This window comes from Dyella sp. SYSU CM1112 (assembly GCF_058216415.1).
In genome coordinates, this window is record NZ_JBZEGI010000005.1 from 171,679 (window position 1) to 287,021 (window position 115,343).

The following is a 115,343-nucleotide window of genomic DNA, read 5'->3' on the forward strand; positions in this document are numbered from 1 at the left end:
AAAGATGTCGCCGGCCATGCTTTCGACCGCGAAATCTTCGTTGACCGTGCCGACGATGACGGCTTGCGGTTCGAGCACGACGAGGTAATCGGCGGTATCGGGAATGGTGCCGCCGGAGGTGACGGCTGTGAGCCGTGCGCCACGCCGTGCGCGAAGCTCATGATGCACGGCGTCGCGATGGACATAGGCTGCACGTGCACCGCGCCGGGTAGTGAATCCATCGGCGAGCATGCGTACGGTTGCGTTGAACTGCTCGCGGGTCAGCGAGCGATAGGGATAGGCGCGACGCACGAGATCGAACAGCGCGTTTTCATCCCATTCGGCGCACGCCACTTCGGCGACGATCTGCTGTGCCAGTACGTCGAGCGGCTGTGGCGGTTGCACCAGCGTATCGAGTTCGCCGCGACGTACGCAGTCAAGTAGGGCGGCGCATTCGACCAGATCGTCACGGCTGCTTGGGAACAGACGCGCCTTCGGCGTGCCGTTCACGGCATGGCCGGAGCGACCGGCGCGCTGCAGGAAGGCGGCGATGGAGCGCGGCGAAGAGAGCTGGCCTACGAGGTCCACATCGCCGATATCGATGCCGAGTTCCAGCGATGCGGTGGCGACCAGTACTTTTAGATCACCGCGCTTCAATCGTTGCTCGGCATCCAGCCTTTGTTCCTTTGCGAGGCTGCCATGATGGGCGGCGACGACCTCGTGTCCCAGTCGTTCCGACAAATGCCGCGCCACGCGCTCGGCCATGCGCCGCGTGTTCACGAAGACCAAGGTGGTGCGATGCTGTTCGACCAACTGCGCAAGCTGGTTGTAGACCAGCTCCCAGGTGTCGTTGGACATCACGGCTTCCAACGGTACCGGTGGAACCTCGATAGCGAGATCGCGCGCTCGCGTGTGACCAACGTCGATGATGGTGCAGCGGGTGCCCGGCTCTTTTGTTGAGAGCCCCGGCTCTTCTCCAAGGAGTGCAGAGGAAGGTGCGGGCACTCTTGCGAAGAGATCTGCAATAAATGGTTGAGGTTCGCTGGAGATGTCTGGCGACGCTTGTTCCTCATCGGCGCTTTCTTCCCGCAGAGGAGCGGGTGCCAAGCCGGTGCCCTCGCCTATCAGGAACTTTGCGACGTCTTCGATCGGTTTTTGCGTTGCAGACAGGCCGATGCGCTGCAAGGGCCGCTGGCACAAGGCTTCCAACCGTTCCAGGGTGAGCGCGAGATGCGCGCCGCGCTTGCTGGTCGCCACCGCATGAATTTCGTCGACGATCACGCTGCGCACGCTTTTAAGCATCTCGCGCCCGGACAGCGACCCCATCAGCACGTATAGCGATTCGGGGGTCGTGACCAGGATATGCGGCGGGGCCTTGCGCATCAGGCTGCGTTCGGCCTGCGGTGTGTCGCCCGTGCGCACGGCGGTGCGGATCGGCGCATCCGGCTGCCCGTGTTTTTCCAGTTCGGCGCGAATCCCTTCGAGCGGTGCTTCGAGATTGATATGGATGTCGTTTGACAATGCCTTCAACGGCGAGACGTACACCACCCGCGTTTCATCCGGCAAGGTGCCGCCGCGCGTGACACTTTCCCGCACCAGCTGATCGATGGCAGCGAGGAAGGCCGTGAGGGTTTTACCCGAGCCGGTGGGCGCCGCGACCAGGACATGTCGCCCTGCCCTGATGGCCGGCCAGGCGGCTGCCTGTGCGGAGGTAGGTGCAGGGAACGTGGCTTCGAACCACGCAGAAACGGCGGGATGGAAATCGTGCAAGGACATGGGCAATGGCCCGCCAGGATGCGGGTGCGGTACGTCGATCATACATAGGGACCGGTTGTAGCGCGGTAAAGGGCCAGCCCTGGCTGCCGGCGTCCCGCTTCGCTGGCTTAGAGCATGCTCGGACGCGGCGGTCTCATTCGGTGAGATCGCCGCGCTGGTTGTTCATGCATGTGGCCATGGCATGCCGGTGAGCTGTTCCGAAACCTGCCACAACCGTTCCGCCAGCGGCCTGTCGTGGGCTTTCTTGCCGATCTTTGCACGGCCAACCGGGCCTTTCAGTTCGAAAGAGTATTGCGGACCGTAGTAGCCCATCTTCTGCGCATCCGGGGAAGCCGCGGCAAACAGCGTGGGCAATGCGCCTTCGGCAGCTGATTGCGAAAGTATCGGTTCCAGCAACGAACCGAATTTGCGCGGGGTGTCGCGGCCCAGGTTCGGACCGCTGTGCTGCAGGCCGGTGCGCGCGTAGCCGGGATGACAGGCATTGCTCATCAGGCCCCAGCCACTCGCATCGCTGCGCCGCTGCAGTTCGAATGCGAACATCAGCAGGGCGAGTTTGGATTGCGCATAGGCTCGCCATGGATGGTAACGCTGCTCCCATTGCAGATCGTCGAAATGGATGGCCGCGAGCAGACGGTGTGCGGCACTGCTGACATTCACCACCCGTGGCTGCTGTCCCGAACGCAACAGCGGCAGCATGTGATGCGTAAGTACGAAATGGCCGAGGTAGTTGGTTCCGAACTGGAGTTCGAATCCATCCTTCGTGACGAAGCGGCGCGGCGGTACCATCACGCCGGCATTGTTGATCAGCACGTCGAGGGCTGTGTATTCGCTTTTGAACTGCTGTGCGAATACCGCCACGGACGCGAGATCGGCCAGATCGAGATGCATGTAGCGGATAAGCGCCTGCGGATGCTGCGCGCGGATTCCTGACAGGGCGGCCTCGCCTTTAGCGTGGTTACGGCCGGTCAACACGACTTGCGCGCCCGCGCCGGCCAGCGCCAGCGCGGCTTCCCAACCGATGCCTCCGGTAGCCCCGGTGATCACGGCAACGCGCCCGTGCTGCGGTGGTATATCGCGGACAGTCCACGAGGTGCTCATGGCCGTTGTTTCTCGAAGGACATGTTCGGCAGCGGTCCAGCGTCGTCGAAATCGGTGGAAAGACTGACGGCTTGCCAGTGTTCTGCGTCGGCGCGCCTTGCCCCATCTACCTGCTGGAAGAAGTGCACGGCATCGCTGCCCAGCAGCAGATGCTCGGGGGGTGCCGGATGCTCGGCCAATTGCAGAATGACCTTCGCCACCTTGTCCGGATCGCCAACTTCATGGCCGATGTATTCGGCCAGCCGCGCCATCAGCATGCCGACGGACGCTTGATAATCCGGCCAAAGTTCCGGCACCGCGCCGCGTGCGATTTCGCCCCAGTTCGTACGCATGCCGCCTGGCTCCAGGGCGGTGACCTTGATGCCCAGCGGCCCTACTTCCTTGGCCAGCACCTCGGTGAAGCCGCCTACCGCCCATTTCGCGGATTGGTAGGCGCTGAGTCCCGGGGTGCCCATGCGGCCACCTACCGAAGAGATCTGGATGATGTGGCCGGAGCGTTGTTTGCGCATGATCGGCAGCGCGGCGCGGGTAAGGTTCACCACGCCGAAGAAATTGGTTTCGATCTGAGCGCGAAAATCCGCTGCGGATGTCTGCTCGAACGGCGTGACATGGCCGTAGCCGGCATTGTTGACCAGTACGTCCAGGCGGCCGAAAGCCGAAACGGCGGTGTCGATGGCCGCACGCGCAGCGGCGGCATCCGTCACATCCAGTGATACGGTGCGGATGCGGTCGCCGTGCTGATCGGCCAAATCCTTGAGCCGTTCGGGCTGGCGCGCGGTAGCGACCAGGGAATGGCCGGCGGCGAGCACGGCTTCGGCGATGTGGCGGCCGAGGCCGCGTGCACTACCTGTAATCAACCAGACTTTCGACATAACGTTCTCCTGAGACTGTGATTTAATTGAGTGTGTACACACTCATAACTTGGGTAAAACGAAACTCAATGTTTAGCTACCGCCGCCCAGAACGCTTCAAAACCGGCGTGCCGGTAGCGTTCGGACGACGCCGGTTCGCGCAAGATGAATTCCATCGTGGTTTCCGCCAGCGAGCTCAAAATGGCACCGACGAATGAGGGTGGCTGATCTTTCAGGACGCCACCAGCAAGGCTTTCCTGCATCAGGGCGTTGATCTGGGCAAAGCCGGCCATGCCCGCTTCCCGGCTTTGCGGGCTAATCCGTTCCGAGACGGAAAGCTGTGAGAGCGCCTTGCGCTTCAAGGGATTGGCGACACCCCAATCTACATAGCGATCCCAGACGTGGCGGGCTCGCACGGCCATGCGTTCGGCCGCCGGATAGTCTTCCAGCATGGCGGCGCGCAGCTCCGACTTCAGATCCAGATAGAGCTGATTGAGCAGCGCATCCTTGTTTTCGAAGTATGTGAAGAGGCTGCCTTCGGCCACCCTCGCCTGTTTGGCGATCTTGGCGGTCGGCGCGCTGACGCCGTGCTCGGCGACCACCTCGGCGGCGGCTTCGAGAATGGCATTACGTTTGTCTTCGCTGCGGGGGCGGGCCATGACGGGAAATATGATTGAGTAAGTGCTCAATTATGGGGTAGCTTCCTACCCCACGCAAGGGCCGGTTGCCCAATCGATCAGGCTGCTCGCTGTCCAAAGTAGCGCGCCGGCGGGTGCCCAAAGCAGCGGCGGAACATGGCAATAAAGGCGCTGGTACTCGCATAGCCGAGGCCATCCGCCACCGCAGCCACGGGCAGGCCGTCGGCCAATTGTTCGAGTCCTTTGGTGAGGCGCGCTTGCTGGCGCCATTGCGCAAAACTGAGCGCGGTTTCTGCCCGAAACAATCGGCTTAGCGTGCGCGCGGACAGGCCGGCCCACGCCGCCCATTCTTCCAGGCTGCGATTGTCCTGCGGTTGCTCCAGCACGGCGGTGGCGATGCGTAGAAGGCGGCGATCGATAGGCATGGGCAAGTGCAGCGGTTCATGGGGGGCATGGCGAATTTCGTCCAGTAGCACCGTCATCACACACTCCTGCCGTTCGCTGAGCTCGGCATTCCATGTCCAGGAACTGGCTCGATGCACCAGTTCGCGCATCAGTGCATTGACGCCGATGACGCAAGGGCGATCGGGCAGACACCGACTGGTTTCCGGATGAAGAAAAACCCCCCAACCGCTCAATGGACCGCTGATGCTCACCTTGTGCAATTCGCCTGGCGGCATCCAGCCAGCACGGTGCGGCGGCAGCATCCAGGAACCGCGCTCGGTATGCACGTGTACCAGGCCGCTTTCCACGCAAAAGAATTGGCCGCGTGCATGGCTGTGCCAGTCATATTGCTGGGTGTCCTGCTTGTATTCGCTGACCGCCTCGCCTTCGTCCCAATAGGCGATCACGGACGGCCCATCGATGCGCTCGATAAGTTCGTAAAGCTCCTGCTTGGTCTGCTGCATGGCCGATTCTCGACATTTTTTGTCCAAATAACGTTATCAGCTCGACCGGAGATTTGCCTAAGCTCTTCGCTATATCTGGTCGCCAGACCGGATGTCAGATACCGCTGCCGCCGCTCGCGGATCTTTTCTTGATGCATACCCAGGGGTCGCCGAGATTGCACGTGCCATGCATGTGCTTTGTCGGCGTGACGTGTCGGTCACGGCACGTCTCGTTCGTCCGTCTTTATGAGCGATACCTGATCGGTCCAGACCCAACACACACAACAACAAAGGAGAAGGCGATGTCCCCGATCCAACTGATTTCTTTGCAGTCCGAAGTATCCAAGTCTCCGCTGGAAGCGTTTGTGGCCTGTGCCCACCAGATGCTTGATCCGGCCACCCCGGAATCGGTACGCCGTGCGATGGAGCCCCGTCTGCTCGCGCAGTTGCCCGCCTTGCGAGCCCTGGGGGTGTTTGAGCTGTTCGAGCTGCGTGATCCGGCCTTGCGGGCCTGGCTCAACGACGAACTGGCCGAGCTGACTGCCCGGCCCCGGCAATAATTCATTTCTGTCCATTTGCTGAAACAATAGGTGCGCAACATATATTTGCCTTGACAAATATATTGGGGGCAATAAAATACCGCTCCCATGAACACAGGCTCGCTCATTCCCCCTACCGAACAGGAAAGCCTCGGCGTGCTGATCGGCCTCGTCCGCGTGGAGCTGGTACGTGGCGTCGAGGCGGAAATCGCGGCGAAAGGCCTCGATTTGCGCTTTACCCAATTCCTGATCCTCAAGCGCCTGGCCGTGCTGGGACCCATGACCGCGACCGAGCTGGCGCGCGCCGTGGAACTGGATGGTGGCGCCATGACGCGCCAGCTCGATCAGCTGGAGGGCAGGGGCTATCTGCGCCGTTGCCCGCATGAACAGGATCGGCGTGCCCTGCGTATCGAGCTGACGGATACCGGGAGCGCCCTATGGCAGGAATTGACGGGTTGCAATGAGCGCGTTCTGCAGGCGGCGCAGCGCTCGCTGAGCGATATCGAAAGAGAACGCCTGCACGACTACCTGGGGCGAGTGCTGCACGCGCTTCGAAACAAGAACTGATTCAACTTAACTTCGAGATTTAGCCATGCGTCTGCATATTTTTGCGGCAGCTGTCGGACTGACGTTCGCCCTTGCTGGTTGTGTCACCAGCAGCGGCCTGCATCCGGACGGTACGCTGACCGATCCCTCTTCGCTCAAGGCCGACCGCAGCCTGGCGAAGGTGCAGGTATCCGATGCGGCTTGGCCAAAACAGGATTGGTGGACCGGGCTGGGTGATCCCCAGCTCAACGCGCTGATCGCCGAGGCCCTGCACGATAACCCGACCCTGGCCATCGCCGATGCGCGTGCGCGCGAAGCGCAGGCGGCAGCGGGCGCCGCCGACGCGGCGCGCGAACCCTCGTTCGGCGTGGGTGGCAGCGTCGCAGAGGCGCAGATCCCCAAGTCCATCCCTTCGTTCGGAACAGATCACATCGCTGCGGCCAAATACGTCTACGGCAGCTTCAAGTGGAACCTCGATCTGTGGGGTGGGCAGCGCGCTGCGTGGGAATCCGCGCTGGGCCAACTGCGTGCTGCGGAAGTGGACGCGCAGGCCGCACGCATCGAATTGTCGACCAATGTCGCACGTGCGTACGTGCAGCTCGGTTATGCGTTTGCAGAGCAGGACGTGGCGCAAGCAGAACTGAAACGTGCCAGCGAGTCGCGCAATCTCACGCGTCAACGTGTGGCAGCCGGCATCGACAACCAGATGCAGCTCAAGCAGAGCGATTCCGAAGTCGCCAGCGCCGAAGGACAGGTCGCGCAAGCCAGCCGCGCCGTGGATGCGGCTCGCTCGGCTTTGTCAGTGTTGCTTGGCAAAGGACCCGACCGGGGCATGGAGATCGGTCGTCCGCAATTGCTGCCGCCAGGGGCGCTTAGCGTGCCGGGCAATCTGCCGTTGAATATCGTCGGTCATCGCGCCGATCTGGTAGCTGCGCGCTGGCGCGTCGAAGCGGCGGGCAAAGACATCAAGGCGGCCAAGACCCAGTTCCTGCCGAACGTCAACATCAGTGCCATGGTGGGTTTGATCGGTCTGGGCGGCGGCAATCTTTTCGCATTGCCGAACCGTTTCTATGACGTGGCGCCGGCCATCAGCTTGCCGATCTTCGACGGCGGCCGTCGCCGTTCCAATTTGAGCAGCAAGGATGCGCAATACGATCTTGCCGTCGCGCAATACAACAAGACGCTGGTAGCGGCCGTCAACGAAGTGTCCGACGACTACGACGCCATCGCGTCCACGCAGCAACAGATCGCCGCGCAGCAGCGTGCCGTCGATGCGGCGAATGATGCATGGAGCTTGGCCGAGCAGCGTTACAAGGCCGGCATCGGTAGTTATCTGGAGGCACTTAGCGTGCGCCAGGAACTGCTGGCTGCCGAGCAGCGCATGGCCGCCCTGCAGGCACAGCAGGTCGATCTCAATGTGCAACTGATCCAGGCGCTCGGCGGCGGCTTCCGTCCGCAGGCCGATGCCGAACTTTCCTTTCATTCTTCTTCTCATCGTTCCTGAGGCAGCCCCATGTCCAGTCCGAATCCCAATACCGCCGACGCGCCTGCCGTGCAGGCACCGCCCGCCAATAATCGGCGCGGCATCATGCTGCGGCTGCTGATGGTGTTGCTCGTTCTCGCCGCCATTGCGTGGACCATTTGGTACTTCGTCGATGGCCGCTGGTACGAAGGTACCGACGACGCGTACGTCAATGGCAACATCGTGCAAATCACGCCGCGCATCGCCGGCACCGTCATCAGCATCGGTGCAGATGATGGCGACCTGGTGAAGCAGGGTGATGTACTGGTGCAGCTCGATAAATCCGACGCGGACGTCGAACTGCAGCGCGCCGCCGCCAATCTCGCCAACACGGTGCGCCGCGTGCGTGGCCTGTACAGCACGGTGTCGGGTGCGCAAGCACAGGTCGCGGTGGAAAAGGTCGCGCTGCAGAAAGCGCAGGCCGACTATAACCGCCGCCGCGATCTCGCCAGGACGGGCGCGATTTCCGCCGAGGAACTGGCGCATGCCCGCGATGCACTGACTGCGACCGAGAGCGCGCTGACCACTTCCGAGCAGCAGTTGCAGACCAACAAGGTGCTGGTGGACGACACGGTGGTCGCCTCGCATCCCGACGTCAAAGCGGCGGCTGCCCAATACCGCGCCGCCTATCTTGATGACGTGCGTACGGTGATGGTGGCGCCGGTGACCGGCTATGTCGCCAAGCGCACCGTGCAGGTTGGCCAGCGCGTGCAACCGGGACTGGCATTGATGGCCGTGGTGCCGTTGCACCAGGTGTGGGTCGATGCGAACTTCAAGGAAACCCAGCTTACGCACATGCGCATCGGGCAGCCGGTGGAAATCACCTCTGACGTCTATGGCAGCTCGGTGACGTACAAGGGCCAGGTGGAAAGCCTCGGCGTGGGTACGGGCAGTGCGTTCTCGCTGCTGCCTGCGCAGAACGCTACCGGCAACTGGATCAAGATCGTGCAGCGCATTCCGGTGCGCGTGGTGTTCACCGATCCCTCGCAGCTCGATAAGTACCCGCTGCGCATCGGCATGTCGCTTGATACCGAAGTGAATCTGCACAATCAGAACGGACCGATGCTGTCGCAGACACCGCGTACCGAACCGTTGTTCAGCACGGATGTGTATCAAAACCAGTTCGCTGCCGCGAACCGGCAGATCGAGCAGATCATCCACGCGAACATGGGTGGCCATTGAGCCTCGCATTTTTCCCTCTCCCCGCGAAGGGGAGGGGGATCTAGGTCAGATACCGACTTATGAATACCCATTTCCGTCCGCCCAACCTGGTTCTTGCGACGATCGGCTTGTCGCTGGCCACGTTCATGCAGGTGCTGGACACCACGATCGCCAACGTGTCATTGCCGACCATTGCCGGCAACCTCGGCGTGAGCCAGGACCAAAGCACCTGGGTGATCACTTCGTTTGCAGTGAGCAATGCGATTGCGTTGCCACTCACCGGCTTTCTCACGCGCCGTTTCGGTGAAGTGAAGCTGTTCGTGTGGGCTACCCTGCTGTTTTCGCTGGCCTCGTTTCTCTGTGGCATCGCGCAGAGCATGAGCATGCTCATCCTGTTCCGCACCATCCAGGGTGCGGTGGCAGGCCCGATGTATCCCATCACGCAGGCCTTGCTCATTTCGATCTATCCGCCGGCAAAGCGAAGCATGGCACTGGCGTTGCTCGCGATGGTCACGGTGGTGGCGCCAATCGCCGGCCCGATTCTTGGCGGTTGGATCACCGACAACTATACCTGGCCGTGGATCTTCTTCATCAACGTACCCATCGGTATTTTTGCCAGTTCCGTAGTGGCAAACCAGATGCGCTTGCGTGAAGTGGTGACGCAGCGGCCACAGATCGACTACGTCGGCTTGATCACCCTGGTGGTCGGCGTAGGGGCACTGCAGGTCGTGTTGGACAAGGGCAACGATGATGACTGGTTCAACTCTACCTTCATCGTGATCACGGCGATCGTCTCGGCCATTGCCATCGTGATCTTCCTGATTTGGGAGTTGACCGATAAAGACCCCATTGTCGATCTGAAGCTGTTCCGGCACCGCAACTTCCGCATGGGCACGATAGCCCTGGTATTGGCGTACGCGGCATTTTTCGCAATCGGCTTGTTGGTGCCCCAATGGTTACAGTTGAATCTGGGTTACACCGCTACCTGGGCCGGTTTCGCAACAGCGCCGCTCGGAGTATTGCCGGTGCTGTTGACGTTCATCGTGGGCAAATACGCCACCCGATTCGATCTGCGCCTGTTGACCAGCGGAGCGTTCGTGATCATGGGCGCTACCTGTTTCCTGCGCGCGGATTTCTATATAGGCATCGACTTTGAGCATGTCGCGTTAGTGCAATTGCTGCAAGGATTGGGCGTGGCCTTCTTCTTCATGCCGGTCACTACCATCCTCTTATCGGATTTGCTGCCACATGAAATTGCTGCGGGCGGTGGTGTTGCCACGTTCTTAAGAACGGTCGGCGCGAGCTTCTCTGCTTCGCTCACTACTTTCCTGTGGCAGCGTCGCGGTGTTCTGCATCATGCACATCTTACCGAGCAGATCACGCCTTATAACCCGACTGTGCAACAGGCCGTAAGCAAGACGGGTGATTCCCAAACGGTAATGGCGATGCTCAATCAATCGATCACCTTGCAGGGATTGCAGATCTCCTTTAACGAAATCTTCTATGCCCTAGGCTGGATCTTTCTCTCGTTAATTGTGGTGATCTGGATGGCCAAGCCGCCGTTTGCGGCGAAAGCCGGAGCAGGAGCGGGCGGCCACTAAGTCGCCGGTTCCTTCCACAGGTGTATTCGCCACTTCACGTATGCGAATGTCCCGCCCAGGCATGATTGGGTTATTACGCGAAAGCGGGCATCCGCACGGTTTACCGGTGAATCGATTGAACTGAGTGATTCATCTTTTGCAGAGGGCGAGCACAGCGGCCCTCTAAGCATCGCCAGTAACACGATGATGCCAAAAGCGGCCCCGAATGGGGCCGTTGTCTTATCTGGAAGGAAGCGTCGAATCAGAACGTGACACCGGGCACCGCCATCGTTTCGCTGTAGCCGTCCATATCGCCGAGGCCAATCTGTCGCTCGAACCGAGCGGGCAAAGGTATCGCGCAGGCAACAGATTTGGGTTGTTGAGTCAGCAGTTGGCGAGCGTCAGTACAGATGGCAATTCACAATCGGACATCAAAGGGTGCATCGGGCGAAAGCGGCAAGCCCTGTGTGCTAACGGCTGATATAGGGCGAAGCTGGTTAAGCAATGTGACACGGAAGGCGCATCCGTGCGTTGATGATTTCCGATGGTCAATCCATCGTTTGCTTCAATGAACATCTTTCGTCATGACACCCAGGTAGGGCAGCGCCATGGAGAAATCACAGCTATCAGGAGAATCGGCTTGCGGACCCTGGAAGCAACAACGGCCCCATTCGGGGCCGTTGTTTTATCAGGAAAGAAGCGTTGAATCAGAACGCGATGCCGACGACCGCCATCGTCTCGCCGCGATTCGGTTCGTGGATGCCTGCGTTGGAAATGTGCCGAACGCCCACGCTCCAATGATCGCCCTGATAGCCGACCGTGGTCGTGAATTCGAAGGCGCTGCTCAGTGCCGCGGTGCGGCCGGTATGCACCGTAGGTTGTTCGCTGATGAAGAGCCGGCGATACCACGCATCGGCAGGGCCATAGTGGAAACGCACGCCGCCTGCGAGCAATCCGATGTCATCGCGAGTGGTATAGCGCGCGCTGTCGAAGCGCTTGAGATCGCGACCGCCGATCCAGCCAACCGTGATGTCCGGCGACCAACTGAAATTGCTGCTGCCGATCTGATATGGATCGAAGATGACTTCGCCGAACGCTGCGGGGGTGCTGTAGCTGTCCATGTAGCTGACGCCACCCTGCAGCTCGAAACGTGCAGCCAGGGCAGGGAAGGCTGGCAAGGCGAACATCAGCACGGCCGCGGCGCTGCGTGTGAGGGGATGCATGCGCATTCGAGTTACCTATGAAGAGATGTGCAACGTTTGTGTACTTACAAGTTTACAAAATACTTACACCCGATTTCCAGCGATATTTGTGGCATTTCCGGCAACTCACTGTTGCGCGTGGACGTGCCTAAAAGCGAAAGCCTGGCGTAAGCAAATGGCGACACGAAACGACGCGCCGCCAGCGCAGATACCCGTATCGGGCGGCCGCTATATGGTGGGTCGCAGCGTGTTTGCAATGGGTCTCGGCAATCTGCGCCAGATTAGGCGGAGTGTCGTTACTGGGCCTTCAATGTCTTGGACGCCAGGCACTGCGCGATATCCAGGAAGGCACGCACCATCGGATCGCTGGCATCGTCGCGATAGATCGCCCATACCGCGGTGGAAGCTTCCGTGTCCGCAACCGGCCGGTAGACCACGTTCTCCACCATCATGCGCTGTACGGAACCGGGTAATACGGCAACGCCGAAGCCGCCCGAGATCAGCCCGATGATGGTGGGAAGCTCGCGTACCTCATAAAGAATGCGAGGGCTGAAACCGGCCCGGGTACACAGCGCGATCACTTCATCGTAAAGCCGCACCCCCAGGCTGCGCTGATAAAAGATGAAATCTTCATCGGCCAGTTCGCGGATACCAATGGGGCCTGTTCCGGTGGCGAGCGGGTTGCTGGAATGCATCACCACTGTCAGCGAATCTTTGAACAGCTCGATGGACCTGATACCGTCGGGTAGCGCTTCCGGCCGAATCACGCCGACATCGATGAGGCCCTGCTCCAGCGCATCGATCTGATGCGAAGTAGCCATTTCGTGGATCAGTAGCCGAACGTCGGGCAAGCGCTCGCGAAACCGCGCCAGGACACGGGGCACAACCACCGTAAATGGTCCGGATGACATCAGTCCCAGGTGCAATTCGCCCAATTCGCCGCGCTGCGAGCGAGCAACGGATTCCGCAGCGCGTTCGGCCTGGGTCAGCAGCGTGCGCGCACGTGGCAACAGCGCATTGCCTGCGCTGCTCAACGCAATGCCGCGTCCTTTGCGCTCGAAGAGTTTTGCGCCCAGGCGCAGTTCAAGCGCATGGATCTGCTGGCTCAGCGGCGGCTGCGAAATGCCCAATCGTTCAGCCGCACGGCCGAAATGAAGTTCGTCCGCGACCGCGACGAAATACTTCAGATGCCGCAGTTCCAGATATTCATTCGTCATGCGTATCGAGCCATTCGAGATGCTGTATCGATCTTAGCAAGTCGTACAACTAACCTTCACGCCCAAGCCTTCCCAGCATCCTCGCACGGCCGTGCGGAGACGCTTGGCGGGTTTTCCGCGGTGGCCTTTCCCCGGGCATCGTTTCCCGTGATAACCGGAAGTTTGCATGTAGCGGAGTACGTGGCCGCTGGCAGCGGTTGCGACGTACCTCGGTATGCTGCGCGATGCCGCAGCGGCAGCCCGAACGGCTTCGCTTCAATCCTGGAGTAGATCCACATGCTGAGGATTGTACGGCTTGCGCTCGAGCGGCCTTATACGTTCGTCGTTCTCGCGCTGCTGATCCTGATCGTCGGGCCGCTTGCGGCACTGCGTACGCCTACCGATATTTTCCCGGATATCAAGATTCCAGTGATTGCCGTGGTATGGCAGTACACGGGTCTCCCGCCGGACCAGATGGCCGGGCGTATTTCTTCGCCGTTCGAGCGCGTGCTCACCACCACCGTCAACGATGTCGAACACATCGAAGCCAAGTCGATCGCCGGCTACGGCATCATCAAGATCTTCTTCCAGCCCAATGTCAACATCGCCACCGCCAACGCGCAGGTCACGGCGGTGTCGCAAACCTTGCTCAAGCAGCTGCCGCCGGGCATCACGCCGCCGCTGATCCTCAATTACAACGCCTCGACCGTGCCGATCCTGCAGCTCGCGCTGTCGGGCAAGGGCTTGACCGAACAGAACCTGGGCGACCTCGGCCTCAATATCCTGCGCCCCCAGCTAGTGTCGGTGGCAGGCGCTGCGATTCCGTATCCCTACGGCGGCAAGACGCGCCAGGTGCAGATCGACGTCGACTCGGCGGCGCTGCAAGCGCGTGGCCTGTCCGCGCAAGACGTGGCCAACGCATTGGCTGCCCAGAACCTGATCATTCCGGTCGGTACCGAAAAGATCGGCAAGTTCGAGTACACCTTGAACCTCAACAACTCGCCCTCCGACATCAACGAGCTGGGCAACCTGCCGATCAAACAGGTCAACGGCACCACTATTTACATTCGCGATGTGGCGCACGTGCGCGACGGCTCGCCGCCGCAGACCAATATCGTGCATGTAGATGGCCACCGTTCGGTGCTGCTGAGCGTGTTGAAAAACGGTTCGGCGTCGACGCTGGCGATTGTGGCGGGTATCAAGCAACGCCTGGCCGACAGTCGCGGCATCCTGCCGGATAACCTCAAGGTGACGCCGATCGGCGATCAATCGCTGTTCGTGCGTGCGGCGATCACCGGTGTGGCGCGCGAAGGCGTGATTGCCGCGGCGCTCACCAGCCTGATGATCCTGTTGTTCCTCGGCAGCTGGCGCTCCACCGTCATCATCGCCGTATCGATTCCCCTCGCCATTCTCGGCGCCATTGCATTGCTGTCCGCAGCAGGGGAGACGCTCAACATCATGACGCTGGGCGGTCTCGCGCTGGCGGTGGGCATTCTGGTGGACGACGCCACGGTGACCATCGAGAACATCAACTGGCATCTTGAACACGGCAAGGACGTGGAAACGTCGATCATCGACGGCGCCAAGCAGATCGTGACGCCGGCCTTCGTGTCGTTGCTGTGTATCTGTATCGTGTTCGTGCCGATGTTCTTCCTCGAAGGCGTCGCACGCTTCCTGTTCGTGCCCATGGCCGAAGCCGTGATGTTCGCCATGGTGTGTTCGTTCATCCTCTCGCGCACGCTGGTGCCGACGATGGCGAAGTACCTGCTGAAACCGCATGCGCCTCACGTCGATGGGCACAGCGATCACGTAACCGCGCCGCCGTCGCGCAATCCGCTGGTGCGTTTCCAGCGTGCGTTCTAAGCGCGCTTCGAACGCATCCGCGCTGTGTATCACGGCATGCTCGATCTGGCCTTGGAACATCGCAGGCCGTTCATAGTCGGCTTCCTCGCGTTCGTGCTGGTGTCGTTTTTGCTGGTGCCGTTCCTGGGGCGCAATTTCTTCCCCGAGGTGGATGGCGGGCAGATCCTGATGCATGTACGCGCACAGGTCGGCACGCGTGTGGAAGACACCGCCAACCTGTTCAACAGCATCGAGCAAACCGTGCACCGGGTGATTCCCGCCAACGAGCTGGGCACGGTGGTGGATAACATCGGCCTGTCCAACAGCGGTATCAACACCACCTATAACAACACTGGCTTGATTGGCGAACAGGACGGCGACATCCAGATCGCGCTCAACGAAGGCCATCGTCCGACCGCTGAGTATGTGCGCAAGCTGCGCGAGATCCTGCCGCGCGAATACCCCGGCGTCACTTTTTCGTTCCCGCCAGCCGACATCGTCAGCCAGATCTTGAACTTCGGCTCGCCGGCACCGATCGACCTGCAGATTCGCGGTCCGAACCTCGCCGCCAACTTTGCTTACGCCGACACCTTGCTCAGCCAGATCAAGCACATTCCCGGCGTGGTAGATGCGCGCATCCAGGAGTCACAGGCCAATCCCGGCTTCGACGTGAATGTCGACCGCACCCAGGCGCAGCTGCTGGGTATCACTGAGCGCGATATCACCAATAGCCTGGTGGTGAATCTTGCCGGTTCCAGCCAGGTGGCGCCGACGTTCTGGTTGAATCCGGCCAACGGCGTGTCGTATCCGATCGTGATGCAGACGCCGCAATATGCCCTCGACAACTTGGCACAATTGCGCAACCTGCCCATCAACGGCAGCAACGGGCAAGCACAGGTATTGGGTGGCGTCGTCACGCTCAAGCGCGACAACAGCAATGCCGTGGTCGATCAATACGACATTCAATCCGTCGTGCAGATCTACGCCGCCACGCAGGATCGCGATCTCGGCGCAGTGGCTTCCGACGTGCAGAAGCTGATCGACGCTACCGCCAAACAGAAGCCGAAAGGTTCGCATGTGGTGCTGCTGGGCCAGGTGCAAACCATGAACAGCGCTTTCTCCGGTCTGTTGTTCGGCCTGCTTGGCGCGGTAGTGCTGATCTATCTCCTGATCGTGGTCAACTTCCAGTCGTGGAGCGATCCCTTCGTGATCATCACCGCGCTGCCTGCCGCGTTGGCCGGCATCGTATGGATACTATTCGCCACGCACACACCGCTGTCGGTGCCCGCCCTGACCGGCGCGATCATGTGCATGGGTGTCGCCACCGCCAACTCCATCCTTGTGGTGAGCTTCTGCCGCGAGCGTCTGGCCGAACACGGTAATGCCACGGTGGCCGCGCTCGAAGCCGGCTTCACCCGTTTCCGCCCGGTCTGCATGACGGCACTGGCCATGATCATCGGCATGGCGCCGATGGCACTGGGCCTCGGCGAAGGCGGCGAACAAAACGCGCCGCTCGGCCGTGCCGTGATCGGCGGCTTGATCTTCGCCACCTGCGCCACCCTGCTATTCGTGCCGGTGGTATTCAGCATCATCCATGGGCGTCACAGCCACGCATCGAAGAAAGAAGCGGACGCTTCCGGAGAACCCAGCTATGTCGTCTGAAGCAACGATCCGTCCCTCCCAAAACCTGTCCAGGCGCGGACTGCGTCTGGCCGGGATCATCATCGCCATCCTCTTGGTGGCGATCGTCGTGATCGGTTTGATCACGCGGGCTACCCAGGCAAGCAGCCTGAAAACATGGACACAGCAACAGTCGATTCCCACGGTCAACGTGATCACGCCCGAAGCCGGCACCTCCGGCCCGGTGCTCGATTTGCCCGGCCGTGTGGAAGCCTATATACGCGCCCCGATCTTCGCGCAGGTCAGCGGCTACCTGAAGGATTGGAAGACCGATATCGGCGCTCGCGTGAAAGCCGGCGAGTTGCTGGGCGAAATTTCCACGCCGGAACTCGACCAGCAATTGCAGCAGGCACGTGCCGATCTGGCCAGCGCCAAAGCCAATGCCGACCTGGCCGAGATCACGGCCAAGCGTTGGCAAGCCATGCTTAGCAGTGACTCGGTTGCGCAGCAGGACGTCGACCAGCGCACCGCCGATTACACGGCTAAGATCGCACTGATGAAAGCGGCGCAGGCCAACGTCGATCGGCTGGAAGCCGCCAAAGCGTTCGCACGCATCGTGGCACCGTTCGACGGCGTGGTGACGGCGCGCGACACCGACGTCGGCGCCTTGATCAACGCAGGCGGCGGCACCGCGCCTGAGCTATTCGTCGTCTCCGACATCCACAAGTTGCGTGTCTACGTACAGGTACCGCAGCGCTATGGACCGTCGATCCGTCCGGGCAGCGACGCAGTATTGGTCGTCCCCGAATATCCGGGGCGCCAATTCCACGCGAAAGTCGTGGCCACTTCCAATGCGGTGAATGCGGCTTCGGGTACCACGCTGGTGCAGTTGCAGGTCGACAATAATGACGACGCCTTGATGCCGGGCAGTTTCGCCCATGTACGTTTCAACCTTCCGGTCGATACGACCGCGTTGCGCGTGCCGGCTAGTTCGTTGATTTTCGACAACGCAGGTCTGCGCATTGCCACCGTGGACGCAGCCGACAAGGTTGCCTTCAAGAAGGTGAGCATCCTTTACGACTATGGCAAGACGGTTGAAATCGGTTCGGGGCTGCAGACTGGCGATCGCGTGATCGACAGTCCGCCGGATGGCATCAAGGACGGCGATGCCGTGAAGATCGCAACCCAAGACGCGACGGCTAAACCCCATGAAAAAGCGTGATCTTGCCTTTGCCCTTGCCATCGGCGCATCGCTGACCGGCTGCTCACTGGCACCGGCCTATCATCCACCCGCCACGCCTTCGACGCAGGCTTACCGCGACACCGGCCCATGGACCATCGCGCAACCTTCCGACCGACAGCCGCGCGGGGACTGGTGGCATCTGTATGGCGAGGCCGAACTGGATGCGTTGCAGGCGAAGCTGCTTGCCAACAATGCCGACCTCGCCGCCGCATTGGCGCACTACCAACAAGCACAGGCATTCAGCGCGGAAGCGCGTTCGGAATTGTTTCCACAGATCGGACTCGGCGGTACCGGCGCGCGGCAACGCGAGTCCGCGCATCTGCCGCCGCTGCGCAATCCCACGGCGCCGTCCGACTACAACGCTTACACCGTCGGCGCGCAGGCCAGCTATGAAGTCGATCTTTGGGGCCGCGTGCGCAACACCGTCGAAGCGGGCCGCGATAATGCAGTGGCGGCGGCGGCGGATCTTGCTTCCGCACAGTTGAGTCTGCAGGCGCAGCTCGCCGACGACTACATGCAGGTACGCGGTCTCGATCAGCAGATCGCGTTGTTGCAGCAAACCATCCAAGCCTATGAAAAAGCGCTGAAACTCACGCAGACCTTGCATGCGGGAGGCATCGTTTCCGGCCTCGACGTGTCGCGTGCGCAGACGCAGTTATCCGATGCGCGCTCGCAGTGGTCGCAAACCGTTGCGCAGCGTGCCTTGATGCAGGACGCCATTGCCGTACTGGTTGGCGAGAATGCCGCCAACTTCAGTCTGCCCGAGGCCATCGAGCCGATCGCCATTCCGGCCATCCCGCTCGCCCTGCCGACGACACTGCTGCAGCGCCGCCCGGACATCGCGGGAGCGGAACGACGTGTAGCGGCTGCCAACGCCGGCATTGGCGTGGCGCGTGCTGCCTGGTTCCCTTCCTTGACGCTCGACGCGCAAGCCGGCTTCCAAAGTACGGGTTGGGCCAATTTGTTCACGGCGCCTGACCGGATCTGGGCGCTCGGCCCGACGCTTGCCTTCGATCTGTTCGACGGCGGCCTTCGCAAGGCCACCATTGCCGCTGCCAAGGCGCAGACCGATGAAGCCGGCGCCATGTATCGGGGTGTCGTGCTCGCGGCATTCCAGCAAGTGCAGGACAATCTCGCCCTGCTCGATCACCTTGGCTCGGCCAGCGCCGATCAAAAGGATGCCGCTGACGCTGCGCAACACGCGCTGGATCTGTCGATGACCCAATACAAACATGGCGCGGTGAGTTATCTGGACGTGGTGCAGGCGCAGACCGTCGCCCTGCAAGAACAACGCGGCCTGCTGCAGCTCGATACCCAGCGCCTGCGCGCCAGCGTGCAGCTCATTCGTGCCCTCGGCGGCGGCTGGTCGACGGAGCAGCTTGCGCAAAAATAATCGGCCGGTAAGCGTTCCTTTCCCTGGACGAGAGAAGGTCGGGTAGGGGAGTGCCATGCGACGCCGTGGCTCCTTTGCAGTCAGCCCATAAAGCCGTGCAAGAATAGGCAGACACCAAAGGATCCGGCATGACCATCCCATCCAATGCAGACGTGAGCATCGAGAAAGAAGGCGTCATGGACGCCAGCATACCGCCCGGTGCCATGCATGGTCCCCATCACAGCGCGGTGGACATGGCCGACATTGCCGCGCAGGACGAAGTGCAGCACGAGTCGGCGCTGCGCGATTCAAGCTTGCGCGTGCCACGCTGATCGTCATTCGCTGCAGGCCTTGAAAAGCTTCAATGCACCGTCCCACCTAACCGTAAATCCAGCTGCAGCATCATTTCCCGTCCGTAGATGTTGTAGTTCTGGTTGTTGAAATAGGGATAGAGCACATCGCTGGTGTCGCGCGGTGGCATCTTGTTGGCGAGGTTGTTGACCAGCAGGGACAGCGCGAGCCGGTGCGTCGGTCGGTACGTGGCGCTGGCGTTGAAAATAATCCACGGCGACAAGTACCCCGCACCCGGATAGCCGAAACCTTCGCTGGTGGCAGCGAAATTGGGCGATGGGCCATAGCGGTGTCCATAAAGCGTGCTCGTCCACCGACCATCCGAGCTGGTCCAGCCAAGGCTGCCGCTGACGATGCTCTTGAACTCCGTGCTGTAGAGGGGATTGGCGAGTTGATTGATCGGCAGCGTATCCGGCGCGATCTGATAGTCGTGCTTCAGCATGTCGTTGTAGTCCATCTGCACGCTGAAGGTGCCGAAGCGGGACAAGGCGAAGCGATACCGCATGCTGCCCATCAGCGATTTGGTGACCTCATTGGCGAGGTTGGCGTAATACGTGGTGACGTTGGTGATCGATCCACGTCCGCCAGCGCGCTGTACCTGGCTCGTCGCCGCCTGGCATGTCGCCGAAGACGGATCGCGCTGGCCGAGCAGGCATTGCGCATCCGTGCGCATCAGCACATTCATGTCTTGCTGCACGACTTCGTTTTGAATGGCGATATGCAAGTAATCGAGGCTGACATCCAGGTGGTCCGTGGGTGACCACACGGTTCCCAGCGTCCAACTCTGCGCAGACGTGGGTTGCAGTTGGGTATTCGCCAATGTGGTGCCGCGAATGCCGTACTGATAAGCCGTGCCGCAAGGCGTGCTATGCGCTACGGCACAAAGGTAATCGTCGGTGACGACGGTGTAGTAATCGGTCGGGCCCAGGAAGATGGAGGCCAGGTCCGGCGCCTTGAACGACGTTGTGTAATTGCCGCGAAACAGCAGCGCGTTGATCGGTCGGTATTCGATACCGGCCTTGTACGTGAACTTGCGATTGTTGCTGCCGCGATCGAGCGCGTAATAATCATATCGGCCGGAAAGATCGAGGGTGAGGGTTCTGAGGAGCGGCAAATTCAGTTCCGCCGCTGCCGCAGCATGGGATCGTTGTCCGCCGCCTCCCGTCGCGGCGTGCTCGAACACATCACCGTGCATGTACAAAGTGTTGAGGGGTTCGTACCAGGCTTCGCTGCCGCCTTCGAGCAAGGCCGCAAAGCCGGCATCGCCGCCAGGTAGCGCAAACAACGATGCATGGCTGACGGTAGCGCGCGTGTCATTGATCCAGGTGCGGCTGGATTCGCCGACGCCTTGGGTAAAGCTTGCGTATTGCGCGGGCGTGATCGGTTGAAAAAACGCCTGATAATTCGGGTTATACAGATTCAGGCCGTAGCGAGGATCCGTACCTACGACCGGACCAAGGATAGTGCCGAAGAAAGCATCGATATCCGCTTTGATCGATACCGGCTCAACCACTTCCGTGCGATCGCCCGTGCGGAGGTAATAGATATCCCAGTCCCAACCCGAATCGCCCCATTCACCGGTGGCGCCGAGGTCGATGCGATAAAGCAGATCCTGTTGCCGATACATCTGGCCTGCCGCGCCGTCGGGCATTTCTTCCGGCGCAAAGTATTTTTCAGGGTAAAGCAGCTGGCCTGTCGTCGCATCCTCAATGCCGCCATGTGGAAGATCATCCGGAAACCAGGCGGAAACTCCCGGAAACCAGCGTTGGGTTTGCCAATTCACTGTCGCATCGCTATACAGCTTCACGCGATCACTAAGCCGATAGGCGAGCTTCATCATGCCATCGAGATTTCGCAGCTGATTGCTATAAGTGGTGTAACTATTCAGTTTGCGCGATCCGCAATAGACACCCGATGGATTCGGGGCACTGCTGGTTACCAGCATGGTGGTGCCGCCGAAGAGGGATTTGGCGCAACCGTTGGGTGGCGCAAGATAGCCCAGTGGCGCACCGGTATACGTGGCACGGGTGCCGTAATCGAGGATACCGGCTTGCACACTGGGGGCGGCTGTTGCACCGGTGCCCGGCCCGCTGCCGGCAGTGAGGCGGCGCTGGTAGCCCCATATCGGTGACGCATTGTCGAATTCGAACACGCCCAGCATGTGCCATCGACCGACGTCATGTCCGTAAGCGGCACTGATGCGTTGGTTCGCGCCGCCGCCATCCGTATAGCCGCCCGTTCGCACCGACAACTCGCCGCCATCAAGATGCGACTTGGTGACGATGTTGATGACGCCGCCGATAGCCTGGGACCCGTAGATCGACGACGCACCGCCCGGCATCACGTCGATGTGATCGATGATCGCTAATGGAAAATTGGAAATATTGGTGAAGTTGAAGGTGCCGTTGTAAAGCCTTCCAAAATTCGCCACCGGTTTGCCGTCCAACAGAATCAGCGTGAATTGCGGGCCCAACCCGAACAAGCTGACCGGTTGCGCGCCCTGCGTAAAAGAACCTGCGAGTTGTGGCCCTTGCAGAGAGCCTGTCGCCAGGACTGAGTTCTGCAGAACTTCGGCGAGGCTGTTAAAACCGCGCGCCTGGATATCTGCGGCCGTGATGGTCGAGGTAGGCGTAGCGGTCTGGATATCTGCGTTGCGGATGAGCGAACCGCTGACTGTCACCGTACTCAAGGTCTCGGGCCTGCTCACGGCATCCCTGTTGACGGCTCGGTGCGCCGGTGATTGAAAAAGGGGCGAGGCCTTGAGCATGAACGTGGACGCATTCACTTCTTCCCAGGTCAAACCCGTGCCGGCCAGCAATTGACCCAACGCCACGGCCGGGGTGTAGCGTCCTGACATGCCGCGCGTGTGCTTGCCTTGGACGAGCTCCGGCGCGTAGACGATTTGAATGTCACTTTGTGCGGCCAGTGCATCCAGTGCGTCGCGCAAACTGCCAGCGGGAATGCTATAGACACCTACCGCGTGCTCTTCGCCGAAGGCCGGCGGCAGGGCGAACAGCAGGCTCGTGGCCACCAGCATCCATCCCAAGCTGTGCGTGCATATCAGGGATAAGCGCAGCCGGGATGCCAACGCTCCGAAGCCGTGCGTTACGCGGCGGAGTCGAATCCACAGCAAGCCTCCCCAGGCGGTTTTCCGCATTCCCGTTTTAAGCCTCCCATTGAATCCCCTGACCAAGGATGTGCGATGGCGCGGACCACACATCGATGGAAGGCTCGATCATAGGGCACACGAGACGATTCGTGGCGTCGGAACACGCATAAGGAAATGCGGGCGGCGCTGGAGGTCGATGCCTGTGCTGCTTCGCAAGCGCGCCAAAAACCGCAGCTTATGCTGCTGCCCCGACGGAAGCAGGGGTCCGGTGTCTTGCTGATCAACACGGCATTTCGTTCTAGCGTTTGTCGGACGGGAAGCCGGACGCCTCTTCATCAGCCTTATGCAAGAGAGAACACCGCGGTATCGAGCGGCTAAGCCTGGTTCTCAACCCGACAAGGAAAAAACCCGGCCACGATGACCGGGTTTTCCCATCCATGGCACGCGTCCCTGCGCGCCCAAACCGATTCAGAACGTGATGCTCCAGTTATTGAGTGTGCCGTTGTCGCCGTAGTACTCCGGATCGTTATCGATCACCTTGAGTTTCCACGTCCCATTGGCGGGCACCGACGAAGCATTCACCGTCCAGGTCGTGTTGATGTTGCCGTCATCGCCGTAGTCGGGGTTCTGCAATACGGCGTACGCGCCATTGGGGGCAATGATCTCGATGGTGAGATCGCCGGACCAGTTGTGCGTAATGCTGGCGTGCACTTTCAGGTTCGATGGTGCATAGCCCGATTCACCCGTAACCGCGATCGCGCTGGTGATGGTGGCGTTGTCGCGGATCGTTACCGGCTTGTTGTTGCTGAAGACACCGCTGCCGCCACTACTGCTGCTCACCGTCACGGAAGCCGTCTTGGTATTCGTCGCGCCGGTATTGTCAGTAACGGTCAACGTCACCGTATAGGTTCCCGCCGCCGCATAGGTATGGCTGGGGCTGGCGGACGTAGACGTGCTGTTGTCGCCGAAATTCCAGGCATAACTGCTGATCGTGCCACCGCTATCGGTGGAGCTGTTGCTGAAGTTGACAGTGAGTCCGCTGGCCGTATCGGTGAAGCTCGCCACCGGATCGCCCTGGCTACCGCCGCCGCCACTGTTGGAGCCACCCCAGTATTGGGTGACATAGGCATTGAACTTGGCTATGTCGAGACTGCCCCAGCCAGTCGTGTTGTCATAGCCGGCAGCCGCGTTGTAGCCGTAGCCGTTGTAGCCGTTATTGCCCGAGGTGACATCGTGCAGGGGTGTCGCATCCTTCGGGAAGTAGGTGTACATGTCCTGCGTCGGCAGGCCGAGTGAATTGTTGTTGGCGGATTCGATGCGTGCCCACAAACCGACGAAGAGCGGCGAAGCGAGACTGGTCCCGCCGACTTGCTGATTTGCCTGGCCGTTGATCACGATCAGAGCGCCTGAACTGGAGGCGGCATCGAACGCCACGTCAGGCAGCTGGCGCTTGGTGACCGATGAGCCCAATGCCGCGGTCTGCCATGCGGGCGCGCCTTCGAACAAGCTGACCCCGCCGCCGGTCGCCCACAACCGCTCGTTGTCATCATTGTTGTTCGGATCGATGCTGGCGAGTCCTTCGTTCCACACGGTTTCGCCGGACCAGGTCGTCGTGTTGCTGGTGCTTAGTGTCGTGCCACCGACAGCCACGACATTCGGCGATGTCGCCGGCTCGCTTACCCCGTAATGGCTCAGGTCGATCTGCACTGTGCCGCTGGAATTGGCGATATAGCCCGGTGCGCCTTCCACCGGATCGCTCGACCATTGGTATACGCCCGCATCGCCCGAAGCAACGGAAAAGGTCTGTCCTTGCGCAACGGCTTGCGCAAAGACTTTGTCGTCCGCCGCCTGTGTGCCGGAATTGTTGGCCGCCGTTTCGTCTTCACCAAGCGACACATTGATGACCTTGGCCACGTCATCGGTGACGGCTTTGTTGTAAGCAGCGGTAATGGCTGCATCCGTCAGCTGGCTGTCCTGGCTGTCGCCATTGATCGCGGCATAGAAAATCAACTGCTTTACGCCGCCCGACATACCAACGATGTCCTGGCTGTCCAGGTCCCACTCGGACGGGTCGCCATCGTTGGCAAGCGTGCCGCTGCCCGCCGCGACAGTCGAGGTATTCACGGTCGCCAGGCCTGCGTCCTTGGTGAACGTATTCAGGTCCTTGATCGTCTGGGTCATATCGCCCCAGGTGATGATGCCTACCACGGTGTTCGATGCGGTTGGTGTATTGCCGGCGTCGTAGATCTTGGCGAAGTCAGTGGGGTTATGCCCCACCACGCTAGCCGAAGCCTGCGCTTTTGCTGCGTCGTTGCTGATGCGATGCGACATCACATGCGGCCTGGCGTAATCCTGCAGGCCGAGCACGCCGTCGACGATGCTACCTAGCGATTGCGGCACAGTGACGTCGGAGCCGTTGGCGAAATGCTGTTTGCCCTTGAAGCTGAAGCGCTTCATGTCTGCATGGAAGGCCGCATTGGCGTCCGCAGCAGTGCCATCCGCCGACACCAGCAGATTGTTCGGCGCGACCTTGATGCGTTTGAAACCCGACGCTTCAAGATGCGCCACCACCGCTTGCACCTGCGCATCGGTGGGTGCGTATTTCGCCTTGAACTGCGCTGGCGTCAGGAAACGATGATAGTTCGCGCTGCCTGGCTGATTCACCGACACAAGAAACGCCTGCAGTTTGTCGACATTGCGCAGATTGAGGCTGACCTCGACATGCAACGGTTTGCTTTGCTCCAGCGGCACGACCTGCGCCGCATCGATCGAAGGATGACCGGTCATCACCAGCGTAGACAGTGAGCCCCCATGATTCTGGATGCCCGCATGCGTACGCGTAGCGACCCTCGTCCCGGCGGCATGTGCCGACATGGACAGCAACGCCAGCGATAACGCTGACGACAAAACCGATGTGCGAATTCCCCAACATCCAGAACGGCTCGACATGAATAAACTCCTTTGATTTTTTTGGGGACGAACGAAGCCTCTGCGGCTCGCAGTCCTCAGTAGTTGTTATGGCCGCCGCATGGTGCGGCGTGTCGATTCACCTGTGATGCCCGGCAACCCGTAGCGCCCAATGAGCGGCGTCCCCTACTGTCCCTGTACGCCAATCATGTACAACGTCGCCGTTGAATTAAGACGCGAGCGAAACGAACATCCCTACCTGTGTCGTGCACGAAGGCGTCGTTGTGTGCGGAGTTTGTGAAGCCGATGCCTGCGCACTGTCGCGAACGGCAGCGCGACGCAGGCATTCAAATGAACGCCTGCGCGTAGCCGTCACCACAGCGCAGAGGCTGCCGCATCAACGCGCACGGGCAAGCACGATCTGTGTGTCGTTGACTCGCGTGGCGCGGATGTTCCAGCCTTGCTGCAGGACCTGCAGGAGGGTTTGCTCGTCGCCAGTGTGAAAGACGCCACTGATGCGCACGTTCTGCAACGACGGATCCCCAATGCGCAGCTGCGTGCGGTGGTAGCGATTCATTTCGGCGAGCAGATCCGGCAGGCACCAGTCATGCACGAACAATTTGCCTTGCGTCCATCCTTCCGCACGCTGCAGATCGATCGCATGCACGGCTGTGATCCTGCCGCTGGCGTCAAACGAAAGTCCTTGACCGCCCACCAGCGACGCACGGTGTGTGATGCCATCGGCAGAAGAGGTGGCAATCGCCAGCTTGCCCCGCAACAGTGCGACGTCGGTCGAGCCATCGTCGAGGCGCACTTGGAATTGCGTGCCGACAGCCGTCACGGTGCCATGTCCGGCGTGCACCACGAATGGCCACGCATGATTGCCGTGGACGCTGAATTGCGCTTGCCCGCGCAGCAGGTCGACACGCCGCGCACGTGCGCTGTATCGCACGACCACGTCCGTATTCGTGTCCAGCACGATGGAAGAGCCGTCGTTCAACGGAACAGTCCGCTGCTGGCCGGTTTGCGTAAGGTAGGTGGTGCCGGCTGGACCCGGCGACGTTGCTAGCCATCTGGGCAGCACGATAACGCCGATGAGGACGGCAAAGGCTGCCGTCACAGCAGGAATGAGCCAGCGCCGCGGTCGGACCGTAGACGCGTGCTCGTGCAAAGCGCGCATCGCTGCAGCGGCGACGGCGGGATCTCTTGCCGCGCTGCGGCTCTGTTTCCATACCCGCTCGACGTCGCGATAGGCCACCGCATGCTTGGGATCCGCCGCCAGCCAGCGTTCGAATGCAGCATGTGTTTCCGGTGGGCAATGCTCATCCAGCAGGCGGGCGAACCAATCCTCGGCTTCAGAGCTGGAGCCGGGTGTCGCGTCGAAGCCCGCATGGGGTACACCCGCTTTCCGCCTGTCCATGTCCATTAAAACGCTTCCTTCGAGGAATCACCTACCTTGCGTCGCAGCTGGGCAAGGGCAGTAGCCAGATGCTTCTCGACCATCTTGATGGAAATGCCGCAACGGCCAGCAATCTCCGCATGGCTCAGGTTATGCACGCGCTTGAGCAGATACACGCGCTGGCATTTGGGTGGCAGCTCCAGAATGGCCTTGCTCAGCCGGGCGACCTGCTGATCGTAGGCGGCCCGTTGCTCCGGCGAGTGTTCGGGGGTGGCAATGTCCAGTCCGTCCAGCGCCACGTGATCCTTGCTGTGATGGCTGAGGGCCACCCGGTATTGGTCATGTGCGACATTCTGGGCAATGCGGTAAAGCAGCTGCTTCCAGGCCGAGGGCGGTTCCAGTTCCCGGTAGCGCAACAGCTTGGCCATGCTCTCCTGCGCGGCGTCCTCGGCATCCTGTTCGGAAGCCGTCCGGGCGCGCAGAAACTGCAGCAGGCCACGAAACTGGCTGCGCAGGAACGTATCAAAACTGCGCGCATGGGCGTCGGCACCCTTGCCGGGTACGTCGGTCAAATCTCCCCCCGATGCACGTTCCCGCTTGTCGTTCATCCCCAGTGTCATACCCACCCAGATTCGACCGAATGTGACCGAAAAAGGGATCGTGTGCAACAAACAGAGGCGTGCCCAGGATGGCGACGGTCATTGCGTCAGGACGCTTTCCTCATTCTGTCTGAGTCAGGATGGTTTAAAAAGAAACCAATGTTTTCCCTTTCCTGTCGCATGAATTGTCGTGCTGATGAATTGACATCACGGATGATGAAAAACGGGTTTCTCAACGTGAGCTGTGCTTCATGAAGCTATGTTCGCGATGAGTATCCGGTCGATTTTCTTGGTGGGATGTGACCCATGATGCGGTTTGCTCCGGCCTTCACAGACCCGACAGCAAGCTGTCATAGTTACGTGTGCAAGCTTGACGAACCTGGAAGTAAAGAGGCAGTAGTCCGTGAACGTGTCGATACAGCTTGAATTGAGCGAGGTCGCTGGTCTTGAGCATATTGCAGAGGGCCGCGCGGCAAACGTGTCCGGCGATGTTGCAGATCGCTTGCTTGAGATGGGGTTGGTGCAGCGCGTGGACTCGCGTGCCGATTATCATCAGGCACTGGAACTGACGCCGAAAGGCCTTTCCTTTATCCGCTCGAGCGATCAGTAGTTATTCCCGACGCTAGCTCAGGATCACGATGCCGCCTGGCAACGAAGTGACCTTGGCGCCGTATGCATCCTGGATCAGCGCAGCGACGTCGGCGAGCTGATTGAGCGAGAATCGCGCCTGCACCTTGCGAGCTGCAAGTGCGTCATTGGCGATGATGATGCGGCCGGGGCGATAGCGGTTGATTTCTTCCACCACCTTGGCCAGTGGCTGACCGTCAAAGATCAGCACACGCCGGCGCCAAGCCATGGTGATGTCGATATCGGCGGTCACGACGTCGCCCAGCCTGCCAGCGCCATAATCGGCACGCTGCGCCGTATTCAGCACAACGCTCTGGCCTTTGTAGTGAAGCGTGGTCGCACCGTCGAGGCCGGTGACTTCGATATTCGTGTCATAGCAACGCACGTTGCACTTACCTTGTGCGCTTACGTCGATACGTCCGCCACCGGCATATATGCTGATGGGGACATCCGTTGCCGTCGTGGCCTTCACTTGGATTTCGCCGCCGAGCAAGTCGATGCCGACCAGGCGGCTGCCGGATTTGCGCAGATTCATCGCCGTCTGCGTATTCATTTGCACCACGATGCCTTGCCCCAGATCCACTTCACGCTGTTCGCCGGTGGCGGTGCGATAGTCCGCCGCCATGTCCGATAGCGACGGCCATAGTTGGAGAGGCGGATGCATCACTACCAGCGCGGCGGATGCTGCGACGGCAGCGCCGAGAAAAGCGCGCCGGCTCATGCGGGGTCGCGTGCGCGGCGCATGGCCAGGGATGTCACTCGCGTTGCGGAGCTGCTCGTGCGCCATCCACGCCTGCGCAGCAGGTCCGAGGTTTTCCCACAGGCGCCGGGCTTCCGCAAAGGCCTCCACGTGAGCAGGGCTTTGCCCGCACCAGTGTTCGAACGCCCGCGCGTCCTGCGTGGTGGCCGTGCCCGAGGTCAGGCGCAGCAGCCATTGCTGCGCTTCTTGGCGCAGCACGACCCGGTGATCGGCGATGTGGTCGGAAATCCGCATACCTCTAAGACTCTTTTCCCGCGCCGGGACCGAACCGCTGGGTGACTTTCCGATCGAGACGCTTGCCGCAGTGGTCGAGCGCCTTGCGCAGCTCCTTGCCGACCATTCGCACCGAGATGCCAAAGCGACGGGCGATATCTTCCTGCGGAACGTCCTCGACGCGCGCAGCGATCAAGATGGCACGTTGCCGCCCAGTCAGTTCATCCAGGGCCCGTTCCAGCGCGGCCACTTCCAGCTTGGCGTGGACGATCCGCGCCGGATCGAGGGTATCTGCGCCAACCTGCAATAGGTCTTCCACCTCCTCGCCGGTGAGGTAGCGTGCGTCGGCCTGACGTTGATCCGTGGCGACATTGACGGCCATGCGAAACAGATAGCCGGCGGGATTGCTCGAAATGGCCGGTGCCTCGCTCATGCGCTTGATGCGCAGATAGGTTTCCTGCAAGGCGTCGTTCGCCAGCTCATCGGAACCCAGGCGATTTTTCAGGCGGCGCCGAAGTTCATGGCGTCGTTCCATGAAGAGTCGAAGCAGGGGTAAAGACGTGGTTTCCATCGCGCGCGGCCCTCAGCGGGCAGACTCGGAAAGGGACGCGCAGGCCGAGGCGTGTGCATGCTGGGGCAGTAACAGCAAGGTGATGGGTTGCGGCATGTCCTGTGGCGGGGGATCCAGCATTAATTCGCTCAGGGCGCGACGCACATCGTCATGGCGGCGATGGTCGTCGCCGGGCGTGAGAAGCCGGGTTTTTTCCACCCGCCCCGAAGGGGCGATCCATATCTGCATGGCGAGCCGATAGGTCCCCGGGCGTGTGTCATCGGACCGACACAACGCCGCTTCGATCGGTCGCTGAATCGTTCCGGCATAGCGTTCAATCACAGCTTCGTCCCCCCCGCTTACCGCCCCTTCTACTCGTTCCTGCCTGATCTCGTCGTCATCCTCGTTCGGCGTGGCGAGCTTCAGCGTAAATGCCTGATCGCTGGAGTAGCTGGCGACGAGCCCAGTACCCGCGAGCAATGCCCGCAATGCTTCAGTTGTATCGAATACTCCTTGTACGCCGGGGGATTGCCGTCCCGCAGCGAGTGTGTCGTCCACCAGCACTGCTTGCCCCGTAACGTCGGTATACGCACGCAATGCTGTCAGCAGCGATTGCGGCGCTATGTCGAACGTCATGATCCGTTCGGCCTCGTGCTTCTGTTCCGCAGGCAACGTCACCTGGTACGGCGCGGAAACCGATTCCGCAAAGGGCGCCCACGGTAGCGAGAAACACAGCGCCAGGCACGTGAACCGCCGGAATGCGAAGAATTTATGCTCCTTTGTAACGAAAGCGCCGCACGTTGAATAACCTCCTCGAGCCAAGCCAAAGACTAGGCCCCCAATATGACAGCGGATGGCGCTGGTGGCAGATGCGTCAATGGAAACCATCAGTGCGCCATTCGTGTTGCAGGCCCGTCAAGCCGCCGGACGAGGTTGCGTGCATGGCATCCAACGCACCGTGCGCGCTCGCGTCTACAAGGGGTCATCCAGAAGGTGTCATCCAATGACGGCCAATGTAGCAGGGACAGGCATTCACCTGCCGGTCGTGTGTCCGGATACATGACACCTTGATGTCGTCAACGCCTGTTTACCCCCGGCACATGAAATTTTCGTGACATGGTTCAGTCGCGGACCGAGACGTCCGTCTAACCCAGCAGGAGTCGTGGACGGGCATGGATGCCCTTCATCCGGTTATTCGCATCGCGCGCCGTGCTGTAGCCCGCGCGCAGGGGAAGTGCTGGCTTCTGAAACGGACGGCTAAACGCCGTCTCGATAAGGGTACGTGCTGCGTGATCAAGCGAGTGAGATATCGGCCACAGGAACAGCATGGATGTTTGCCGCGGGAGTATGGCCGGCGAAAGGGGGGTGTGCGAGCGACCACGTGGCTTGCTTTCTCCAACAGCATCTCATGCGCGGTGAACCCAGCGCCTGTTGTAGAGCGGACATGTTGCTGTCGTGATTCGGTTATGGGCAGCACGCTAGTGTCAAAGCGTCGATGGGGGATGCGCCGGCTCAAGCGCGACGCCGGTGCGCCGATGCAAGCACGAGGCGGTGAATGAACATGCGACATGGAGTTGGTGTTTCGATGCGCCCGCTGGCCGTCTTGATAGGTCTGTTGCTGGTATTGCCACAACCGGCCATGGCGCAAAAAGGGGCTGCTCCGGCGCCGTCTGGCACGCCAGCCAGCTTTCAGGTCAACGAGTATCTGGTGCGCGGCAATACCTTGCTGGATCCGGTGGCGATTGAAACATCGGTGGAGCCCTATCTGGGGCCCGGCCGCAGCATGAACGACGTGCATGCCGCGCGCGATGCACTGCAAAAGTTGTATCAGTCCAAAGGCTATCAATCGGTAGTGATCGAGATTCCGCCGCAGCAGGTGAAGAACGGTGTGATCCTGCTGCAGGTGGTGGAAAACAGTATCGGCCGCGTACGCGTGGAAGGCGCGAAATACCATTCGCCGCAAGCCATTCGCGATGCCGTGCCGGCGCTGGCGCAAGGCGCGGTGCCCAACTTCAATGACGTACAGCGCGAGCTGACCGACTTGAATCGGCAGCCCGGTCGCCAAGTGGTGCCTTTGCTCAGTCCCGGCAGCCTGCCGCAGACCATGGACGTTACGCTGAAAGTGGACGACTCCAACCCGCTGCATGGAAGCGTGGAGGTCAACAACGATCACAGCGTGGGTACACCTGACCTGCGCACGATCGCGAATGTTAGCTACAACAATCTGTGGCAGTTGGGGCAAACGCTTTCGGCGACCTATATCGTCGCGCCGCAAGATCGGCAGGCGACAGAGGTCTATGCGCTGTCCTACCTGGCGCCACTCAACACAGACTGGAGCCTGCTCGGTTCCGCCTATAAATCCAACAGCAATGCCAACACCCTCGGCGGGACTACCGTGCTCGGCAAGGGCAATGCGGTCAGCATCCAGGCAACCAAGCAGTTGCCGGTACTTGGCGATTACACCCAGCTGGCGTCGATCGGCATCAGTCGCAAGCATTTCGACCAGAACATCATGTTGGGCGGCCAGACGCTCGAGGCGCCACTGACGTATTACCCGCTCTCAGCGTCTTACACCGGACAGCGCGTCAGCGACAAATCGACGACAAGTTTCACGCTCACCGGCAATTTCGGTTGGCGCGGCCTGGGCAGCGGCAATCAGGCCTTCGACACCCAGCGCTACAACGCCCGTGACGATTTCGCCGACCTGCATCTGGACATCAATTACGCACACAGCTTCGCTGACGGTTTTGCTTTTGCAACGCGCGGCAGCGCACAGGCGACCGATACACCGCTGGTCTCCAGCGAGCAGTTCGCAGCCGGCGGCATGAGCAGCGTGCGCGGGTATCTGTCAGCGGAAGACACCGCGGACAACGGCGCGCTCGCGTCGGTCGAACTGCGCACGCCATCGATCCATTCCTGGCTCGGCTCCTTCGCCGACGACTGGCGCTTTCATGTCTTCGTCGACGGCGCACGGCTGTGGCTGATCGATCCCTTGCCCGAACAGCGCGGGCGTTTCGTCTTGCTCAGCACCGGCATCGGTACGCAGTTCACCGTATTCCACAACCTGAGCGGCGACCTGGAATACGCCTATCCGCTGCGCAATGGCATGCAAACCAAGGCGCACGACGGGCATCTGCTTTTCAGCGTCAAGGCAGGGCTCTGAGGCTCAGTTATCACTTCGCATCTAGGGGTTCAACGACCATGCGGTATTTCATCTTTCTCTGCGCACTGTGCCTGTTGCTGCTGTCGCGAACAGGCTTCGCCAGCGAGTCCTCCTGGTGGAACGACGATTGGTCGTACCGCAAGCCGATCACGCTGGATACCACTCCCAAGGGCGCAAACCTCGCGCAGCCGACCGGACGCATGCCGGTGCTGATTCGCCTGCATCCGGGCAACTTTCAGTTCGACGGCGTGAGCAAGACCGGCGCGGACCTGCGCTTCATCGGCAGCGACGGCAAGACGCCATTGAACTACCAGATCGAAAACTTCGACCCGGTGATGGGTGTAGCGCAAATCTGGCTTGATGTGCAGGACATGCCGAGCGACGGCCAGCAAACCATCTGGATGTACTACGGCAATACCAAAGCGCCAGCCATGAGCAGTGGGGCGGCTACGTTCGATGCCAGCTACACCCTGGTCTATCACTTCGACGAACAGAGCGGGCAACCGCCGAAAGATGCCACCGCGTACGGCAACAACGCGCTCAGCGGTGCCTTGCGTACAGTGGATGGCGGCATCGCTGGCCATGCCGCGCGCTTCGATGGCACCACCGTGGTGACCTTGCCGGCCAGCTCTTCGCTCAACATCAAGGATGGCGGCAGCTTTACCTTCAGCGCATGGATCAAGCTGGACGCATTGCCGACCACGGCAACGCTGATTTACGGCCAGCGCCAGGATAACAAGGCTTTGTTGATCGGCATCGATAAGGGTGCGCCATTCGTGGAGGTGGATGGCGGCAGCCAGCCGCAACGCAGCAGTGGCGGCGCGCCATTGAAGGCGGGTGAGTGGACTTATCTGACGGTCACCGCCGGAAACGGGCAGATCGCGCTGTATGTCAATGGACGTCCCTACGCCAACCTCGCTGCAACCTTGCCGGCGCTCAGTGGTAGCGCGAGCTTGGGTGGCGATGTCGCCAACGCCACGGGCGCCGCTGGCACGCCGGTTCCTTTCGCGGACTTTGTCGGCGACATGGACGAATTGCGTTTGTCGAATGTTGCGCGCCCGGCCGCGCTGATTGCTGCGAACGCGCTCTCGCAGGGCGCGGAATCGAAGCTGATCGCCTATGGCCAGGATGAAAAGAAATCCGGCTTCGGTTTTGGTTACTTCGGCATCATCGTCAAATCGGTCACGGTCGACGCCTGGGTGGTTATTACCCTGCTGATGATCATGGCGGTGATCTCCTGGCTGGTGATGTGGCAGCGTGGCAGCTACGTCTCGCAGGTCACCCGCGCGAACGAACGCTTCATGCGCCGTTATCGTGACCTCGGCGGCAACTTGCTTGGCCTGGCCGGCAAGGATATATCGCCCGCCATACGTCACGAGCTGATCGGTTCGTCGCTGTATCGCTTGTATGAAACCGGTACTAAGGAAGTATGGCGTCGCCGTGACGGTGAAGGTCGCCTGGTGATTGCTTCCGAATCCATCGAAGCCATTCGCGCCGTGATGGACTCCACCCTGGTCCGCGAAAACCAGGCGCTGTCGCGCTCGATGGTGATGCTCACCATCGCGATTTCCGGCGGCCCGTTCCTCGGACTGCTCGGTACGGTGGTAGGCGTGATGATCACCTTCGCCGCCATCGCTGCAGCGGGTGACGTCAACATCAATGCCATCGCACCAGGCATTTCCGCTGCCTTGCTCGCTACCGTCGCCGGCTTGTTCGTCGCGATTCCCGCCTTGTTTGGCTACAACTACCTGCTGACACGCAACAAAGCCGTTACCGCCAACATGCAGGTGTTCGTCGATGAGTTCGTGACGCGCCTGGCCGAGCTGCATCGTTCGGTTGATCTCTCCACGGTCGAAAGCTGAGGAGCGTGCCATGCAGGTCCAGGACGAAGACAAACCCTACGACGACATCAACATCACGCCGATGCTGGATCTGGCCTACGTGCTGCTGGTGATCTTCATCATCATGACCACCGCGGCAGTGCAGGGCATCAAGGTCAATCTGCCCAAGGCCAGCGCCTCGATCAGCCTGGCCAAGCCGCAGACGAAAGCGATCACGATTTCCGACACGGGGCAGATTTTCCTCGATGCATTCCCCGTCACCATCGGTGAGCTGGAGCAGCGGCTGCGCGAACAAAAAGCACTGACGCCGGACTTTCCCGTCATCGTCAAGGGCGACGCGCATGTGCAGTACCAGAAAGTGGTCGACATCCTCGATCTGCTGCGCCGTCTTGAACTCAATCAAGTCGGTCTGGTGACCGGCCGGCAACCGGGCTAAGGCTGCAGGAGCGCGCGATGTTCGAGCCCGGTTACATAGAGCGGAAAGGATGGCGTCGATGGCGCGGCCTCATCATCGCCGTATGGGTGTTGCTCGCGGCAGCGTGGCTGGTGTGGATGCTCGCCGGCAATGAAGTTGGCGTGCGTCGGTCGGCACCGCGTATCGCGACGATTACGCCCTTGCCGCCACCCCCGCCGCCGCCGAAAGAAAAGCCGCCCGAGCCGAAGAAAGTCGAGGAGACCAAAGAAGAGATTCCCAAGCCGGCCGAACCGGTAAAACCGGTGGAAGCGCCCAAGGCATCGCCGGACGTTGCCAAGCAAATCACCATCAATGGTCCCGCGCAGGCCGGCAACGATGCCTTCAACATCGGCGCGGGCGAAGGCGGCGGCATGGTCGGTAGCGGTGGCGGCAGCGGCGTGGGTGGCGGCTCTTACGAGCAATACCTCAGCTATGCCTTGCAAGAAGCCATCCAGCACGATGACCGCACGCGCCGTCTCGTCTTCGACGTGCGTGTGAATTTATGGCTATCGCCAGATGGCGGCGTAACGCGGGTGGAACTGGTCAAGCCCAGCGGTGCGCAAAGTACCGATCGCGCCTTGCTCGACGTGCTGCGTGGCCTACGCATCGACACACCACCTCCCCCGCATCTGAGCATGCCGGTGCGCGTCGCCATGCGCGGCTACCGGCCCGGTTGAGGGGTGAGCCATGTACGCGATGAGCTCGTTTTTCAAATGGCGCAAGGTCGTGTTCCGGTCCTTGCGTGCAGCAGGGGCGGGCTGGGGTGAGGTCAAGCCCCTCGTCGCCGGGCCCGACTCAAACACCCTCATTCCAGCCTTGCTCTGCACCAAGAGCGGGGAACAGATCTAGCAGCAGCAACGTATTGGAGAACGTGATGAAGTCCCGAATCGCCTCACACCCTGTCCGGCGTCCTCGAGCGAGGCTGCTATGCATGGCCGTCAGCTTGCTGCTAGGCGGACACACTGTTGCCGCGTTCGCACAGGATGCGGCACCGTCCACCAACGCCACCATCAACCTGATTCACCTGATGGTGAAAAAGGGGCTGCTTACGCAAGGCGAGGCCGATGGCTTGCTGAAAGAAGCCAACGATGAAGCCGTGCAGGCACGCAAGGCGGCAACCGCCAGCCCCGTACCGTCCGATGGCGCGCAACCCGGCGATGTGCGCGCGGTGTACGTGCCGCAGAACGTACGCAACGAAATCCGCGACCAGGTGAAGCAGGAAGTGATCGCGCAGGCCAAGAGCGAACACTGGGCCGAACCGAACGCACTGCCCGATTGGCTGGATCGCATCAGCTGGTTCGGTGACCTGCATGTGCGCGACGAGTCCTGGTTGTATAGCCGCAACAACGCCAACGACTTTATTGATTACGGCACGTTCAATCGCACGGGACCGTTCGACATCAATCCCATCACGCAAGGTTCCGCCACACCGCCGATCCTCAATTCAACGCAGAATCGCCTCAACATGCTGCGCCTGCAGGCGCACATTGGCATGAACGTGAAACTTGGCGACACCATCGCCGCGGGCGTACGCATCGGTTCGGGTGGCGACAACAATCCTGTATCCACCACGCAGACCCTGGGCGGCGGCCTGATCAAGAAAGATATCTGGCTGGATCAGGCCTGGGTGCGCTGGCAGCCGAGTCAGTTCTACGCGATCACTGCCGGCCGCATGCCCGATCCCTTTGTGGTTACCGACTTGATCTATTCCACCGAACTGAATTTCGATGGTGTCGCGGAACATAGCGATTTGCCGTTTACCGATGACCTGGGCGGCTTCGCCACGGTGGGCGGTTTCCCGATCCAGTACAACGGCCCCGATGCGCCGGAGGATGCCTACAGCGACAACAAGAGCAACAATGGCAACAAGTGGCTATGGGCGGCACAGGCCGGCTTCAAATGGAACTTCGCCAGCGATGCGCAGTGGAAGGTCGCGCTGGCGTACTACTTCTTCGATCGTATGCAAGGTCAGCTTTCCGAGCCATGCGCGATCTATACAGGCATCAACTACTGCAGCACGGACAACACCGCACCCATGTATATGCAGAAGGGCAATACGGTCTTTCTGTTGCGCGACATCGTGCCCGATCCTTCTTCACCGGATAACTACGCGCAGCCGCAGCTCGTCGGCCTGTCGTACAACTATCACATCGCCGATCTCCTCAATAAAGTCGATTTCAAGGTCGGTGAAACACCGATCGAGATCCAGGCCGAGTACGAACGCAACCTGGCCTATCACGCACGTGATGCATTCGACCGCTATGCAGATGGCCTGGGCATACCGATCAACAATTACCAAAGCGGTGCGACCGCCAATTCGACCGGCCCCTACAAGAGTGGCCCAGTGGGTTGGCTGCTTCGCGGCATCATCGGCAATCCGCACCCGATGGCAGCAAACGAGTGGAACATCGCGCTGGGTTACAAGTATCTGCAGCCGGATGCGATGCTCGATGGCCTGACCGACCAGAACTTCCACCTGGGCGGCACCAATGCCAAGGGCTTCATCCTTACCGCGGATTACGGCATCGCGCCACGCACCTGGGTGTCGGCGCGTTACTACGGCGCCAAGCAGGTCTATGGACCGCCTTTTACGCTTGACGTCGTGCAGTTCGAAATCAGCACGAATTTCTGACGCGAGGAACGACGGATGAAACGTGCAGCGATCATTGCCGGAATATTGAGTGTCGCCATCGCCAGCGGTGCTCACGCGCAAACCCTGGAACAGCAATTGCGCCAGCAGCTTGCCGACGCGCGCAGCCAGTTGCAGGACTTGCAAGGCCAGCAGGCGCAATGGCAAGCGCAGAAAGCGCAGTTGCAGCAGGAGCGTGATACTGCGCGCAAGGAGCTGGATACGGCCAAGGCGGAGTTGAGCAAGGATCGTTCGGTATCGACGCAGGATGCGTCGGCCTTGTCCTCGGAACGCGCCGCACACGATCAGGCGGAGGCGGAAGTGCAGCAGCTGCGCAAGGACATGGCCGCCGCCAACGCTCAGCTGCATACGCAGCAACAGCAGGGCACCGATCTCTCTACCCAGCTGAGCGAAGCGCAGAAGCAGGTGACCACCTGTACGGCCAGGAACCAGGCGCTGTACAAGATCGGCAACGAAATATTGGATGCCTACAGCCACATGACGCTACGCACGGTGATCGCCAGTCGCGAGCCATTCGCGGCGAAAGAGCGGGTGAAACTGGACGATGCGGCGCAGGCGTATGGCGATCGGCTTTATGAACAACGCTACGATCCACACGCAGCCGGCCCGGCGAAGAAGCCCTGACACGTTTTCCCATTGCAGTGAAGCGGCTAGAGGGCGTAGCTTGGGGGAACGCGTTCACCACAGGCACGGTGCGTGGACTGAACAGGGTCAACGTTTCACCCCAAACTCCCTTCGTAATAAAGGATAAGTCTTACCCATGCGTATTCATCGAACTCTGCTTATCGCCACCGCCGCCATCGCTGTTACGGCGGGTGGACACGTCACTGCGCTGCATGCCCAGGGCAGGAACGACAATCCCGCGTTGGGCGGCCCGGTCGTACCGGGGGTGTGCATGCTCTCGCGCGAGGCGATCTTCGCCAATGCCAAAATAGGCCAGGCAGCCTCGGCGCGATTGAAGCAGCTGGCAGAGCAGGCGCAGAGCGAAATCGACACCGAACGCAAGCCGCTCGACGCGGATATCCAGACGTTCCGCTCGCAACAGGCATCGCTTTCCGCCGAGCAGCGCCAGTCGCGCGAACAGGCGCTTTCACAACGGATGCAAAAAGTGCAGGAAGACCAGGCACTGCGTGCGCGAGAACTCGAAGCGACGCGCGCGAAGGCGCTGGACCAGATCGCTCGTGACGCACAACCGGTCATCACCAGCGTCTACAACAGCAAGCATTGCGGCCTACTGATCGATCGCAACATCGTAATGGGCGGCAACATGGCCAACGATCTCACGGCCGGTGTCGTGCAAGGTCTGGACGCGAAGGTCACCACCATTTCCTTCAACCTGGAAACGCTGCCTGCCGGCGAACCCGCTGGCAGCACCGGCAACTGATGCAGGGATGCGCGCTGTGCGACCGACTGCGCTACTGACCGGGATAGGGTGGGCGATATCCACCATGGTCATGGCGCAATCGATCGCACCCGCGCATGCGGCAGGACAGGCTGCATCGCCTTCGTGCGTGGCCGTTACCGTGAACGGCCAGCCCGCCTTGTCTTACACCTGCCTCAATCAACATCTCGCCGCGTCGACGCAACCCGTCCAAGGGCCTGCGATACAACTCGACGCGGTCGCGCATGCGCCGAGCAACCAGCAAGTCGGGCAATTCAACTTCGCTGCCTTCAGCCATCAAATGGGCAACAGCCTGGGCAAATCGGTGATTCCGCAACGTCCACCACCGCCGCCACCGTTACCTTTGTTTGGTGCACCGGTGGTGACGCATTGATCAACTGCTTCCAGTGATAGTTGCCACAGGCCGGAAACAGCTCCCTCCCTGCATGCAGGGGGCGAGGTGAGGTAAGTCGCGCACTTGCTTGACGTTTTCTGGCAAACGCTCACGCCTCAGGCAGAGAAGCCTGGTTTCGGCTCGTTTTATGACGGACGCAAGTTGGGCAACTGGCGTGTCGCAGCTTTGCGTGGGAACAGCCATCCGCGTATCTGCATGCGAGTTCTTCCTACTCGATCCATACGCTTCCTGACAGCTGTCGTCCAACCGCAACATTTGCCATCACGGCGTGAAGACCGCACGACAATGCCCATGAAATTTTGATGACATGGTTCAGTCCGTCATCTGCCCGACCGTCTAATCAGCCGAAGGCTTTGCTTTTGCAACGTGCTGTTTAGAGATGCCCAGGGGAAGAGTTTCGTGATGACACCGGTCAGTCCAGGCAAGCGTTCACGTTCTGCCATGCGCGCAGCAGTTACCAGACATCCCCTGGCCTATGCGATCGCCTCCGTGCTGGCGATGGTCACCGTGCCCGTGTACGCGGGCGGGCCGCCGGTGATGAGCTCGGCATGGCTGGCGCAGCAGGCGCAGAACCACAACAACCTCCAGGCCAACAACAGCGCATCCGGCTCAGGGGCCCTGAGCGGCATCGCACCGCAGACGCCACAGCAGCTACTGCAGCAGAAAAACGTGCAGCAATCGCTGGCCAATTTGAGCCGCGCCGCACAGGCAGTTGCCGCGCAGATGGCCGCTCAAACGGCCGCGCAACAAGCCGCGCAAAAACTGGCTTCGCCCGTACCGAACGGACTCACCCCCGGTGGCTTGGCCGTGGCTCCCGGCGCCGCGAACAATCCCAGCCTGTGGCAGAACGCCAACCTGCCCACGCAATCCACGTCGAACGGGCAAACCACCATCGAAGTAAAGCAGACTGCGCAAAAAGCCATCCTCACCTGGAGCAGCTTCAACGTCGGCCGCAACACCACGCTTTACTTCAACCAAAGCGGGGGTAATCAGACCAACGGCAGCAACAACAACTGGATCGCGCTCAATCGCATCCAGGATCCCAGCGGCGTGCCCAGCCAGATCTTTGGCCAGATCAAGGCCGAGGGTACGGTCTATCTACTCAATCACAACGGCATCCTGTTCGGCGCGGGCAGTCAGGTGAATACGCAATCGCTGATTGCCAGTTCGCTGGATCTTTTCAGCAGTGATATCGCCACCAGCAACAGTGATTTCCTCAATGGTGGCATCTCGCCCGGAACCACGCCTGATCTGCCGTTCTTGGTCAATGGTGCCTTCAACGACGGCAAGAATCACGACGTAGTGGTGCAAAGTGGCGCTTCCATCACTGGTGGCACACAAGGCTTCGTATTGCTGGCTGCGCCCAATGTTTCCAATGGCGGCAGCGTTGTGGATGACCAGGGACAGGTGGTCCTGGCGGCGGGCGCGCAGTTCGACAACGCAACATCGCAATCGACCACTCAGCCGTTGTCCGTAATCGATGCAGGGCTTGGCGGTACCGCCACCAATACTGGTTTGTTGCAGTCACGCCGGGGCGAAGTGGAAATGGATGGTCACGACGTCAAGCAGGACGGTGTGGCACTCGCTTCCACCAGCATCAGCTATCCGGGCAGCATCGTACTGAATGCGCAGGACCAATACAGCAGCGGTAGTTATGCAAGTGCGGGCTCCCTGGTGCTGGGTCCTAATTCTGTTACTACCGTCTTGCCGGAAGAAGACGGTGCTACCACCACCTCCACCTCTGCGGCTACCGCAGCATTCAAGAGCAGTAGCCTCACCCTGGATGGTGAAACGGTTACTCTTCAATCTGGCTCGCTATTGGAAGCACCTAACGCCGATCTCAGCATCAACGCATTGATCGACAGTAGCAAAGACACCAACCCACTGGCCGGTCGTGTCTATGTCGACAACGGTTCAGTGATCGACGTCTCGGGTCTGGCAGACGTGCAGCTTCCCATATCGGCCTTGCTGGTGACGGTTCCGCGCATCGGTCAGAACGAGTTGGCGAATTCGCCGCTGTTGCGCAACGGCTTCCTCTACACCCAGAAGAACGTGGTAGTGGATAGCACCCAGAGCGGTGTTACGGCCGACGGGCTCGACTGGATCGGTAGCCCTATCCTCAATGTTTCCGGTTACGTAGACGATGTGCCGCGCACCATCGATCAGATGATGACAAACGGCGGCAGCGTCAACTTCACAGGGACGCAGGTCATCGTACGCAGCGGTGCGCAAGTGAACCTGGATGGAGGCTACATCGCTTATCAGGCTGGCTGGATCACTACGCCCAACCTGCTGGCTTCCAATGGCCGCGTCTACAACATTGCCGATGCCGATCCCAACATGACCTATGTTGGTTTCGCCGGTGACTACGAAGTCGTAGATAACCGCTGGGGTGTAACACTCAATTACAGCAATCCGTTGTTGGCGGGCACCACGCGTTGGGACAGCGGTTTTGCCATCGGCGGCAATGCTGGCACGCTCAACATCAATACGCTAAACGCGCTGGTACTGGATGGACAGGTAAGCGCGCAGGCTTTTGCCGGCCGCAATCAGGTAGCGCAAGGCAATCAGCCGAATGGCGGCACGTTGGACGTTACATTGGACGGTGCGGCTACGGCGGCTATTAACCTTACCTCTGTTTTAACGCCCAGCATCTTGTTGCAGCAATCGGTACAACCGATCGAACAGATCGATTCCACGTTTCAGGCCGATACGCCCTGGTCGACGGTGGTTAGCGAGCAAGATCCAAGTGGCAACAATCCCTATGACCTATCGCGGTGGGTGCCGCTCTCGGCCAACCTTGTGCAACAGGGAGGCTTCAGCACACTGAACCTGGGCAGCGCCAATTCACACAATGGCTTGGAAATCCAGGAACAAGCTGGCACCGTGCTCAGCGTACAGCCCGGTGGCTCGATCGGACTGACGGCGAACGACATCAACATTCTTGGTGAACTGAGCGCACCTTCTGGCACCATTAATCTGACCGTATCAGGCGGGAACATTACCGACCCGGCCAGCCTTACGGGTGCAACCCTGGCCCAGAACATCACCATCGGCGACGGCGCGGTGCTTAGTACCGCCGGGCTATGGGTCAACGATACGGGTGCGGACGCCGACCATTACATCGGAGACCGCTATATCAATGGGGGCACCATCAATCTGATCGACGACCAGGCAGATGTGGTTGTCGATAAAAAAGGAGTTCCCAACTACACCGATGAGAGCGGCTCCATCATGTTGCAGTCCGGCAGCTTGCTGGACGTGTCCAGCGGGGGCTATGTCAACAGCGCTGGCGAGCTGCAACTGAAGAACGGTGTGCCGGTTGGCAGTGGCGGCAACATCAGCTTGGTCACCTATGCAGATCAAGGTCTGTTGACATTCAACAGTGCAAATGAGCTCGCGCCCACTTCGCTGGGCCAGGGCCGACTCGTCATGGACGGTACCTTGCGTGCCTTCGGTTTCAGCGGTGGCGGTACGCTTACCTTGCAGGCACCCGATCTCCAGATCGGTGGCAGTGCCAACGACTTGGCACTGAGCAATGGTCTCTATCTGGATCCTTCTTTCTTTGCGGGTCAAGGTTTTGACAATTACGCACTTACTTCATTCACTGACGCCACCATCGCACCAGGCGCGATGGTGCAGATCAGTCGCGACAACCTGCTGCCCAATGTCAACGCTTTGCTGGCGGCGCCCACTGGCACGAACATCTATGCTGAAAGTCTGCAGACCCATAGCGCCTATGTAAGTGTGGGTCAGTTGGCACCGTATCTGCGTTACATCTCCCGCAACGCCAATGGCCCTGGCTTCTCACTGACTGCGGGTTTGTATTTGCAGTGGCCAGCTAACCCTTTGAACCCATCGGGAGGGGCCGTCCCCTATGTGGGAGTCACGGGTTCCGTGACGATGGGGCAGGGAGCGGTGATTTCCGGTGACGCGGGAGCAGACATTGCGCTCGCAGGCACGCGATCTACCATCGTAGACGGCACCATTGATGCACCCGGCGGGACCATTGATCTCGCCAATTCGGTAGTGAGCAGTTCGAACACGGGAATCGTGTACACCCCAGAGCTATGGTTGGGGTCGCAGGCGATCTTGAATGCTGCCGGCGTATCCCTGATCAATCCATTGGCGGCGGCTGTGCCTGGCGACAGTTCCGGAACGGGCCTGGCCGTACGCTACATTCCGCGTACCGGCCTGGTGCTGGACGGTGGCACCGTTAGCCTGACTTCCGCCCAAGGTTATGTACTTACCGAGCAGGGTAGCGTGATCGACGTATCAGGCAGCTCCGACGTCTACGACCTGCCTAGAGTAGAAGGTGATTTCGCCAGCGCGAGCTATCTGCCTACTCCGGTATGGAGCAATGCGGGTTCCATCGTGTTGGGTGCCGCGGCAGGTCTGTATGCGGATGGCAGCTTGCACGGACAGGGAGGCAGTTCTCAGGCTGAAGGCGGAACCCTGCAGATCGCAGGCATGACTACCTCCAATTACTACGCTCCGGTAGCCACGGGGCTGATATTGCAGCAATCCGGGTTGTTGCTGATGGACTCGGGGCTGCAGCCGGATGGCAAAGTGGTGCCGAGTGCTGCCAGCGGGGTACTGCACTTCGCGCTGGAACGCCTGGTTGGCTCGGGCATTACCAGCCTCATCCTTGGACCCAGTGCTTCGGTCAGTAACGCTGCAAATCAAAATAACAATGACACACTCTTGCCGGTCGGCTTCGCCGGCAATATCGATCTCTCGCTGGGCAAGAGTTTCGAGGCGTACGCGAACGCCTTCACTGCATTGCCGGCGGACAGCAAGGATTTCTCCGGTATCAGCACCACTGCCTACAACACGGGCAATGGTACGGTACAAATCAGCGCGCCCTATGTGGAGATCACTGGCGCCAAGGGCCGGACGCAAAACAGTCCGATGGCGGGCAATGGCACGTTAGACGTCGATGCCGACTTTATCGATCTCGGCGGCTGGATCAATTTGCAGGGTTGGGCAAACACGGACTTTACCGCCAGCGGCGATATTCGTTTCTACGAACCGGCAGATCTTGAGTACGCTACGAATGGCAGCAACGTCCCAGGACTGCTGTTCAGCACCGGCAATCTCACGTTGAAGGCGACCGAACTATATCCGGTTACCAATTATTACTTCGCAATCGACGCCAATCCTTCCGGCATGGCTCCCGGCAACACGACGCTGACCATCCTGGGTAACGGCCCTGCCAGCGCTCCGCTATCGGCTGGTGGTGGTCTGTTGCTGGATGCCGACAACGTTATACAGGATGGTACGGTTTGGGTACCTTCCGGCGATCTCATTATTGGCGTGCAGGATCCCGGCACCGTAATGAGCGCTTTCAGCCTCACCGAACAGCAAGTAGTCGCCACGCAAAACGTCGCCCTTGGCGCAGGCAGCCTTACCTCGGTTTCGCTGGATGGCGAAACGGTACCCTATGGAAGCACCACCGACGGTCTGGAATGGAATTATGCCGGCGCTTCCAATGTCACCGTTTCGCCCCTGACCGCACCGCCATCCAAATCCATCACTATCGCTGGTACCGATGTCTCGCTGGACAGCGGCGCCACCATCGATATCCGCGGTGGCGGCGCGTTGCAGGCGTCGGAATGGGTGCCGGGTACGGGCGGCACCGTCAATGTGCTGACCCAGTATGAAACCAGCTACGAAAACAGCACCACTGGTCAGCAGGTATCGCAATACGCCGACGGCCGCGCCATCTACGCCATCCTGCCTGGCTATAACGGGCCGGTGAGTGCGCAGGATGCGGCGATGAGCAGCGCCGCGAATGCAGGGTCGGGACCCGCCGTGGGCGAATCGGTGTACCTATCCGGTATCGCCGGCTTGCCTGCCGGTTACTACACCTTGCTACCGGCCGGTTATGCGACCCTGCCTGGCGCGTATCGCGTCGTGCAAAACACCAGTTCGCAGAACAGCATCCTGGGTCAGAATGCCGTGTTGCCCGATGGCACGCTCAGCATTACGGGTTATTTCGGCAATGCCCTGGATGGTTCGCATCAATCCACCAACACCACCTTCCTGGTACAGCCGAGGTCGGTGTGGCAGCAATACTCGCAATACACGTTTACCGATGCGGACACTTATTTCGCCAGTCAGGCCGCCAGCAACGGCACGGTCACGCCGCTGTTGCCCGTCGACGGCGGCCACCTGCTGCTGAGCGCCACCCAGCAACTGCAACTCGGCGCCACCCTTGACTCCGCGCCTGCCAGCGGCGGCCGCAGCGGCATGGTGGATATCGCGGCGCAGTTCATCCAGGTAGTGGATGCGAATTCCACACCGTTGGATGGCTATTTGCAGATATCCGCCGACCAGCTCACCGATTTGGATGCAGGTAGTTTGCTGTTGGGCGGCAGCCGCCAACTCACCAGCAGTGGCTACCAGATCACCAGCACCGCCGATAGCGTGGTGCTGTCCAACGACAGCGCGGATCCGCTGGAGGGGCAGGAAATCCTGCTGGTCGCTGATGGCAATGCGGGAGCGCAAGGTATCGTACTGGAGCCAGGCAGCTATCTCGCTGCCGCCGGTACCAGCACGCCTAACACCACGCCGCTGCTGTTTGGCAACAATGCGGGTACCGACAGTAGCGGTGGCAATATTCTCGCCACCAGCGGTAACGGTGCTTTGCTGCGCGTTTCCCAAGATGGTGTTGCACCGGTTGTTCGCTACGACGTTTCCGGCACCACCCTGGGCAATCTCACCATCGATGCCGGCGCAACCGTACAGGGCGGTGGTTCGCTGATCATGGATACCACCGGCGCGACCAGCGTCGATCCGAATGCGGTGTTCACCGCGCAGGATATTCAGGCTACCGCCAACCTGATCAGCTTCGTGGGCAGTGACGCACCGAGTTCCGGCAACGGCGGCTTGGTGATCGGCCCCAGCACCTTGAACCTGTTCAAGGATGCGGATCACGTCACATTGAGCAGCCGTGGCGCGATCGATTTCCTTGGCAATGTCAGCATCGACTTGCCGCAGACGTTGGATCTCAACGCCGATGCGTATGCCAGCGATGGCGGCACGGTCAGCATCAAGGCGGCTACGTTAGGCTTGGGCAATACTGTCGGTACCAGCACCGCCACGGCAGCAACCGGTTCGGGCCAGTGGATACTCGATGCGAACGAACTCGATTTCAACGCCGGCAACAGCGTCACGCAAGGTTTCGCCAGCGTCACCGCCAATGCCAGCCAGGGCATCGTTGGCCAGGGTTATGGCGGCATGGACTTCGGTGTCGCCAGTGTCAGCTTCAACACACCGATCCTGCTGGCTGGCAGTGGTGCCGATACCGCGCTCACCACCACTGGCAGCCTTACCGTCAATCACGCAACCGGTACAGCGCTGACCGATAACAATCTGGGCGGTACGCTGATGCTCAGCGGTGGCACGCTCACCGTGGGTACGCAAGTGGACGCGTTGGCCGGCATCTTGAAGCTCACCGCTACCGGCGGTGACCTCATTCTTGCCAGTGGCGCTAATGTCGACGTCGCCGGCGTCAATAGAACCTTGTATGACGTCACCACCTACGCGGCGGGAGGCACCCTCACGCTTACCTCCAGCCAAGGTTCAGTGGCGGTAGATTCCGGTGCGACGGTGAACTTTGCCGGCGCTCCGCAGGGCGGCACGGCGGGCAGCCTCGCCATCAATGCAGACGGTCTTGCTACGCTGGACGGTACGTTTGAAGGTGGCGCAGCTAGCGGCTACAAAGGTGGGTACTTCGCTTTAAGCAGCGGCGGCGCGCTGGATCTGGATCAGCTGGCGCAATTGACTCGAAATGCCGGTACCACTAGCGGGATCTCTATCACTAGCGGTACCGGCAATCTATGGCTCTCCGCTGGACAAAGCTTGGTCGCACAGGATGTGTCTCTCACTGCCAACGGTGATGCGGGTGTAGTAGATATCGAAGGCACAGTGAATGTCTCCGGTGGTGCTGCCGGTGAAATACAGCTCTACGGACGCAATGGTGTCAGCGTTAACGGCAGCCTGTTAGCTACCAGCAGCGTGCCGGGACAATTGGGTGGCATCGTGGAAATTGGCACGGTTGGCACGCCAGATCCAGATGGTTCGCTTGATCCCACTTATGGCTACGAAGAAGTGCAGCCAGGCAATGCGGGCAGCATTGTGTTCGGGCCGAATGCCATCGTCAATGTATCCGGTGGTTCCCCTGATGTGGGCGGAACGGTGGGCTTGCGTGCGCCGTTGCTGGCCAATGGCGATGTGCCGATTACCTTCGCCAATGATGCATCGATTACCGGAGCGAGAAGTGTCACCATCGTGCCCTATGCAGTATGGAGCACTGCAGATACTAAAAATAAGACCGCCGATCCCAGCAAGTATTTTGATGGCCTGATCGATCCTTCTGGCTGGTACACCTACGGCTCTGACGGTACACCGCAGCTTGTCTCCGGTACTTGGTACAACGAGGCGGGTGTTGCGCAGGACGCACCGGCCACCGCTGCCATGCTGCAGATCTATCTTCAAAACGACTACTTCGTGCCGGATGCAAGCTCGGTCAATACGGCACACGAAACATTCTACGGTTACGTCAATGGCGACCCAAGCCAGGGTGCCGGCACATTAATGAGTTACGTAGAGCGGCCTGGGTACGCCTTCGGCAATCGCTATGCAGGTATTGCCAATCTGCAGATCAGCCCAGGCATCGAGCTGATCAACCCAGACGCTCAGGTCAACAGCGGCAATATCTCGATACTCACTAATTGGAATCTAGGTGCTGGCGTCACTGCAGCGGATGGCACGATCCAACTGGCGTATCGCTACGGTGTCAATCCCTCCGTCTCGGCATCAGGCATTGCACCTACGTTGACCGTGCTGGCCCTGCATAACCTAAACATCCAGGCCAGCATCACCGATGGTTTCTATCAGCAAAATAACGGTGCGCTGATCACCGCACCCGTTTCTCAGCCGTCAGGAGGCGGAACAGACCCGCTTTACACCACGGACTACAATCTGTATCTGGCTACGATCGATTTTCTGGAAAACGGTAATTTCGAAGATCTAAATGGGTACGGACCCTATAACCTGTGGAATGGCGGAGTGACGTATTTTTGGTTCACAGGCGGAGGTTTCAATCCGACTCCGGCAAGCATAATTGGCATGAGTCAACCGGATTTTTATCAACCGGTGACTGCCCCGCAACCAGGACAATCTACGACTTATTATGAAAATTATCAGGCATACATTGAAACAGTTGGCGCAGGGCAGGATGGAACTTGGTCAGCCGCCTTCAACTCGGGAGACATTGCAGGTTTCCTCCCTTACAACTTGTCGAATCTGTCAGCGCCGGTAATCGGTGCCAGTTACGCGGCTTATGTAGAAGCCTATCAGCAATGGTTGACAAGCAATTTCAACAGCAGCAATGACGACGCCAACTTCAACCTCACGGCTGCACAGGTCCAGACGCCACCTCCTATTTTACCTCCGCTGAACTCGGAGGCAGCCAACAACTATTCGCAGTATTCAACGGATTACAGCACCTATATCAATGGATTCAACGCCTACTACAAATATGTTTCTACCAGTCTGGGTAGCGTCGGCGAAGGCGAGAATAATTTCCTTAATTTCCTTCCTGGCTCTCAGTTTTTTTACGCGCCCTCGACACCTGTCGGCGGTACGGCGGCCATAGCCCAGGCAGCGAACAATTCACCGTCCAATATGCCGAGCTTGGCAAATCCGGCTTCGCTAGCCGCAGCCACCCTGCTGGGTGGATCGAGCAGCAGCTACCAACTGGTGGCCGGCGCTAATTTCTCCAGCGCGAATCCGCTCTCCGTCGTATCGAACACCGGCGCGGGCAATATTAATCTAGATGGCCATTTCTCCGCGGCATACACGGCGAGCGGTGGCAACAATGAAACGCTGATATTCCCCACGGTAGTGCGCACAGGTACCGGTTCCATTGATATCGTCGCAGCGGGTGATATCAACTGGGAGGATTCGGCCGCACCTGCAGCAATCTATACCGGTGGTCAACCTGCTGCGGGCACCACGGCGGGTACTGGCGTAACAGTAGCGACCACTGATCCCAACGAAGGTGCTGTACCTGACATATTGGTCACGGGCTTGGTCAATCCGGATAACGCGGGCAATATCCTGCTTAGCGCCGGGGGCAACATCAACGGTATCGAACAGGTCTATGACGCCGACGGTACCATCACCGGTACGAAGGGAGCGTTGATCAGTCAGTTCTGGTGGCCGTGGATGGAAAGCGGCAACAGCGCTACCAGCTCTTCGATCAATTTTGCCAATTTCGATCAGGGTGTGATGAGTGCGGGCGGCAACGTGACCGTTGACGCAGGAGGCAACATCAGCGATCTGTCGGTGTCGTTGCCCACCACCTGGTATGCGAACGCGACAGATACCGCGATTACTACCGTGGGCGGCGGCAATCTTACAGTGACCGCCGGCGGAGATATTCTCAGTGGCAGCTACTTCGTGGCGAAGGGAACAGGCAGCCTTTCGGCCGGAGGGTTGATCGGATCCGATTTCACTTATGTCTTGCCGGCTGGCAGCATTGGTCCAGAAGGCAGTGCGATCGGTGGCTTATCTACGCCTGTTTCCACGCTGCTCGCTCTCCAGGATGCACAATGGAACGTACAGGCCCGCGATGGCGTGAATATTGCCGATATTCTCGACCCTTCTTATGCCGTGTCTCTGTGGCTCAACGCGGACGCACAAAGCTACAGCGGCAGTTCGGCAGTCAATGCGAGGACGGCTTCGGGTGATATCACCTTGGGAAGCCTCGCTTGGGAAACCCAGGTGCTTGGTGTTAGCTCCACGGTCAATTATGACCTTGGTGTATTGCCTTCGACGCTCGATGTCACGGCATTGAATGGAACTATCAATATTCTTACAGCAGGTGGGTTATACCCATCGGCTACCGGCAATCTGAGTCTTCTCGCTGGCGATTCGATCCAGTTTGCGCAGGAGAACTACGACCTTTTTAGTGGTGGCACCAGCGTAGACGGCTTTGGCCTGATCGACGCGGATCCCTCGGTGCTGCCCTCACCTTTGCAGCCGCAAGGGTCCGATAGCACTTACTACATAGATCTGTCCGAATATCACTATCTTGACGATGGAACTACCTCGTACCAAAAGGTGTTGCATCAGGCCGGCCTGCATGACGCCGACAGCACCCCCGTGCGTATCTATGCCCTCAACGGCAGCATTGTTGACGGCACGTCGGCACCTAATGGCACCCAGATGGATGAAATGCTTATCGAGCCCGATAAGCCGGCATTGCTCTACGCGGGCCAGGATATCGTCGATCTCTCGTTTATCGGACAACAGACGCATGCTTCGGATATCACCCGCATTGCAGCGGGTCACGATATCTACGATACCCAGTACAACCCCAATCCATTGCTTCTCTTTCAACCAGTCAATTTGAATTATCAGCCCATACCCGTGATCGAGCTGAGCGGCGTAGGTACGCTGGAGGTACAGGCAGGCCACAATGTCGGCCCGCTCACCAGTCAGGCCGACATTCTCAACGCACAGTCCACGGTGGGCGCTCCGACGGGTATCGAAACCATCGGCAACACGCTTAATCCCTACTTGCCGCACGATGGCGCCAATATCGATGTGCTGTTCGGCGTAGGGCCCGGCATCGATACCGGCAACTTTTTGACCCAATACCTTGGTAATCCCAATGGCATTGATGGCTTTGGCAGCCTGCTGCCAGATCTGGTCATGTTCATGGAACAGCAAGAAGAAGGGCAGGTCGTCGATACCGGTTTTGCCAAGGATCAGGCCACCGTGGTGCTGACGGCGCAACAAGCCGAGACCGCTTTCCAGCAACTGCCTTCCTACAAGCAGGAATTGTTTGCGCAGCAGGAGTTTTTCAAGCTGCTGGCCCAGGTCGGTGCGGATTATAACGATCCGTCAAGCCCGTATTACCAGCAATATGCGCGCGGTTATGCGGCGATCGAAAGTCTGTTTCCTGCTTCGCTGGGCTATACCAATAACGGTAGCGGCGCCGGCGGCATCAACGGCGAAGCGCAGACGATCGACACGGGCGACCTGGATATCCGCAGTTCCACCATCCAGACCCAGCAGGGCGGCAATATCAACCTGCTCGGCCCAGGCGGCCAGGCGCTGATCGGCAGCGCTGAAGCGCCACCGGTTATTACCAACAGCCAAGGCAAGGTCGCCGCTGGCCCCAATAGCATGGGCGTGCTCACCCTTGAACAAGGCGACGTCAATATTTTCACCGACCGCAGCTTGCTACTCGCGCAAAGCCGCATCTTTACCGAGCAGGGCGGCAATATGGTGATCTGGAGTTCCAACGGCGATATCAACGCTGGACAGGGCGCGAAGACGGTCGCCGTGATACCGCCGCCCACCTACCTGTGCGATCAGGATGCCTTCTGCCTGCTCGATGCCAAGGGTGAAGTCAGCGGCGCCGGTATCGCCACTTTGCAGACGATACCCGGTGCGCCGACAGGGAACGTCTATCTGATTGCGCCTCGCGGCACGGTGGATGCAGGCGACGCCGGTATCCGCGTATCGGGCAATCTGGTGGTCGCCGCCGCGCAAGTGGCGAATGCCGATAACATCCAGGTGCAGGGCCAGAAGATCGGTGTGCCGGTGGCGCAGGCCGTCAACGTCAGTGCGCTGACGTCGGCGGCCGCCGCCGCGGGCGCCGTGAGCAAGATAGCGCAAAGCATGACGCAGCAACAAAACAACGCGCAGCCGTCCATTATCTCCGTGCAAGTGCTTGGTTTCGGCGACGGCAGCGCCAGCCTGTGGCGGAACGGCGCCTATGACCCGAACAGTCCGGTACAGGTGCTTGGCGCAGGTCCGCTTAGCGATGCGCGCAAGCGATCGTTGACCGATGCCGAGCGTAAACGGCTTGCCGACGAGTAATGGCTATGACCGTGATGCTGATTGGAATAAAGGCCATACCGCACGCAAAACCCGTGGTGCAACAACATGAACTGACTTGATTGGTGTCAATCCTCAGCCAGATCTATGTCGCTGAGAACATGCCCTCCTCTACGTACAGTAGGGTTGGGGTGGGGTGAAGCCCTCCGGCTTGTGGCAAGGCACACAACCCCAACCCCAATTTTCTTGCGAGAAAAGCGGCGACAAGCGCAACTGGATGTCGACATCGATTAATCGGGTGAATTGATCATCCTCCCTGCGGAAATCCGTCCCAGGGATGGGCGAGGTCTTCTCAAGCGCAGGAGTCAGGACAAAGGATTGAGGCCATCACCGTGAATCAGGGTGCACTCATCGAAACGCTTATCCAGCTTTCCAATTTCCGCCAGTATGCGATGGCCGAATCCTTGTTGGCCGCCTGTACGCGCGACCAATTGGAATTATTACTGGAAGTGGCGGATCGCGCTTTCAGCTCGCGACTTACCTATTCTCTGGAAAAACAGCTCAAGCGCAGCCTTGGGTCGGTTTACAAGCCCAAGGGCACCTTGCTCGCTGAATTGGTGATGATCTTCAATGCATGGTGTGCGGAAGGACACCGAAGCGCTGTTCGCTCTGTGTTGGGTGAATTGAAGCGGGATTATCTGGCGAACCTCGCCATATGGCCGGAACTGGATCGCGAGGTTTATTCCATGTTGCGGGAATTCGATCGTTCGGATGAAGCCAAGGTGCCAGGGAGTTGTTCGCATTATTGCTCTCCCTGAGCGTTGGCGTAGTGATGTTCCAGAAGCCTTCGTTCGTGCTTGGTATCGACCCTCAAGGTGTATGAGCGTTCGGTAAAACTATGGCTGACGCTCAACGGGAAGCTTTCCGTAACCTCGTGCCGCTGCCCCGGATTGCTCAGCTTAACTACGGAGTTCATTCAACTGTCGCCCCGGCAAATGCTGGAGCTCAGTGTCTGTAGTCCTGCGAAAAAGTTAGGCCCCGTCTTTCACAGAGGTGACAAAAATAAGGCAGGCACTACACCTGCTCATGGAACGGGATGCAATTTGAACCTGCTCAGTGACTAAGCGTATTGCCAAAACACCAGGTTCAATCCCTATCCGCCCGCCTGCGGCAGGCATATCCATGATTGCCTATCGAGCAGAGAAAATTTTGCTCAGTCAGTTAAGTGCTGTCATTAAAACAAGAAATAAAAATCGGATCAGAAATCATAAAGATACTCATGTCTAAGGTTTGTGAAAAAAAGCCACGTGCCGCAAATCTTGTGAGCTTTTCCACATTATATTTCATGACATTAAAAATGACTTATTCGTATATATGCCTATTAATGCAAATTGTAATAACGGTGGCATATTCAAGGACATCAATACTTAATTGCACCGTCATTGCCGGGGTGTAAAAAAGCCGAGCCTCCAATTCCGGAGGTATAAACGCTATGGGGAAAACCATGAGTTACGGACTTAATAGGTTCAACACCCGCACCAAGCTGATGGCTGGTGCTCTTGCGTTGATTCTGGCCGGAGCTTCGCATGCCGCCACGCAGGTAGGCGGTGGCGCGACGCTGCCCTCGATCGGTTATGTCGGCACCAATGCCGCGACGATGCTGCAAGTGACGGGGTCCAACATCGACAGTGGCTCCCTGTTTGGAGTGTATGCATCGCAGTCGGGCAATGGCGTTTCCTATTGCCTGACCGGTAGCGGCGCCGGCAAGAATATCCTTGCGGGCGTTTCTGGTTTCGGCGTACAGATGGACTGCGTGAAAGACACTAGCGGTACGGTACACGGCTTTGGCGCGGCAGCCGTGAGCCGCACGGATCTGACGCAACCGAACTTCGCCGGTGCGGATTCGCCGTTGGCGCTCACCGATTACAACAACTACATTGCCAACCATCCGTCTGGCTACTTTCCTACTCAGTTTCCGGCTGTGGCGGGTGCGGTGGCGATCGCTTTCAACCTGAAGGATAGCCAGGGTGCGAAAGTGACCTCATCAGAAGTGAACTTCAGCGATACACAGCTCTGCCAGATCTTCTCTGGAACGATCACCGATTGGAGCGATTCCCGGCTGTCCAGTGCGTTCACACTGCCTTCGGGCGATTCGATTCCTGCCGGTGCCATCAACGTGCAATATCGTTCGGATGGAAGCGGAACCACATTCAGCATCAGCAATCATCTTGCAAACGTCTGCGGTTCTGCCGGGCTCAGCAATGTTTTTGAAACCAGCCAGAACTTCGCCGGCACGGGTGGCGTAGTGTCCAACTTCTTCACCACGGGTGGAGTCGAGACGCTTCCGTCCAACTGGACCGGTTCAAGCGGCAATCCAGGCGTAGCCAACGCTATTGCAGGCACGTCAGACAGCATTGGCTATGTGGAAACAGCCAACGCCTTGGCCACCAATCCTGGCCTGCAGTTCGCCGACGTAAATAGCAAGAGTCCGCAGACCAACTTCGGCACCGCGCTTGCTGTTCCTGCAAGCGCAGTAGTCTTTAACGAAGTGATTAGCAGCACCAACAATGCAAATGGTACCGCCGCACTGTCTGCGATCAGCAACGCTCCCGCTACGAAGTGCATTGCGTTGATTCCGCCGGCGGACTACGCCGTTCCGGGCAGCCGTGGCGGCATCGTGCCGTCGACCAGCTACCCGATCGTGGCTATCTCGTATCTGATGGGCAACACCGACGGCAATGGAACGGATCTGGCTGCTACGCAAGGTCTGCTGGCCTCACCGTACGACAGCACAGTTCAGAGCAGCGTAACCACGATTGGTGGAACTACGGGTCTGGCTTTCCTGTCACCTGCCTCCGGTGCTTTCACCGGTAGCCAGGTCAGCGGCTGCCTGGTCAATTAAGTTTCACGTTTCATTCTGCGGGGAGCAGGAAGAGGAGGGACTGAACCCCCTCCTCTTTTGAATAGAAGCAAGCACGTGATGACATGGTCGTCCGATTTATTGGGCAATGACCAAGCCAGTGTTACGAAGCGTGATTTATGACTATGAATGTGAAGCTTGAATGATTTCGCCTATTTAACGTAATAAAAAATACACGTTTACGGACGCGAATACTTCAAGCTACCGTCATAGCTCAAGCGCATAGTTGGCAAATACCGGATTGCGATAGGGCGAGACTTGCAATAGCCGGTATATGGAGTGATCCAGCATAACAAGCGGGACGAGTTGAGCGCCGGCATGCGCGCCAATGAAGTGTTCCTGTCCTCGTCCGGGAAACACGCGCCGGGATGGCAAAGGGTTACAAGCCTTCAGGGGTAATGAAAGAGGCTTTTCAGCGATACGAATGCCGACGCAACGAGATGTTCGTGCCGGGCGCTTTGTGACGCCCATGATCTTCTATAGAGGTGTTCCATGACGACTGATCAATTGAAGTTCGAGGCGCGCCCTGCGGGGCGCCGTTTGTTTGCTGGCGTGGCCCGCTGCACCCTGCCTTTGCTGCTGGCATGCGTGGCGCTGCCAGCCGTTGCTCACAATCACAACGCCTATGTGGCCAATGAAAACGACAACACAGTCTCCGTGATCGATACGGCCACGCATGCCGTGACGGCCACGATACAGGTCGGAACCAATCCAGCGGGTGTGGCGGTCAGCCCCGACGGCAAGCATGTGTATGTCGCTAACTTCAGTTCCAACAATGTATCCGTCATTGATGCGGCTACCCAGGCCGTGACCAGCACGATAGGAGTTGGCAACACGCCGGCGGCGGCAGTGGTCAGCCCTGACGGCACCCGCCTGTACATAGCCAACGCCAGTTCCAACAGCGTATCTGTGATCGACACAGCCACTCATGCGGTGATTGCTACGATAACAGTCGGAAACGGTCCCTTCAGCATCGCAGCTAGCTCCGACGGCAAGCACGTATATGTCGCTAATGAAGAGGACAACTCGGTTTCGGTGATCAACACGGCTTCTGACACCGTGGCGGCTACAGTACCCGTGGGCAATAGTCCTTTTGGCGTAGCAGTCGGTCCCTTTGACGCACGTGTGTATGTGGCCAACTTCGGTTCTGACAACGTCTCAGTGATCGATGCCGGCACCAATAAAGTGACCGCTACGTTTGCGGCTGGCTCGGGTGCCAATGCTGTGACGGTTGGTCCGCTGGGTGTACGTTTGTACGTGGCTAACTTTAATGACGACACTGTTTCGGTGATCGATACGATCGGCGGCAAGTTGGTCGCTACAGTGCCGGTTGGGGATGCGCCTCAGTCTGAAGCTCTAAATCTCGATGGTACCCGCTTGTACGTCGCTAATATCGATTCCGGCACTGTTTCCGTGATCAATACATTCAATGACGCGGTAAGCACGGTAAATGTAGGTGACGCTCCCGCAGCTGTGGCGACGCAGCCGGGTTTCCTGTTCTGGTGAAGAACGGGGCAGTAAGATATTCCTTTATGCTCTGATGTGTTCTGTCCTTCGGGCAAAAAGAACCGGTCATCTCTTACAAGATGACCGGTTTTCTGTGCAGCGAGTGCGTCATATGTCAGCTGCTCACTGGTGCATGGCTTTACCACGACTTCGTTGACATTATTGTACAGACGGAATGGAGCTCATCACCCTTCGACGCGGTCTACCGATTCGAATCGGCGCAACGCAGCAGACATGTTCTTGATCCTCAAGCTTTCATAAACACGCCATTGCAGGCGCGTACAACAGCTGTGCCCTATTTCGAGCCATGAGCTGTTAAATGTTGCGGACTCATTAGGCGTGGTTCACCTTGGCATTAGGCCAATTAAACGGTGCAGCTAAGCCACAGATCAATGCCTGTTTAGTCAATTGAGTGACGTGTTCTGCAGGACGCAGAAGGGAGGAGATGCAGCTCCTCCCTCTTTTTTTGCGTGTGGTAGACGGCTATTTGGCAATCAGCAACAGCAATGATTGCCCGCATTGGCTGTAGGTGGTGCCAGCGCCGCCGATGTAGGCCTCGTTGCCTGGCGTGACGAAGGTGTTGGGTCCGTCATTCCAGTTGCAGGTATCGGTAACGCGGTACCAGTTGGTGCCGGTGGGCGGTGTCGGCAGGGTGAAGGTGACGCTGCCGGACCAGCCGTTGTAGGCGATGTACATGGAGTTGCTGTCGCCGAAGGACGAGCCGTTCACCGTGTAGGCGATGGCGTAGTTGCTGGTGTTGTTCCAATAGCTGCTATCGGCGACCGCGCCGCTGGGTTCGTACCAGACCACCTGGCTTGATGTGTACCACGTTGCAGGACGCAGGGCAGGATGCGCTTTGCGGAAGGCGATCAAGCGTTGCGCAAAGTTGTAGAAGTTCGATTGATCGGTGGTCCAGCTGTAATCGAGCCAGTTGGCGGTCGAATCGAGGTTATAGGCGTTGTTATTGCACTGGAGCGAGCGCAGGTATTCGTCGCCGCCTTGCATCAGCGGCGTACCGGCGGAAAGCATCACGAAGGCAAGGCCAGTACGTGCCGCGCGACGTTGATCATAGGCGGTGCCGGTGCCGGCGGACATGCCTTGGTCCCAGCTGTAGTTGGTGGATGTGCCGCCGTCAGAGGGGCCGTAAGGCCATGCCTGATTGTTGTTGGCGGCATTGCAGGAATACACGTCCTTCAAGGTCATGCCATCGTGGATGTCGATGAAGTTGGTGGAATTCCACGGCGAGCGGCCATTGCCCTGGAACAGGTTGGATGAACCGGAGAAGTCATTCGCATCCTGGGTGATGTGGATGGTCATGTTGCCCAGTTCGTTCTGCGCTTGGCGCATGCTGTCGCGGAACAGGCCGTTCCACTCGGACCAGCCTTGTGGAAATCCGCCGAGTTGATACGAGTTGCCGCCGATCGCCCACGGTTCTGCAAATAAATCCAGACCGCTGCCACCACCCGCGGGACGTACGGTGAATTCGCGCAGGATGCGATTGATCGCCACGTTGGAATCCGCTGCGTCGAAGTTGTAGCCGCCATTCGGGCAGTTCGGAGCACCGGAGACGGCGGCGCCGTTCAAGCAGCTGTTGCCGAGCACGGAAGCGAGGTCGAAACGGAAGCCGTCCACGCCCATGGTGTTGGACCAGTAGGCGAGTGAATCGATGATCAGGTTCTGGGCAACCGTGCTGTAGGTGTTGTAGTTCGCGCCGGTGCCGGTGTTGTCGTAGAAGTATTGATTGGTGGAATCGAGTTCGTAGTAGGCCGCATTGTCCAGGCCGCGCCACGAATAGACGGTGGCGGTGGTGGGATCGGAACCGCTCCAGGTGCCGCCTTCGCCGGTGTGGTTGTAGACCACGTCCATGTACACCTTGATGCCGGCGTTATGGAAGGCCTGCACCATCGCCTGGAATTCAGCGGTGGGGCCACCTGCCGATTTGTTGTAGGCGTAGCGGCGATCGGGCGCGAAATAATCCTCGGTCATATAGCCCCAGTAATTCTGGTTGGCATCCGAGTTGGGTACGACATCATTCGCGTCGTTTTGGGTTTCCTGCACGGGCAGGAATTCCACGGCCGTTACGCCCAGGCTGGCCAGGTAACTGGCTTTGAGTCCGGCGCCGTAATACGTGCCCTGGTACTGCGAGGGAATGCTGGGATCCTGCTTGGTGAAGCCGCGCACATTGACTTCGTAGATCACATCGTCTTTTTGGGCGCGTGTCGGCTTGGTGCCGGTGCTTTGTCCGCTAGGCGCGAGCACGATGCCTTTCGGCGCATAAGGGCCGCTGTCGATCAAGCGATAGGCCTCGCCGAAATTCGCGTCGACCGTGCCACCGGTGGCAAAGATGTCGGCATCCTGGTTCTGCGCATTCAGTGGATCCTGGCTCATTTCCAGCGCATAGGGATCCAGCAGCAGCTTGTTCGGATTGAAGCGGTTGCCATGGCTGTCGACGTCCGAGATGAAGCCTGCTGACGAGCCCTTGGTCCAATTGCTGTTGTACGGCCAGTTCGGGCCCCAGGCGCGATAGCCGTAATACACCGCACCGGTAATGCCGTCGGCTTGAATCGACGATACCGGCACAACGACTTGCCACACGCCGCTGCCTTGATTGCTCATCAGGTATGTGGCGGATTCCTGCGCGCCGTAGCCGCTTGCATAGAGATACAGCACGATGCGTGTGGCTTGCGAGGAATAGACGCGAAACGTGATCTGGGTTTTCTGTGCGTTGTAGCTTGCGCCCAGGCTCATGCTGTCGATGGATGCATGGGCGGGCATGGCGGGAATAACCGAAAGACTGGCGCAGGCCAGCAAGGCGGCGAGGATGGTTGAACACTTCATTCGGGTGTGCCTCCTGCTTCGTAACGTGAACAGGTTGTCGAGCCCGGTTACACAGGTAACCAGGTGCTTATGTGTTTCCCTGAAGTGCATGCAGGCAGGATCGCCTGCGTTGCCGCAGCTTCCCGAACGCCGATCGATCTCCCCTTTGCTGATGCGATGCGGTTAGAGCCGGCTTTGATTTAACCGTTCACACGTTTTTCCGTGTGCATCGTTCACACGTTGGAGTTATTCCCACGCAGGCGCGAATGATGGTCACCGAAAGAGTGGTGTGTAAGCCCATAAGAAAAGACGGCCGAACGCATTGCTTTGGTCATACGGAAAGCTGGTGCGCTGGATAGTAGGAAGCATCGCGGTGCAGCAACCAGGGTATGCATACGTATTCATGGAAAGAAAAATGGGCGTCTTCACATGGAGAATACATTTTGCGATGGCGATGGCGCACGCGAAGGCGTTGTAGGTAATGGATAACGTGGCAGTGCGACAGCGAGCACAGGCGTGGTACCCGATATTGTTTTGACGGCATACGCGAGACGCGCGCGTGCCTGTGAGCCGATAAAACAAAAACCGCCGCGATGGCAACATCGCGGCGGTCGGATAGTGCGCTATGGACTAGCGGTGCATTACCACGGCGCTGCAACCAGGGAAACCGGCTCCCAGAACACCGGCGTCTTGCTGGATGAGGTGCGTGTGTCGGCAACTGCCAGGGAGTCCTGATGATGAGCCGAAGGCGCCCAATCGGAGGACGAGCGCAACACCGACAGCGCGACAGTGAGGTTGCTGCGCAGTGCGGGAATGGCGTCGTGGGCGATGTTTTTCAGCGCGGGATCGGTGGAGGTCAACTTCATGGTCTGGTACGCGGCGATCATGCGGCAATGACTCTTCACTTGCGCACTGGTAAACATCCTGTCGAAAGCGTCGCCATCCAGGACTTGCAAGCGGTTGACCATCACGGTGTTGCTTGCGGCGTGATCTTTGTCCGTCCGCGAATGCTTGTCCGCAAGAAGCTGCGTAAGTTGATTATCGAGTGCGATGCGCTCCTGGATGATGGCGTTGGCCAGGGCGATGACGTGTGGGTTGGTGGACTTTTGCAACGCCAGCTTGGCCATGGCGATTTGCGAAGCATTGTCCGACATGGCGCGGGTCAGGAACGCCTGCTCGTCTGGTGTCGATGGCTGGCCGTTGTCAGCAGCGGCGGCCACGACAGGAATCAGCGACAGCCACATAAGTACCAGCGACAAGGGTACGAAGCGGGAGAAGCTTGCTGCGCGCATGGTGTACCGCCTTATGGCATGAGCAGGAATGGCCCCTAGGGCTCCAATGTGGACTTGAAGAAGTTCAAAGAGTGTTTAGAAATTGTCAGCCTCCTATACGGAAGCGTGGTTGGGAGAAATGCTCTTCAGCAAATGCTCGGTGATGTGCTTGGCGATGTGTTTAGGCGTGCGCGCCGCCGCGATGGCGCGTTAACAGTTTCCAGGCGGCAAACTCCAGGGCGAGCACTGCCAGGCAGCTTACCGGCGGCCACCATAGATAGGAGGCGCGCAGCAGCGTGATGCAAAGCGCGATCACCAGGAGTGCGCTAAGCAGAAACAAAGGCCAGCTGCGGCCGATCGCGGGCAGCCCATATAGCAGCAGCGGGAACGCGAGCATGCCGCTGGCCAGCATGAGTTGTCCCAGAAAGCCGACAGGCGTCACGAGCAGGCCATGCTTCAGGGACTCGAGCACATTCGCCTGGTATTCCACGCCCGGCATGGGTGATTCCGGGGTCTGCAGGATGTCGCCGAGCCCCTCAGCCGTGGCGCCGATCAAGACCCATCGGCCCTTGAGCAGGCTGGCGGGCACGCGGCCGTTGAGTACGTCGGTGTACGACAGGCGGCCGAAGGTACCGGCGGGGCCGGCATAGCGAAGCAGCACGTAGTCGTCGCGCATCCACAGATAGGGGGAGGCGTCGTTGCCAATGGGGTCGTGCATCCCCGGCAAGGCAGGCAGGGGTGTGTGTCCCAACTGCAGCAGGGCGAGTGCAAGCGATGGCCAGTAGGGGCTGCCGAGCCCGGCTTTGAGATAGGCGCCGCGCACGAGTTCGTCGTCGCCCTTGGCCACGTCGACTTGTCCCAGCGCCGCGACGCTTTGCGCGATGGTGGTGACCGGTAAGGCTTCCTGCAGCGGACCGCCCAGCGTCACGGCTTCGGCGAAGACGGGAAGCACCACCTTGCCATTGCGCCGGATCGCCGCCGCGACTTGGTCGTCATGCTGGGGATTGTCAGAGGGCGTGGACATGGTGATGTCCATGCCGATACCGCGGACACCGTCGGCGGTGAGGCGATCGATCAGTTGCGCATAGACCGGGCGCGGCCAGGGAAAGCGGCCGATCTCGTCCAGGCTTTTGGAGTCGATCGCGACGATGACGATGTCGTTGTCCGGAGCGTAATGCCAGAAGTGCGCGTGCAAATCGTAAAGGCTGTTATCCAGACGCACGGTGATGCCGCTGATCATGACTAGCACCAGCACGCCCACGCCGGCCATCCAGACCATCGCGCGTACCAGCCAGGCGAAGGCGCGGTTAGGCAAGCTGTCAGGCACGTCTTGCCTCCTCTAGCGCCGGAATCGGTCGCACACTCTTACCCTCCCAACTTCCCCTGTGCCCAGGGGAAGAGCTTGTTTTGAGGATTTATGTTGCCGTGTCGCAAGACACGCCATTGCACGCTTTTGCAATGACGCTGCCAAGGCAAACGTCATCGGTCCCGCGCATCGAAGAGCAGGATGCAGTCACCCGCTTCACAGCAATAGCCATAGCACCAGCCCGCCGCCACCCGCGATGGCTGCGATGCGCCAGATGCCGCCGCCCAGATGGATTTTTTGCACCGCGCCCCAGGGTCCGGCGTAACCGTCGGTATCGATGGTTTGCACACGCACGTACCAAGTGCCGGACCCGGGCTTCTTCATTTGCAGCGTGGGCTGGTCAACGGTTTCATCCACCCGAGGATGCGCAAAATCGGGTTGTCGCGCCAATTGGATGTGGTAGCGCTGTCCCTGGGTGCCGGCCGGCCAGCCGAGGCTCACCTGCTGATGGGAAGACTTCGGCTTGCCGACTTCCGGTGCGGGTGGCTGGGGCACCAGATCAAACGGCATGGGATCAGTGAAGGGGCCGACTTTACCGTGGCGATCGCGGCTGGCGATGCGCCAGTAATAATGCCCGTAAGGCAAGGCACGTGGCGCGCGCACGTTATCGCCGGTAAGTTGCGATTCGCTGGCGAGCGGTTGGGCGAACTGCGCATCACGGGCGAGCTGCCATATATACGAAGCCGCTTCCAGGCTTTCCGTCCAGCGGAAACGTGGGCGTGTCGCACGCTCCTTGCTGCCTGGCAGCGGCTGTATCACCAGCGGCGGCTGTGGATGGCCGCTGATGTGCAGCGCGCAGACGCTGTCTTCGCCTTCCAGGTTTTGCGCGTCGATGCCATGCACACGCACCGCGTAATCGCCGTCGGGTACGTCGGGCAGGGTGATCTGGGTGGACGACGTCACATGATCAAGCAGCAAGGCTTCGAAGCGATCGTTGGCCGCCATCTCTACGCGGTATCCCTGCGCACCGTCGAGGGACGTCCAGCGCAGCGCATACGGCAACTGGCTGACGGTTTGCGTGGGGCAATGCAACGCCGGTGCCGCCAGCAAGGGTTGAGCGTGTTTCGGTTTGCTGCCATCGGCGACGGCCACGCCTAGCCCCTTTGGAACCAGCACATGCGCATGATCGCCGGCGACGTCGACACGTCCGGTAAGCACTTCCGTCTGGGAGTGCCCCATGTCGGCTGCCACGCGGAAATGCGTGCCGCGCACGCTGGAAATCGTTCCGGGCGTTTCCACGCTGAAATGCGCTGCCACGCCGGTCATCGGCGTCACGCTGCTGGTAACGCGCCCATGCTGCAGGCGCAGGCGCGTATCGACCATGCCGGTGCGGCCGTAAGCGCTCATCTGGTCCAGGTCCAGCGCGCTGTCCTGTTCGACCAACAGGCGCGATCCGTCAGCAAATTGCAAGGTAAGACTGGTGTTGGCGTCCGTGGTGACGTGCGCGCCGTAGCTCAGCGACATGCCCGGCGTCACCGTCTGCGCCTGTGCCTGGCCAGGCCACTGCACGTGGGCACTGCCCATGACGGCAATGACTTCGGCGTTGGCCGGCTGCACGCGCAACCAGCCGATCGGCACGTGCAGTGTCATGCCTGGCGGCAGGTGATAGGGATCGGCGATGTGGTTGTACGCCTGCAGTTTTTGCCAGGAAACCTCGGGCTTGAGATATCGCCCGGAAAGATCCCAGATGTTGTCGCGTGGACGGACGCGATAAGTCCAGTCGGTGGCGGACAACATCGGCGTGATCGAGAACGCCAGCAAGATAACAACGAGCTGCCGCAGCAGCCGGCTTTGGGCGGGATACATCGTGGGTCCCCCTGACAACTTCCATGCGGCATGGAACCGCATCAACGAAACGCCCCCTGCGTCACGGACATGAGCGAGATAGATGACCTTGGTCCGGGGGTCGGCAGTTCGCGCCCAATGGCTCCCTCTAATTTTGCGGCACAAGCGGGGGAATGCCAATCTGCGTGATTATCCCTGTTGGTCTTCGTCGGCAAGTTCCTGCAGCAGGTGACGCACATTCTTGAGATAGCCGGGCAATTGTCGCATAGCCACCTCGGCGTTGACGCTGCTCAGATTCTCCATCAGGGCGCGGCCTTCGGTGATGACGCGGCCCGTTGCGAAGAGCTGCAGCGCGCCCAGTGTGCGATGCAGGCTGCGTACGGCCTGTTCACCATCGTTGACCGCCACCGCCAGCTCGATGTTTTGCAGGTCTGCATCGCTCGTGCGTAACAAAAGCTGCAACATGTCCCGCCGCAGATCTTGCATGCCGGATTCGGCAAAGACGTCTTCATAGAAAGGCGCTTCGGGTTCGTCCATGTCGAGGCCGGGGCTTGGCATCCATACGCGAAGTTTTTCTTCCAGCTGGCGTAATTGCACTGGCTTGCTCAGGTAATCATCCATGCCCGCGTCGCGGCAGCGCTCGATCTCGCCATCCAACGCGTTGGCGGTCATGGCGATGATCGGCAGGCGCGTACCGCGATGCGTGTCGGACTCATGCCGCCGCCATGCCGTCGCCAATTCGTAGCCGTTCATCAGCGGCATCTGGCAATCGGTCATCAGCAGCACGTAGGGGTGCTGGCGCAATGCGTCGTAAGCGGCGCGTCCATCGCCGACGACATCGCAAGACCAGCCCAGCTGCGTTAATTGTCGGCGGATGAGGGTTTGGCTGACTGGATGGTCTTCGGCAATCAGGATGCGATTTTCCGCAGCCGGTTGCGTCATGCGCGTATCGCGGATTGCCGGTGTTGCGGGCCGCCGCAAAGTGGTCTCGCGTGAGCGAGGTGCCAGAGGCTGCAGCGCCTGCATGCAGGCCCGCACCACAGCCTGCCATTTCAGTGGATTGGCATTAAGCCGAATGTATTCCTCATCGCCATCCTCGGAGGCGTCGCTGACTCCCACGTCGACCAGGATGGGCTGCGCGGCAATCCGCGCGGCGCTCTCCCGGTCCTCCGCATCCACGAAAAGCAGATTGGCGGCAACACCCCGCCGCATGGGTTGCGAGGGCGGTATCTGCTCCACCGTCAATCCGAGCGCAGTCAGATGGGCTGTCAGCGCATTGGCGATGGCGATCGATGCCAGTCGCACGATCGCATGCTTTCCCACCGGTTCGGACGGCCGGTCGGGTTCGCGTTGCGCCACGGGGAGGCGCAGGTCCAGCGTGACCTTGGTGCCTTCGCCTAATCGACTGCTCAACTCAATGCTGCCGCCCATCAATTGCACCAGGTGACGACAGATGGCCAGGCCGAGGCCGGTGCCGCCGTAGCGGCGCGTCGTCCACGACTCGGCTTGCGAGAAGGGGGTAAACAGCGTGGCCTGCTTGTCGGCGGCGATGCCGATGCCGGTGTCGGTCACGCTGATGCGCACCCGTTGCACATGGCCATCGTCGCCCAGCACGCGCACGTGGATGGCGACGCTGCCATGCTCGGTGAACTTGCTGGCGTTGTTGAGCAGGTTCAGCAGGATCTGACGAATCCGCACGCTGTCACCAAGCAGCTTGCCGGCCAGGGTCGCCTCTGCGCCGACCTCGACTTGCAACCCTTTCTTCTGCATCGCACCGCCCATCATGCCGACCACGTTGTCGATCAGCGTGCGCGGATCGAACGGTGCCTCGTCGAGCCGGACATTGCCGGCTTCGAGTTTGGAGAAATCCAGCACGTCGTTGAGTACTTGCAGCAGTACCCCTGCCGAGTCTTCGACGGCGTGCACCAGCTCACGTTGTTCATCATCGAGCGAGGTGCGGCCGAGTAGTTCGAGCATGCCGATCACACCATTCATTGGCGTACGGATTTCATGGCTCATGGTGGCGAGGAAATCCGCCTTGGCTTTCGAGGCGCGTTCGGCTGCGTCGCGTGCAGCCAGCAGGGTCTGGTTGTGCGCGTTGATGCTGGTGGTGTCCATGAAATAGCCGATCCACTCGATCTGGTGATCAGGCAGCCGGCGCGTGCCCATTACCATGTGGATCCAGCGCAGGCCCTCTGCCCCATAGGCACGAAAATCCAGCGTCGACGTGCCTCGATGGCGCGTCGCGCGTTGCAGCAGGCGGCGTAGCGCAGGTGCATCTTCAGCGTGGATGCGGTCGTGAAACGGCCAGTCGCGCAATACGTTGGCGGTTTCCAGCAGGTCCGCCTGGTCGAGTCCGAACAGTGCATTCAGATTACCGGCGATGAACGCCAATCGCTGCAGGTGATCATTGCCACGGCGGACGGCGAACACCACCACTGGAATGCGCTGGGTAATGTCATGCAGGCTTTGCTCGGTGGCGCGCACGCTAAGTTCGATCTGTCGGTACTCGGTGATGTCGAGCACGACGCCGATGGAGCCGGTAACGGTGCCGTCGCCGGCATGCACCGGGGATTCCAATACCAGGCCGGTACGTTGCCGGCCGTCGCCGCCGAGATAGTCCAGCTCGCAGCGCTGGACTTTGTCTTCCTTTATCGCGTCTATGCTGAGTTGATGCAGGCGATGCCCCACTGGAACGTCGCCGGCATCAACCAGCCAGCGGTGCTCGGTGAGACCAAGGCTGGTTTGTCCGACGGCGCGCGCAGGATCGATGCCGAGCCGGCGCCAGCAAGCCGTATTGAGTGACCGGTAGTTACCGGACGCGTCCTTGACCAGCACAGGGAAGGGCACGGCGTCCAGCTGCGCGTGCATCGCTGCTTCCTGTTGTTGCATGGCGTCCTCGGCCTGCGCCAGCTTTTGCCGCTGCAGAAAGATCACGCGCAACACTGTCAGGGCGAGCAGCGCCGTGATGCTGAGCAGGATGGCAAGTACTACCACCGCAATGGAAACCGGGCTGGCGTCGAACCAGCTGGATACCGCATCGCTGAAGAAAAGGGCAAGGGTCACGGCGAGGTATCGTTTGAATGGATTCGCGTGGATGCTGCCCGTCATTGGCAGCTGGGCCTCATCATGCCTGTTTGCCGCGCAAGATCAATCGATGGCGGCTTCAGGGGAACCATGGGAAGTTTGGTTAGAATCCGAGGTCGCGACTGAGACCTCGTCGTCTTTCGGAGTTGTGACCGCCCCATGTCCCCGAATGGTCAGATCACCCGGATCGTCATTGCTGACGACCATCCCGTCGTGGCACTTGGTGTGCGCGCGCTCTTGAAGGAGCGTAGCGACGTGCAAGTGGTCGGCGAGGCAAGCAACAGCGGTGAGCTGCTGGCCATGCTGGTCGAGCGGCCCTGCGATTTGCTCATCACCGATTTCTCGATGCCTTATGAAGACGCCGCTGGGGACGGTCTGGTCCTGCTGCGCCGGCTGCGGCGGGAATATCCGCTGCTCCCGATCATCGTGCTGACCATGGTGCATAACCCGGCGCTCACGCGCGGGATGCTGGCCGCGGGGGTCAACGGCCTGGTCGGCAAGGTAGCCATGATGAAGGAGCTGCTGCTGGCGATCGGAGCGGTAAAGAACGGACGCACCTATATATGCGAGGCGATGCGCGAACATCTGGTCGACCATTCGCCCGAGGTGGCAGGCGATCTTGCCGTGCTTTCCCAGCGCGAAGCGGAAGTGGTGCGGCTCTACGCCAGTGGCCTGTCCGTCACCCAGATCGCCGAACAACTGCATCGCAGCGTGAAAACGGTGAGCCAGCAGAAAAACGATGCCATGCGCAAGCTCGGCGTCACCAGCAATACGCAGTTGTTCGAATACGCGCGCACTTCGGGATTGCTCTAGGGTCTGTTTGTGCGCCGTACCGCGTCATCGCTCAGTCGTGTACCGACGTACACGCCTTCGCTCTTGCTTGTCTGGCGCGCAAACAGTTACCAGCGCGAACCACGCCAATAGGGTAGACAGGTCCTAAGAAGCTTGAGAGAGCACGGCGCGCCGTAACCCCGCACCGCACGAAGCCAGTCGAACCGGCATCAGGCCGGTACGTGTTCACGCTCATCCTTTTCCTTACTCGCTGCGGCCGGTTTACGCACTCGGCGAGCGTGATTACGTGACGTGATTTTAGGAATCGTCCGATACAGGCATCTCTCCCTTAAACGCATGCTGTCTATCTAAGAGGTAACGCGAATCACCTGCGAGTGATGTGCGTTCCAGCTTTCCCGCATACCTAAGGATAGGTGTGTGTCAACGAGCCTACGTTGGCGGCAGGCATGCACTACCCCCTGTGAGTAATGCCTGTCGGGATTTTGATGCCGCAAGGACACAGGGCAAGGCAGTACCAGGACGTCGTATGTCGTTACACCGGGACCCGGCCGCACGGGGCACATGTTGTATGCGGCCATGGCAAGGAAGACATGCCGTCCTCGCTACAGCCGAGACAGGCATGGGCGTTCCTGTCAACAGTCGAATCCCGGGAAGTCGATATGCGATCCGGGAGTTGGCTGAGCGCAGGAGTCATTGCAGCGATGTCACGGGTGGGCGCAAACCTGCGATGACCTCGCCATGCCGGCTTGTCACGGATTGCACCGACGGTGCGCATATCGGCCTGCTTGTGAGGCTGCGAGTACACCAGATAGGCGCCGCGAAGATCTCCGCTATGGCGGAGCAGCGCGGAGGTAGGCCTGGCGACGATTCGCCGAGTCCCCGCTTGATGAGGTATCAGCAATGTTTCTGGACATCCGTGGTGAGGCGCTCGACCAATTGCATGCCGTGATTCATGCACATCCGCAGTGGCAGTGGGAAATCGACCGGCGCCATCGTTTCACCAAGGTGGCACAGAGTCTGCTGGATCTGCTTGGACGCGAACGCGATGCGGTGGTCGGTGAACCGGTCTATGCCTTCATGGCACAGCATGACGCTTCGCGCGCAGCACGGTTCTTCCATGCGCGGCCGCATGCTTTTTCCTGCGCGATCTCGCGTCACATCCGCGTCGACGGTACCACGGTGGCGCTGGAGTCCGATGCGGTGCGCTTGGACGATGAGGATGGCCGACCCAAGGGATACCTGGGTATCTCGCAGGGCATCATGGATATCGATCTCGCCCACAGCGAGAGCATCTACCGGATGAAAGCGATCTATGACACGGCGCCGAGCGCGCTTTGTCTGGTCGGCCGCGATGGGCGCTATCTGGCGGCGAACGCTGCCTATGCGGCTATTCACCGCGTATCGCCCGATGACCTGGTTGGCCGCAAAGTGGCCGAATTGATGCCGGGCGCCAATGAACTTATCCGGCGCAATCTCCGCTTGCTGGATCGCGGCATCAACGTGCCGCCGCAGGAGATCGAATACGGCGGCAAGTTCTATCAGATGATGGCGAACCCGGTGCGCAATCTGATGGGCCAGGTGATGGGCGTAACTGCCGCGCTGACCGACATCACCGATCGCAAGCAGGCCGAACGTAAACTCGCTGACATCAACCGACAACTCGAATACTACGCCCGCAATGATCATCTGACCGGCCTGCCCAATCGTCGTCATATCGATGAAGTGCTGGCGGACGAAGTGAGGCGTGCGGTGCGCTCGGAGCATCCGCTTTCCCTGTTGATGCTGGATGTCGATTTCTTCAAGAAATACAACGATTGCTACGGCCATCTGCGTGGCGATGAATGCTTGCGCACGGTGGCGGCGGAAGTGCGCAAAGCCTTGCATCGCTATTCCGACGTGGTAGGTCGCTACGGCGGCGAGGAGTTCGTGGCCATCCTGCCTGGTACCGATGCGATGGGCGCGCTGAAGGTGGCGGGGGCAATCATTCATGCCATCAGGGCATTGGGGCTTCCTCATGCCAAGAGCCGCTATGGCAAGGTCACGCTAAGTATCGGCACCGCCACGCTGGAGCCCAGCCCTCCGCTGCAAGGCACGGAAGAGATGTGCGATGCCTTGCTGCAAGTCTCCGACCGCGCGCTGTATACGGCAAAGCTTTCCGGCCGCAACACGGTTTACGGCATGTCCACCGGAGAACTCATCGAAGCGCAGCGCGGCCTTGCGAGCTGATCGCATGATCCAGCGCCACATCACGCATGCGGCCGGCACCATCGCGATCGGTAATACATGCGGCATGGCGCTACGCCGCTATGCGGCACAGGGCAGCACCCGCCACGAGGATGCTGCGCGCTCGCCGCTCGCCGAGCGACACCCACGGCCATAGTCCAGCCACGCCAGGTGGCGTGGATCCCCTTTTTCGATGCCTGCTCGTGGTGCGTGTTTCCAAGCGCCTGGCCGTTTGTATCGTTTGTGGATCTTCGGCTGAACCCGTTGCGCAGTTATGAAGGTAAACTTTGTAGTTTGCCTTCATAAGTATTACTATGTGCGTATGGTTAAACCGCAAGCGACTTCGGATGCGGCACGCACCATGGCGATGGCTGTGGATTTGCGTGTATTGCTTGGCAAACTCAAGCGCCGGCTGCGCGAGCAAATGGGGTCGCGCGGCCTGACATGGCCGCAAGTGTCCGTGCTCGGTCATCTGGAGCGTGAAGGTCCCGCCACGGTGACGGAGCTGGCGCGAGTGGAAGGTGTGCGCCCGCAATCCATGGGTGCCACGGTGTCTGCTCTGGAGCAGGCGGGTCTGGTGAAAGGCACGCCGCATCCGACGGATGGACGCCAAACCGTGATGTCACTGACCACCGTGGCGCGCGAGTGGATCAAGGCCAGCCGCACTGCGCGCGAGGATTGGCTGGCCCATACGATTCAGACCCGGCTTTCGCCCGCCGAACAGAACAAGCTTGCGACAGCGGTCGAATTGCTCAAACGCCTCGTGAATGACGATGACTAGCGTGCATCGGGTGATACCGACGCGTGCAGTGTGTCCTCGATCGCTCGCATAACGGAGTGCCGGATCATGTCATGGCATCACTATGTCTCGTATTTTTTGGGTGGCGCCTTTCTGGCCAATGCCGTGCCGCATATGATCAGCGGATTGATGGGTCGCGCGTTTCAGACACCGTTTGCGAAGCCCCGCGGAGCGGGCCAATCGTCGTCGACGGTCAACGTATGGTGGGGTTTCTTCAACGCGGCGGTTGGCTATGTGCTGATTTGCTGCGTGGGACGTTTTGATCTGCGAAGCATCGCCGATGTGGTGACGGCAGGCGCAGGTGCCTTGCTGCTCGCACTTATGCTGGCGCGCCGCTTCGGCCGCTTCAACGGTGGCAATCTGTGAGCATGTTCCGCTCTCTTCGCCAGTACAACTACCGTGTCTGGGCGGGTGGGGCACTGGTGTCCAATGTGGGCACCTGGATGCAGCGCATTGGGCAGGATTGGCTGGTGCTCACACAGCTCACGCATCACAACGCTTCGGCGGTAGGCGTGGTGATGGCACTGCAGTTCGGGCCGCAGATCGCGCTGTTGCCACTGACCGGATATGCAGCCGACCACTTCAATCGGCGCAAGGTGCTGCTGACCACGCAGGCGCTGATGGGGTTGCTGGCGTTGGGACTCGGTCTGCTCACCGTCACGGGCCTGGTACGCCTGTGGCACGTGGATGCCTTCGCATTGATGTTGGGTTGCGTGACGGCCTTTGATTCACCATCGCGGCAGGCCTTCGTCTCCGATCTGGTGGCGGAGGAAGATCTCACCAACGCAGTGGCATTGAATTCCACCTCGTTCAACGCCGGACGCATGATCGGTCCGGCAGTCGCCGGTTTGCTCATCGCCGTGGTGGGCACGGGGTGGGTGTTTATCGTCAATGCGGCTTCATTCGTGGCTGTGCTTTGCGCGCTGAGTTTCCTGCGGCGCGAGCAACTGCACGTCAAGCTACGGGCGCAGCGTAGCCGGGGCAGCCTTACCGAGGGATTCCGCTATGTGTGGCGACGACCGGACTTGCGTTTCGTGCTGTTGATGCTTTTCCTGTTTGGCACGTTCGGGCTCAACTTTCCGATCTACATTTCCACTATGTCGGTATCGGTGTTTCACGCCGGAGCGGGGCGCTACGGCTTATTGACGTCGATGCTGGCGATCGGAACGGTAACGGGCGCGTTGCTCGCCGCACGTCGCGCACGGCCAAGCGTGATGCTGCTGATCGGTGCGGCTACCGTGTTTGGCGTTGGGCTCACTTTCGCGGCGATAGCGCCGGATTATGTGTTGTTTGCTGCAGTGCTGGTGATCATCGGCATCGCCGCGCAGACCTTCACCACCTCGACCAACAGCTTGGTGCAGCTCTCCACCGAACCCGCCATGCGCGGGCGCGTCTTGGCGATCCTGCTTGCCATTGCCATGGGCGGTACGCCGTTGGGCGCACCGGTAGTCGGTTGGGTGGCCGACACGTTCGGGCCGCGTTGGTCGCTTGGCGTTGGTGCTGCAGCAGGATTCGCAGCCGCCAGCGTTGGCCTTCGTTATCTGGTGCGTTATCACGGACTAAAGGTGCGCGTGGATGCGGGACGCCTGCGGTTGAGCATGCAAGATGGCGGCGTATAGGAAGCCGCTTTCCCAGAGACTGTTCACATTATTCGCGTGGCCTGCCTGTCTTATGTCGGACGCGTGCCGAGGCATCATTTCTGCAGTGGGGATCGAGGGGGGCGTCCTCAACTTTGCGGCGAGCTTGAACAGCGCCGGCCCTCTCCTGCATGCAGGGGAGGGCGCGCACATTGCGAAAACCTGCGTCGCGGCGATTCCGGCTCACTGCCACGTCACGCTGACAGCCTTGCGAATGCTCTGGCTGGGAACAGTCACCGACGCGGTCGCATCCTTGTCGTCCCAATGCCATGGAGTGGTGGCCGCACCCGTGATTCGCATCGATTTCGGCTTGCCGGCTGCATGAATGTGCAGCACGTACGAACGCGATGACGGTTGGCCAGCATAGGTCCCGGTGGTCGGCGCGATCGTCAGGGTGTGCGAACCATCGGATGCTGTCGCGTAGCTGATCCGTGTCTGGGCATACTGGCCCTTGGCGTAGTCGAGCGACACGCCATCGTCTTCATACAGATCGAAGCTGCCCTTGTCGGTACCGTAAACATTGAGGATAACGGTATCGAGTGGTTTGGCGTTGGAGTAATCGCTGACTTCCTGTTCTGGAACAATAGCGCCATCGCGTACGAACACCGGCATCGCATCCACATCGTAATGAGCAGTGAAAGACGTGCCGCCTTCGTAATGTTTACCGGTGAAGAAATCGATCCATGAACCAGGCGGCAGGTAGACGGTGCGGTTGCCGCTGGCATCGAGTACCGGAGCGACCAGCATTTCGTCGCCGAAGAAGTATTCATGCGAATGCTTGTAGGCTTCGTCCAGATCCGGATACACCAGGTACAGCGGACGCAACAGCGGCATGGATTGCGTGTGCGCCTGCCACGTGTAGGTATAGATGTAGGGGATCAGTTGCGTGCGCAGGGTGAAGAACTTGCGCATCAGCGCAATGCCCTTGTCACCGTACACCCATGGCATGCGGACATTGCCTTCGCGCGGATTGGCATGCGCGCTGTGCATGCGAAGGATGGGGCTGAAGGCGCCGAATTCGATCCAGCGCGCATACAGATCGAAGGGAATCTTCGCGCCATGGAAGCCGGCGATGTCATGGCTGATATACGGCACCAGCACATTGCCGCCGCGCGCGGTGAAGGCCACTTCATACGCGAGCACCGGCCATTCCGAATAGGTGTCGCCGGTAAAGAAAGCCGGATAACGCTCGCTGCCCCAATCGCCGTACCGGCTGAGAATAAAGCCGCGCTGGCCGGTGATCTGCTGGCTATAGTCGTAGAACACCTTGTTCGTCCACAGCTGCTTGTTGAGGCCCGGCATGTCGGTCGCACCGCCACCGCCGTCGACCCACCACACATTCACGCCGGCCTGCATCAAGGGCGCGTGCAAGTCGCGCATGAAAATGTCGGCCTGTTGTTTATTGGAAAGGTCGAAGTAGATGCGCTTGGGCGGCAGTACATCCCTGATCGCGACCGGGCCGCGGAAAATGCCGCCGCCTTGTTCGCCCGCCACCACACGCAGCGCGATGGCATTGTTCTGCCCTGGGCGCACATAGGGCTTGATGTCGCTGTAGGTGAGGCGGCGCGGCCACTGCACGTGGCTATGCTGCACCTCCTTGCCGTTGACGAAGATGCGATACGTCTGGCCGACTTCGCCCAGATACACATACAGTGCACCGGGCAGGTGGGTGGGCAACGTCACCGTGGCTCGATACCAACCGATGCGTTGGTCATCCGGATAACCCTGCTTCTGCCACGACTGATCCGTGCTGATGGGTTTCCAATGGCGATCGTCGTAGTCAGCGGCGAACCAATGCTGGCTCATGCCTTGATCTTTGGGATCCGGTGCGAATTTCCACAGCTTGGAAATATCCAGATCAAAGGTAGGCTTGGGCGGCAACGGCCGTCCGAGCGCCTTGAGGATCTCGGGCGCATGGCTGTCGTTGAAAGACAGGATGCTTTCCTTCGTACCCGCATAGCCTGGGTGATCGTTGAGGCTGAGCTTGATGCCATGATCATGCAGCCATCTCAGGAACTGATCCGGATGTGGAATCAGCGGGCTCCAGTCATAGCCGCCCTGCCAGCCATAGTTGTGCCATGCGAAATCCAGCACCAGCGTATCGAACGGAATATGGTTTTCCCGCAGACGCGATAGCTCGTCTTCCAGATAGTGCTGGTTGTAGTGCTCGAAAGCGGGAGAATGCGCGTCTGCCGTATCCGGGAAATATTCGAAATTGAAATCGGTGACCCAATTGCCGAGCGTGTAACGCGGAATCATCGGAATGGCGCCGCACAGCTGCGCATACTCTTGCAGCACTTGCCGATAGTTGTGCTGATAGGTGAAAAGATACCAATCCTGCCCGTAGGGTTGCGGCCGCGGCGTGATCCAATCCGTCTGCGGTTGCGCCAAGGGCGTCTTGCTGTCATCGATAAAGGCAAAGCCGCTGCGACTGAGCAATCCGGGTTTGGCTGGCTCCAGCGGAATATCGATGCCGGGAATGATGTCGTTGATCGGGCTTTCCAGATCCATCCTGCCTTTGGGCAAGTTCACCGCGCCAACGTGATCGAGCGAATAAGTAAGGCCGCCCAGGTTCTGCGTGTCAACCTGGCCGGGATGCCATGTATGCGGCGCACTCCCGGTATCGGCCCATGTCACTTGCAGGTTGCTTGCGCTGAACGGGCCCGAATCGAGGCGATAGCGCAGTGTCAGCTCATGGGTATGGATCACCAGCCAGCCGTTTTCCCTGGACGACTGGATCGCCACCGCCGGCCAGTTGCGCTTTTGCACCACAGCAGTGGCAGCGTCAGTGAAGGCGCCGTTCGGTGCGTATTCCATGCGTACCAGTGACGGCGTCAGAAATTCGAAGCGTGCATGGCCGGCCACAACGGCAGAAGTGCTTGGTGTATCGGCATTAACGACGAGCGGCAGTGAAACGAACCCCGTCAGCGCGACGAGGAGCATGCGGCGAAAGCATCTCATGCGGGGATCTCTTGCAATCAGCGGGACGGCCCCGTTCTTATACTCGTCATCAGCCGATAATGGCACCCTTGGTCAGGCATCGCGGCGACGCAGCACACGCATGCGTTGCGAACGATCGCGAATCGACATGTCGATGGGATGCCGGAAGTCATGGCCAGCATCCTGCGATGACATGGCACAAAAAAGGTGGAGGCGTTGCGCCCCCACCTTTTGGGTTTGCATCGTTACTGGGTCAAGGTGGTGATCAATCCCGCCTTGGGGCTGCCCCAGCCGGTTACCAGGTCATAACCGGTCACTGCCGAATAGCTGCCGGACTTGCCGCTGGTGATGTCGTGGAAGTCGTTGGCATAGGTGCTGGTCAACGATCCGCCGGACTCATTCTCCGGATAAATGGTCGCGTTGAACGAGCCGATTCGAGAACTGCCCTGCGCCACTAACTGCTGATTGACCAGAGCGATGAAGCCGGCCCACATCGGCGCGGCGAAGCTGGTGCCGCCGTACTCGTTAGCCGTGCAACTGGTCTGGTCGGCACAAACGTAGAAGGTGAAGTTCGCATTCGCGGCCACGTCCGGTCCATTACGGTACTTGGTCGATCCCTTGTTGCTGGAATTGATCACGCCGGAAATCTGCTGCCAGGAGGGAATCGCGATGTCATCCGGCGAAATGCCGCCGCCGCTATCCACCCACGCTGTTTCCGACTTCCATGGGCCGCCAGCGCTGCTGGTGGTGAGATCCGTGCCGCCTACGGAGATGACATACGCATCATCGGCCGGCCACGCTTCGTTGCGCCGCGACCAGGTCGAACTGTCGCCAGAAGCCGCGAAGAATGTCTGGCCCTGTGCCGCCATTTTTTCGAAATACGGATCCAGCGTCGACGGATCGTCCGGGGTCCAGCCCCATGAGCAACCAATGGTGGTCGGCAATGGACTATGCGTGGTCATCGCGCTGATGATGGCCGTGTCGGTCGAACCCACGTACATCACCAGGCTGGCCAGATTCGGCGCCATGCCGATGGCCTGCGTCATGTCGAGCGTCTGCTCGGTATCGTCGCAGCCTTGCGAATACACGCACGAGGTGCTGGTGCCGTCGGTCGAATACAGCGTGACCGGCACGTTGTTGGTCTGTCCGGCGTTCTTGAAATAAGTATTCAAGTCGGTGAGATCGGTTCCATAGAACTCAAGCAGGCCCAGGTTTTCGCCTTGGCCGGTGAGCGCGGTGCCGCCGTAATAAGCAGCGCGCATATCGCTGCCCAGGAACGACGCCGAAGGACCCGAGCCGGTAGTGGCGTGCGATACCACCGCTTCCGTACTGATGCCGTGTGCCGCGGCATAGTCGCTCTTCTTCACGTAGAGCGGCTTCGGAATCGAATAATTATCCAATCCCGAAACGTGCCACAGAGGAATCGCCAGCGAGGTGGTCGGTTCGCGATCCGGGCTGAAGAAAAGGCGGTTCTCGGTAGGGTGCCTGTAGGTGTGCATCTTCACGTTGAACGCGGCTTCCACGGCGGAAACGGGGCCGACGATTTGGATGTCCATGCCATCACGGCTGCCGCCGGTGATATGGAAGCCATAGCGCGTGAGGTATTGCACTACCGTGTCGTAGTCGTTTTGCGTGGGACCGAAGCGTGCAGTGAATTCCTTCGGCGTGAGGTATTGGTGATAGATGAGGCTGGCCGGGTTGTTGACATCGGCCACGAACGCATCGAGGCCTGCCTTGTCGCGCAGCGGCAACACCACATTGAGACTCATCAGCTGCGTGGCAGGCAGGTCACCGACCATCTGCGCGGTATGGGCATTTACCACACTGCGCACGTGGTGTGTATAAAACTGCGCAGCGTTCACTGCCGTGCTTGCGCCAAACGCAAGCATGACAGCAATCGAGAGTCCGCAGGTTTTGCGTGTCAGGCCGGAAAGGCCGCGCGTGAAACGTGTTCCAGTCGAATCTGTTCTAGTCATCGCAAGCTACTCCCTTAGTGAGTGACACAGAAAGAAAGAATCGAGGAAACAAACGTTGTTGCTCCCCTCCCCAGGGGTGCCAAATGGCCGCAGGAGCGTAAGCCCGCATTTGTAGTTATCAAGTGAAACTAATCGGTTTTTTCCTGAGAAAAATTCTTGCGCACGGTATCGAAAAAAGTTACCTGCCATTCTGCCAAGCAGTTCACGACGTGACGGTCAAAAAGGGTATGCCGTTCGTCCAAATGCGCTCGCGTTTATAAAGAACACCCTGTACTGAGAAAAGACGGCTCATCGCTGTAGAAAGACCTCCCCACATACAGCGATGAGATGTCGGTCACAGAAAATGTGCCGCGTGACGCACCCGTTGCCAGATAGAAACAGATGAAGGTGCACAAACCTCGTTGACGTCCGGTGGCCGTACAAAGTTTGGCTAAGCATTGCCTGGGGGATGAGGTGTTGCCAGGAAAGCAAACCGTTGGCTTACGCAAGCGCGGGGGAATGGGGAGTGCCTCCTGGAGAGCATCTCAGTCGATTAGGTCATATATGCCATTGGGTTATTGCGTCGCGGCGAGATTTCGAGGCAAGATCGAGCGAGAATTCCTACGACAAGACACAAAAGAGACGTATAGGCGTCCAAAGCGGGAATGAAGCGCTCGTGCGCTTTTTTCAGACCGAGAATTTAGATCGATCTAAACTTAGGGGTTTGCTGTGCCAAATGATGTCGGGCACGTTGCCGTGCCATCCATGCCGATCCGGCTGATCCGCGCTGTGCTCAGTTGCGCCCTGCTGACCGTGACCAGCGCCGGCGTCGCCGCGCAGGGCAGTTCGCCCGCCGATGCCGTCAATCCCTTGATTGGCAGCAGCCAGGGCGGAAATACCTATCCGGGTGCAGTCGTGCCGTTCGGCATGCTGCAATGGAGTCCTGAAAACACGCGCGGCAAACACACGCGCACGGCATCGCCCAGTGGTTATCAGTTCGATGCCAGGCGCATCCGCGGCTTCAGCCTGACTCACCTTTCGGGTGCGGGTTGCGCCGGCGCGAGCGGCGACATTCCCATGATGCCGGTGACCGTGCCGGTGACGATATCGCCCTCGGCGGACTTGCATGACGAACGCTATGCATCTGATTTCAGCCATGCTGCCGAGCACGCCACCGCCGGTCGCTATGAGGTCAAGCTTGCCAATGGCGTAGAGGTGGCGCTGGCCGCAGCGGTGCACAGCGGCATGGCCAGCTTCGATTTTCCCAAGAACGCGCCTGCCAATCTCCTGATTCGCACGTCCGACTCCGAAGTCGGCAGCAGCGATGCATCGGTCATGGTTGATCGAAACGAGCATACCGTCAGCGGCTCTGTCACCAGCGGTAACTTTTGCGGTTATCTCGCCAAGGCTGACCAGCATAGTTACTACACGCTGTATTTCGTGGCGCAATTCGATCAACCGTTTACTGCGACCGGCACTTGGCAAGACGCGGTGGTGCACACCGGATCCATCAGTGCCAAAGGCGGTACTGGCTACGACAGCAAAGGATTCCCCACGCCAGGCAAAGGATCCGGCGCATGGGTTGCTTTCGATCCGGCCAAGGGACCCGTGCACGTACGCGTAGGTATTTCGTACGTCAGCGAAGCGAATGCGCGTGCGAACCTCGCCGCGGAAATCTCGCCCCAGGCGACACTGAAGCAAGTCAGCGCACGCGCGCATGAGGCGTGGAATCGCATGCTGGCACGCATCACCGTGGATGGCGGCACTGCCGAGCAGCGCACGGTGTTCTACACCGCGCTCTACCATTCCTTACTGCACCCGAATGTCTTCAGTGACGTCAATGGCGAATACCGCGGTTTCGATCAGAAAATCCACCGCGTGCAGGCGCCGCAGAAAATCCAGTACGCCAATTTCTCAGGTTGGGATATCTACCGCTCGCAACTGCAACTGGTGACCTGGCTGTTGCCCGAGGTCGGCAGCGATATCGCCCAGTCGCTTTACAACCAGGCACAGCAAAACGAGGGCGAATGGGATCGCTGGACGCACAACAGCGGCGGCACCCATGTCATGAGCGGCGACCCGGCGGACCCTGCGCTGGCGGATATCTATGCCTTCGGCGGTCGTGATTTCGATCTGCGCGGCGCGTACGCATCACTGGTGCGCGCGGCTACCGTTCCCACCCAGCATGACCTGTCGGATGATGGCTGCAATGTGGAGTGCGTCGGCGAGCGCCCGTCGCTCGACCAATGGCTGAAGCTGCATTACATCGCCACGACCTCGCATTCCTGGGGTGGCGCCGCGGAAACACTGGAAGACGTCACTGCGGACTTTGCGTTGTCACAGCTGGCCGATGACGTGAACGACGCTGCCCACGCCAAGCTCTTCCTGACGCGCGCCGGTTATTGGCGCAATCTGTACAACCCCAAGGCCACGCCGGAAGAGGGATACATCCAGAACCGTAACGTCGACGGCAGTTGGCCCAAGTTCTCGCCCGCATCCGACGACGGCTTCGTCGAAGGCAGTGCAGCCGTGTATGTATGGATGGTGCCGTTCGACGTGCATGGCCTGTTCGAGGCCATGGGCGGCGACAAGCAGGCAAGTGCAAGACTCGATCGTTTCTTCCACGACAAGCAAGGTCACTGGGCCGTTACCAACGCCGGTCCATTGCACGCCGAGTTGAATAACGAGCCGTCCGTTGAAACACCGTGGCTCTACGATTTCGCAGGCCAGCCGTACAAGACGCAAGACACCGTACGCACCGTGCTCGACCGCTACTGGAAGAACGCGCCGGACGGTATCCCCGGCAATGACGATCTGGGCGAGATGTCCTCCTGGTACGTCTGGTCGGCCTTGGGTTTGTATCCGGAAATACCCGGGCGCGCGGAATTGCTGGTCAGTAGCCCCTTGTTCCCGCATGCCGTGGTGCATCGTGCAAACGGTGACCTCACCATCGACGCGCCCCATGCCTCATCGGCCGTCCGCTTCATCCATGCGCTATCGCTGGATGGTCACGCTTATGGCAAGCCGTGGTTGCCGGCTGACGTCGCTCAGCATGGCGGACATTTGAGTTTCACCTTGCAGCGTACGCCCGATGGCACTTGGGGAAGTGCCCATAAGGACGCGCCGCCTTCTTTCCCGCCGCCTCAAAGCTAGGCGGGGAAAGATGCCGGCGCATTTTTCCGGCAAAAAATTGGATCGATTGAAGGGCCATAAAAGCACGAACGATTGAGCCAGCGCCTGAAAGGGGAAAGGGTTTCAGGACGACGCAACCGGAACGGATGGGGAAGTTCTACCGGTTGCCTGGATAGGGAGCGTCACGGGGAGCACGCCGCAGGCGCGGCGTGCTTATCACGACGTAGGGGAGGACCAACAACATGAAGTCCCAATGGGTGTGCGTACTCGCAACCTCGCTGCTCGCGTGTTCGATTACGCAAGCATTCGCGCAAGATACTTCTGCACCATCGCAACAAAATTCCACTTATCAAACCACATCATCCAGCACCCATTCGACCGGCAGCGATCAAACGCCGTCCAAGCCGGTCAAGAAGCTGCAAGTGGTGCAAGTTACCGGTTCGATGATTCCAAGGGCGCAGGTCGAAGGGCCGACGCCGATCACCACCATCACGGCCGCCCAGATCGAAAAGCAGGGCTTCGTCGATACCTACGACGCATTGCGTTCGCTGCCTGTCGCAAACGGCTCGGTCGAAGACCCGCAATTCACCGGCGGTTTCACGCCCGGCGCCAAGACCATCAGCCTGTTCGGCCTGAGCCCGGACTTCACCTTGACATTGCTCAACGGCCGGCCCATGGCCAGCTATCCGTTGGCCTATAACGGCAGCACCAATATCACCGATATCTCCAATATTCCGGTGGGCCTGATCGATCACATCGACGTGCTGACCGGCGGTGCTTCCTCCATCTACGGTTCGGCGGCCATTGCCGGTGTGGTCAACATTGTGTTGAAGGATCACATCGAAGGCACGCACATCGATCTGCGCTACGGTGATTACAGCGAAGGCGGCGGCGCCAGCAAGCGCATCCAGCTGAGCTCCGGCCACAGCTTCGGCAAGTTCGATATCAGCGGTGGCGTGCAGCTTTCCAAGCAAGACCCGATCTGGGGCTATCAGCGCAGCTATATCGATTCCTATGCGGACGATCCCGATCCTGCCGGCCGCGTGAACTCACGTACCTTCCTGCGCCTGAACCTGGAGAACAACCAGTACATCGATCCGGGCGCAGCGACGTGTGCTCCGCTGAGCTATCTCTATCAGGGCAGCACCAGCTACAGCTATCGCAACAACCTCGGCTATTACTGCGGCAGCCCCAAGAACGTCAGCTTCGCCACCCTGGCCAACCAGGAAACCGATGCCGACGGTACGCTGTTCCTGCGTTATCACCTCAACGATCACACCACGCTTTATTCGGACGTCCTGTATAGCTACAGCAACCCGACCTATGTCGGCGGCAGCCCGTTCTGGAACCAGTCGTTCTACAACCAGACCACCGGCCAATACGAAGAGTGGCAGCGCATCTTCGCGCCGGAGGAAATCGGCGCCGACGCCACCGACCAGCATGTGTTCACGCGTTCGTACAACATCAGCATCGGAGCGCGTGGCCAGATCGGTGACGACTGGAACTACGACGCTTACTACAACCGTTCGCAGACCAATCTGGAACGCAAGACCAATGACTTCGTGGCTCAGAACGGTATCGACAATTACTATCTCGGGCCGCAGCTCGGTACGGACGCCAACGGCTATCCGATCTATGCACCCAACCTGGATCGCCTGTACCAGCCGTTGACGAAGGCCTTGTATGACGAGTTTGTCGCGCCCAACGACGCAACATCAGTGACCTGGACCCAGAACGAAACCTTCACCGCCAACACCACCAGCTTGTTCTCGTTGCCGGCAGGTGATGTAGGCGCCGCGGTGATTGCCCAGACCAGCAACACACGCTTCTCCAATGCCTCGGCCAGTCCGCTGGCGGCGGAAGGCTATTTCCGCGGCGTCACCGGCAGCACCACGGCAGGGGGTGCCAGCAACCAGTTCGCATTCGGTGGCGAATTGCAGGTGCCCTTGCTCAAGCAACTCACCGCGGACATGTCTGCGCGCTTCGACAAATACAACTACGGCGGCCGGGGCCATGGTCGCCCCACCTACAAGCTTGGCCTGGAATACCGCCCTTTCGATACCTTGTTGATTCGCGGCAGCTATGCCACGGCGTTCCGCGCACCGGATCTGTTCTATCTGTTTTCGGCGCATAGCAGCGGTTACACCACCAACACCGACTACTACAAATGTCGCCAGGGCGGCTATAACTCGGCCACGTACAGCGAGTGTCCGTACAACGGTCAGTCCATCCTGGGGGTTAGTTCCGGCAACACCGGCCTGATGGATATCACCGCCAAAACACTTACCTTTGGTTTTGTGTGGTCCACATCGGACAACAACCTGAGCTGGTCGGTCGACTATGACGCCATCCGCATCAACAACGAAGTAGTGACGTTGAGCACGGATGAAATCCTGCAAGAAGAAGCCGATTGTCGCCTGGGCAAGTCGGAGAATGGCGCGACCGTCTACGACATCAACTCGCCGACCTGCCAGCAAGTGCTTGGCGAAGTGGTGCGCTACCCGCTGTCTGACCCGGCCAATCCGGGCGGGATCAAACAGGTCAACACTTATCCGATCAACGTGGCGTCGGAATACCAGACGGGTATCCAGTCATCGGTCAAGTATCGTTTACCGACGGAGCATTTCGGTTCGTTCCAGTTCGGCCTCGACTACTATGACGAGCTGAAGCACACGTACCAGGAAAAGGCCGGCGATCCGACCATCAACTACCTGTGCTGTGACAACAACGACGAGTTCAAGAGTCGCGTGAGCGGTACCGTTACCTGGAATATCGGCAAGTGGAGCTCAACCCTCTATGGTCTCCGCGACGGTCCCACCTGGAACTCCATCGGTACGAGGAACAATATCGGACCCTGGATTACCTTCAATGGCAGCATCGCCTACAAGGTATTGCCGAAGACCACCGTCTCAGTCACCGCCAACAACATCTTCAACAAGCGTCCGCCCATGGATCCGACCAATACCGGTTGGCCCTTCTTCGATGTATTTGACTACAACGCATTAGGGCGTTCGGTATACGTCGACGTGGGCTTTGATCTAGGTATGTGATAGCAACCCCGCCGGGGTGTCGAGCGTCAGCGAGGCACCCCGGCCAATCCCCAAGCAACACATCGATACGAGGTAAAACGCCATGCAACGAAAACACTGGATGACCTATGCAGTTGCCGCCATCACGCTGGTCGCGGGCGGTATGGTCCATGCGCAAGAGCCGCACAACACGCTTACCGCGCAGGAAAAGGCCCAGGGCTGGCGTTTGCTCTTCGACGGTAAAACGCTCAAGGGCTGGCATTCGTACTTGCAAAGCGGCCCTGGCAAGGACTGGAGCGTGCACGATGGCGCGATCATGCTGGAGAAGCGCGTGCACGATCCGGAAAAGCATTTCCAGGATCTGGTCACCGATGCCGAATATAAAAACTTCGATCTGAAAGTGTCATGGAAAATGAATCCCTGCGAAGACAGCGGCGTCATGTTCTATGTGCATGAAGATCCCAAATTTGCCTACACCTTCGAAACCGGCCCGGAAATGCAGATCGCAGATCTGGCCTGCACCAAACCGGATAGTCGCGTTTTGAAGGAACGCTCCGGCGATCTGTTCGACATCATTTCCTCCGACGTGGAATGGGTCAACGAAGCACCGCAATGGAACCATTTCGAAATCATTGCCGATAACGGACACGTGCAGTTCTTCCAGAACGGCCACAAGGTGGTGGATACCCACCTGTGGGACAGCGAATGGAAGCAGCTCGTTTCCAAAACGAAATTCGCGGCATGGCCTGGCTTCGCCGCCTTCCAGCAAGGACATATCTCGCTGCAGGGCACCGAGGACAAAGGCGCCGAACCGATCCGCATCTGGTTCCGCGATATCAAGATCAAGGAGCTTTGAGGAATCAGGCTGCGTCCATTCCCGGATGCCTTGATGCCTGATCTGCGGCGCATCCTGCACGCCGGTTTTCAATCCCCATTTGGCCTGTCTCTCGACAGGCCTTTTTTTGTTCGAATCCGCGCCAGCGAATATCGATGGCGCCACGTTCGGCGAACGCTTTTACGCTGTTACGGCGGCATCGTTGCGCCCTTCAAACGTCACGATGGCGTTCCATCCGCGTGCGTGCCGACCATCGTCGGTTTCGATGGTGGCGTTGTGAGACCTGGCTCTGCCGCCGGATGTCACTTGTACACGGCATGCGTTTCAGCCTCGTCGAGAGATGGGCGCTTTGATTTTTTTGCACGGCAGCGAGTGAGAAGGCCGCGTGGGCATGCGCAAGACAATCACTGAGAAGCCAGCGACGAAGGCGGGAGCGGTCACGTGTGAGGCGCTTCTTACGAAAGAGTGCCGAGGGGGCCGCTCCCTTTTGGCCCGTAGCAGGCGGCGTACTTTTCGGCTTAATGCATGGAGGGCGATGACTGGGCCAGCTTTCGATGCGCGATGTCGCTGTTGCGCTGTCCCAACTCAATCAATAGCGCCACGCCCCACATGGCGGTTGCCAAATCATCGGTATTCGGTCGGTCGGCGCAGACCAGCAGTTCATTCAGGCTTTGCGCCATGGCGCGGGCACCTTCCAAAAACAGGCTGGCATCGTCGAGCAGGCGAAACGGGTCGGCGTTCGGCTCCAGGTGATAGCACGCACCGAGCGTGAACCAGGTATCGGGTGTTTCATGTTTCATGGCGTATTCCTTGGCGCAGCCCATCGCCATCGCCGTTCCGGTGGGAACGGTGTGACAACAAGCATGGATGTGGGGAGGGGGTAGAGCAGAGCGCGATGCTTATGCCCGGATGAGTATTTGTTGGCGTGCCGCATGGAAGGCGCCGCTGCTCGCGTGTGCTAGCGTTTCGGCATCGACCACGACCTTATGAGGCGAAACGGGCCGGCCAGGCGGCAAGCAGTCAAGCGGGTGACGAACCGCGTGTCGCACGTCCTTGGCCGATCCGGACGACGAACGGCCATGGGTAAACAGATCGAAGACGCTGTTGCGGGGGATGGCGTGACAATGCGTGGCGACGACAGGCCATGCTCCCGGGGTTTGCTGAGACATCGAACGCTCCTTTGCGCGATGGGCAAACCGCCGCCCGCACAGCGCGGGCGGCGGACGTGCCGGGGTAGGAAACCGGTAGTCACGTGACCCGGCCAGGCCAAAGCCTGCCCGACACGCCCGCCATAAACGCGGGAGTGTTAGCGCATGAAAAAAGCGCCGATCCGGCGCCTTCTTTCGCGCCGTGACTAAACGGGTTCCTACACCCGGTCGCTGATTTGGCAGCGACGCGTGCAAACTAAAACTCGCTTACATTGCCGTCAAGCGAATACATCGCGGGTAGTGTCTCAATGATGGGCTTACGAGCTTGTTGTGGGGTTGTGTCAAAGACGCAAACTGATCGAGACCGCCGAAGCGGCGGCGCGGGTTCGCGGCGGTCCACTCCCGTCATTCACAAGAATTTGACGCGTGGCGCCTTGTCATGGCGAAACACCAAACTTGGCCGAGCCGATTCGCTACCATCAAGGCGGTGCCATACAAGGGGGTGTTATGGACGACAGCAACAACAACTCCAACCGACGCAACAGCGGCGGCTTTCCTCCCCTTCCGTCGCCGAGCCGTCGCGTAAAGACTGGGACCACGCCGCCGCAAAGCCCGCAGACCTCGCCGCGAGGCAGCAGTTCGAGTTCCGATGATGATCTTATGGCCCGCTTCCTGAGGCTGCGCGACGACCTTCCTCAGAGTACGCGGCAATCATCGTCGGAGGTGGGACTAGGGTTCCTCGATCTGCCGAGCGTGCCGAAACACCCGATCGGTACCCGAAACCAGTCCGCCACGTTCAAAGAGCTGGAGGGAGGTAAATCGTCGGGTGGGGCTACGGACACCATTACCCCCACCTCTCCGCGTGAATTCAGCGCCATCCAGACGTCCAAGCCGAAACCAAAATTCGAGCAGGATTACCAGCGTATTCATACCTTGCTGCAGAACAAAGACGAGGTAATGGGGCACTTCCAGAGCCTGGAATCCAGCCTGGAAAGCGGTGTGCGGCTGAAAGATGCGCTCTATCAAACCGAACAGCAGCATGGCTTTGCGCCGCAGATCCATCGCGTCAGCGGCCTGCAAAGCAATGAAGACTTCATGGGCATGGTCAACGAACGTGTTTTATTCAAGGACCGTGGCGCAGCGCGTGACCATGGCGAAAACACGCATCGCTTGCAGTGGTATGCGGTTGCCAAGGATATGGAAACCAACCCCCAGCACTACACCACCACCAAGGCTTCCGATCTCTATAAGGGCCTGGCCGAACGCTACCAGCAAGGTCAACGAAGCAAGTACCACTGGATGTCGCTGTTCGATCACGATTTCGAAAGCAAGGATTTCCGGCAAGCCGAAGTGCTGCATTCGCACCTTAAAACGCAACAGACGCTGCCTCGTTTGGGCGCGGCGACGTTAGCCGAAGATACCAAGCGCGGTAAGTTGGGGCCGGATCTGGACCGATTGAGAAAAGGGCCGGAACGTAATGCGAAAATCCAAGAAATGGAAAGGAACCCGATTCAATCGGGTCACGCGCAGAAAGTGCAAGAGTACAAGACGGGCGAAAACCATCAGCCCCGTGTGCGCTTGGAGGGCGAGCAACCAAAGAGTACGCCTATGAGCTTTCAACCCATCACCCGAGGTGGGAAAACATAACTGGCGGAGACGATTTGCATCTTTCTAAGCATTTCCCAAGGGGAATCATCCGGGTGTTGTTTGTTTGCCTTCTCTCAATCAAAGCGCCAACTCGTATTTGGCACCCGGGCCACGGCCGGAGCTGATGTTTCGAATGCAAGCTTTCTCCAACAAGTCCGATAGATGGCGACTTGCTGTTGGTTTGGATACCTTGGTAATCGCACGGTAGTTCTTGGCCGAGAACGTCAGTGTTTGGTCCGATTCCAGATCTTCCATGATGCGTACAAGAAATTTGCGTTGTTCCGGCATCAGATGGACGTCCTTGATCCGCTCCCAAAACCGCGCACGCACGATGGTCGCGCCGATTCGCTTCAGCGCCTGCTCAATGCTGAGCTTGAGCGTGGTAAGAAACCAAGTGAGCCATGGAGTGATATCCAGGCCGGATTTTTGACTGGTTTCGAGGATGTCGTAATAACCATTGCGGTCGGCAAAGATCTGCTCTGACATGCTGTAGAGGCGGATAGCCGTGTGCTCGGCCTGTGCCAATGCGAGGTCGGTAATAGCGCGGGTGAGGCGACCATTGCCATCTTCGAAAGGATGGATGGTGACGAACCAGAAGTGTGCAATGCCCCCGCGCAACAGCGGGTCGATGCGCGAGGCATGGTGCGTGTCTTCAAACCAGGCCAAAAATTGTTCCAGCTGTTTTTCGAGACCGGCGCGCGGCGGTGCTTCGAAATGAACGGTTTGCCGGGTCTCGGGGCCAGAGACGACGCGCATAGGCGCATCGCTGCGCAGATCGCCGATCACGATGGCATGGTGAAGGTAGCTCTCTTGGGGGGTTGGAAACAGCAAGGTGTGCCAGCGCTTGAGTCTGGTGATGTCCAGTGACTGTTCGTAGTGCTCGGTGATGTCGAGCATGAGTTCGGCGAGACCCTCGCTGCGCCGGGTCCGGCGTGCCTGGGTTTCCGCATGAACGCCTAGGCGTTTGGCCAGCGACGAGCGAACCGAAGCTACGTCAAGCTGTTCGCCCTCGATCTTGGAGGAATTGATGATGTTGTCCAGCAAGGCGATCAGTTCTTGTTGTTGGCGAGCGCGCTCATTAATCGCGCCGGCGGCACCTAGCAGGCGGCTTTGCATATCGCGGCACGCCTTTATTAAAGGCGCCAATGCCGGTTCGTTGTAGGTAAAGGCAGGCCAATCAGGCCGCTGCCAGATCCATTCGACGCTCATGACCGACCTGTCCCGTGCGAGGGGTGAGCCTTTTTAGGGCATAATGGGCTCACCAGATGAGCCTATTATGCCAACAAATAGGCTCTCTCGCGTTCTTTCCCTCTCCAGCTTCAGATGAGCCTATTCCGGTGTTCGATAGGCTCATCAGGCGGGGTAGCGGGATCCATGCCCATGGCGCGAGGCCGCCAGTCATGCAGCTTGCTGGGATAAGTCGCGCCGACATCCCGTGACAATAGTCCAGGCGCACTTCTGATGAGCGTGCCGAAGATGGCGCCAGGGTGGATGGTATTGCTGTGATCCATGGCAGTTGTCAGCGCATGCAAAGGCTGCGGTGATGAGCGGCGTATGTACCCGACATCGGCGTCGACATGATCAGCAACGACCCACATCATCGTTGACGCACCGTCATTTTCAATCGTTCTCGTCATGGCGATCAGCGAAGGGCGATTGAAAATGGTTGTGTGCATTTGCATGCTAAGCGATGAGATTTGTCTGCTCTTATAAAAGAGCGACAAAAAAACATGCATTGTGCTTTGACGATGCAATTCAAATTCCTACAATCATTGCCTTACACATTTGGCATCGTGCAATGAGGTTATGGGCATTGCTCTCTCGATGTTATGCACGCGATGCGCGAAAAGTGACGAATGGAAAAGCGATGTGCGGCGAGCAATCAACGCTGCCGCACAAGCAAGTCATTCAAGGAGATGATGCATGTTGGTATTACTCGTGGGCGCGAGCGGCGCCGTCGGCTCTTTGATCGGTCAATATCTTGAAGCAGCTGGCCACGATGTCATCCACGCTGGACGCGAGAGTGGCGAATTACTGGTGGATATCGCCGATCAGCAAAGCGTGAAGGCGCTTTTCAATGCGGTGGGAAAAGTGGATGCGATCGTCTCGACCACCTGCGACGTTTGCGTCGATCCGAGCCTGAAGATGGGTGCGCGGAAAATCGAGGCGGAGCTCGAATATCGGGTGTTCGGCCAGGTTCGTCTTGCACTCATCGGCCAGCATTTCCTGAATGAGAAAGGCTCGATCACGCTCACGAGCGGCATCCTCTCGGAAGAGCCGGTTCTTGATGATGATGTAAGTGCCGCGGTCGCCAACGCCACCATCGAAGGATTTGTACGGGGTGCGGCGACAGAGCTAAGGCGCGGTTTGCGGATCAACGCGGTGAGCCCGACGCTTTTCATGGAGTCCGTAGCGGATTACGACATGTATCTGTCGAGCCTGGGTACTGTTCCCGGCGAACGCGCTGCGCTCGCCTACCAACGTAGCGTCAACGGCGCAAAGACGGGGCGCATCTACAACGTCTGGTAAGGGCAACAGGTACCTCGGCGCCATCGGCCTCCCGAGGACTGGAATATGCGCCTCGGCAGGACGGTGCTTCAATGCGCCATCATCCGGTAGAACTAGATATAGAAGCGGCCGATGGCCTGAACCAGGGCAGTCGCGACTGGATGAGGAATGCAGGATCTTTGTGACAGCCATCAGGCGCTTCAGCTATCCCAGCTAAGATGAAAGGGGGCAAAGCTTAGCGCCGACTCGGGGATCCGTCATGTCAGATTCCGAATGGGAAACGTTCTCGCCGCTTGCTCTAGCAAGGACCCTTGGCATCCTGTCCCTGATCGGGATCGTCGCCGGTGGATTCGATATCGGCTATGTCCATAGCACTTTGATTGTGGATGGCGATGTCTCGGCAACCGTACACAACATCCGGGATCACGAGGTGCTATTCCGCTTGGGCTTTGTCGCGCACCTGGTCGTACTGCTATGCAATATTCCCAATGAAGTCATCGGCTTCATCTTGTTCAAGCGCGTGAATGCAGTCATCGCTGCTACGTCGGCGTGTTGCGGGCTGGTGGGAACGGCTGTCGAAGGAATCGACATGCTCAATGCCTACGTACCTTTGCTGTTCGTGGCCAATGGCGACACATTCGCCGCTCTCGGCCATGAGTCGCTGCAAACCTTGTCGTATACCGCGACGCAGCTGCAGGATGCGGGTCTTCTTATCGCATTCGTGTTTTACGGTGTCGATGAGTTGCTGGCGGGATTCCTGGTTTTTCGCTCCCGGTTTCTTCCGCGCATCCTCGGCATTTTGCTAGGGCTGGCCGGATTCTGTTATTTCACGGATGGCATCACCAAATTCCTGCTGCCAGCACTGCACGCACACGTGCTTCCTTATTTGCTTTTTCCATGTTTGCCCGGTGAGGGCTTGTTTGCCTTATGGCTGGCGACGAAGGGCTTGGATGTTGCGAAGTGGCGGGCTTGGACAATGGGAGTGTGAAAGGGTTAGAAGGCACCGCTTGACTCGGGTATCAGGCATCGTAAACACGATACGCTCCAACTTGGTCACATTTCGGAGGCTCAGATGAAGAGGGTTACAGGTATCGGAGGAATCTTTTTCAGTGCGAAGGATCCCGTCGCTCTGCGAGCTTGGTACAAGCAACACCTGGGAATCGACGTCCAGGTATGGGGAGGCACGGCATTCAAGTGGGTGGACGCAACGGGTCATCCGACGCACGGAACGACTGCATGGTCCATCGGGGCTGCTGATAGCGGACACTTCGCACCAAGCAAGTCGACCTTCATGATCAATTATCGTGTCGAAGACTTGGCCGCGTTGCTCCAGGCGCTTCGCGATGAAGGATGCAACGTCTTGGATAAGACAGATGATTCAGAGTACGGGAAGTTTGGTTGGGTCATGGACCCGGAGGGCAACAAGGTCGAACTTTGGCAGCCGCCTCCGGGACAGTGAATCTCACCCCTGATTACTTCTGCAGCAGCGTTATTTAAGTCAATCCCCGAGCGGGGCCGGCATGCGGTCCCGCTTTTTGCATGCGTAAAAAATGGACGACGAGAGCATCTCTTCAGATCCAAGGCGCGCAGCGCGCATTCAGCCGAAATGCGAAATGTCAGGTGGCCGCCTTTGAGACATCCGAGGCCTTCTACCCATAAGCGGCCGCTGCATCGTTTTTTTATAAGTTTAACTTGCAAGATAAACTTCTAATAAGTATGCTACACATATGCCCCCGTCCCCCGCCTCGAATGTCACTATCGAAGCAGCTGTGACTGACCTCACGGCTGCCGTCAGCCAACTGCTGCGCCGCCTGCGTTCCCAGGCCAACCCGAATGAACTGAATCTCTCGCAGCTTGGTGTCTTGGCAAGGCTGGATCGGCAAGGCGCCATGACTACGGCGGAGCTGGCGCGCGCCGAGTCGATGAAGCCCCAGTCGATGGGCACGATTCTCGCGAGCCTGGAACAGGAGGAGCTGGTCGAGCGGCAACCTCATCCCACCGACGGGCGGCAGATTCTTTTTGCCTTGACATCCGCGGGCGTTGAAATGAGACGCCAGCGTGGCATCGCAAAGCGCGAATGGTTGCTCGCAGCGATGGCAAAGCTGAAGCCGGCGGAGCTCAAGACCATCATGGATGCCATTCCGCTGATCAAACACCTGGGCGAGTCATAACGACAAACCTGCTGGACGGTTCCGTGTGCATGACGCATGGCGCGCAAGACGGTTCACGTCAGCGTGCACTCTTACGTTTTGTCTGAAAAAGGCGATACCTGATGAACTGGCTGCATGATCTCTCTTATTTTTTTGGCGGTGTTTTTTTGACGAATGCCATTCCGCATTTTGTTAGCGGCACGATGGGGCGCCCGTTTCAGTCGCCTTTTGCGAAACCACCCGGTCAGGGCCTTTCATCGTCCACGGTCAACGTGATCTGGGGTTTCATCAATTTCATCGCGGCGTATCTGTTGATTGTTTGTGTTGGCCGATTCGATATGCATGACGCCCAATCGATGATCGCACTGGGTTTGGGGGCATTGTTGATCAGTTTGCAGAGTGCGAGGCATTTTGGCCGCTTCCATGGCGGTCATCTTCAAGCTAAACGGTCATGAGCCCTGACGCCGGCCGCCAAGCCGAAGCGTCAGATCGACTGCATCCTTCGATTTGGAAAATCACGGCTGTCGTCGTGCTGGGATCGTTCCTTGCACAGCTCGATGCGACTGTCGCCAATGTGTCGCTCTCCAGTCTTGCCGTCGAGTTGCATACCGGTCTTTCGACCATTCAGTGGGTCACCAGTGGTTACCTATTGGCATTGACGCTGGCGTTGCCGATGAACGGATGGCTGGTGGATCGCTTCGGCGCGAAAGCCGTGTATGTGTGGTGCTTCGTGGCGTTCACGCTTTCTTCTGCGCTGTGCGGACTGGCTTGGTCGGCGTCATCACTGATCGGATTTCGGGTCTTTCAAGGCATCAGCGGCGGACTGCTGGCACCTATGGCTCAGATGATGATGGCGCGCGTTGCCGGAAGGCACATGGCGCGTGTGATTGGCTATGCCGCTGTGCCAGTGTTGCTGGCGCCGATCCTGGGGCCAGTCATCGCAGGCATGATTTTGCAGCACACTTCTTGGCGCTGGCTGTTCCTGGTGAATTTCCCGATCGGGGTGCTGGCCCTGGCGCTTGCCATCGTCTTTCTACCGCATGATGGTGAGCAAAGAAGGCCGCGTGAGCTCGACTGGATGGGGCTGGTGTTGCTTTCGCCGGGTCTGGCGATCTTTCTCTACGGAGCGGATCGAATCGGTGCGGGAATAGGCCAGGTCGCGATGTCGGTGTCCTTCATCCTGCTTGGCCTGTTTCTTTGGACGGCCAACCGTAAAGGCGACAAGGCGCTGGTGGATCTGCGGCTTTTCAAAGCCGGCGTATTTCCGGTTTCCGCCGTGACTCAATTCCTTTCCAATGGCGCGATGTTCGCGGGACAGATGCTGATTCCGATCTACCTGATTCGCGGTTGCGGACGTTCACCTGGCGATATGGGCTGGCTGCTGGCGCCGCTCGGCCTTGGCATGTTGTGCACCTATCCATGGATGGGCATGCTGACGAGCCGCTTCGGAATCCGAAATGTCGCCGTCGGCGGTTCGTTGCTGGCATTGGTCGGCACGTTGCCTTTCGTCTATCTAGCCAATCACTCGCTCGACCTGGCGATGTTGGCCGTTGCACTTTTCATCCGTGGCGTGGGCCAAAGCGCCGTGGGCATTCCTTCGATATCTGCCGCTTATGCCTCGGTAAGTCGAGATGAGCTGCCTATGGCGACCACGTCTCTCAATATCGTGCAACGTCTCGGAGGGCCTACCTTTACCACGCTTTGCGCAACTCTTTTGGGCTGGCTTCTCGCCATTCCACCTCGGCATGAGTCTCCGCTAAGCGCGTACGCTTGGGTGTTTTTGCTGCTGTGTATCTTGCACGCCGGCACCATGGTTGCGGCATCGCGGCTTCCACGTTCCATGGACGAGGTGAAAAAAAGAGGTGCCGTGCAAACGAATCTCGCCTGATACAGCGGCCTTGGGTGGATTTTCAGGAGAGCGCTGACGTCCAGGAGGCCAGCTTCAGGGCATCCGTATTTCGTATGCGCCGACCTGTCGAGGTATCTGTTGCCGCAGAGCTGTTGGAATCTTGCGGCAATGTACGGCGTTCCCGACTGGACAGGACATCATGGCCCGTACGCCGACTCATCGGGCTTGCCAAGAAACCTTGATGATCGGGTCATGAAGCCAGAATGCTCTGCTCGTTCTAACCGTCGCTCTGGCTTCGACACTAATTCAGCGTACGCACCCGGAGCGTACGTCCTTTGATTTTTCCGGCGCGTAAGCGCTCCAGCGCTTTATTCGCGAGCGTCCGGCTGACTGCCACATAGGCGCGCGTGGCAAAAACGTCAATCTTGCCGACATCATCCGCCTTCAGCCCGGCGCTGCCGGTCAGCGCACCGAGGATGTCTCCGGGGCGAAGCTTGTCCTGCCGGCCCGCGTCGATGACCAATGTTTTCATGGGCGCCAAATTCAGTGTCTTGCCCTGCGCCGAAGAGATTTTCAGTGGATGCCAAGGCAATGGTTTGCTCAGCGCCTGCTCGATATTTTCGGCTTTGGGTTTCTCGCGCGGCGTACACAGTGTCACCGCCAGGCCTGTTTGCCCGGCGCGGCCGGTGCGACCGATGCGATGGGTATGCGTATCAGGATCATGGGCAACGTCATAGCTGATCACCAGCGGCAGCGCCGTGATGTCGAGTCCGCGGGCCGCTACATCGCTAGCCACCAGGACAGCGCAACTGCGATTTGCGAATTGCACGAGCACCTCGTCGCGATCGCGTTGTTCCATGTCACCGTGCAGTGCCAGCGCAGAAAAGCCGCGACGATCCAGTTCGTTGGCTACGGCGTCCACATCGCGTCGCATATTGCAGAATACCAATGCGTGTTGGCCGCGTTCGCCGCTAAGCAGCGTCGCCAGCGCATCGAGTTTGCGGTCCGGATCAACCTCGATGAATCGTTGCTCGATCGCTGGCTGCTGGTCGACCGGCGTCTCGATAATGATTTCGACGGGGTCGCGTTGCATGCGTCGGCTTACTTCGCGAATATCATCCGGATAGGTGGCCGAAAAAAGCAGTGTTTGATGGTGCTTGGCAATCCGGCGGACGATGTCATCGATAGCCTCGCTGAAACCCATATCCAGCATGCGATCGGCTTCGTCCAGCACCAGCACCTTGATGCCGCCGCCATGCAGGCTCCCGCGCTTCAGATGCTCTTGCACGCGCCCGGGCGTACCGACCACGATATGCGGATCGTGTGTAAGCGATGCCAATTGCGGCCCCAAGGGCATGCCGCCGCACAGTGTCAGCAGCTTGACGTTAGGGATATTTGCAGCAAGTTTCCGAATGGCCTTGCTTACCTGGTCGGCCAGCTCGCGCGTTGGACATAGCACCAGTGCTTGCAAGCGAATGCTTTCTACCTGCAGCGATTGCAGCAAGCTCAGCCCGAATGCGGCGGTTTTGCCGCTGCCAGTCTGTGCCTGGGCGATTACGTCACGCCCCTCCAGCATCGCCGGTAGGCTTTGCGCCTGGATGGGAGTCATCTCGCTGTAGCCGAGCGTCTCGACACTGGCGAGCAAGAGAGGATGGAGAGGGAGCGTGCTGAAGGCGGTCATGCGGCATGATCGCATAGTCCTCCTATCCTCGGTCTGCTACGGGCCGATAGCGAGATCGTCCTTCAGTCCGGGCAAATGCCGACGTGCTTTCGGCCTCATCGCAAGCATGGACAACCTCGTCGAGCTTGCCGGCACGGTCTACGGCGCTGCTCTTGCACGGAGAGTCGTTGGCCATGCACTCTAACCACGCACGGCCTAACTCATGCGTTGGATACCATCAGCAAGGAGATTCATATAATGTCACCCCGGATGTGGTTTACCCTGGTTCTACGTTATCTCGGCGCTTCTGAAATTTTTAATGGCCTAAATAACTTTGTCACCGCGTACAACGTTCATACCGGCAATTTCTCAAGTGTGGCTACTGCAATGGCCTTTGTAAATCATGGTGTCGCGAGTACGGCTGTGGGCCTCGTTGTTCTTCTCGGGGCGGCACACATTTCCGCGCTTCTCGTATCTGCGCTACCTGCCAAGCAAACAGAGCCAAGTAACGCTGAGCCGTCGAATGTCTAGCTATTTGGCCAGGTGGGCGCGCGTATCGCCCGTCGCTTAATCCAGGTGTAAGCGATGCATCCCGTATTTCCCCAGCCTTCTCGAATGGCCGCTTGTAGTTGTGGACAACTGCAGGCGCATATCGTCGGTGAGCCTACGCGCGTGTCTGTATGCCACTGTCTGGCGTGTCAGCGTCGCACTGGAAGCGTGTTTGGTGCGCAGGCGCGGTTTCCACGCGAGGCAGTCACGGTCGTTGGCGCGAGCACCGAGTATGTCCGCACCGGAGACGGAGGAACGAAAAGCACATTCAGGTTTTGCCCGAAGTGCGGTGCCACCGTGTATTACACGATGGACGGTTATCCCGAGGTGGTCGCCATACCTGTGGGTGCGTTTGCAGATCCATCTTTTCCGGGACCAGGCCTCTCGGTGTATGAAGAACGCATGCACGCCTGGGTCCACATGCCCAACAACATCGAGCACATGGCATGATGCGGCGCTCACCGGCGAGCTGCCGCCACGCTTTCAGATCTTCAACGGCTGGGTGATGATCAGTCATCAGGAGATATACGTTGTCGAACGAACAACTGCAGATGCTCAGGTCTGCGGCCATGACGTTCCTGCCTACGGGAAAACCGATTATTTCAACGACGTGTTGCCAAGGGTAATGAAAGGTGGCGCGTAACCATTCGTTGGATCAGCTTGATTCATGCATCGGGCATGCATATTCACGTGCTTCGCTCTTATGTCAGTTCTCGTGCTGTTTGACGGCTGCACTGGACAGAACTTCATAGCCCGTACCTTTTGGAACCCCAAAGTTTGCGCGCCTAGTGAGCCATCGACTCAGACTATTTGTACGATCGGACCGCATACTCTGTTACACCCCTTAGAAATTAAATGATTATCTCGTATCAAATCGCTGTGGTTGAAGCACACGGAACTCCTTGGTCTGCGCCTTGCTCGATAACGGCAATAAAAAGCCCGCAGGGGGGAACCTGCGGGCTTTGGGGTCATCCATCTTTATGCTGCTTCGCGAGGAGGGGAGGCCCGGCTAAGCGGTGGGACTGATGTCTCTCGACATGGAGATAACTATACCCACTGGTGTATTAATAAAGCGTAACTTGGTCCGGGGTGCCGCTGACCACCAGTCGGGAAATCCAGTTTGCCAAGTCAGTTACCTGGCACGGCTAGATAGAGCGCCATAGTCCGTACCTTTTGGAACCTCATAGGTAGTGCGTTTTGCGAGCCGTCGACGCAGGCTATGTGTACAAACATGTGTCCAACCACTGGACAGAACTCCATAGTCTGTGCGTTTTAGCACCCCATAGTTTGTGCGTTTAACCGCGTGCCGACACAGACTATGACGTCCATTCGGACACTAGTCCCCATGACGGTCGCTCCAGTGGGGTCAAAGACCCAGACACTAGCTGGAAAGCAATCGTTGTCACGCCGTCTTTGCGCGGGATTGTTAGCCGGACGTCGAGTCGATAGAGTTGTGTGGAATCAGTCGTTTATCGGCCGCGTTCAGAAAGGCGGCAAGGATGTATAACCGGACATCGACGTCCGTCTATTAGGTAGTTAGGCCACAAACATGTCAACTGATGTCACTAACCAGCACTGGATCGAGACTTACAAGTCTCTCATCACGTTGTCGGTTGAGGGCTTCAAATTCAGTGCGCTCGCAAATGGTGGCGCAGCCGTTGCATTGCTAGCGTACCTTGGCAATGTTGCCGGTAAGGGTGCTGACGTCCCTGACATGCGCTTCGCTATGGCCGCATTTCTTGCTGGCCTTACCGCTTGTGGCGTCGCGATGCTTTGTGCCTACCTCACGCAACTCAAGCTTTTTAACGAGCCGCCTGTCGGCGAACGCCCCAAACTTTCGCACGGATGGCTGTTGTGGTCCGCTATCTTTCTATTTGCATGTAGCCTTGTTTTCTTCGGGGTCGGCTCATGGCAAGCGGTACTCCGCTTCCGGTAGTGTGGCCTAACAATTCGTCCAAGCGGACGCGCTAACCGCGCGCCGCTTAACTCCAGCGTTAGACCCCTATGCCAATTCCTGCCGCGCTATCCGACATTTGGGAGTTCTTACACTCCGAAGTGGTGTGGCTTCATGGTCGATGGACTGTCTATCGACAGATATTCGGGACGAATCCGGAACGAATTGACCTCATCAACGAAGCAGCCCCAACGTTCTTCTGGATGGTTCAACGAGTATTGATGAACGATGTTCAGCTGACGCTGGTCAAGCTCGCAGATCCTGCGGAAACGTTTGGGAAGAAGAATCTAACCCTTCAAACGCTGCTCAACCAATGCCAAAGCAATGGGTTCCAGGAGCTATCAGTCGCCCTGACTGAGGCGCTCTCGGAATTCCGTCAACGGTGCGAAAAGATCAAAGACAGACGGCACAAGGACATCGCGCACTTCGATCTTACAGCCCAATTGAGCAACAAGGCTGAGGTGCTACCTGGCCCTTCTCGCCAAGAAATTGAAGATGCGCTGGCTGCTTTGCGAAAGTTCATGAACATCGTCTATGGGCACTTCGAAAACAGCACAATGGGATATGAACACTTTTCGATGCTCTCCGACGGAAACACGCTCATCTTCAGGCTCACCGAAGCGCTTCGCTATGAGCAACTTCAATCCGCAGGCACCATTGCACATGAAGATATTTTTCAAGGCACCTATTCCGGAGTCTAACCACTCCGTCAACCGGACGCCCTGCCGGCCATGCCGGCAGGTTCCCTCCGGCCTGCGGCCTCCGGTCGCCGGTTACGTCGAACGTTAGGCGTTAGAGGTACACATGCTAGAGAGCATTTCTTCCTTTCTCGCTGCAGTTAAAGCGATGACACCTCAAATTCTGATCGGCATCGCCATCTTCTGTGGTGTTCTTCTGCTTTCATCGCCTTCGTTTACTGGAACGTTGGGTCTGACTGGTATTATTAGTGCAAACAGGGCGTACTTAGGCGTCGCTTTTGTCGCCTCTCTATGCATTCTCTTGTCGCAGTTCTTCTGGTGGGCAAAGGATTTTCTGCTTCATCCAGTTCGGGTGTTTCGTCGCTCAAGACAGCGGGACCTTCTCATGTCAGAGCTGACGCCAGACGAGAAAGGTTATCTCTTGCCGTACATCTCAGAAACAAAGAACAGTCAGTATTTCCGTATGGATGACGGGATCGCACAAGGTCTGGTTGCAAAAGGCATCATCTTTCAGTCGGCTACAGTTGGCTACTTGCACGATGGTTGGGCCTACAACCTTCAACCATGGGCCAGGCGTTACTTTGCCAAGCATACTGATGCACTTGTTGGGGCCAGCGAACCTCCAGAGCCTCTGCCGGGTGGCGCTTCACAATGGTAGCGCCTAACAACTCATTCAAGCGGACGCCTCCGGCGCCGCTTAACTCAAGCAGCTCATTCAGAGGTTATTTGTTTTCGAATTCGTCTGGAGGAGGCTGTAGAACGACCAAATATCTGCCTTTCTAGATCTACATCTAGAAGCATCAATGACTGAATATGAGCGCGTTCCTCCAAGCTAAGTATTTCTTGGTTTACTACCTTTTCGAGTTCCAAGAGCTTGGAGAATATTTTTAACCGTGCTGAAATACTAAAAGGTCCTGGAGCTTCGCGCCCAGAGCGCCTAACCGGCCATCGCTGTTTGACATCATTACGAAACTCGGCGAGCCAGTTCCTCAGATCCAAGTAAGGCTTAAGCTCAACGTATCCTTCTTGGATGAGTCCTTCTGCAGATCGATCCCTTCTGACAACAGTGCATGTCCAACAGCCGAATCTCCCTTTGGAGCAGGGATTTGTATGGACTTCTTTGATAACCGGACATTCTCCGGCAGCGCCTCGATAGAGCCGTTCAAGTGCATGCGAGTCAAGGGAATTCGGTATCCCCAATGAAAAGACTGCATCCCATACAGATTCCACACTCAAGTTGAGCAAAGGTAGGAAGAGGTCATATCGGGCACGCGATTCTTTCTGAACTTGCCAGTGGCCAGCCCCATGCGCAAGAACGGATCGCCTACGTTGCTCACTTTCCTGAGCGCGTGATCCAATTGCGACGACAACATCATTGCATGAAGCCGATGTTTCAATGAATTGAGCGACGGGTGCAATACGAAGATGTTTGGTACACCATCTAAACGCATTGGTGGGAGGTGGATAACCACGGCCCACTATTTTTACGAAGAAGCGTTTCTCAATGGGAGCATTAACAATGAGGGTCTCAATCGGGAGTTTTCTATCAGAAAACTCCCGAGTTACATTCATAAAAAATTGTCTTACATAAGCATCCAAAACCGGGCTCTCTACTCCCGTGTCACAATAGACAACTACCACCCGCCCCGCAAAGTCAGGCGTCTGTTTAAGTGCTGCGCAAAAAATCTTTAGGAGCGCACTTGAATCTTTTCCGCCAGAGAAAGCAACGATCCAAGTAGAGTTTCTGCGCGCCAATAAAGCAGTTCGGGTGATCTCAATCGCCTCAAGCACAGCATCCATACTAAGGATTCTCTCTGATCAACGCTTTATAACCTTCGACAAGCACGGCTCTTTGTGACCTCGTGACATGAAACAGCTGATCTTCGATCAGTTCACTATGATTGCGAGAGATCTTGGGTAGAAGGAGCCAGCAAATCGCTGCAAAAAGCATTAGTAAAATCGACCATACGAGCAGATACGGTTTGCCTGCAACTCCCGATAGAAGGGCAATCAAAAAGCCGCCAATCCCAAGAATGATAACCGCGTCGCAACAGCTCGATAGGGCAAGTCCGTTGTCTCTAATTCTCCGAGATAGCTCTACGAGAGTGCTATCACCGTCTACAACCTTAAAATACAAGCGCATCCACTTTTTTCTTTCATTGGCATTAGTCGGCGCTTTAACGTTGTCCGGTGCTAATGAATTAGACAGTGCTGCGTGCAGCTTGAGGACGATCAGGGTATTGAACTGATTGAGGAATTTTTTCATCAGCAACTGACGAAAATCGAGTGAATGATAAATAAGACCAAGCGGTAAAGCGACAACAGTAAAGAAGAACGACAAAATTTTTCCGTCATCCGAGCTGTCCATGCCCAGTTGTTTGGCCAGGAATTCAATGATCGTGAAACCGCTTGGCCATATCACAGCGGAAAACATTGCTGCGGGAATAAATTTTCGCCAACGTAATAGCTCAGTCAAATCCATGGGGCACCAGTATTTGTGATGTCGACTTCCAGCAGCCAACAGAATTCCATTGCATGCTAAGTCGCGCGTTGACGAATCAGGTGTTTGTGATCGTTATCTGTTTCAACATGAGAGTGCTGTAAGCGTTAGCTCTTGGATCTGACCTGTGCTTTCTCTCAACAAGTGGCGATGCAGAGCCTTGAGTTTTACCGGCGATTATCGTGGGGCTGCTTTACTTGCGCGCTTCAACTGAACATCGACACCAGTCATCCTTAAGCGCCATTCGCAGAGCTGCTCGCTGGTGCCGAACTGCGTGTCACAAGAGAGCCTCCTCAACGATACACAATATGGTGAACTAACCGCTCAGCCAAACGGCTGAAGCCCGGGAGGGCTTGGCGGCCTTTCGCGTCGAGGAGAACATTGTTATCAAGACCATCGACTGTTAAAGCTTCGCTTACCCGGAAGTGAGCATCAGCGACCGGCCGCTCCTGGCCGCGGGCAGCCTTTGCGCCCACAGCAGCGACCGGATGCTGACTTGAAGTGTGCTTTTTCCCCCGATAGATTTCGACCAGGGCGTGTTCGAGCCTTGGCCGTGAAGCCAGGATGCGGAGCAATGCACTCCCAAAAGAGATCCTGTTCATGGATAAGCTTTTGTATTCGGCGTGAGGCCGTACGCCGCATTAAGCACAGTTTTTGACTCGGGCAGAGCCAACTCTAGTGTCATACTGTATTGATTTTATTCGTTTTTGCGAAGTGAAGCGGATCTCATAGTTTGTACGCAGCCCGGATCTCATAGTTTGTCGACGCAAACCAAACTATGGGGTTCTGTACACACGATTGCCATCCGCTGACTCTCCCTCTGCGATCAATTTGCACCAAACCAGCGCATTGCCCATGATGGTGCAATGAGCGAGCGGCGAGCCCAAAACTGGGTGGAGCAGATGTCGACCGGGTTGGCCGTGGTCGATGGACAATTGCGCGTGCAGTGGATCAACCCGGCCTTGGCTGAATTGCTGGGATTGGGGCTGAGGCATGCGCAGGGGCAGCCGTTGATGGGGTTGCTGCAGGATGTTGGGGTGATCGAGCAGGCGCGGCGCAGTCTGGTGGAGCAACGCTCGGTGCAATGCCGTGGTGTGTCGTTGTCACTCGTGCAAGGTGAGCAGCGGCTGGATGTGTCATTGCAGCCGTTGGATGCCGATAGCTTGCTGGTGGAGGTGCATGCGTTGGCGGAGCCGACGGGGACGGTATCGCCGTTGTCAGCCACGCTGCGTGGGTTTGCGCATGAAGTGAAGAATCCGCTGGCGGGTTTGCGCGGGGCGGCGCAGTTGCTGCAGCGCCGGCTGGAGGATCCGGATATGCAGGCACTGGCGGGCTTGGTAATTGCAGAGGCGGATCGCCTCGCGATGCTGGCGAATCGCCTGTTGCATCACGACGGCGCGCCGCAGTTGGCTGCGGTGAACTTGCACCAGTTGCTGGAGCGGCTGGGGGATCTGATTGTGGCGGAGCCTTCGCCGCCACGTCTGCGTCACGATTACGATCCGAGCTTGCCGGACGTGCATGGTGATGCCGATCGCCTGTTGCAGGTGATGTTGAACCTGGCACGCAATGCGATCGAAGCCGGTGCGACAACGCTGATTTTGCGCAGCCGTGTGGAGCATGGCGTGCGTTTGGGCGAGCGGATGTTTCGCAGCGCCCTGCGCTTGGACGTGATCGATGATGGCCCCGGCGTGCCGTCGGCACTGCGCGATACCTTATTTGAGCCGCTGGTCTCCGGTCGCGCCGATGGTACGGGACTGGGATTGGCGCTGTCGCGTGAAATCGCACATGAGCATGGCGGTGAGCTGCGTTATGTAAGCCGTCCCGGTGAAACCGTGTTCTCTCTTTATCTACCTTTGCCGCCACGCTCCAGCGCGGCGGGACATTCGGGACGTTTGTATGGCTAAACCTGCACAGGCATCGGGTATCTGGATCGTCGATGACGATCGCGGCATACGTTTCGTGCTGGCCGAAGCTCTACGCGACGCGGGACTGGATGTGCGCGAATTTGAAGACACGGCGAGTGTGCGTACTGCCTTGCGTGAGGCGACGCCGGCCTTGGTGATTACGGATGTGCGTATGCCGGGCGACGGCGGTCTGGTCTTGCTGGACGAGTTGCGTGCAAAACAGATAGGCCCGGTGATTGTGATGAGTGCTTATACGGATGTGGCGACGACTGCTGCGGCCTATCGCGTTGGCGCAGTCGATTACCTGGCCAAGCCATTTGATCTGGATCAGGCGTTGGCCTCAGTGCAACGCGCTTTGGCGGACGCGCCGCAGACCGAGCCAGCCACTGTGATGACACCTGCGCCGGCGCATGCGCTGCTGGGTGAAAGCGCGCCGATGCGCGAAGTGTTTCGCTTGATCGGGCGCGTCGCCGCCAGCGACTTGAATGTGCTCGTGACGGGCGAAACAGGCACAGGCAAGGAATTGGTGGCGCGTGCGCTGCATGAGGAAAGTGCGCGGCGCGGCAAACCCTTTGTGGCATTGAATACGGCAGCGATACCGAGCGAGCTGTTAGAGAGCGAATTGTTCGGTCATGAGGCCGGCGCGTTCACGGGTGCGACACGCCGCGTAGCGGGGCGTTTCGAGCAGGCGGAAGGCGGCACTTTGTTCCTGGATGAAATCGGCGACATGCCGCTGATCCTGCAGACACGCTTGTTGCGTGTACTGGCGGGTGGCGAGTTTTATCGCGTAGGCGGCCGGGAACTGATCCGCTGTAATGTGCGGATCGTCGCCGCCACGCATCAGGATCTGGATGCCCGGGTGGCGGCGGGGCAGTTTCGGGCGGATCTGAAGCATCGTTTGGATGTGGTACGCATCGAACTGCCGTCGCTGCGGCAGCGACGCAGCGACATCCCGCTGCTGGCACAGCATTTTCTCGCCAGTGCTGCACAAGAATTGAAATTGCCGCCAAAGCGGTTTTCCAAAGCAGCGCTAAAGGCGATCGCGCAGCGAGACTTTCCCGGCAACGTGCGCGAGCTAGAGAATCTGTGCCGGCGTCTGGCGGTGATCGCTTCGGGTACGGAGATTTTGCCTTCGGACTTGGGCAAATTCACCGAAGCGCCGCGTGGCGATTGGACGGATGCGTTGCGCGGCTGGGCAGAGCATGCACTGGAGCACGGCGAGGAAGCGATTCACATGCGTGCGCGCCAAGCGCTCGATCGTGTATTGCTGGAGGCGGCCCTGGCTGCCAATGGTGGTCATCGCCAACATGCTGCAGTGGCATTGGGTGTGGGGCGCAATACGCTCACGCGCAAGCTGGGTGCTTCGCGCGCACGGCGCAAATCTTGAACCATGGAGTCTGATACGTGTCGACCTTGATCATTCGCCCCGCTGAGCGTGGCGACATTGCAGCAGTGGCTGCGTGGAACGCAGCGATGGCGTGGGAAACGGAACACAAGCACCTGGATCCGCAGGTGCTGGCGCACGGCGTGACGGCCGTATTCGATGAGCCACGTCGCGGGTTTTACCTGGTGGCTGAGCGTGACGGGGCGCCTGTGGGGTGCCTGCTGGTGACATACGAATGGAGCGATTGGCGCAACGGCGATTTCTGGTGGGTCCAGAGCGTTTATGTCGCGCCGGAAGCACGTCGTGGTGGTGTATTTCGCGCAATGTATGGCGATGTGGCGCAGCGGGCGAAGCAGGCTGGCGCCGTGGGGCTGCGCTTATATGTGGAAACGGAGAACCATCGTGCCCAGCAGACGTATCGGGAGTTGGGCATGCAGCAATGCCATTACTTCATGTATGAGCAAATGCTTGAGTGAGGTTTATGCGGCGAGGCTTTTCGGGTGAGCGGCTGCCAGAAACGCCTTTGCATCTACGACGTGGGCGACGCGCTCAACTGACGTAGCGTCGACACAGGAAGGAACGTGGATGCAGACGCTTGCCTGGCGCAAAACGTTGCGTATGAATGTGCAGATGCTGGTGGCGCGAGTCTCGCGCCAGGTTTACTTATCAGTGCCAGGACGCCCGCTTGCGCGGGAAGGGTGGCTTATTGCCGGACTATCACAGTTATTCCCGGGCAGTTATTCCCGGGTTTTGAATGGAATGCTTGAGCTTCAGAGCACGCCTTGCACACCGGCCCCAAACGCCGTGATCAACCGCGTATAGATCAGCTTGGGTGAGACGGCGACATCGGGGAAGTCGCCCACCGCGGTATAGCAGCGGGTGAAGTCAGGATTGTTTGGTTCCATGGGCGGACAATCGGGTTTCAGCTGATAGCTGGTGGCGTAGCGGAAGGGCCAGATGTCGAATAAAGGCAGTTTGGCAGAGAGATCGCCGATAACCTGGCTGACTTTCCCCAGGACAGGGATGGTGGGTTTGCGCGGTGCAATGACCCATGCGTTTTGTGGCTCGGTGGCGTCAAGGATGGATGCGCGCAACAAGGCGGCGAAGCGTTTGTCGTAAATGATCACGCCGGCTTCGGTGTTGTAGTGGACGGAGCGCGGGTCGAAGTTGTGCGAGCCGACCATGGCCAGCTGATCATCGATGACCAGGGATTTGGCATGCAGGCCAAACCGACGGCCGGGGCTGATCAATGGTGCCGGCCGGTTGCGACGACCGTTGCTGCCGAACAGTCCGGGGCGCCGGTCGGTGCCGGGAAAGCGTCGCCGCCGTGTGCCCGATGCACCAGGGGTGAGTGGCTCGCCATCGTCTTCGTCGATCACATTGGCTTGCATGTAGGCGGCGTTGGCGAATTCGGCGTGCGGCTTCATCTCGTAGATATCGAAACCGTAGTCGGTGAGATAGCTCTTGCGGTGTTTGTAAGACAGCGCATAGACCGCGAAAGCATCGGTGGATGCCAGCGAATTGGTGGATACGATGATGTGCGGCGGTGGATCTTCATGATGAAGTCGCTTGAAGATCTTCTCCGCGCGATGACTCATGACCAGGTAAGGCGTCTGCAGGATCACCTCGTGCTTTGCACTGCTGACCAGGTGCATGAGGTGCTCCGTGAACTCCTGCACGCTGCGCCGATCCGGTTCTTCGGTCTTGGCCGGCCGGTCGCTGAAGTACTCCACCTTGCTGGTGTACAGGCTGGTGTCCAGGATGTGTTTGGCGAGCCAGTCCGGGTCTTCGGCCTCGGCCTGCACTTCCGCAACACGCGCAGGATACGCGTAATGCGGCGCCGGCCACGGTGGCGGATCAGGATCATGGAGAATCAGCCGGTTGACGTCGCGCAGATGAGTCAGCGGTACCGAGCGTTTGTGATGCCAGAACAGGTTGAAGCTGGCGGCCATCTCGCGTGCGGCGGGGCCGCCAACCATGACTTCGCGATCGACGTAATCGAAATCGTTGTCCCAGTTGAAGTAGCGGTCCTGATAATTGCGGCCGCCAGTGATGCCGATGCTGTCGTCCACCAGGATCAGCTTGTTGTGCATGCGCTGGTTGAACTTCATGAAGCAGCAAATGACACCCGCCGCGAACTCCAATGGTGGCGTATGCGAGTTATGGAAGGTAGGGTTGTACAGGCGGATGTGAAAGTTGGGACTGACACGCGTGATCCGTTCAAGCAGGCTGGGGTCTTCGAACGAAAACAGCTGGTCGGCAAGGATGCGTACTTGGACACCGCGTCGTGCGGCGCTGATCAGTTCATTGAGGATCAGCTGGCCAACATCGTCTTCGTCCCAGATATAGGTTTGCACGTCAATCGAATGCCGTGCTGCGCGGATCAGGTTGATGCGTGCGGCGAGCGCCGCCTCGCTGTCGTTGAGCAGGGTGACGACATGTTCCGGTTTATCAGGCGTGGAGTCGGCCAGGGCTTTGTCAGCGGCCTCGAGCAGTGGCGATGGCGTGGCGCAATGATCGGCACGCGCGCAGCTGGGATCGCGATCTACGCTGGCGGCGACGATGCTGTCGGCATGCCGTATCTGTGCCCGGCTCAGCGCGCAGCCTTGCAGCAAGGCTGCCAGCGACAAAACGATGAAAAGGCTGTAACGCGAGCGCATACGAGGGATGCTCAGGTGCATAGGAAGCAAGTGGTCCGCTGTGTCATGGGGCTGCTTGCCTGAATGATGTTCCGCTCACGTATCCACATACGTTTCACATTCCTGATCCGCGCGCAAACCGATGCCTGCGTGGACGCGGCATCGAGCGAGCCCATCATAACGGTGACTTAGCGAACTTCGCGTCGCAGGGTGATGCTAAGGTTCAGGTCGACGCTGTCGGAGAGTGCGACACGGTCACTGTCCATGCCGTAGGTGCTGCGCTGGAGATTGCCGTGCAGGTTGATCTGGCATGGTGTCGCGGCCAGCCGTTCGCAGTGCAAGGGGGCGACTGCAAAGCGGATGGGAGCAGTGACGCCGCGCATGGTGAGATACCCGGTCAAGCTGCCGCCATGGTCCAGTTCGGCTTGCGCGATGGGGCTGGAAACGAAATGAATGATCGGATGATGTTGCGCATCGAAGAAAGCCGGCGCGAGTACCCATTGGCGCAGATGCCTTGAGGACATGGCGACGCTGTTGACAGGGATGGTCGCGTCGACCACCCAGCTGTCCGGATGCGGACCTGGCAGTACATCGCCGTCGACATGCGTGAAATGGCCGTTGATATTGTCAAACCAGAGCAGCCGGACGCGGAACATGGCTTGCGAGGTGTCCGGGTCGATGCGGTATTCGCGTTGGTAGCCTGTCGCGAACGTGCAGCACGAGAAGCAGACCAACGACGCGAGGAACCAGATTGCCGGTTTACGCATGCTGCGTAAACCATAGTTCATGGCGACCAGAACGCATCCAGTCGTGCGTTGCCCGGCTCCAGCGGGCCATCCAAATGAAGCACGGCGAGTCCGGCCGGCGGCATGCCACGGAATTCATCCGAACGACCTTCAACCAGCAACGCTACCAGGCGCTCAATGCCGGGATTGTGGCCGACCAGCATGACGGTATGGGCGTCCCCGTGCTGGTCGAGCAAGGCAAGGAGCTCGCCCGGCGTGGCGTTGTAGATCTCGGAAGCGAGTTGCATGGCTGGCGCATCGCCGAGGGCGGAAAGCGCCAGGTTGGCGGTGGCGCAAGTGCGCTCCGAAGGGGAGCAGAGGATGCGATCGGGCTGCTTGTGATGAGTCTTGAGCCAGGCGCCCGCCGCGCGGGCTTCTTGCTCGCCGCGGCCGCTGAGGCGACGCACCGCGTCTTCGCCACCGGGAGGGGCGGGTTGGGCTTCGGCGTGTCGAAGCAGGATCAGTTCGTGCATGGAAATGGTTTCTCTTCAGTGCGATGCGTCTAGTGCTGGCGCTTGATCCAGCGCAGCAGGGGCGTCCAGTCTTGTTGATGGCCGCGAACTTGCTCGGAGCCATAATCGAAGATGCCCTTGCCTAGCGAGGTCAGCAATACATAGGCCTGGGTATCGCGTAGTTGGGCCACTACTGGGAATGGCGACTGCTCGGCCAGCTGCTCGATGGCATCCTGGCTGGCGTGTGTCCATGGCTTGAGCCGGTTGCCAACCAGGGCGACCGGCAGTTTGCCGCGTTTAATGCGATTGATGCCACGCAGATGGCTGAGGAAACCTAGCGTAGCGTGAAGGTCGAAGGAGGATGGCAGCACCGGTACTAGCAGGATATCGGCGCGCTCCAGGTAGGGCTCAAGTTCTTTTTCATGCGAGCCGGCCGGTGTGTCGATCAATACGCGCTCGGTATCGTCCGGCACCTTATCCAGTGCTCGCCGGCCGCCTTCTAGCGCGAGCACACCGGGTACGTTTTCCGGCCGCAGTGACGCCCAGCGATAGCTGGAGCCTTGCGGATCACCATCGACAATGGCGGTGCGTTTGCCATCCTGTGCCCAGTGTGCGGCCAGTTGCGTGACCAACGTGCTCTTGCCGCAACCGCCTTTGCTGCTTGCTACCAGCACCGTAAGCATCGGTTACCCCTAGTGGCGTGAGGTGGGCCAAGGGTAGCGGGGGAAAGGGAGTTTGGGAAACAGGGGCGATTGATGAAGAGGAGCGGCGGGGCATTTTTCACGCAACCCTTGCCGCCCGCTCGGGTCATTCCGCCTTGTGTGGCTGCCAGTCGGTAGGGGCGTCCGTAGGGATGCCGTCATCGTGCAGGGCCGCAAGGACCAGGCTCATTTGCGTGCCGCCATTGCGGGCCAGGGCGAGCAGATGTTGCGACCGCGCCCTGTCGTTTTCGGCGCGCAGCGAGAGTTCGGCAAAGTTTTGCACTTGCCAGATCAGGTTGCGCCGGGCGTTCCGGGCGTCCTGCTGTTGATTGGGATCGGGGTTGAGCACCTCGCGCAGATGCAGGCCTAGCGAGCGAGCCAGCGGGCTGGATCCCCATTCCAGGATTTTCCCGAGCTTCAAGCAGTCGTCCTTGATCGATGCATCTTTGGATGCATGGTCTTCGCAATAGGTGGCGGTATCGCGCAGGGCCGGCTGCGGCATGCCGGCGGCCGTGCTGAAAGCGATCAGCGCCTGCACACCGTTTGCGCCGGCCGCGGAGTTCGGGTCGAACGTAGCGCTGGGCGGCGGCAGGGTACTGACAGCATTGGCCAGCACTTTCATCGCGACACCGCTGTAATCGTCATAAAGCTGGGCAGCGGCTGCCTTGGCCAAGTCCTGCCGTGCGTCGTCGTTCTTCAAGGTGTTGACGTCCACGCTCAGCTTGACCAACCACACAGCGGCGTTATCCGGCGCTTGCTCAACTAATTGGGCCAGGGCATGGGCATTGGGACAGGCATGGATGCTGAGGTCGCAGTCGGCCAGATCGGCCCAGGCAACCGCAGGGCCGGCGCCGTCGCTATGGGTCGCGCGCTCGATCAGGGCATGGAAGCTGTTTAGCTTGGTCCGGTTCGGTAGTGGGCGCGCTAGCAACGCAGCGGCAAGCAGGCGATCCGGATCGGCGCTGGGAGCAAGTACGCTGACCAGATCGCTTTGGAAGGAAATCAGAGCCTTTTGGCGCGCCTGGGCGGCCCTGGCAGCGTTGGGTGCTGCGGCATGAGTGCGGGCGGCTACGGCGGTAGTGCCGAATACGCAGGCGAGAGCAAGGGCTAAAGTGCGCCATCCACGCATGGAAAAGGTTCCGTTGATGTCATAAAGCGACCAGCATAACCGGCCGGCATTGAGGTGGTTCTGAACAGGAGCCCCACGCGTTCGCGATGCGGTAGTCGTACTCAGGCAAGTCATGCGCTGCTCTTGTAGCATGGCCGCTTGCGCGTTGCGGTACACAGGAGAAAGCTGTGGAGTCGTTTTCAATGCTGGCCGAAGGGCATGCCCCGTGGTTTGTCGGATGGGGCACGTTGGCCTTGATCAACGCCGGCCTGGCACAGGGGAAAAATCGCAGCGGCTTGCTGTGGTTCTTGCTGTCAGTGCTGTTTGGTCCGTTCGCCACGCTCGCTATCGTTTTATTGCCGAAGGTGCGTAGCCGGATTTTCTAAGGGCTTGGAACTTCCTCCTGGTTCCAGTGGAGAGCATGGGTGCAGCCTCTCCACGATCGCCCCTGATCCGAATCCTCTCTCCGCAAGCGGAGAGAGGAGCTAGGCGTGCATGGCTTAGTCGCCGAGGGCTTCGCGCATGAATTCGGGTGTGGCCAGCGCGCCCTTGTGCACATCGGCATTGTAGTAGCGGGTGGTGAAGTTCTTGCTCAGCGCGCCGCGTTCGCGGAATCCGGAAAGATCGCCGCCTTTGCGTGCCATCGTGCAACTCCACCAGCCAGTCGGATAGCACGGTTGCGGAAACGGCAGTGTCTTCACTGCGCTAAAGCCGGCAGTGCGCATGGCTGCCCGCATGGACTTGATCAGCTCAAGGTGCGCCAGTGGCGATTCGCTTTGCTGCACGAGAATGCCGCCGTGACGCAAGGCTTTGTAGCAGCTTGCATAGAACGCCGCGTTGAACAGGCCTTCGGCCGGTCCGACCGGATCGGTCGAGTCGACGATGATCAGGTCCAGCGATTCCGGTTCGGCCTCGGCCATGTATTTGATGCCATCGATGAACAGCAACTCCGCGCGCGAATCGTTGTTCGATTCGCATAGCTCGGGGAAGTACTGCTCAGCGAGACGTGTAACGCGCTCGTCGATTTCCACCTGGGCGGCGTGCTCCACCTCTTCGTGCTTGAGTACTTCACGCAGCGTGCCGCAATCGCCTCCACCGATGATCACTACGCGCTTGGCGCGCGCATGGGTGAACAGCGCCGGGTGCGTCATCATTTCGTGGTAGAGGAAATTATCGCGGCTGGTGAGCATTACGCAGCCGTCGATCACCATCAGGTTGCCCCAGTCGGTGGTCTGGTAGATCTCGATGGTCTGGAACGGTGTTTTCTCGGCATGCAGCAGCTTTTCAACGCGATAACCGATGGAGGAGCCGGAAGCCTGGTGGGCTTCGGTGAACCAGCTGGGCTGCGACATGACAGAGAAATCCTGTGGAACGTGGTCAAAGGAAAGCGATTGTAGCGGCAACTGTTGCTGCCGGGAGGATCGGTCTGGGTTTCCTGAGTGTGGGCCGCGTTTTATGGCACGCGAAAGCTACGGCCGGCCTCGCTGACCCCGAATTGTCTTGGGTCGACGCTACAATAAGCGTCCGGGTCGCCGTGTGCGGCGGCCCGTCAGGCTCTCCCGGCCCCGCGGCGTGCGAGGCTTCCGGCCGGCGGGCTTTGTGTTCGTCAAGGCTCGCCGCTGCGACGACGTCGTCCCCCCGGGGTCTTCATGACCCGTATTAGGAGATACCGTCACATGGCGAATGCCTGGAATACTGATGCCGCCCGACACACGTATGCCGTGCCTTATTGGGGCGACGGCTACGTCGACATCAACGAGGCGGGCGATATGGTGATTTGCCCGCATGGCCCGACAGGCCCAGGTTTTTCGCTTCCCGAAATCGTGGAGCGCGCACGCGCGGAAGGCTTGCGCCTGCCATTGCTGGTACGTTTTCCCGACATCCTGGCGGATCGGCTGGCGCGTTTGCAGGGTGCGTTCGATAAGGCCATTCGCGAATGGCATTACGCAGGCGGCTATACAGCCGTCTATCCGATCAAGGTGAATCAGCAGCGCGGGGTGGTGACCGAGCTGGTGGCTGCAGGGGAAAGTGGTTTCGGCCTGGAAGCAGGTTCCAAGCCGGAATTGATGGCAGTGCTGGCGATGGCGCGGCCCGGCTCGATCGTTATCTGCAATGGCTACAAAGACCGCGAATACATTCGCCTGGCGCTGATCGGGCGCAAGCTGGGGCTGCGCATCCATATCGTGATCGAAAAGCTTTCCGAACTCGACCACGTGATCGCGGAAGCAAAGGCACTAGAGGTGGAACCGTTGCTTGGCGTGCGCGTACGCCTGGCATCGATCGGTGCCGGCAAATGGCAGAACACGGGCGGTGACAAAGGCAAGTTCGGACTTTCGCCGGCACAGGTGTTGAGCCTGGTGGCGCGATTGGACGAGGCAGGCCTGAAGCACACGCTGAAGCTGCAACATTTCCATATGGGCTCGCAGATTTCCAATGTGCGTGATATTGCCAACGGCATGCGCGAAGCCACGCGTTATTTCGTGGAGCTCACGCGCATGGGCGTGCCGCTGGAAATAGTGGACGTCGGTGGCGGTCTTGGCGTGGACTACGAAGGTTCGCGTTCCCGCAGCCACAATTCCATCAACTATTCACTTGAGCAGTATGCCGCGACGATCGTGCAGTCGTTGGCCGAGGCGGTAGACGCGGAAGGGCTTCGCGCGCCGCACATCATCACCGAAGCAGGACGTGCCATGACGGCGCATCACGCTGTCATGGTGGTGAATGTCAGTGAGGTGGAGTCGGTACCCTCAGGGAGCCTGCCGCCACCCGAAGAAGACGAACCCACCGTACTTCGCCACTTGCGCGAAGTCTATGATGAACTGGACGCGCGCCCACCGCTGGAACTGTTCCATGAAGCCCAACATCACGTGCAGGAAGGCCAGACCTTGTACGCGCTGGGCCAGTTGTCATTGACTGCGCGCGCGCAGCTGGACGAGCTGTACTACGCCATCGCCAATGCTGTGCGCGCACGGCTGCTGCCGTCCGAACGCGCGCATCGCCAGGCCCTGGACGAACTCGATGAGAAGCTGGTCGACAAATACTTTGTCAATTTCTCGGTATTTGAATCCGTGCCGGATGTGTGGGCGATCGATCAGATCTTCCCGATCGCGCCCATTGCCCGCTTGAACGAAGCGCCGACGCGGCGCGGCGTGCTGGTCGACCTGACATGCGATTCGGATGGCCGTATCGACCATTACGTGGATGCGGAAGGCGTGGATGTCAGCCTGCCATTGCATGCCTTGAAGGAGGGTGACTCCTACCGGCTAGGCATCTTCATGGTCGGCGCGTATCAGGAAACGCTGGGCGATATCCACAATCTGTTCGGTGACACCGATGCGGTGAATGTGCGTGTCGAAGGCGGCAATTATGTATTCGCCCATAAGCGCCGGGGCGACACGACCGACCTGATGCTGGACTATGTCGGATATGACCTGGAAGCGCTCCGCCACACCTACCACGAACGCATTGCCGCAGCGGGATGGACGGGTGAGCAGGCGAAAAGCCTGTTTATAACGTTGAATGAAGGCCTGACGGGCTATACCTATCTATCTGAGGGCGTGCGCTAGTCATGCGGCCCGGATGTTTCGAGCGGTTGTCGAAACATCCTGCGGTGGATCCGCGTGTCGCCCAGGCAGGACGCCGAGAAGGTGCGTTGTCGTGCTTTCTCGGTGCGTCGCGTTTGGTGCATGCCCGAATGTGGCGACAAGGATCAGGTACTGAGCGGTCTATTTGCGGCAGGTCATGCTGGACCTCCGCTGTCCGGTTGTTTTTGAACCATCGGATGGATTCTCTCCCTCCCCCTTTCCCCTCATCTGAAGGAGTGGCACATGGCAAGTCTCGACGGCAAGGTTGCATTGATCACGGGCGCCGCTAGCGGCCTGGGCAAAGCTATCGCCGAGCTTTATGCGAAAAACGGTGCGGCGGTGGCAATTGCCGACATCAATCAGCAGGCAGCGGACGCTGCAGCGGCGGAGATCAACGCGGCCGGAGGCAAAGCCATCGGCATCGCCATGGATGTCACCAACGAGGAAGCGGTGAACGCGGGGACGGACAAGACCGTCGAAGCGTTCGGCACTCTGGACGTCCTCATTTCCAATGCAGGTGTGCAGATCATTAATCCGATCGAGCAATTCGCCTTCGCAGACTGGAAAAAGATGCTGGCTATCCATCTCGACGGCGGCTTTCTCACCACCAAGGCGGCGCTCAAGCACATGTACAAAGACGATCGCGGTGGCACGGTGATCTACATGGGCTCAGTGCACTCGCATGAGGCATCCAAACTGAAATCGGCCTACGTCACGGCAAAGCATGGCCTGCTCGGCCTGGCACGTACGCTGGCAAAGGAAGGGGCAGCACACAATGTGCGCTCGCATGTGATCTGCCCTGGCTTCGTGCGTACTCCGCTGGTGGAAAAGCAGATCCCCGAGCAGGCCAAGGAGCTGGGTATCAGCGAAGCGGACGTCATTAAGAATGTAATGCTCAAGGACACAGTGGATGGTGTATTCACCACCGTGGAGGACATTGCGCAGACGGCGCTGTTCCTGGCGGCATTCCCAAGTGCGGCGCTGACCGGGCAGAGCATCGTGGTTAGCCACGGTTGGTATATGCAGTAGCCACGGCACACCAACCTCTCGCTGGGTGTGAGCGTCAACTGCCATAGCCGTCATCAGCCGTCATCTCTGTGAAAGCAGGGATCCATCTCGCATGAGTTGCCAAGGGCCATGTGCTCATAAGCACTGATGTAAGGCCTTGAAAAGGGATGCCCGCTTTTGCGGGCATGATGACTGACAAGTGCGTTGTGCAGAGCGTCCACTTCTCTGGAGAGACGTGTCGAGGTGACTGTTACTCATAAGGGAGTACTCATGAAAATCGCCGACATCAAAGCGAATGCTTTCGCCATGCCGTTCACCAGCCCTGCTTTTCCGAAAGGGCCTTATCGCTTCATCAATCGCGAGTTTCTGGTTATCACTTACCGCACTGACATGGATGCGTTGCGCGAAGTGGTGCCGGAGCCGCTGGAGGTCACCGAGCCGCTGGTGAAATACGAATTCATCCGCATGCCCGATTCCACGGGGTTCGGTGATTACACCGAATCCGGACAAGTGATCCCGGTGAGCTTTCGCGGCGAGCGTGGCGGCTATGTGCACGCGATGTACCTCAATGATCATCCGCCGATTGCGGGTGGCCGGGAGTTGTGGGGCTTTCCTAAGAAACTCGCTACGCCCGTGCTGGAGACGGAAATCGACACCTTGGTCGGCACGCTCGATTACGGCAAGGTGCG

84 protein-coding genes and 3 pseudogenes (2 of these 87 only partly in view) are annotated in these 115,343 nt (G+C 59.1%); 50 read left to right on the forward strand and 37 right to left on the reverse strand.

The window, feature by feature from the left end; genetic code table 11:
• The 6 genes and pseudogenes from AC4HNJ_RS09625 to AC4HNJ_RS09650 all read right to left on the reverse strand — a co-directional run.
• Positions 1–915: pseudogene (locus tag AC4HNJ_RS09625) on the reverse strand (Lhr family helicase); its annotated part reaches 2,862 nt to the left of the window's first position; the annotation flags it as partial.
• A gap of 156 nt (positions 916–1,071) precedes the next feature.
• Positions 1,072–1,755 (reverse strand): annotated as a pseudogene (locus tag AC4HNJ_RS09630) (DEAD/DEAH box helicase); the annotation flags it as partial.
• Between the two features lie 162 nt (positions 1,756–1,917).
• Positions 1,918–2,853 (reverse strand): SDR family oxidoreductase, encoded by a 936-nt coding sequence (locus tag AC4HNJ_RS09635; protein ID WP_490479345.1) that lies wholly within the window; start codon positions 2,851–2,853, stop codon positions 1,918–1,920.
• Complete coding sequence (locus AC4HNJ_RS09640) at positions 2,850–3,725, reverse strand: oxidoreductase (RefSeq protein WP_490479346.1); 876 nt, start codon at positions 3,723–3,725, stop codon at positions 2,850–2,852. Before AC4HNJ_RS09640 ends, AC4HNJ_RS09635 begins: the two co-directional genes overlap by 4 nt.
• 65 nt (positions 3,726–3,790) lie before the next feature.
• Entirely contained in the window at positions 3,791–4,363 is a 573-nt protein-coding gene (locus AC4HNJ_RS09645; protein ID WP_490479347.1) for a TetR/AcrR family transcriptional regulator, read from the reverse strand.
• Positions 4,364–4,440: 77 nt separating this feature from the next.
• Complete coding sequence (locus tag AC4HNJ_RS09650; protein ID WP_490479348.1) at positions 4,441–5,250, reverse strand: AraC family transcriptional regulator; 810 nt, start codon at positions 5,248–5,250, stop codon at positions 4,441–4,443.
• Between the two features lie 281 nt (positions 5,251–5,531).
• Between AC4HNJ_RS09650 and AC4HNJ_RS09655 the strand changes: the two genes are divergently transcribed.
• The 5 genes from AC4HNJ_RS09655 to AC4HNJ_RS09675 all read left to right on the forward strand — a co-directional run bounded on the left by AC4HNJ_RS09655 (position 5,532) and on the right by AC4HNJ_RS09675 (position 10,598).
• On the forward strand, positions 5,532–5,789 hold the full coding sequence (locus AC4HNJ_RS09655) for a hypothetical protein (protein WP_490479349.1): 258 nt from the start codon (positions 5,532–5,534) through the stop codon (positions 5,787–5,789).
• A gap of 87 nt (positions 5,790–5,876) precedes the next feature.
• Positions 5,877–6,335, forward strand: coding sequence for a MarR family winged helix-turn-helix transcriptional regulator (locus tag AC4HNJ_RS09660; RefSeq protein ID WP_490479350.1), 459 nt, complete (start codon positions 5,877–5,879; stop codon positions 6,333–6,335).
• A gap of 25 nt (positions 6,336–6,360) precedes the next feature.
• Positions 6,361–7,818 carry an efflux transporter outer membrane subunit gene (locus AC4HNJ_RS09665; RefSeq protein ID WP_490479351.1) on the forward strand — a complete coding sequence of 486 codons (1,458 nt, stop codon included), beginning with the start codon at positions 6,361–6,363 and terminating at the stop codon, positions 7,816–7,818.
• 9 nt (positions 7,819–7,827) lie between these two features.
• Positions 7,828–9,018: an EmrA/EmrK family multidrug efflux transporter periplasmic adaptor subunit gene (locus AC4HNJ_RS09670; protein WP_490479352.1), complete on the forward strand. Its 1,191-nt coding sequence runs from the start codon at positions 7,828–7,830 to the stop codon at positions 9,016–9,018.
• 59 nt (positions 9,019–9,077) lie between these two features.
• The gene (locus AC4HNJ_RS09675; protein ID WP_490479353.1) at positions 9,078–10,598 is read left to right on the forward strand and encodes a DHA2 family efflux MFS transporter permease subunit; all 1,521 of its coding nucleotides are present in this window, start codon (positions 9,078–9,080) and stop codon (positions 10,596–10,598) included.
• Positions 10,599–11,284: 686 nt separating this feature from the next.
• Here the strand turns inward: AC4HNJ_RS09675 and AC4HNJ_RS09680 are convergent.
• Both AC4HNJ_RS09680 and AC4HNJ_RS09685 read right to left on the reverse strand, forming a co-directional pair.
• Entirely contained in the window at positions 11,285–11,800 is a 516-nt protein-coding gene (locus tag AC4HNJ_RS09680) for an acyloxyacyl hydrolase (protein WP_490479354.1), read from the reverse strand.
• Positions 11,801–12,075: 275 nt separating this feature from the next.
• Positions 12,076–12,996, reverse strand: a complete 921-nt coding sequence (locus tag AC4HNJ_RS09685) for a LysR substrate-binding domain-containing protein (protein ID WP_490479355.1) — start codon at positions 12,994–12,996, stop codon at positions 12,076–12,078.
• 276 nt (positions 12,997–13,272) lie between these two features.
• Here AC4HNJ_RS09685 and AC4HNJ_RS09690 point away from each other — a divergent pair.
• The 4 genes and pseudogenes from AC4HNJ_RS09690 to AC4HNJ_RS09705 all read left to right on the forward strand — a co-directional run bounded on the left by AC4HNJ_RS09690 (position 13,273) and on the right by AC4HNJ_RS09705 (position 19,384).
• Positions 13,273–16,479, forward strand: a pseudogene (locus AC4HNJ_RS09690) (efflux RND transporter permease subunit).
• The gene (locus AC4HNJ_RS09695) at positions 16,469–17,659 is read left to right on the forward strand and encodes an efflux RND transporter periplasmic adaptor subunit (protein WP_490479356.1); all 1,191 of its coding nucleotides are present in this window, start codon (positions 16,469–16,471) and stop codon (positions 17,657–17,659) included. Before AC4HNJ_RS09690 ends, AC4HNJ_RS09695 begins: the two are co-directional and overlap by 11 nt.
• Positions 17,646–19,073, forward strand: a complete 1,428-nt coding sequence (locus tag AC4HNJ_RS09700; RefSeq protein ID WP_490479357.1) for an efflux transporter outer membrane subunit — start codon at positions 17,646–17,648, stop codon at positions 19,071–19,073. The genes AC4HNJ_RS09695 and AC4HNJ_RS09700 overlap by 14 nt, the downstream gene beginning before the upstream one ends.
• 128 nt (positions 19,074–19,201) lie before the next feature.
• On the forward strand, positions 19,202–19,384 hold the full coding sequence (locus AC4HNJ_RS09705; protein WP_490479358.1) for a hypothetical protein: 183 nt from the start codon (positions 19,202–19,204) through the stop codon (positions 19,382–19,384).
• Positions 19,385–19,413: 29 nt separating this feature from the next.
• On the opposite strand, the gene AC4HNJ_RS09710 is transcribed toward AC4HNJ_RS09705, so the two are convergent.
• The 4 genes from AC4HNJ_RS09710 to AC4HNJ_RS09725 form a co-directional block, all read right to left on the reverse strand.
• Complete coding sequence (locus AC4HNJ_RS09710; RefSeq protein ID WP_490479359.1) at positions 19,414–22,434, reverse strand: TonB-dependent receptor; 3,021 nt, start codon at positions 22,432–22,434, stop codon at positions 19,414–19,416.
• Positions 22,435–22,980: 546 nt separating this feature from the next.
• Positions 22,981–25,461 (reverse strand): protease pro-enzyme activation domain-containing protein, encoded by a 2,481-nt coding sequence (locus tag AC4HNJ_RS09715; RefSeq protein ID WP_490479360.1) that lies wholly within the window; start codon positions 25,459–25,461, stop codon positions 22,981–22,983.
• Between the two features lie 355 nt (positions 25,462–25,816).
• Positions 25,817–26,839, reverse strand: coding sequence for a FecR family protein (locus tag AC4HNJ_RS09720; RefSeq protein ID WP_490479361.1), 1,023 nt, complete (start codon positions 26,837–26,839; stop codon positions 25,817–25,819).
• 5 nt (positions 26,840–26,844) lie between these two features.
• On the reverse strand, positions 26,845–27,426 hold the full coding sequence (locus AC4HNJ_RS09725) for an RNA polymerase sigma factor (RefSeq protein ID WP_490479362.1): 582 nt from the start codon (positions 27,424–27,426) through the stop codon (positions 26,845–26,847).
• A gap of 394 nt (positions 27,427–27,820) precedes the next feature.
• Between AC4HNJ_RS09725 and AC4HNJ_RS09730 the strand changes: the two genes are divergently transcribed.
• Entirely contained in the window at positions 27,821–28,027 is a 207-nt protein-coding gene (locus AC4HNJ_RS09730; RefSeq protein ID WP_490479363.1) for a hypothetical protein, read from the forward strand.
• 12 nt (positions 28,028–28,039) lie between these two features.
• Here AC4HNJ_RS09730 and AC4HNJ_RS09735 read toward each other — a convergent pair whose 3' ends face one another.
• Genes AC4HNJ_RS09735 through AC4HNJ_RS09745 form a run of 3 tightly spaced genes read right to left on the reverse strand, consistent with a single transcriptional unit; the run spans position 28,040 to position 30,203 of the window.
• Positions 28,040–29,038 (reverse strand): FecR family protein, encoded by a 999-nt coding sequence (locus AC4HNJ_RS09735; protein ID WP_490479364.1) that lies wholly within the window; start codon positions 29,036–29,038, stop codon positions 28,040–28,042.
• A gap of 4 nt (positions 29,039–29,042) precedes the next feature.
• On the reverse strand, positions 29,043–29,552 hold the full coding sequence (locus AC4HNJ_RS09740) for an RNA polymerase sigma factor (RefSeq protein ID WP_490479365.1): 510 nt from the start codon (positions 29,550–29,552) through the stop codon (positions 29,043–29,045).
• Between the two features lie 48 nt (positions 29,553–29,600).
• The gene (locus AC4HNJ_RS09745; protein WP_490479366.1) at positions 29,601–30,203 is read right to left on the reverse strand and encodes an STN domain-containing protein; all 603 of its coding nucleotides are present in this window, start codon (positions 30,201–30,203) and stop codon (positions 29,601–29,603) included.
• A 925-nt stretch (positions 30,204–31,128) separates the two neighbouring features.
• Between AC4HNJ_RS09745 and AC4HNJ_RS09750 the strand changes: the two genes are divergently transcribed.
• From AC4HNJ_RS09750 to AC4HNJ_RS09795, 10 genes are all read left to right on the forward strand, one after another.
• The gene (locus AC4HNJ_RS09750; RefSeq protein WP_490479367.1) at positions 31,129–32,730 is read left to right on the forward strand and encodes a ShlB/FhaC/HecB family hemolysin secretion/activation protein; all 1,602 of its coding nucleotides are present in this window, start codon (positions 31,129–31,131) and stop codon (positions 32,728–32,730) included.
• Between the two features lie 38 nt (positions 32,731–32,768).
• On the forward strand, positions 32,769–34,592 hold the full coding sequence (locus tag AC4HNJ_RS09755; RefSeq protein WP_490479368.1) for a DUF2341 domain-containing protein: 1,824 nt from the start codon (positions 32,769–32,771) through the stop codon (positions 34,590–34,592).
• Positions 34,593–34,602: 10 nt separating this feature from the next.
• Entirely contained in the window at positions 34,603–35,007 is a 405-nt protein-coding gene (locus tag AC4HNJ_RS09760) for an ExbD/TolR family protein (RefSeq protein WP_490479369.1), read from the forward strand.
• A 17-nt stretch (positions 35,008–35,024) separates the two neighbouring features.
• Complete coding sequence (locus AC4HNJ_RS09765; RefSeq protein WP_490479370.1) at positions 35,025–35,702, forward strand: energy transducer TonB family protein; 678 nt, start codon at positions 35,025–35,027, stop codon at positions 35,700–35,702.
• A gap of 254 nt (positions 35,703–35,956) precedes the next feature.
• Complete coding sequence (locus AC4HNJ_RS09770; RefSeq protein WP_490479371.1) at positions 35,957–37,657, forward strand: putative porin; 1,701 nt, start codon at positions 35,957–35,959, stop codon at positions 37,655–37,657.
• A 15-nt stretch (positions 37,658–37,672) separates the two neighbouring features.
• Positions 37,673–38,299: a hypothetical protein gene (locus tag AC4HNJ_RS09775; protein ID WP_490479372.1), complete on the forward strand. Its 627-nt coding sequence runs from the start codon at positions 37,673–37,675 to the stop codon at positions 38,297–38,299.
• 136 nt (positions 38,300–38,435) lie between these two features.
• Positions 38,436–39,059, forward strand: coding sequence for an OmpH/Skp family outer membrane protein (locus AC4HNJ_RS09780; protein WP_490479373.1), 624 nt, complete (start codon positions 38,436–38,438; stop codon positions 39,057–39,059).
• A 16-nt stretch (positions 39,060–39,075) separates the two neighbouring features.
• A complete protein-coding gene (locus AC4HNJ_RS09785) occupies positions 39,076–39,450 on the forward strand; it encodes a hypothetical protein (protein ID WP_490479374.1) in 375 nt (124 codons plus the stop codon).
• 423 nt (positions 39,451–39,873) lie between these two features.
• Positions 39,874–52,374 (forward strand): filamentous hemagglutinin family protein, encoded by a 12,501-nt coding sequence (locus AC4HNJ_RS09790; protein WP_490479375.1) that lies wholly within the window; start codon positions 39,874–39,876, stop codon positions 52,372–52,374.
• 350 nt (positions 52,375–52,724) lie between these two features.
• Positions 52,725–53,150, forward strand: coding sequence for a hypothetical protein (locus tag AC4HNJ_RS09795; protein ID WP_490479376.1), 426 nt, complete (start codon positions 52,725–52,727; stop codon positions 53,148–53,150).
• On the opposite strand, the gene AC4HNJ_RS09800 is transcribed toward AC4HNJ_RS09795, so the two are convergent.
• On the reverse strand, positions 53,135–53,308 hold the full coding sequence (locus AC4HNJ_RS09800; protein WP_490479377.1) for a hypothetical protein: 174 nt from the start codon (positions 53,306–53,308) through the stop codon (positions 53,135–53,137). The genes AC4HNJ_RS09795 and AC4HNJ_RS09800 overlap by 16 nt on opposite strands.
• Positions 53,309–53,836: 528 nt before the next feature.
• On the opposite strand from AC4HNJ_RS09800, the gene AC4HNJ_RS09805 reads away from it, so the two are divergent.
• Entirely contained in the window at positions 53,837–55,234 is a 1,398-nt protein-coding gene (locus tag AC4HNJ_RS09805; protein ID WP_490479378.1) for a substrate-binding domain-containing protein, read from the forward strand.
• Positions 55,235–55,744: 510 nt separating this feature from the next.
• Entirely contained in the window at positions 55,745–56,758 is a 1,014-nt protein-coding gene (locus tag AC4HNJ_RS09810) for a YVTN family beta-propeller repeat protein (protein WP_490479379.1), read from the forward strand.
• A 483-nt stretch (positions 56,759–57,241) separates the two neighbouring features.
• Here AC4HNJ_RS09810 and AC4HNJ_RS09815 read toward each other — a convergent pair whose 3' ends face one another.
• The 5 genes from AC4HNJ_RS09815 to AC4HNJ_RS09835 all read right to left on the reverse strand — a co-directional run bounded on the left by AC4HNJ_RS09815 (position 57,242) and on the right by AC4HNJ_RS09835 (position 67,063).
• Complete coding sequence (locus AC4HNJ_RS09815) at positions 57,242–59,596, reverse strand: alpha-amylase family glycosyl hydrolase (protein WP_490479380.1); 2,355 nt, start codon at positions 59,594–59,596, stop codon at positions 57,242–57,244.
• Between the two features lie 620 nt (positions 59,597–60,216).
• Complete coding sequence (locus AC4HNJ_RS09820) at positions 60,217–60,867, reverse strand: DUF4142 domain-containing protein (RefSeq protein WP_490479381.1); 651 nt, start codon at positions 60,865–60,867, stop codon at positions 60,217–60,219.
• 160 nt (positions 60,868–61,027) lie between these two features.
• A complete protein-coding gene (locus AC4HNJ_RS09825; protein ID WP_490479382.1) occupies positions 61,028–62,173 on the reverse strand; it encodes a CHASE2 domain-containing protein in 1,146 nt (381 codons plus the stop codon).
• Positions 62,174–62,368: 195 nt separating this feature from the next.
• Positions 62,369–64,018: a FecR family protein gene (locus AC4HNJ_RS09830; protein WP_490479383.1), complete on the reverse strand. Its 1,650-nt coding sequence runs from the start codon at positions 64,016–64,018 to the stop codon at positions 62,369–62,371.
• 168 nt (positions 64,019–64,186) lie between these two features.
• Positions 64,187–67,063, reverse strand: coding sequence for an ATP-binding protein (locus AC4HNJ_RS09835; RefSeq protein WP_490479384.1), 2,877 nt, complete (start codon positions 67,061–67,063; stop codon positions 64,187–64,189).
• Between the two features lie 180 nt (positions 67,064–67,243).
• On the opposite strand from AC4HNJ_RS09835, the gene AC4HNJ_RS09840 reads away from it, so the two are divergent.
• The 6 genes from AC4HNJ_RS09840 to AC4HNJ_RS09865 all read left to right on the forward strand — a co-directional run bounded on the left by AC4HNJ_RS09840 (position 67,244) and on the right by AC4HNJ_RS09865 (position 72,517).
• Complete coding sequence (locus AC4HNJ_RS09840; RefSeq protein WP_490479385.1) at positions 67,244–67,897, forward strand: response regulator; 654 nt, start codon at positions 67,244–67,246, stop codon at positions 67,895–67,897.
• 879 nt (positions 67,898–68,776) lie between these two features.
• Positions 68,777–70,102: a sensor domain-containing diguanylate cyclase gene (locus AC4HNJ_RS09845; protein WP_490479386.1), complete on the forward strand. Its 1,326-nt coding sequence runs from the start codon at positions 68,777–68,779 to the stop codon at positions 70,100–70,102.
• A gap of 4 nt (positions 70,103–70,106) precedes the next feature.
• Entirely contained in the window at positions 70,107–70,256 is a 150-nt protein-coding gene (locus AC4HNJ_RS09850; protein ID WP_490479387.1) for a hypothetical protein, read from the forward strand.
• Between the two features lie 165 nt (positions 70,257–70,421).
• Positions 70,422–70,880 (forward strand): MarR family winged helix-turn-helix transcriptional regulator, encoded by a 459-nt coding sequence (locus AC4HNJ_RS09855; protein ID WP_490479445.1) that lies wholly within the window; start codon positions 70,422–70,424, stop codon positions 70,878–70,880.
• Between the two features lie 66 nt (positions 70,881–70,946).
• Positions 70,947–71,264 carry a hypothetical protein gene (locus tag AC4HNJ_RS09860; protein WP_490479388.1) on the forward strand — a complete coding sequence of 106 codons (318 nt, stop codon included), beginning with the start codon at positions 70,947–70,949 and terminating at the stop codon, positions 71,262–71,264.
• 2 nt (positions 71,265–71,266) lie between these two features.
• Complete coding sequence (locus tag AC4HNJ_RS09865) at positions 71,267–72,517, forward strand: MFS transporter (RefSeq protein ID WP_490479389.1); 1,251 nt, start codon at positions 71,267–71,269, stop codon at positions 72,515–72,517.
• Positions 72,518–72,718: 201 nt separating this feature from the next.
• Here AC4HNJ_RS09865 and AC4HNJ_RS09870 read toward each other — a convergent pair whose 3' ends face one another.
• The gene (locus tag AC4HNJ_RS09870) at positions 72,719–75,496 is read right to left on the reverse strand and encodes a glycoside hydrolase family 31 protein (RefSeq protein WP_490479390.1); all 2,778 of its coding nucleotides are present in this window, start codon (positions 75,494–75,496) and stop codon (positions 72,719–72,721) included.
• A 224-nt stretch (positions 75,497–75,720) separates the two neighbouring features.
• Positions 75,721–77,451: a S53 family peptidase gene (locus AC4HNJ_RS09875; protein ID WP_490479391.1), complete on the reverse strand. Its 1,731-nt coding sequence runs from the start codon at positions 77,449–77,451 to the stop codon at positions 75,721–75,723.
• Positions 77,452–78,159: 708 nt separating this feature from the next.
• Between AC4HNJ_RS09875 and AC4HNJ_RS09880 the strand changes: the two genes are divergently transcribed.
• The 3 genes from AC4HNJ_RS09880 (at position 78,160) to AC4HNJ_RS09890 (ending at position 84,447) form a co-directional block, all read left to right on the forward strand.
• Complete coding sequence (locus tag AC4HNJ_RS09880) at positions 78,160–80,583, forward strand: GH92 family glycosyl hydrolase (protein ID WP_490479392.1); 2,424 nt, start codon at positions 78,160–78,162, stop codon at positions 80,581–80,583.
• A 221-nt stretch (positions 80,584–80,804) separates the two neighbouring features.
• The gene (locus AC4HNJ_RS09885; protein ID WP_490479393.1) at positions 80,805–83,612 is read left to right on the forward strand and encodes a TonB-dependent receptor plug domain-containing protein; all 2,808 of its coding nucleotides are present in this window, start codon (positions 80,805–80,807) and stop codon (positions 83,610–83,612) included.
• Between the two features lie 82 nt (positions 83,613–83,694).
• Positions 83,695–84,447 carry a 3-keto-disaccharide hydrolase gene (locus AC4HNJ_RS09890; protein ID WP_490479394.1) on the forward strand — a complete coding sequence of 251 codons (753 nt, stop codon included), beginning with the start codon at positions 83,695–83,697 and terminating at the stop codon, positions 84,445–84,447.
• A 497-nt stretch (positions 84,448–84,944) separates the two neighbouring features.
• On the opposite strand, the gene AC4HNJ_RS09895 is transcribed toward AC4HNJ_RS09890, so the two are convergent.
• Both AC4HNJ_RS09895 and AC4HNJ_RS09900 read right to left on the reverse strand, forming a co-directional pair.
• Positions 84,945–85,226: a hypothetical protein gene (locus AC4HNJ_RS09895; protein WP_490479395.1), complete on the reverse strand. Its 282-nt coding sequence runs from the start codon at positions 85,224–85,226 to the stop codon at positions 84,945–84,947.
• A gap of 99 nt (positions 85,227–85,325) precedes the next feature.
• A complete protein-coding gene (locus AC4HNJ_RS09900; protein ID WP_490479396.1) occupies positions 85,326–85,595 on the reverse strand; it encodes a hypothetical protein in 270 nt (89 codons plus the stop codon).
• Positions 85,596–86,234: 639 nt separating this feature from the next.
• On the opposite strand from AC4HNJ_RS09900, the gene AC4HNJ_RS09905 reads away from it, so the two are divergent.
• Complete coding sequence (locus tag AC4HNJ_RS09905; protein WP_490479397.1) at positions 86,235–87,221, forward strand: LirA/MavJ family T4SS effector; 987 nt, start codon at positions 86,235–86,237, stop codon at positions 87,219–87,221.
• A 78-nt stretch (positions 87,222–87,299) separates the two neighbouring features.
• Here AC4HNJ_RS09905 and AC4HNJ_RS09910 read toward each other — a convergent pair whose 3' ends face one another.
• Together AC4HNJ_RS09910 and AC4HNJ_RS09915 are read right to left on the reverse strand one after the other, a co-directional pair.
• A complete protein-coding gene (locus tag AC4HNJ_RS09910) occupies positions 87,300–88,430 on the reverse strand; it encodes a Fic family protein (RefSeq protein WP_490479398.1) in 1,131 nt (376 codons plus the stop codon).
• Between the two features lie 110 nt (positions 88,431–88,540).
• The gene (locus AC4HNJ_RS09915) at positions 88,541–88,975 is read right to left on the reverse strand and encodes a hypothetical protein (RefSeq protein ID WP_490479399.1); all 435 of its coding nucleotides are present in this window, start codon (positions 88,973–88,975) and stop codon (positions 88,541–88,543) included.
• Positions 88,976–89,144: 169 nt separating this feature from the next.
• Between AC4HNJ_RS09915 and AC4HNJ_RS09920 the strand changes: the two genes are divergently transcribed.
• The 6 genes from AC4HNJ_RS09920 to AC4HNJ_RS09945 all read left to right on the forward strand — a co-directional run bounded on the left by AC4HNJ_RS09920 (position 89,145) and on the right by AC4HNJ_RS09945 (position 93,767).
• The gene (locus AC4HNJ_RS09920) at positions 89,145–89,750 is read left to right on the forward strand and encodes a short chain dehydrogenase (RefSeq protein ID WP_490479400.1); all 606 of its coding nucleotides are present in this window, start codon (positions 89,145–89,147) and stop codon (positions 89,748–89,750) included.
• Positions 89,751–89,988: 238 nt separating this feature from the next.
• Positions 89,989–90,717 (forward strand): DUF4386 domain-containing protein, encoded by a 729-nt coding sequence (locus AC4HNJ_RS09925; RefSeq protein WP_490479401.1) that lies wholly within the window; start codon positions 89,989–89,991, stop codon positions 90,715–90,717.
• Positions 90,718–90,801: 84 nt separating this feature from the next.
• Complete coding sequence (locus AC4HNJ_RS09930) at positions 90,802–91,188, forward strand: VOC family protein (protein ID WP_490479402.1); 387 nt, start codon at positions 90,802–90,804, stop codon at positions 91,186–91,188.
• A gap of 268 nt (positions 91,189–91,456) precedes the next feature.
• Positions 91,457–91,900 carry a MarR family winged helix-turn-helix transcriptional regulator gene (locus AC4HNJ_RS09935; RefSeq protein ID WP_490479403.1) on the forward strand — a complete coding sequence of 148 codons (444 nt, stop codon included), beginning with the start codon at positions 91,457–91,459 and terminating at the stop codon, positions 91,898–91,900.
• A gap of 101 nt (positions 91,901–92,001) precedes the next feature.
• Positions 92,002–92,334 (forward strand): hypothetical protein, encoded by a 333-nt coding sequence (locus tag AC4HNJ_RS09940; protein ID WP_490479404.1) that lies wholly within the window; start codon positions 92,002–92,004, stop codon positions 92,332–92,334.
• Positions 92,331–93,767 (forward strand): DHA2 family efflux MFS transporter permease subunit, encoded by a 1,437-nt coding sequence (locus tag AC4HNJ_RS09945; protein ID WP_490479405.1) that lies wholly within the window; start codon positions 92,331–92,333, stop codon positions 93,765–93,767. Before AC4HNJ_RS09940 ends, AC4HNJ_RS09945 begins: the two co-directional genes overlap by 4 nt.
• Before the next feature lie 262 nt (positions 93,768–94,029).
• Here the strand turns inward: AC4HNJ_RS09945 and dbpA are convergent, their stop codons facing one another.
• On the reverse strand, positions 94,030–95,409 hold the full coding sequence (dbpA, locus tag AC4HNJ_RS09950; protein WP_490479406.1) for an ATP-dependent RNA helicase DbpA: 1,380 nt from the start codon (positions 95,407–95,409) through the stop codon (positions 94,030–94,032).
• A 594-nt stretch (positions 95,410–96,003) separates the two neighbouring features.
• On the opposite strand from dbpA, the gene AC4HNJ_RS09955 reads away from it, so the two are divergent.
• The 5 genes from AC4HNJ_RS09955 (at position 96,004) to AC4HNJ_RS09975 (ending at position 99,247) form a co-directional block, all read left to right on the forward strand.
• Positions 96,004–96,387: a GFA family protein gene (locus AC4HNJ_RS09955; RefSeq protein ID WP_490479446.1), complete on the forward strand. Its 384-nt coding sequence runs from the start codon at positions 96,004–96,006 to the stop codon at positions 96,385–96,387.
• A complete protein-coding gene (locus AC4HNJ_RS09960) occupies positions 96,329–96,580 on the forward strand; it encodes a hypothetical protein (protein WP_490479449.1) in 252 nt (83 codons plus the stop codon). Before AC4HNJ_RS09955 ends, AC4HNJ_RS09960 begins: the two co-directional genes overlap by 59 nt.
• Before the next feature lie 906 nt (positions 96,581–97,486).
• Positions 97,487–97,873, forward strand: coding sequence for a hypothetical protein (locus tag AC4HNJ_RS09965; RefSeq protein WP_490479407.1), 387 nt, complete (start codon positions 97,487–97,489; stop codon positions 97,871–97,873).
• A gap of 68 nt (positions 97,874–97,941) precedes the next feature.
• Entirely contained in the window at positions 97,942–98,592 is a 651-nt protein-coding gene (locus AC4HNJ_RS09970; RefSeq protein WP_490479408.1) for an AbiU2 domain-containing protein, read from the forward strand.
• Between the two features lie 103 nt (positions 98,593–98,695).
• Entirely contained in the window at positions 98,696–99,247 is a 552-nt protein-coding gene (locus tag AC4HNJ_RS09975; protein ID WP_490479409.1) for a superinfection exclusion B family protein, read from the forward strand.
• A 53-nt stretch (positions 99,248–99,300) separates the two neighbouring features.
• Here the strand turns inward: AC4HNJ_RS09975 and AC4HNJ_RS09980 are convergent, their stop codons facing one another.
• From AC4HNJ_RS09980 to AC4HNJ_RS09990, 3 genes are all read right to left on the reverse strand, one after another.
• Positions 99,301–100,389 (reverse strand): phosphoadenosine phosphosulfate reductase domain-containing protein, encoded by a 1,089-nt coding sequence (locus tag AC4HNJ_RS09980; protein ID WP_490479410.1) that lies wholly within the window; start codon positions 100,387–100,389, stop codon positions 99,301–99,303.
• Between the two features lies 1 nt (position 100,390).
• Positions 100,391–101,071 (reverse strand): hypothetical protein, encoded by a 681-nt coding sequence (locus AC4HNJ_RS09985; RefSeq protein WP_490479411.1) that lies wholly within the window; start codon positions 101,069–101,071, stop codon positions 100,391–100,393.
• 311 nt (positions 101,072–101,382) lie between these two features.
• The gene (locus AC4HNJ_RS09990) at positions 101,383–101,691 is read right to left on the reverse strand and encodes a hypothetical protein (protein WP_490479412.1); all 309 of its coding nucleotides are present in this window, start codon (positions 101,689–101,691) and stop codon (positions 101,383–101,385) included.
• A gap of 264 nt (positions 101,692–101,955) precedes the next feature.
• Between AC4HNJ_RS09990 and AC4HNJ_RS09995 the strand changes: the two genes are divergently transcribed.
• The 3 genes from AC4HNJ_RS09995 to AC4HNJ_RS10005 are packed head-to-tail and all read left to right on the forward strand — an operon-like array spanning position 101,956 to position 104,853.
• Complete coding sequence (locus AC4HNJ_RS09995) at positions 101,956–102,993, forward strand: two-component system sensor histidine kinase NtrB (protein WP_490479413.1); 1,038 nt, start codon at positions 101,956–101,958, stop codon at positions 102,991–102,993.
• A complete protein-coding gene (gene ntrC, locus AC4HNJ_RS10000; RefSeq protein ID WP_490479414.1) occupies positions 102,986–104,380 on the forward strand; it encodes a nitrogen regulation protein NR(I) in 1,395 nt (464 codons plus the stop codon). Before AC4HNJ_RS09995 ends, ntrC begins: the two co-directional genes overlap by 8 nt.
• A gap of 17 nt (positions 104,381–104,397) precedes the next feature.
• Positions 104,398–104,853 (forward strand): GNAT family N-acetyltransferase, encoded by a 456-nt coding sequence (locus AC4HNJ_RS10005; RefSeq protein ID WP_490479415.1) that lies wholly within the window; start codon positions 104,398–104,400, stop codon positions 104,851–104,853.
• 294 nt (positions 104,854–105,147) lie between these two features.
• Here AC4HNJ_RS10005 and AC4HNJ_RS10010 read toward each other — a convergent pair whose 3' ends face one another.
• The 5 genes from AC4HNJ_RS10010 to AC4HNJ_RS10030 form a co-directional block, all read right to left on the reverse strand.
• Positions 105,148–107,037 carry a phospholipase D-like domain-containing protein gene (locus AC4HNJ_RS10010; RefSeq protein WP_490479416.1) on the reverse strand — a complete coding sequence of 630 codons (1,890 nt, stop codon included), beginning with the start codon at positions 107,035–107,037 and terminating at the stop codon, positions 105,148–105,150.
• A 167-nt stretch (positions 107,038–107,204) separates the two neighbouring features.
• Positions 107,205–107,783 carry a YceI family protein gene (locus tag AC4HNJ_RS10015; RefSeq protein WP_490479417.1) on the reverse strand — a complete coding sequence of 193 codons (579 nt, stop codon included), beginning with the start codon at positions 107,781–107,783 and terminating at the stop codon, positions 107,205–107,207.
• A gap of 17 nt (positions 107,784–107,800) precedes the next feature.
• On the reverse strand, positions 107,801–108,274 hold the full coding sequence (locus AC4HNJ_RS10020) for a SixA phosphatase family protein (RefSeq protein WP_490479418.1): 474 nt from the start codon (positions 108,272–108,274) through the stop codon (positions 107,801–107,803).
• Between the two features lie 29 nt (positions 108,275–108,303).
• Entirely contained in the window at positions 108,304–108,936 is a 633-nt protein-coding gene (locus AC4HNJ_RS10025; protein WP_490479419.1) for a nucleotide-binding protein, read from the reverse strand.
• 124 nt (positions 108,937–109,060) lie between these two features.
• Positions 109,061–110,083, reverse strand: a complete 1,023-nt coding sequence (locus tag AC4HNJ_RS10030) for a hypothetical protein (RefSeq protein WP_490479420.1) — start codon at positions 110,081–110,083, stop codon at positions 109,061–109,063.
• Positions 110,084–110,265: 182 nt separating this feature from the next.
• Between AC4HNJ_RS10030 and AC4HNJ_RS10035 the strand changes: the two genes are divergently transcribed.
• A complete protein-coding gene (locus AC4HNJ_RS10035) occupies positions 110,266–110,448 on the forward strand; it encodes an antitermination protein NusB (RefSeq protein WP_490479447.1) in 183 nt (60 codons plus the stop codon).
• 114 nt (positions 110,449–110,562) lie between these two features.
• On the opposite strand, the gene speE is transcribed toward AC4HNJ_RS10035, so the two are convergent.
• On the reverse strand, positions 110,563–111,414 hold the full coding sequence (gene speE / locus AC4HNJ_RS10040) for a polyamine aminopropyltransferase (protein WP_490479421.1): 852 nt from the start codon (positions 111,412–111,414) through the stop codon (positions 110,563–110,565).
• 324 nt (positions 111,415–111,738) lie between these two features.
• On the opposite strand from speE, the gene speA reads away from it, so the two are divergent.
• The 3 genes from speA to AC4HNJ_RS10055 form a co-directional block, all read left to right on the forward strand.
• Positions 111,739–113,628 carry a biosynthetic arginine decarboxylase gene (gene speA / locus AC4HNJ_RS10045; protein ID WP_490479422.1) on the forward strand — a complete coding sequence of 630 codons (1,890 nt, stop codon included), beginning with the start codon at positions 111,739–111,741 and terminating at the stop codon, positions 113,626–113,628.
• Positions 113,629–113,889: 261 nt separating this feature from the next.
• Positions 113,890–114,675 (forward strand): 3-hydroxybutyrate dehydrogenase, encoded by a 786-nt coding sequence (locus tag AC4HNJ_RS10050; protein ID WP_490479423.1) that lies wholly within the window; start codon positions 113,890–113,892, stop codon positions 114,673–114,675.
• Positions 114,676–114,924: 249 nt separating this feature from the next.
• On the forward strand, positions 114,925–115,343 hold the 5' portion of the coding sequence (locus tag AC4HNJ_RS10055) for an acetoacetate decarboxylase (protein WP_490479424.1). 331 nt of this gene lie beyond the right edge of the window; only the first 419 of its 750 coding nucleotides appear in the window; the start codon lies at positions 114,925–114,927; its stop codon lies beyond the right edge, outside the window.

Excerpts from the sequence above, each read along its gene's own strand:
- AC4HNJ_RS09900 (WP_490479396.1), bottom strand. The coding sequence starts at position 85,595 with ATGTCTCAGCAAACCCCGGGAGCATGGCCTGTCGTCGCCACGCATTGT.
- AC4HNJ_RS09650 (WP_490479348.1), bottom strand. The coding sequence starts at position 5,250 with ATGCAGCAGACCAAGCAGGAGCTTTACGAACTTATCGAGCGCATCGAT.
- AC4HNJ_RS09935 (WP_490479403.1), top strand. The coding sequence starts at position 91,457 with ATGCCCCCGTCCCCCGCCTCGAATGTCACTATCGAAGCAGCTGTGACT.
- AC4HNJ_RS09685 (WP_490479355.1), bottom strand. The coding sequence starts at position 12,996 with ATGACGAATGAATATCTGGAACTGCGGCATCTGAAGTATTTCGTCGCG.
- AC4HNJ_RS09800 (WP_490479377.1), bottom strand. The coding sequence starts at position 53,308 with ATGAACTCCGTAGTTAAGCTGAGCAATCCGGGGCAGCGGCACGAGGTT.
- AC4HNJ_RS09660 (WP_490479350.1), top strand. The coding sequence starts at position 5,877 with ATGAACACAGGCTCGCTCATTCCCCCTACCGAACAGGAAAGCCTCGGC.
- AC4HNJ_RS09990 (WP_490479412.1), bottom strand. The coding sequence starts at position 101,691 with ATGAACAGGATCTCTTTTGGGAGTGCATTGCTCCGCATCCTGGCTTCA.
- AC4HNJ_RS09860 (WP_490479388.1), top strand. The coding sequence starts at position 70,947 with ATGTCATGGCATCACTATGTCTCGTATTTTTTGGGTGGCGCCTTTCTG.
- ntrC (WP_490479414.1), top strand. The coding sequence starts at position 102,986 with ATGGCTAAACCTGCACAGGCATCGGGTATCTGGATCGTCGATGACGAT.
- AC4HNJ_RS09985 (WP_490479411.1), bottom strand. The coding sequence starts at position 101,071 with ATGGATTTGACTGAGCTATTACGTTGGCGAAAATTTATTCCCGCAGCA.
- speE (WP_490479421.1), bottom strand. The coding sequence starts at position 111,414 with ATGTCGCAGCCCAGCTGGTTCACCGAAGCCCACCAGGCTTCCGGCTCC.
- AC4HNJ_RS09875 (WP_490479391.1), bottom strand. The coding sequence starts at position 77,451 with ATGACTAGAACAGATTCGACTGGAACACGTTTCACGCGCGGCCTTTCC.
- AC4HNJ_RS09810 (WP_490479379.1), top strand. The coding sequence starts at position 55,745 with ATGACGACTGATCAATTGAAGTTCGAGGCGCGCCCTGCGGGGCGCCGT.
- AC4HNJ_RS09910 (WP_490479398.1), bottom strand. The coding sequence starts at position 88,430 with ATGAGCGTCGAATGGATCTGGCAGCGGCCTGATTGGCCTGCCTTTACC.
- AC4HNJ_RS09845 (WP_490479386.1), top strand. The coding sequence starts at position 68,777 with ATGTTTCTGGACATCCGTGGTGAGGCGCTCGACCAATTGCATGCCGTG.
- speA (WP_490479422.1), top strand. The coding sequence starts at position 111,739 with ATGGCGAATGCCTGGAATACTGATGCCGCCCGACACACGTATGCCGTG.
- AC4HNJ_RS09655 (WP_490479349.1), top strand. The coding sequence starts at position 5,532 with ATGTCCCCGATCCAACTGATTTCTTTGCAGTCCGAAGTATCCAAGTCT.
- AC4HNJ_RS09775 (WP_490479372.1), top strand. The coding sequence starts at position 37,673 with ATGAAACGTGCAGCGATCATTGCCGGAATATTGAGTGTCGCCATCGCC.
- dbpA (WP_490479406.1), bottom strand. The coding sequence starts at position 95,409 with ATGACCGCCTTCAGCACGCTCCCTCTCCATCCTCTCTTGCTCGCCAGT.
- AC4HNJ_RS09895 (WP_490479395.1), bottom strand. The coding sequence starts at position 85,226 with ATGAAACATGAAACACCCGATACCTGGTTCACGCTCGGTGCGTGCTAT.
- AC4HNJ_RS09725 (WP_490479362.1), bottom strand. The coding sequence starts at position 27,426 with ATGAACGACAAGCGGGAACGTGCATCGGGGGGAGATTTGACCGACGTA.
- AC4HNJ_RS09715 (WP_490479360.1), bottom strand. The coding sequence starts at position 25,461 with ATGTCGAGCCGTTCTGGATGTTGGGGAATTCGCACATCGGTTTTGTCG.
- AC4HNJ_RS09635 (WP_490479345.1), bottom strand. The coding sequence starts at position 2,853 with ATGAGCACCTCGTGGACTGTCCGCGATATACCACCGCAGCACGGGCGC.
- AC4HNJ_RS09720 (WP_490479361.1), bottom strand. The coding sequence starts at position 26,839 with ATGGACAGGCGGAAAGCGGGTGTACCCCATGCGGGCTTCGACGCGACA.
- AC4HNJ_RS10015 (WP_490479417.1), bottom strand. The coding sequence starts at position 107,783 with ATGCGTAAACCGGCAATCTGGTTCCTCGCGTCGTTGGTCTGCTTCTCG.
- AC4HNJ_RS09945 (WP_490479405.1), top strand. The coding sequence starts at position 92,331 with ATGAGCCCTGACGCCGGCCGCCAAGCCGAAGCGTCAGATCGACTGCAT.
- AC4HNJ_RS09925 (WP_490479401.1), top strand. The coding sequence starts at position 89,989 with ATGTCAGATTCCGAATGGGAAACGTTCTCGCCGCTTGCTCTAGCAAGG.
- AC4HNJ_RS09670 (WP_490479352.1), top strand. The coding sequence starts at position 7,828 with ATGTCCAGTCCGAATCCCAATACCGCCGACGCGCCTGCCGTGCAGGCA.
- AC4HNJ_RS09930 (WP_490479402.1), top strand. The coding sequence starts at position 90,802 with ATGAAGAGGGTTACAGGTATCGGAGGAATCTTTTTCAGTGCGAAGGAT.
- AC4HNJ_RS10025 (WP_490479419.1), bottom strand. The coding sequence starts at position 108,936 with ATGCTTACGGTGCTGGTAGCAAGCAGCAAAGGCGGTTGCGGCAAGAGC.
- AC4HNJ_RS09855 (WP_490479445.1), top strand. The coding sequence starts at position 70,422 with ATGGTTAAACCGCAAGCGACTTCGGATGCGGCACGCACCATGGCGATG.
- AC4HNJ_RS09680 (WP_490479354.1), bottom strand. The coding sequence starts at position 11,800 with ATGCATCCCCTCACACGCAGCGCCGCGGCCGTGCTGATGTTCGCCTTG.
- AC4HNJ_RS09640 (WP_490479346.1), bottom strand. The coding sequence starts at position 3,725 with ATGTCGAAAGTCTGGTTGATTACAGGTAGTGCACGCGGCCTCGGCCGC.
- AC4HNJ_RS09735 (WP_490479364.1), bottom strand. The coding sequence starts at position 29,038 with ATGCGGATTTCCGACCACATCGCCGATCACCGGGTCGTGCTGCGCCAA.
- AC4HNJ_RS09740 (WP_490479365.1), bottom strand. The coding sequence starts at position 29,552 with ATGGAACGACGCCATGAACTTCGGCGCCGCCTGAAAAATCGCCTGGGT.
- AC4HNJ_RS09960 (WP_490479449.1), top strand. The coding sequence starts at position 96,329 with ATGAAGAACGCATGCACGCCTGGGTCCACATGCCCAACAACATCGAGC.
- AC4HNJ_RS09745 (WP_490479366.1), bottom strand. The coding sequence starts at position 30,203 with ATGACGTTCGACATAGCGCCGCAATCGCTGCTGACAGCATTGCGTGCG.
- AC4HNJ_RS09760 (WP_490479369.1), top strand. The coding sequence starts at position 34,603 with ATGCAGGTCCAGGACGAAGACAAACCCTACGACGACATCAACATCACG.
- AC4HNJ_RS10020 (WP_490479418.1), bottom strand. The coding sequence starts at position 108,274 with ATGCACGAACTGATCCTGCTTCGACACGCCGAAGCCCAACCCGCCCCT.
- AC4HNJ_RS09940 (WP_490479404.1), top strand. The coding sequence starts at position 92,002 with ATGAACTGGCTGCATGATCTCTCTTATTTTTTTGGCGGTGTTTTTTTG.
- AC4HNJ_RS09965 (WP_490479407.1), top strand. The coding sequence starts at position 97,487 with ATGTCAACTGATGTCACTAACCAGCACTGGATCGAGACTTACAAGTCT.
- AC4HNJ_RS09790 (WP_490479375.1), top strand. The coding sequence starts at position 39,874 with ATGACACCGGTCAGTCCAGGCAAGCGTTCACGTTCTGCCATGCGCGCA.
- AC4HNJ_RS10050 (WP_490479423.1), top strand. The coding sequence starts at position 113,890 with ATGGCAAGTCTCGACGGCAAGGTTGCATTGATCACGGGCGCCGCTAGC.
- AC4HNJ_RS09770 (WP_490479371.1), top strand. The coding sequence starts at position 35,957 with ATGGCCGTCAGCTTGCTGCTAGGCGGACACACTGTTGCCGCGTTCGCA.
- AC4HNJ_RS09830 (WP_490479383.1), bottom strand. The coding sequence starts at position 64,018 with ATGTATCCCGCCCAAAGCCGGCTGCTGCGGCAGCTCGTTGTTATCTTG.
- AC4HNJ_RS09805 (WP_490479378.1), top strand. The coding sequence starts at position 53,837 with ATGAGTTACGGACTTAATAGGTTCAACACCCGCACCAAGCTGATGGCT.
- AC4HNJ_RS09705 (WP_490479358.1), top strand. The coding sequence starts at position 19,202 with ATGACCATCCCATCCAATGCAGACGTGAGCATCGAGAAAGAAGGCGTC.
- AC4HNJ_RS09645 (WP_490479347.1), bottom strand. The coding sequence starts at position 4,363 with ATGGCCCGCCCCCGCAGCGAAGACAAACGTAATGCCATTCTCGAAGCC.
- AC4HNJ_RS09955 (WP_490479446.1), top strand. The coding sequence starts at position 96,004 with ATGGCCGCTTGTAGTTGTGGACAACTGCAGGCGCATATCGTCGGTGAG.
- AC4HNJ_RS09970 (WP_490479408.1), top strand. The coding sequence starts at position 97,942 with ATGCCAATTCCTGCCGCGCTATCCGACATTTGGGAGTTCTTACACTCC.
- AC4HNJ_RS09675 (WP_490479353.1), top strand. The coding sequence starts at position 9,078 with ATGAATACCCATTTCCGTCCGCCCAACCTGGTTCTTGCGACGATCGGC.
- AC4HNJ_RS09750 (WP_490479367.1), top strand. The coding sequence starts at position 31,129 with ATGCGACATGGAGTTGGTGTTTCGATGCGCCCGCTGGCCGTCTTGATA.
- AC4HNJ_RS09815 (WP_490479380.1), bottom strand. The coding sequence starts at position 59,596 with ATGAAGTGTTCAACCATCCTCGCCGCCTTGCTGGCCTGCGCCAGTCTT.
- AC4HNJ_RS09980 (WP_490479410.1), bottom strand. The coding sequence starts at position 100,389 with ATGGATGCTGTGCTTGAGGCGATTGAGATCACCCGAACTGCTTTATTG.
- AC4HNJ_RS09850 (WP_490479387.1), top strand. The coding sequence starts at position 70,107 with ATGATCCAGCGCCACATCACGCATGCGGCCGGCACCATCGCGATCGGT.
- AC4HNJ_RS09975 (WP_490479409.1), top strand. The coding sequence starts at position 98,696 with ATGCTAGAGAGCATTTCTTCCTTTCTCGCTGCAGTTAAAGCGATGACA.
- AC4HNJ_RS09995 (WP_490479413.1), top strand. The coding sequence starts at position 101,956 with ATGAGCGAGCGGCGAGCCCAAAACTGGGTGGAGCAGATGTCGACCGGG.
- AC4HNJ_RS09870 (WP_490479390.1), bottom strand. The coding sequence starts at position 75,496 with ATGAGATGCTTTCGCCGCATGCTCCTCGTCGCGCTGACGGGGTTCGTT.
- AC4HNJ_RS09905 (WP_490479397.1), top strand. The coding sequence starts at position 86,235 with ATGGCCCGCTTCCTGAGGCTGCGCGACGACCTTCCTCAGAGTACGCGG.
- AC4HNJ_RS10035 (WP_490479447.1), top strand. The coding sequence starts at position 110,266 with ATGCTGGCCGAAGGGCATGCCCCGTGGTTTGTCGGATGGGGCACGTTG.
- AC4HNJ_RS09780 (WP_490479373.1), top strand. The coding sequence starts at position 38,436 with ATGCGTATTCATCGAACTCTGCTTATCGCCACCGCCGCCATCGCTGTT.
- AC4HNJ_RS10030 (WP_490479420.1), bottom strand. The coding sequence starts at position 110,083 with ATGCGTGGATGGCGCACTTTAGCCCTTGCTCTCGCCTGCGTATTCGGC.
- AC4HNJ_RS09755 (WP_490479368.1), top strand. The coding sequence starts at position 32,769 with ATGCGGTATTTCATCTTTCTCTGCGCACTGTGCCTGTTGCTGCTGTCG.
- AC4HNJ_RS10010 (WP_490479416.1), bottom strand. The coding sequence starts at position 107,037 with ATGCGCTCGCGTTACAGCCTTTTCATCGTTTTGTCGCTGGCAGCCTTG.
- AC4HNJ_RS09885 (WP_490479393.1), top strand. The coding sequence starts at position 80,805 with ATGAAGTCCCAATGGGTGTGCGTACTCGCAACCTCGCTGCTCGCGTGT.
- AC4HNJ_RS09890 (WP_490479394.1), top strand. The coding sequence starts at position 83,695 with ATGCAACGAAAACACTGGATGACCTATGCAGTTGCCGCCATCACGCTG.
- AC4HNJ_RS09700 (WP_490479357.1), top strand. The coding sequence starts at position 17,646 with ATGAAAAAGCGTGATCTTGCCTTTGCCCTTGCCATCGGCGCATCGCTG.
- AC4HNJ_RS09920 (WP_490479400.1), top strand. The coding sequence starts at position 89,145 with ATGTTGGTATTACTCGTGGGCGCGAGCGGCGCCGTCGGCTCTTTGATC.
- AC4HNJ_RS09820 (WP_490479381.1), bottom strand. The coding sequence starts at position 60,867 with ATGCGCGCAGCAAGCTTCTCCCGCTTCGTACCCTTGTCGCTGGTACTT.
- AC4HNJ_RS09840 (WP_490479385.1), top strand. The coding sequence starts at position 67,244 with ATGTCCCCGAATGGTCAGATCACCCGGATCGTCATTGCTGACGACCAT.
- AC4HNJ_RS09695 (WP_490479356.1), top strand. The coding sequence starts at position 16,469 with ATGTCGTCTGAAGCAACGATCCGTCCCTCCCAAAACCTGTCCAGGCGC.
- AC4HNJ_RS09865 (WP_490479389.1), top strand. The coding sequence starts at position 71,267 with ATGTTCCGCTCTCTTCGCCAGTACAACTACCGTGTCTGGGCGGGTGGG.
- AC4HNJ_RS09765 (WP_490479370.1), top strand. The coding sequence starts at position 35,025 with ATGTTCGAGCCCGGTTACATAGAGCGGAAAGGATGGCGTCGATGGCGC.
- AC4HNJ_RS09665 (WP_490479351.1), top strand. The coding sequence starts at position 6,361 with ATGCGTCTGCATATTTTTGCGGCAGCTGTCGGACTGACGTTCGCCCTT.